Raw genomic sequence first — 113051 nt, 5'->3', positions numbered from 1 at the left:
GGCCAGTCCGGATCGAGGTGGTCGATCACCACGTCGGCGCCGAATTTCCTCGCCTGCTCGGCTTTTTCCGGCCCGCCCGCGGTGGCGATGACCCGTGCCGCGCCGTATTCCTTGGCCAGCTGCGTGAGATAGCCGCCGATTCCCGTTGCGGCCGCCTCGATCAGCACTGTCTCGGTGCCGGTCAGCTTGGCGGTCTCCAGCAGCGGAATTGTCACCGATCCGCTCATAGAGAGCGCGGCAGCGTCGACGGACGATACGGCGTCCGGAATCGGGACCGCGGATTCCGCAGGTGCGCAGACGAATTCGGCGTAAGTGCCGAAGGCGTTGCTGGCCACCATGACCCGCTGCCCGACCAATCCCGCATCCGCCCCCGCGCCCACCTCGACGACCACGCCGACCGCCTGCGTACCGAAAACGAACGGCTTCTCCAGCGGGATCGGAAAGGCCCCCGACCGCAGCATGATCTCCGGGTACAGCACCGGAATCGCCTCGCTGCGAATGAGCACCTCGCCCGCCTGCGGATGCGGTGCGGGCACCTCCTCCGGCACCAGGACATCGGGCCCGCCGGTCGCGGTCAATAGGATTGCTTGCATTGAAATACCTCATAACTTGACTTACGGTCCACTTATGCCTCACGACAATATGGACCGCCGGTCAACTTGTCAACGAAAGTCGAGGAAATGCCTGCTGAGCAGCCGCGAGAACGTGCCGACGCCGCCCGCAATCGCCTTGCGATCCTGGCCGCCACCCGCACGCTGCTGGCCGATCACGGCGCCGATGCCATCACCATGGACAAGGTTGCCGCCGCGGCCGGCGTGGGCAAGGGCACCATCTTCCACCGCTTCGGCAGCCGCTCCGGCCTCCTCTACGCCCTGGTGGCCGAACCCGCCGAAACCCTCATGGCCGCCATATCCGAAGGCCCGCCCCCGCTGGGCCCCGGAGCCCCCGCGCCGGCCCGGCTCCTGGCCTTCTTCGACGCCATGACCGTCATGATGGCCGACAATGTAGAACTCATGTCCGCGTACACCAGCGCATCCATCCCCCCGCACCCCCGCACCGCCGAATTCCATGGCACCTGGGACCGTCACATCACCGAACTGCTCCACGAAGTCCGCCCCGACCTGGACGCCGAAGCGGCCGGCCGCCTGCTCTTCAGTTCGGTAGGTTCCGAAGCGGCCCGTGCTATGGCCCGCGCGGGCGAAACCGGCCGCCTCCGCAGCGCAATCCGCACCCTCGTCGAATCGGTACTCCGCCAACCCCTCGAATAGCCGCCGACCAGGAGGCTTCGCCGAATGACGCAACCAACTCTCGGTCGGCGCTTATTCGGTTGCGGGAGAGGGAATCCGGGCACCGATCGGGCTGGACGGTCACGGGTCTCGCTGCTGTTTCGGGAGAGGTGGGTTGACCTTGACGCTACGTCAGGGTTGGAGGGTTGTCGTATGACGAACAACAGCGCTTCTTCTGCGCGGCTTGCGCCGCCGATCGGGGGATTTCACGACGTCGATGGTCGGCGGGTTTTGTGCATCGGCTGGGTAGTGGGGGACCGGCGGTGGTGTTCCTGCCGGGGGCCAGTGCGGTCGGGTTGGATTATTTCGTTGTCCAGCAGCAGGTTTCGCGGTTCACGACTGCTGTGGTGTACGACCGTGGCGGCTCGGGTTACAGCGATCCGCTCCCGCTGCCGTGTACCGCTGCTGCGGTCGCTACGGAGCTGCACGAGTTGCTGCGCGTTCAGAACATCGCTGCGCCATACGTTCTCGCTGCCCATTCGCTCGGAGGGTTCTTCGCGCATCGGTTCGCGCGGCTGTCCCGCGGGATGTGGCTGGGTTGGTCTGGTTGGACGCCCTGCATCTCACGGCGTATCGAGCCGAGCGCTCCTCCGACACAATTTCAGAAACTTAACTATTGAGCAATGGAGAGACTTTGGAACGCTAGGCTGCGACGGTGACCGAGAGTGACCCGACAGCAGCCGCGCCCACCGGCTCGACGGCGCCGCGCGGTGCGCTGGAAGCCGAGATCGGCGCCGACATTCGCGCACTGAGCGCCATTTCGGACCAACTCGGCCATGTGTTCGCTCGGGAGAACAACCTGCGCCCCAATGATTTCCGTGCCCTGATGCACATCTCCACAGCGGAGAACGCCGACCGTCCGCTGACGCCGGGGCAGCTGGGCAAGCTGATGGGAATGTCGTCCGCCGCGGTCACCTACCTGGTGGAACGTCTCATAGAATCCGGCCACCTCCGGCGCGGTTCCGATGCCACCGACCGGCGCCGGGTCATCCTGTACCGCGACGCGTCCGGCCGCGAAGCGGCCGAAGACTTCTTCACCCCGGTAGGCGAGCAGGCGCGCGCGGCCATGAGCGATTTTCCCGAACAGGACCTGCTGGCCACACACCGCGTCCTGACAGCGGTCATCCGCGCTTTGCGCGATCACCACAGCACGCTGACCGATCCGACCTGAGGGCGGGCGCTATCACGGGACGGGAGTACCGCGGTCCGGCAATCGCAGGTCAGGTGTGTCCGGGAGTGCTTGCTACCGCGCGGCGAATGCCCAGACGGCTGCCGGTCTGCCGGTTGCCTTCACTCGAACGCGCTCGCCGGTGCGGGTCAAACCCGGGAGGGCCGCGAGGGTGCGGTTGAGGTTGCCGGGGTCGGGGCGGGTGCCCTCGAGCGCGGCGGTGAGTTCGACCGCGCGGGTGGCGGGGAACTGCTCGCCGACGAGTGGGCGGGTGAATTCGAGGTGCTTCCACAGCATTTCGGCGAAGATCCCGCGCGCGGTGTCGACGATCCGATTGTGATCGAAGGCCAGTGCCGGAATGCGTTCGAACGGAAGCCATTCGGAAGTGTCGGAGTCGTGGTCGGCGATGACCGACCACATGGCGATCGACAGCGTCGGCCCGCGCGGATCGCGATTGGGCTCGTCGAAGGTGGCGAGCTGGCCCACCGCCAGGATGGCCTGTTCGGGGACGCCGAGTTTGGTGTGCACGGCGCGGCGAGCGGCGGCCTCGAGCCGTTCGCCGCGGTGGAGCAGGACGCCGGGCAGGGCGAGGGCGCCGGCGAACGGCTCCCACTCCCGGGGTGCGATACCCACGGTGACGGTCGCGTCGTCGCGGCCGTAGCGCAGGGCGATCACATCGATGGATACTGCGGATTGTTGCTCCACAAGTGGTCAATCATGCCGTAGCCGGGGGAGCGATCGGGTGATCGGCCCGGCGCGGGCTGCGTGCCCGGCCCGGCGCGGGCTGCGTGACCTGCCCGGATCGGGCGCGGCGGTCGGCGCGATCGGGCCCGTGGGCGGTCAGCACCACGGGCACGCCCAGTTCGGCTTCGAGGTAGCCGGGCACGTCGGCGGGCAGGTCCGCGAGCACCGGTGTCGCACCGTTCAGCAGGTCCGTCAGCCGTTGCTGGTGGTCGAGGTCCTGCCACGTGCCGCAGTCGAGCCGGTCGACATGGCCGTCGGCGGTGAGATATCCGGTGGCGGTGCGGATATCGCCGACCGCGTCCACATGGTTCACGACGAGTCCGTCGATGCCACCGCAGGCATCGACCGCGTAGCGCAGCAGGATCGGATCCAGGTGCCCGGTGCGAAATTCGCCCTGATAGGTGCCGGTCCCATTGTGCCGCTCGGGAATTCGCAGCTCCGCAGCCTCGGTCGGGAACGGTCCCGCCCCGTGCCGGGTGAAGTAGCCGCGGGTGATGCCCAGGACGTACCCGGGCGCATCGATCCGAGCCAGCATGGCCCGCGCATGCCGAGGTTCCACCGTGGACCAGGTGGTGTACGGGTGCAGCCCCCGCCATTCGTCGAGCAGCGCCCCCTGCGCGCCCTCGAACACCAGCCGCCCGCTCTCGGCGAAGACGGCCAGCTGATCGCCGGGCAGAATCGCCACGGCCCGAGCGAATTCGGTGTACACGTCGACGAGATCATCGATCGAGTCGTAGCGGTGCCCACTGCCCGCCAAGAGCGGCCGATAGTGCTCCTCCAGTGCGATCAGCTTGCGCCGCAGCACATCCGGCCGCCGGCAATCACCCACCCGCGGCGCGTCGTGCGCGAGCGCGTAGCTCGCCGTTTCCCCGATGCCGATACCGCACGAACCGTGCCGGGACGCACCCCGCGCATCCTCCCGGCAACGGTTGGCGGCCCCGTGGATCGGAGTGGTGAGCAGCGCCCGCTCGTCCACGGACATCAGCGAGAGCGGATCGGGGATGCCGAGCAGCGCCAGCGCGCGGGCCTCGGCGGCCAGCGCGATGGGTTCCACCAGCATGTGCCGCGACAGCAGGGTCGGTACCCGGGAGAAGGTGCCGGACCCGAACTGCCGGAAGGTGTGGTGACGTCCGCCGGCGACCACATTGTGGGCCGCCTGCGCACCGCCGTTGAACCGCACCACGGCGGACACATCCAGGCCCGACTCCGGTGCGCAGAGCCAGTCCACGGTGGCCCCCTTGCCGGCGTCGCCGAACCCGAGGTCCACCACGATCAGGTGGCGATCGCCGAACATTGCGGTCCCCCTTCTAGTTTCCGAAATCGATGTCGTCGTCGCCGGTGGCGGCGGGCAGTGCGCCGACACTGCGGGTGCGCCGCGCCGCGCCGAGGGGAGCGAGCGCTTTGCCGACCGCATCCGCCTCGTCGAGCGAGCCGATGTCCCGCAGATCCGCCAGTCCCGCACCGACATCGATGCGGTCCTCACCGATGCCGATGGTCAGCGCGATGAGTTCGCACACCGCCGCCGGATCGTCCAGGCGCAGGAAGCGTTCGCCGAGCAGTCCACGCCAGTGCTCGGCGATCTCCGGATCCCCGTAGTAGCTGGACTGATTGGGCAGGATGTAGTGCACGTGCCAGCGATCGGCGAGCTCGCGATAGATCGATTCGACCGCGACATCCGCGGACACCTTGTCCCCGATGACATGTCGAATGTGCCGTGATGCCAGCCGCGCCTTGTTCAGCTCATCGCCGACGATGAACAGGTAGCCCTTCTGCCCGCGCTTGTCCCAGGCATCGGTGGCGGTGTGCCGCGCCATGAAATAGGCGGCCAATTCATAACTTTCGGACTTCTGCCCGCCACCGCCGCCCTCCAGCAGGATGAGCCGCAGCTGCTCGTCCATCCGATTGTCGGACTCGAACTGCCCGACCTGCAGCGGAACTCGATCGGTGTCGGCATCGCCGATGCCGCCGAACATGATCTGCGGATCGTCGGCATATCCCTTGCGCTGCAACAGCCCGTGCAGCTTGCCGAGCTTCTCCTGCATGATCCGTGGCACCGCGCCCATCGACCCGGTCACGTCGAACAGTACCGCGATGGGCAGCGAGTTCCCGTGATCGGCCGAATCGCGAGACTCCCGCATTCCCACATTTTTGGGGTCGAGCGACTTGTGCGCCTTCCACTTGTCCCAGGGCACCGACCGCATATCGGCGGTATAGCCGAAATCGTCGAGGCCGCGGGCGGCGCGGAAGGTGCGGGCGGCGTCGTAGGCGCTGTCGTCCCAGTTTCCGTAACCCATTGCTATCACTGTCCTTTCGTGAGCTCGAAGGGCCGGAAGCGGCGCTGTCCGTAAAGCCGGTCGAGCAGGTCGTCGAATTCGCCGAGCAGATCGGCGGCGTCGGGGCGCAGCCGCGCATCGGGCTGCATACAGCCGGCGGCGAAGGCGCGCATTGCGGCGGGCGCGCGATCGCCCAGCATGGTGCGCATCAGCTGATGCGCGAGATACACATCGGTGGCGGGGGAGACCGCCTCGTTGATCTCCGGCGGGTAGTCGAGTGAGCCGAGGGTCGCGGCCGCGGGTGCGCCCGGCCGGGTCGCGAACGACCAGCCCACCAGCACCACACCGTGCAGCCGTGGATGAATGAGCACATTCGCCGGGGAGAGGGCCGTATGCACCCACCCGGCGAGAGCCGCCCCGGACAGACAGCGCAGCAGCCGCCGGTGCATCCAGGCGTAGTCGCGCGCATCCAGCCCGTCCGGGTAGGCGGTGCGCACCTGTTCCAGCGTCACGAATCCCTCGGTGAGCGCATTGAGTACGTTCACGGTCCGGGTTTCGCCCGCGTCCAGATGATCGACGGTATCCACCAGTTCGGGAAAGTACGGTCGCAGCCAGTCGTGCTCCTCGGCCGTCATCGCGAGGTCGCGCAGCGCGTTTCGCTCACCGGCGAGCAGTCTGTTGGCGGCGGAGCGCCGGGGGATTTTCACGACCCGATCGCTGCCGCTGCGATACAGGTCGGTGACCGATCCGCACGCCAGCAGCCTGCCGACCGGATATGTCCCGTGCGCCCCGGTCACGTGCAGGCTCGCGTCATCGAGGTCCAGCCATTGCTTGTACAGCTCGGCCAGTCGCACGAATGCCGCCTTGGCCATATCGGATTCATCGGCTGCCACCCGATCGGGATGAACGGTCGCGGCCAGCCGGTGATACCGGCGCTGTGCGTCCTTGCGGGCGGCGGAATCGGTTGTGGCGCTGCCGAAGAGGTCCTCGGGTCGCTTCGCCGCCCGAATGGCCTGCACCGTGTCCCGCACCGTCGTCATGCGTTTTAGGCTAGTTGACTAAAACATAGAACGCCAGCGATTCGGAAACTTATTGTCGAGAAGACTAGAACTGGCTGGTGATGCATCCACGGCCGGTCGAAGGTCGCTGCCGTCTGGGCTTCGGTGAAGATGCCCATGTGCGCGAACCGATTTGCCGTGTTGAGATAATGTGGCACGGAATCTTTCATCCACTCGACGAGGAGGTCTGGGATGGTCGTCGGTGAATCGGTACCGGACGCCGGGGCGCGATTGGCCGCGCTGCGGAACGGTGGTTGCACCCCCGAGCAGGCGTGGGCGCTGTTCGACGCACTGCCGGCGGTGCGGGTGGAGGAGATCACCACCGGTCGCTGGGGCGGGGACGAACTCGACACCGGGCATCCGTGGCAGGGCGTACTGGTCGAATCCGGCTGGTGTGGAAAGCAGTTCGACGACGCCGACTCCGTGCAACCGCTGCTGTTCGCCGGGCCCGATGGCGAGGTGTTCCCCGTCGACCCGCGCCGGGTGCCGCTCTTCCTGGCCGGAAAGGTGCCGGTCGCAGCGCTGCGCCCGGTGCGCCGCTCGCTCGGCGTACTGCGCCCGCTACTGAGCACCCGCATCCCGCGCGCCCGGCTGCGCAATCTGGAATTCCGCGGAAGGTCCAGTGCCGCAATGATCTACGACCACCTGCCGATCATCGACGTCTTCCGCAAGGTCGATGAGAACACGCTGCTGGGCGTCATGGATATGCGCGGTATGCGAGATCCGTACTTCTTCATCCTCTTCCGCAACCGGTAGCCGTTCGCGGTAAGCGGGCGGCCGGTGTGCGCCTGCGGCCTACCATCGAGAGTGTTGATGGTTGTCGCTCGGGAGGGGTACCCGATGGAACGCACGACCTGTCTTGTCGCCGGGGGTGGACCGGCGGGCATGATCCTGGGATTGCTGCTGGCCCGCGCCGGGGTCGAGGTGACGGTGCTGGAGAAGCACGGTGACTTCCTGCGCGATTTCCGCGGTGACACCGTGCATCCCACCACCCTCGACCTGCTCGATGAGCTCGGGCTGGGCGAGGAATTCGCGAAATTGCCGCAGCGGCGGATGAATTCGGTGCAATTGCCGATCGGCGGCGCGATGGTGACCGCGGCGAGCTTCGGGAACATTCCGGGGCGGCACAAGTACATCGCCATGGTTCCGCAGTGGGATCTGCTGGATCTGCTGGCGCGGGCCGCCGATATCGAACCCACCTTCCGGCTGCGGATGAATACCGAGGTGACGGAATTGGTGCGGGAGGCGGGCCGGGTAGTCGGCGTGCGCTATCGCACCAAAGACGGTGCCACCGGCACGATTCGCGCCGATCTCACGGTGGCGTGCGACGGGCGCGGCTCGATCCTGCGCGCCGCGGCGGGTCTGGGTTCGCATCGGTGGGCCACCCCGTTCGATGTGTGGTGGTTCCGCATCCCGCGCCATGACACCGATCCGGCCGGTGCGGTTCCGGTGCTGACGCAGAATCGTTTCGCCATCATGCTCGATCGGGGTGATTACTGGCAGTGCGCGACTCTCCTCGCGAAGGGCGGTGACCCGGCGCTGCGGCAGCGGCAATCGGTCGAGGTGATCATGCGGAGCCTGGCGGACGCTGTCCCGTGGCTCGCGGACCGGACTGACGTTCTGCGCGACTGGGATCAGGTGCAGCTGCTCGATGTGCAGCTCGACCGCCTCGACCGCTGGTACGCCGACGGACTGCTGTGCCTGGGTGATGCGGCGCACGCCATGTCCCCGGTCGGCGGCGTCGGCATCAATCTGGCGGTACAGGACGCGGTGGCGGCCGCGAGAATCCTTGCGCCGAAACTACTCTCGCGTACCGTCACCGCCGCGGAACTGGCACGTGTGCAGCGCCGTCGCACCCTGCCCACGGTCCTCACGCAGACCGTGCAGCGCATCATCCATGCGCTGCTCGTCGGCCCGGCGGTCGAGGGCCGGCGGAATCTGTCGAATGCCCAGCGCGCACCGCTCGCACTGCGCCTGTTCCGCCGCATCCCACTCGTGCGGGACCTGCCACCGCTCTTCGTCAGCCGCGGCGTCTTGCCCGAGCACGCACCAGATTTCGCCCGCCGCCCACCCGTTCGGTAGCTTCGACGGCTCGCGCGCCCGGTCGGTAGCTTCGGCGGTTCGCGCGCCTGGTCGGTAGCTTCGGCGGTTCGCGCGCCTGGTCGGTAGCTTCGACGGCTCGTCCGCCAGCGGTTCTTCCGCGGCTCGTCCGCGAGCCGATTCGGCGAGTTCAACCTTCGCCCGCCGGTCCTGCTGCTCAGGCTGCCAACGAGCCTGCCGCTGCGGGTCGGTTGCTAGCGCACGCCGCGGGTGCGGAATTGAATGCTGATGCGGGGGCCGACCGGTCGCCGCGTCTTCGGAATCGCGTGTTCCCAGGTGCGCTGGCAGGAGCCACCCATGACGATGAGGTCGCCGTGGCCGAGCGGATATCGGAGGCTCTCGCCACCACCGCGCGGTCGCAGCATGAGCGCTCGCGCGGCGCCGACCGACACGATGGCCACCATGGTGTCGTGCGTGGCTCCCCGGCCGGACGTATCCCCGTGCCACGCAACGCTGTCCATACCGTCGCGGTAGTAGCACAGGCCCGCCGAGGTGAACGGCTCGCCCAGCTCCTGCCGGTAGTGCCGGCTCAGGGCATCGCGCGCGTCGGTCAGCACCGGATCCGGTAGTAGCTGCCCCTCGTCGTAGAAGCATTGCAGGCGGGGCACATCCACCACCCGGTCGTACATCGGCCGGCGATCCGCCCGCCACGGCACATCCGCCGCGAGCCGCTCGAACAGCAGGTCCGCCCCGCTCAACCAGCCGGGCAGCACATCCACCCACGCGCCGTTGCTCAAGACCGTGCGCTGAATTCCGTCCAGCGCACCAACCTCGAGCTCCCCGAATCCATCGAGCAGCGATCCCTGCAATGGCGACGACATGAGATCGAACATACGTTCTATCCAGCAGATGATCAAGCCGACACGGTGTCCCGGGCGGGTCGGCCCGTTAGGCACAGTGAGCGGTCCGCCAGTGTGAGGGTCAGGAACAATCCGGAGGCGACGAGCATGAAGAGCGCGAGATGGTGCAGTCCCGCCGCACCACTGCGGGCGGAGAGGAAGGCGCCGCCCGCGGCGGCGGCGCCCATCGCGCCGGCGTAGGTGAACGTTCGCAGTAGTCCGGCCGAGGTTCATACGTCCACTGCTAATTGGTGGTGAACCGGCTCTCGATCAGCTCATTCGGTGCGCACGTGTGCGCGCACAAAGTCGACGACCGCATCGGTGAACTCGTCATTGGCATCACTGGCGGCGGTATGCGCGGCCGCGCCGATCTCGGCGTAATCCGCGTGCGGGACCAGCTCCCGGAAGGCGCGCACGCCCTCCTCGCTCACCACATCGGAGAGCGCACCGCGCACCAGCAGCACCGGCATGGTCAGCTGCCGTGCCGCGTCCTCCAGCGGATCGGTATGGAAATCGATCTCCTCACCGCGCCCCGACAGCATGGCCGGATCCCAGTGCCAGTACCAGCGGCCGTCGGCGCGCTGCCGCAGATTGCGCTGCAGCCCTTCGGGATTGCGCGGCTTGCGGCGGTGCGGGAGATAGGCGGACACCACATCGGCGGCTTCCTCGAGACTCGCGAAACCCTCCCGATTGCTGTCCAGGAAATTGATGACGCGCTCCACGCCGGCGCGTTCGGGCCGCGGCACCACATCCACCAGGACCAGCCCGGTCATGCGATCGCGCTGCGGGTGCGCGCTGGCAATGAGGCCGGTGAGACCGCCCATGCTGGCGCCCACCACGAACGCGGGCTTGCCGAGCTGCTCGAGGACACCGATGAGGTCCTCGACCATGGCATTGCGCGAATAGTTGCCGTCCGGCGCCCAATCGCTGTCACCGTGCCCGCGCGCATCGAGCAGGACCGCGTGCATGCCCGCCTTGGCCAGCGCCAGTCCGGAATCCTTCCAGGAGTGCCGGGTCTGGCCGCCCCCGTGCAGGAACACCACGAGCGGTCCGTCCTGGGGTCCCCAGCTGTCCGCGGCGAGTGCGATACCGCCCTGGCCGCGGAAGGTGACGCGGGCAGGTTCGGTGAAGTCGGCTTCATTGCTCACACACCGAGCATCGCACACAGCGGTTTACGGTGTATGAAGACCTGCCGCGCAGGTGCGGATTCGCGCCGTTCACGCGGTCGGGGAATTCGGGTTCCGGAGTCGAGGTGCGCGGATATCCACCGGCAAGGCCGCAGTGCCGCTATGGTTTTCGGGTATGGCTCGAATGGCCGGATCACGATCGCGTGCGGTGTTCGCGATATTGTCGATCGTCTTGATCCTGTGTACCACCGCCTGCTCGACCGGCGGCAATTCCGCGGGGCCCCGCGATCTGTGTTCCCCGCCCGGAGTGAACTTCGCGTCGGCCGCACCGCCGAACCTGGCGGCAGGCCCGACCGCGGGTGTGGATCTGTACACGACCCCGGCCACGGTTCCGCTCTCGCAGATCGATGTCGGCAAACTCGGGTTGATCAACCCCGGCACACTGAGCGTCGGCACGATCTCCGATGCGCCGCCGAGCGTCTGCGTGAATTCCCAGGGCGTCTTCACCGGCATCGACAATGAACTGCTGAAGGCGATCGCGGCGAAACTCGGCCTGCGAGTGCAATTTTCGGGAACCGAGTTCGCGGGCCTGCTGGCGCAGGTGGCCAATCGGCGCTTCGACGTCGGCGCCGCGAGCATCACCGCCACCGATGCGCGCAGACAACTCGTCGACTTCACCAATGGGTACGACTTCGGCTATTTCTCGCTCGTCGTCCCCACCGGCAGTGCCCTCAAAGGCTTTCCGGATCTCCGGAAGGGGCTGCGAATCGGGGTTGTGCAGGGCACCGTGCAGAACGAGTATGTGGTCAACACGCTGCACCTGGACCCGGTGACCTTCCCCGACTTCACCACCGCCTACGCGAATCTGAAGTCCGGACAGCTCGATGCCTGGGTGGCGCCGTCCGGGCAGGCGGCCGGTGCGATCAAGCCCGGCGATCCGGCGTCGGTCGTGCAGAACACCTTCAGTCTGCAGAACTATGTCGGCTTCGCAGTGCGCAAGGGCGATCAGCCATTGACCGAGGCGCTCAATGCCGGACTGGATGCGATCATCGCCGACGGCACCTACGCCCGCATCTACTCCCAATGGGAGCCGCGGCAGTTCCCGCCGGGCTGGAAGCCGGGTTCGAAGGCCGCACCCATGCCGACGCTGCCGGATTTCGCCGAGATCGCCGCCGAACATCAGAGCGCTGAAACCGCGCAGGCCGCACCGAAATCGACACTGGCGCAATTGAAGGACACGTTCCTCGACTGGTCGCTCTACCGCAAGGCGTTTCCGGCGCTGTTCAAGACCGGTCTGCCGAACACCCTCATTCTGGCAGTGGTCTCGGGTGTTCTCGGCACCATCCTCGGGATGCTGCTAGCAGTGGCGGGCATCTCCCGCACGCGCTGGTTACGCTGGCCCGCAAGGGTTTACACCGATATCTTCCGAGGCTTGCCCGCCGTGGTGACGATCCTGATCATCGGTCTCGGCTTCGGCCCCGTGTTCAAGGGCATCACCGGGAACAATCCCTACTGGCTGGGCGCGGTCGCGCTGGCGCTGCTCGCCTCGGCGTATATCGGTGAGATCTTCCGGTCGGGCATCCAGTCGGTCGAATCCGGGCAGCTGGAAGCCGCGCGGGCGATCGGCTTCGGCTATCGGCAGTCGATGACGCTGGTGGTGATTCCGCAGGGTGTGCGCCGGGTGCTGCCCGCCCTGATGAACCAGTTCATCGCGCTCATCAAGGACTCCTCCCTGATCTACTTCCTCGGCCTGCTCTCGACGCAACGTGAATTGTTCGCGGTCGGCCGAGATCTCAACGCGGAGACCGGGAATCTCTCGCCACTGGTCGCCGCCGGTCTGGTCTATCTCCTATTGACCGTTCCGCTCACACACCTGGTGAACTATATCGACCAGCGCCTTCGGACCGGGCGGGCCGAAGCTCCCGCCGCACCGGTCGAGGAGGCCGCCATCACGGAAGGTCGCGGCGCATGAGCGAGCCGACCGAAGACGCGGCGCAGACCCCGGACCGGCCACGCAGTGCATCCCTCACCGGGACCGGCCTGAATCTGACGCTGGCTCACAATCATGTACTGCGTGGCATCGACATTCACGTCGACGCCGGCAAGACCACCACCGTCATCGGCCCTTCCGGTTCGGGTAAGTCGACCCTGCTGCGCGTACTGAATCGGCTGTACGAGCCGGATTCCGGCGATGTGCTGATCGACGGGCAGTCGGTGCTGCGCGAGGATCCGGATCGCTTGCGGCAGCGCATCGGGATGGTGTTCCAGCAGTTCAACCTGTTTCCGCATATGACCATCGCCGACAATGTGGCGCTGGGACCGCGGAAGCTGCGGGGACTGTCGAAAGACGAAGCCCGCGCGGTCGCCGCGGAGCAGCTGGAGATCGTGGGCCTGGCGGGCCGGGCCGATGCGCGTCCGGCGAATCTGTCCGGTGGTCAGCAGCAACGCGTCGCGATCGCGCGGGCGCTGGCAATGAAACCGGCGCTGATGCTGTTCGACGAGGTCACCTCTGCATTGGATCCGGAACTGGTCAAAGGTGTGCTTTCGCTGATGGCCGACCTGGCCTCCGGAGGAATGACGATGATCGTGGTGACCCACGAGATGGGCTTCGCCCGTTCGGTTTCCGATCGCCTGGTCTTCATGGATCGCGGGCAGGTCGTGGAGTCGGGTGTGCCGGATCAGCTTTTCGACAATGCCGAAACTCCGCGACTACGGCAGTTCCTGTCCCAGGTCTTGTGACCGTCGCGCGGGACATGTGAGATTCCTCCCAGCATCACGTGCCGGGGATGGATTCATCGCAGACCAATCGGTCTGAATCTTAACTACGGGATTGCTATTGCCCTGCCCCGCCTGCGAGGATTCGCCCGTGGAAACCTGCTGGTGCGCGCCGTATAGCGGGGTGATCACGGCAAATCGCCCACTCCGCGAAAGGTGTATCCCGGACAGCGCGCGAACCGGCCGCGAACACTCGGTTGCCACAGGGGTGCGGTGACGGCCTGACCCGGTACCGCTGCTAGGCTGCGTACCCGAAAAGACATCCTTTAACGGACCGTCCGGTGAGGCGGGGAAGGAGGTCGGCATGGCTGTGCCCGAAGATCGGGCGGCCAAGTCGAGCGCTGGCGAATACTCGCAGCGGCACGATCCCGCACAGGTGGAAGCCGGACGCGAATTGCTCTCCGATTCGGACGTCGGCCGGACCATCGCACGTATGGCGCACCAGATCATCGAGAAGACCGCTCTCGATTCCGGCGACCCGACCACGCCCCGCGTGGTGCTCATCGGGATTCCCACGCGCGGAACGACTCTCGCCACTCGACTGGCAAGCCGCATCGAAGAGTTCTCCGGTGTGCGCCCCGCCGTCGGCTCCCTCGACATCACCCTCTATCGCGACGACCTGCGCAGCAAGCCGCATCGTCCGCTCGAGCGCACCTCGGTGCCCGAGGGCGGTATCGAAGACGTGCTGGTGGTCCTCGTCGACGATGTGCTCTTCTCCGGTCGCACCGTGCGCTCGGCGCTGGACGGACTGCGCGATCTGGGCCGCCCCCGCGCGGTGCAGCTGGCCGTGCTCATCGACCGCGGCCACCGCGAACTGCCCATTCGCGCCGATTACGTCGGCAAGAACGTGCCCACCTCCCGCACCGAGGACATCTCGGTGCTGCTGCGTGAGCATGACGGTCGCGACGGTGTGCACCTGCGTCAGGAGAGGGAGAAGTGAAGCACCTGCTTTCGGTCACCGATCTGGATCGCGCCAATGCCACCGCACTGCTCGATGATGCCGAGCGGTTCGAACAGGCACTGCTCGGCCGTGAGGTGAAGAAGCTGCCGACCCTGCGCGGCCGCACCGTCATGACGGTGTTCTTCGAGAACTCCACGCGCACCCGGGTGTCCTTCGAGGTCGCGGGCAAGTGGATGAGCGCCGACGTCATCAATGTCAGCTCCTCGAGCTCCTCGGCCTCCAAGGGCGAATCGCTGCGCGATACCGCGCTGACCCTGCACGCGGCGGGCGCGGACGCGCTCATCGTGCGGCATCCGGCCTCGGGTGCGGCGCATCAGATCGCGCGCTGGTTCTCCCAGATGCAGGAATCCAGCGGCGGGTTCGTCGGTCCCGGCCCGGCCATCATCAATGCCGGCGACGGCACGCACGAGCACCCCACCCAGGCGCTGCTGGACGCACTGACCCTGCGTCAGCGTCTCGGCGATCTGGAAGGTAAGCGGGTGGTGCTGGTCGGCGACATCCTGCACAGCCGGGTCGCTCGCTCGAATGCCTTCCTGCTCAGCATTCTCGGCGCGGAGGTGGTGCTGGTCGCTCCGCAGACGCTGCTGCCGGTCGGCGTCGAGGCCTGGCCGGTCCGGGTCGCGAGCTCGCTCGATGCGGAGCTGCCCGGCGCGGACGCGGTCATGATGCTGCGCGTGCAGGCCGAGCGCATGAACGGCGGCTTCTTCCCGTCGGCGCGCGAGTACTCGATCAACTACGGCTTGAACGAGCGCCGCCTGGGCATGCTCGCCGAGCATGCGGTGGTCCTGCACCCCGGGCCCATGCTGCGCGGTATGGAAATCGCGTCGGCTGTGGCCGATTCCCCCAAAGCGGCTGTGCTGCAACAGGTCAACAACGGAGTCCATATGCGCATGGCGGTGCTCTTCCGCCTGCTGGTCGGAACCGACGAGGTGCTGGCATGAGCGAGCGCAGCGAGCGAATCGAAGACACAGCGCGCATCGCGCATGGCCGAGCCGAGCGCCGGCGAGGTTCGGGCATGAGCGTCAGGCACGGAGGAGGCAGCCTGCGTAACCACGCAGTGCCAGCGAATGCCAAGGAGGGCGCAGCATGAGCATCCTGATCAAGAACGTCCTTCTGTACGGCGAAGGCGACCCCGTCGACGTCCTTCTGTCAGACGGTGAGATCCGCGAGATCGGTGCCGGTCTGGACGGCGGCGAGGCCGAAATCATCGATGGCGCCGGGCAATTCCTGCTGCCGGGCTTCATCGACCTGCACACGCATCTGCGGGAACCGGGCCGCGAGGACACCGAGACCATCGAAACCGGTTCCGCCGCAGCGGCGCTCGGCGGCTACACGGCCGTGTTCGCCATGGCGAACACCAGCCCGGTCGCCGACACCTCGGTCATCACCGACCATGTGTGGCGGCGCGGCCAGGAGGTCGGCCTGGTGGATGTGCACCCGGTGGGTGCGGTGACCGTCGGTCTCGAAGGTAAGCAGCTCGCCGAAATGGGCACCATGGCAGCCGGTCTCGCCTCGGTGCGCATGTTCTCCGACGACGGCCACTGCGTCTACGACCCGCTGATCATGCGCCGTGCGCTGGAATACTCGAACTCCCTGGGCGTGCTCATCGCCCAGCATGCGGAGGAGCCGCGCCTGACCAAGGGCGCGGTCGCCCACGAGGGCCCGAATGCCGCCCGCCTGGGTCTGGCCGGGTGGCCGCGCGCCGCCGAGGAGTCCATCGTGGCCCGCGACGCGCTGCTGGCCCGTGATGCCGGTGCGCGCGTGCACATCTGCCACGCCTCCACCGCCGGCACCGTCGAACTGGTGAAATGGGCGAAGAGCCAAGGCATTTCGATCACCGCCGAGGTCACTCCGCATCACCTGCTGCTCGACGATTCGCGGCTGGAGACCTACGACGCGGTGAACCGGGTGAACCCGCCGCTGCGCGAATCCTCCGATGTGGCCGCGCTGCGGCAGGCCCTCGCCGACGGTGTCATCGACTGTGTCGCCACTGATCACGCCCCGCACGCCGAACAGGACAAGTGCTGCGAATTCGCCGCTGCCCGTCCCGGCATGCTGGGCCTGGAAACCGCGCTGTCGATCGTCGTGCAGACCATGGTCCGCCCGGGTCTGCTCGATTGGCGCGGCGTCGCGCGGGTGATGAGCGAAAACCCCGCGCGCATAGTCGGTCTGGATGATCAGGGCCGCCCGCTCGCCGTCGGCGAACCGGCCAATCTGGCGCTGATCGATCCGAATACCGAATGGACGGTGCGGGCGAAGGAACTCGCCAGCATCGCCCGGAACACTCCGTTCGAGGAGATGACCCTGCCCGCGAAGGTGACCGCCACCTTCCTGCGTGGCCGGATCACCTCCCGGGACGGGGTCGCCAGCGCCGCGCGCGGTGGCGATGAGGTCTTCGCCGGCGGAGACCGGCGGGTGGGGAACCGAGGAGGACCGTAATGGAGCGAACGCTGACGATTGTCGTGCTGCTCGCACTTTTCGCGCTGTGCCTGTGGGGCATGTACCGGGCCTGGACCGGCCGCGCGAAGAAGCAAGCGGCATCGATCGGTGAGCTGCCGGTGGTGCCCGCCGACTGCGGTGCGCAACTGCTGGAGCCGACCACGGGCATGTATCTCGGCAGCACCCTGGCGCCCAGCTGGATTCAGCGAATCACGGTGGGCGACCTGGGCTTCCGGGCCACAGCGGAGCTGACTCGGTTCGAACGCGGCATCCTGCTCGAACGCGACGGCGCGGGCACGGTCTGGATTCCGGAGGAGTCCATCACCGCCGTGCGCACCGAGCGCGGGCATGCGGGCAAGGTCATGACGGAAGGCGGTGTGCTGGTGATTCGCTGGAAGCTGCCGACCGGAACCGAGGTGGATACCGGATTCCGGGGAGACGACAAAACGGTGTACCCGGCGTGGACCGGGACGGCACCTACGAAACAGACGACGAAGACGGGAGACGAGGCATGAGCAGCGGCGATACCGCAGTGATGGTGCTCGAGGACGGCCGCGTATTCCGCGGGACGACCTTCGGCGCCGTCGGACAGACTTTGGGTGAGGCGGTGTTCTGCACCGCGATGACCGGGTACCAGGAGACCCTCACCGACCCCAGCTACGACCGGCAGATCGTGGTGGCCACGGCCCCGCAGATCGGCAATACCGGCTGGAACGACGAGGACGACGAGTCCGGCAAGATCTGGGTCGCCGGTTACGCCGTGCGCGATCCCTCGCGGCGCGCCTCCAACTGGCGCTCCAAGCGCACGCTGCAGCAGGAGCTGGAGAACCAGAACGTCGTCGGCATCGCGGGCATCGATACCCGAGCCCTGGTGCGGCACTTGCGTACTCGCGGTTCCATGAAGGCCGGCGTCTTCTCCGGCGAGGCGCTCGCCGACTACGAGGAGCTCGTCGCGCGGGTCAACAACCAGCCCTCCATGCTGGGCGCGGACCTGGCCGGTGAGGTCTCGACCGATGAGATGTACACCATCGAGCCCGACGGCGAGCACCGCTTCACCGTGGTGGCGGTCGATCTCGGCATCAAGTCCAACACCCCGCGCATGTTCGCCCAGCGCGGTATCCGGGTGCATGTGGTGCCCTCCAATGTCACGCTGGACCAGATCAAGGAACTGAGCCCCAACGGCGTGTTCCTGTCGAACGGTCCCGGCGACCCGGCCACCGCCGACGGCGCCGTGGCGCTGACTCAGGCTGTGCTGCAGGAGAATCTGCCGCTCTTCGGCATCTGCTTCGGCAACCAGATCCTGGGCCGCGCCCTGGGCCGCAATACCTACAAGATGAAGTTCGGCCACCGCGGCATCAATATCCCGGTCATCGAACACCACACCGGCCGCATCTCGATCACCGCGCAGAACCACGGCTTCGCCCTCGAGGGCGAGCGCGGCGAGGTCTTCGACACCCCGTTCGGCAAGGCCGAAGTCAGCCACATCTGCGCCAATGACGGTGTTGTCGAAGGTGTTCAGCTGGTCAGCGGGCGCGCCTTCTCGGTGCAGTACCACCCCGAGGCCGCCGCCGGACCGCACGACGCCGCCTACCTGTTCGATCGCTTTGCCACGCTGCTGGAAGGAGCCTGATGCCTCGCCGCACCGACCTCAATCACATCCTGGTGATCGGCTCGGGCCCGATCGTCATCGGCCAGGCTTGCGAGTTCGACTACTCCGGCACCCAGGCCTGCCGCGTGCTCAAGGCCGAGGGCCTGCGGGTGTCGCTGGTGAACTCGAATCCGGCGACCATCATGACCGACCCGGAGTACGCGGACGCCACCTACGTGGAGCCGATCACCTGGGAGTACGTCGAGAAGGTCATCGCCAAGGAGCGCCCCGACGCCATCCTCGCGACCCTGGGCGGCCAGACCGCGCTCAATTGCGCTGTCGACCTGCACGAGAACGGCATTCTGGAGAAGTACAACGTCGAGCTGATCGGCGCGGACTTCGAAGCCATCCAGCGCGGTGAGGACCGGCAGAAGTTCAAGGACATCGTCGCCAAGGTCGGCGGCGAGAGCGCCCGCTCCAAGGTCTGCTACACCATGGACGAAGTCCGCGAAACCGTTGCGGAACTTGGTTTCCCGGTGGTCGTGCGCCCGTCCTTCACCATGGGCGGCCTGGGCTCCGGTATGGCCTACAACCACGAGGATCTCGATCGCATCGCCGGCGGCGGCCTCGCCGCCTCGCCGACCGCGAACGTGCTCATCGAGGAATCCATCCTGGGCTGGAAGGAATTCGAGCTCGAGCTCATGCGCGACCGCCGCGACAATGTGGTGATCGTCTGCTCGATCGAGAATGTGGACCCCATGGGCGTGCACACCGGTGATTCGATGACCGTCGCCCCGGCCATGACCCTCACCGATCGCGAGTACCAGAAGATGCGCGATCTGGGCATCGACATTCTGCGCGAGGTCGGCGTGGACACCGGTGGTTGCAATATCCAGTTCGCGGTGGATCCGGCCGACGGGCGTCTCATCGTCATCGAGATGAACCCGCGGGTGTCGCGCTCGTCCGCATTGGCTTCCAAGGCAACGGGTTTCCCCATTGCCAAGATCGCCGCCAAGCTGGCCATCGGCTACACGCTGGACGAGATCGTCAACGACATCACCAAGGAAACCCCGGCCTGCTTCGAGCCCACGCTCGACTACGTCGTGGTGAAGGCGCCGCGCTTCGCGTTCGAGAAGTTCCCGGGCGCCGACCCGACGCTGACCACCACCATGAAGTCGGTCGGCGAGGCAATGTCGCTGGGCCGCAACTTCTCCGAGGCCCTGGGCAAGGTGCTGCGGTCGCTCGAGACCAAGGCCACCGGCTTCTGGACGCTGCCGGACGGCGAGTGGACCGACACCGAGGCGATTCTCGAGGATCTGCGGACCCCCACCGAGGGCCGCATCTACCAGGTCGAGCGGGCACTGCGCCTGGGCGCGAGCATCGAGGACACCGCCAAGGCCTCGGGCATCGACCCGTGGTTCGTGGCCGAGGTCGCCGCACTGGTGCAGCTGCGCCAGGAGATCATCGACGCACCCGTGCTGGACGAGGCGCTGCTGCGCCGCGCCAAGCACTACGGTCTGTCCGATCGCCAGATCTCCGCTCTGCGACCGGAACTCGCGGGTGAGGACGGCGTGCGCACGCTGCGCCACCGGCTGCACATTCGCCCGGTGTTCAAGACCGTCGACACCTGCGCCGCCGAGTTCGAGGCCAAGACGCCGTACCACTACTCGGCCTACGAGCTCGATCCCGCCGCCGAGTCCGAGGTCGCGCCGCAGCGTGAACGCGGCAAGGTGCTCATCCTCGGTTCGGGTCCGAACCGCATCGGCCAGGGCATCGAATTCGACTACAGCTGTGTGCATGCCGCGCAGACGCTGTCGGCCGCCGGGTACGAGACCGTCATGGTCAACTGCAATCCGGAGACCGTCTCCACCGACTACGACACCGCCGATCGCCTGTATTTCGAGCCCCTGACGTTCGAGGACGTGTTCGAGGTGTACCACGCGGAAAGCGAATCCGGCACCGTCGTGGGCGTCATCTGCCAGCTCGGCGGCCAGACCCCGCTGGGCCTGGCGCAGAAGCTGACCGATGCGGGTGTGCCCGTGGTCGGAACCTCCGCGGCCGCCATCGACCTGGCCGAGGACCGCGCCGAATTCGGCGATGTCCTTGTCGCAGCGGGACTTCCGGCGCCCAAGTACGGTACCGCCACCACCTTCCCGGCCGCCAAGAAGATCGCCGCCGAGATCGGCTACCCGGTGCTGGTGCGCCCGTCCTACGTGCTGGGCGGACGCGGTATGGAGATCGTCTACGACGAGCAGACCCTCGAGGGTTACATCTCCCGCGCCACCGATATCAGCCCGGATCGCCCGGTGCTCATCGACCGGTTCCTGGAAGACGCCATCGAAATCGACGTCGACGCGCTGTGTGATGGCGACGAGGTCTACCTGGGCGGCGTCATGGAGCACATCGAGGAGGCCGGCATCCACTCCGGTGACTCGGCGTGCGCCCTGCCCCCGATCACCCTGGGCCGCAGCGATATCGAGGCGGTGCGCCGCTCCACCACCGCGCTCGCGCACGGTATCGGCGTCAAGGGCCTGCTGAATGTGCAGTACGCGCTCAAGGACGATGTGCTCTACGTCCTCGAGGCCAACCCGCGCGCCAGCCGCACCGTGCCGTTCGTCTCCAAGGCCACCGCGGTACCGCTGGCGAAGGCCGCGGCGCGCATCGCACTGGGCGCCACCATCGCCGAACTCCGCAAGGAGGGCCTGCTCCCGGCCGAAGGCGACGGCGGCACCGTGCCGATGGACGCCCCGGTCGCGGTCAAGGAAGCCGTGCTCCCCTTCCACCGCTTCAAGCGGCCCGACGGCAGCGGCATCGATTCGCTGCTCTCGCCGGAGATGAAGTCCACCGGTGAAGTCATGGGCATCGACGCCGACTTCGGCACGGCATTCGCCAAGTCGCAGACCGCTTCCTACGGTTCGCTGCCGACCGAGGGCGCTGCCTTCGTCTCGATCGCCAACCGCGACAAGCGGGCCATGGTGTTCCCGGTCAAGCGGCTGCACGATCTCGGCTTCCGGATTCTGGCCACCGAGGGCACCGCGGAAATGCTGCGGCGCAACGGTATTCCGTGCGAGCAGGTGCGCAAGCACTCGGACGAGAAGACCGATCAGCCCAGCATCGTGGACATGATCAAGGACGGCGACGTCGATATCGTCTTCAACACCCCGTACGGCAATAACGGTCCGCGCGTGGACGGTTACGAGATCCGCACCGCCGCGGTGAGCGCGAATATCCCGTGCATCACCACGGTGCAGGGTGCGGCCGCGGCAGTGCAGGGCATCGAGGCCACCATCAACGGCGGCATCGGCGTGCGGTCCCTGCAGGAGCTCCACGCCACCCTCCGGGGCTGATCCGATGACGAGTTTCGGTGTGCGGCTGCGGGATGCGATGCACAAGCACGGACCGGTGTGCGTGGGCATCGACCCGCACCCGCCGCTGCTGCGAGCCTGGGGCCTGACCGAGGACACCGACGGCCTGGCGAAGTTCACCGACGCGTGCGTCGAGGCCTTCGCCGGCCGGGTGGCCCTGGTCAAACCACAGGTGGCGTTCTTCGAAACCTACGGTTCCGGTGGAATCGCGGTGCTGGAGAACGCGATTGCCGCACTGCGCGCGGCGGGCACCCTGGTGCTCGCCGATGCCAAGCGCGGCGATATCGGCTCGACGATGGACGCCTACGCGCACGCCTGGCTCGGTGACGGCCCGCTCGGCACCGATGCCGTCACGGTGTCGCCGTACCTCGGATTCGGTTCCCTCGCACCGGCGCTGGAGCTGGCGAAGGCGAACGATCGCGGTGTGTTCGTACTCGCCGCCACCTCCAATCCGGAAGGTGCGGAGTTGCAGCGCATCACCGGTCCCGACGGTCGCACCATTGCCCAGCGCATGGTCGACGATGCGGCCGCCGCCAATGCGGGCGCGGAATTCGGTTCCGTCGGTGTGGTCATCGGTGCGACGCTCACCGAGGCGCCGGACCTGTCCGCCCTCAACGGCCCCATCCTCATGCCGGGTGTGGGCGCGCAGGGCGGGGGAGCGGACTCCATCCGCAACCTGGTCCCCGCGGGCGATCTCGGCGCGGTACTGCCGAACGTCTCCCGCGAGGTTCTCAAGTCCGGACCGTCCGTCACCGCGCTGCAGGCGCGCGTGGCCGAACTGGCCGACGAATTCGCCTTCCTGCAGCACTGATCAACCGGTAGGCCCGCGACGACGCCGATTCTCTCGGTGCCGTGGCGGGCCGTTTCGGTACAGTGGGGACCATGTCTGACGCAGTGTCGCCCAACGGTATTCGCTATGCTCTCGTACTGGGCGGTGGCGGAGCCGTCGGCATCTGCTGGATGGCAGGCCTGGCCCAGGGGCTGCAGGAGGCGGGCATCGACCTGTCCCTCGCCGACCGGGTGGTCGGCACCTCCGCGGGCTCGGTGGTCGGCGCCGTCCTCACCGGCCACGGCGATGTGCAGCGCCTGCTCATCAGGCCGGAACCGAATTCGGCACGGCCGCCGATAGATCCGTCGGGCTTCGGCGAGATCATGAATCTGCTGCTCAACTCCGGCCTGCCCGCGAACGAGGCACGCAAACTGGCGGGCGCTCGTGCGCTGGAAATGAATGTGGGCGATCCGGCCGATCACGTCGCCCGGATCGGCGGTCTGGCCGCGGTCTCCGACTGGCCCGAGACCGATTTCATCGTCACCGCCGTCGATATCACCACCGGTGAGCGCCACGCCTGGACCCGCGCGGGCGCCGCGACCCTGCCCGAGGCACTGGCCTCCAGCACCTCGGTTCCCGGCATCTTCCCGCCCATCCCCGTCGACGGCCGCTACTACATCGACGGCGGTCTCGGCTCGCCCATCAATGCCGATCTCGCGGCCGGCGCTGAGCTCATCGTGATCATCGAGCCACTGGCCCACATGTTCCCGCACGCGCCCAAGGACAGCGAATTGGGCGGTGCCGCAACCCTGTCCATCGTTCCCGATGCCGAAGCCATCGCCGCCATCGGCCCGGATGTCTTCAGCCCCGCCGCCCTCGAACCGGCCTACGAGGCCGGCTACCGCCAGTCCGCCGAGGCAGCCCCGCGCCTGAAGGCGGTCTGGCCGACCCGCTGAATTCGCCGCCTTTCACTACAGTTTTCGAGGATTACTTTGTAGTGAAAGGCGGATTTCTCATGTCCGGTCTCGACCTGGGCCTGCTCTCGTACGGTCAAACCCGTGTGCTGGTAGACGATTTCGCGGACAGCTATCGCTTCTACCGCGACATCCTCGGGCTGCCGCTCAAGCATCACGAGCCGGGCGAGCAGGAGCCCGGCGCCGGTCCTTACGCCTGCTTCGTCGCGGGTGATGCCGATCTGGCCCTGTTCACCCGCGCCTACATGGACGCGGCGGTCGGTGCCGAACATCGGCCGAAGGACGGCATCGACACCGTTGTGGTGGTGCTGCGGGTCGGTGATGTCGATGCCGCCGCGAAGACCGTCGAGGCGCGTGGCGCGGAACTCACCACCGTGCCTGCCGACCAGCCCGCCTGGGGCACGCGCGTGGCGCATCTGCGCGCCCCGGAGGGCACGTTGATCGAGCTCTGCCAGTACGAGGATTGACCAAGCGCTTGCCTGATCGCCCGCCTGGCCCGCCGCGTTGGGTGAAACGCCCGGGAAGTCGCATCGGCGAGGTTTAACCCGTCTGTGGCCGCGCCAGGGGGCAGGACATGTCATCGGGGCGGCACGCGGGGGCTGGACCTGCGGCGGAATCGAGTCTTCGAACGGTGTTCGAATGTGTCGGGTGATGCGCGACACGCGGTGTGAAATCGTGCGACACGCCGAGGAAATCCAGAAAGTTCCAGGTCGGATGATTACAGCTCGGTCACGGTCTGAATCGGACATTCGGTACCGGGTTCGCGGGCCTTTCCGGAGGCCGAAAAACCGCTGATGACAAGGGGATTCGCCGTCCCGGCGGCAGGGGCGGGGCAGCCGGTGCGCGAGGGCCGACGCGGATGTGCATTCCACCCGGTCGCGCCCGGAATCACGCGCTGACCTGGGGGGTGGGTTCGCAATCGCCAAGCGTCGTGGGTACGGTCGCTGAGACCGCCGGTTCGAACGGCGGGAGTACAAGCAATGAACGACGAGACGGAGGAACCGTGGCCCTTCCCCAGCTGACTGACGAGCAGCGCGCCGCTGCTTTGGAGAAGGCGGCTGCCGCCCGGCGCATTCGGGCGGAGCTCAAGGAGCGCCTGAAGCGTGGCGGTACCGATCTGAAGACGGTCCTTGCTGATGCCGAGAAGGACGAAGTTCTCGGCAAGATGAAGGTTTCAGCGCTGCTCGAGGCCCTGCCGAAGGTTGGCAAGGTCAAGGCTGCCGAGATCATGAGCGAACTGGAAATTGCACCGACCCGCCGACTGCGCGGACTGGGCGATCGGCAGCGTAAGGCGCTGCTGGCCCGGTTCGACTTCACCGCGGAATAATCCGAGGGTGGTCGAACACACTCGGAAGGGCCGGCTGGTAGTCCTGGTCGGCCCCTCGGCCGTCGGTAAGTCCACTGTCGTGCGCTGCGTGCGCGAACGACTGCCCGAATTGGTATTCAGTGTGTCGGCCACCACCCGGGCCCCCCGGCCCGGTGAGGTCGACGGTCGCGACTACCGATTCGTCTCCCGCGAAGATTTCGACGTCATGATCGCGACGGACGAACTCCTCGAATGGGCCGATATCCACGGTGGACTGCAGCGGTCGGGAACCCCGGCCGCACCTGTGCGCGAAGCGCTCGCGACCGGACACTCGGTCTTGATCGAGGTGGACCTCGAGGGGGCACGCTCGATCCGCAAGACCATGCCGGAGGCCACTTTGGTCTTCCTGGCCCCGCCCAGCTGGGACGAACTGGTATCCCGGCTCACCACGCGAGGCACTGAATCGCCCGAGGTCATAGAGCGAAGGCTGCAAACCGCCAGGACCGAATTGGCGGCCTGTGACGAGTTCGACACCGTCATAGTGAACGACGAGGTGACCAGTGCCTGTGAGCAGTTGGTATCCTTGTTCGTTAGCACAATTTCGAGGTAGTCCTCGTATATCGACCGGCCCATCTTCGAAGTGGGCCGGCTCCACCTCTCGAACAACCCCGCAGGAGCCTTCCTAGTGAGTACTGAAATGAAGACCGCGGCCATCTACGACACTCCGATCGGCCTGACCAACCCGCCGATCGATGAACTGCTGGAGCGGACCTCGTCGAAGTACGCGCTGGTCATCTACGCAGCCAAGCGGGCCCGGCAGATCAACGACTACTACAACCAGCTCGGTGACGGCATTCTCGAATATGTCGGCCCGCTGGTCGAGCCGGGTCTGCAGGAAAAGCCGTTGTCGGTGGCCATGCGCGAGATCCACGCCGACCTGCTGGAGCACACCGAGGGCGAATAAGCCCCCGGCGTTGCGGCAACAAGCAGGCATCTCTACTACGGCGCTGGAGGCGTAGTGACGACAGAATTCACCCGGGGCATGCGGTGACCCGGGTCATCGTCGGTGTCGGCGGCGGTATCGCCGCATACAAGAGTTGCGCCCTCGTGCGCCGGTTCACCGAAACCGGGCACGAGGTTCGCGTAATTCCCACCGAGTCGGCATTGAACTTCATCGGCAAGGCCACGTTCGAGGCGCTGTCCGGTCATCCCGTGCACACCGGCGTATTCGCCGATGTGCCCGAGGTGCCGCATGTGCGACTCGGCCAGGAGGCCGAGCTGATGGTCATCGCTCCCGCGACAGCGGATCTCATGGCGCGTGCCGCTGCCGGCCGCGCGGACGATCTACTGACAGCCACACTTCTCACCGCCCGATGTCCCATCCTGTTCGCGCCCGCGATGCACACAGAAATGTGGGAGCACCCCGCGACGATCGCGAATGTGGCGACACTGCGCGCGCGCGGCGCCATGGTCATGGAGCCGGCGCACGGTCGACTCACCGGATCCGATACCGGCGCAGGCCGTTTGCCGGAGCCGGAGGAGATCTTCAGCTTCGCCTCACTGCTGCTCGAGCGCACCGACGCGGTGCCGCGGGATCTCGAAGGCCGGCGCATCATCGTTTCGGCGGGCGGCACGCGTGAGCCGCTCGATCCGGTGCGGTTCCTGGGCAATCGCAGTTCCGGCAAGCAGGGCTATGCCATTGCCCGGGTTGCCGCGCAGCGCGGGGCGCATGTGACGCTCATCGCGGGCAACACCATCGGCCTGGAGCCTCCGGCTTCGGTCGAGGTCGTGCACGTGACCACCGCTGAGCAGTTGAAGGTGGCCGTCGACAAGCACGCCATCGGCTCGGACGCTGTCATCATGGCTGCCGCGGTGGCCGATTTCCGGCCCGTGAACGTCGCCGCCGCGAAGATCAAAAAGGGTGCGGACGAACCGAATTCAATCGAATTGACCAAGACCCCCGACATTCTCGCGGGTCTGGTGCAGTCCCGTCGCGACGGGCTGCTGGCGGGCACCGCCATCGTCGGCTTCGCCGCCGAGACCGGTGACGAGCACGCCGATGTGCTCACCCACGCCCGGGCCAAACTGGTGCGCAAGGGCTGTGACCTATTGGTGGTCAATGCGGTCGGCGAGGGCAAGGCCTTCGAGGTCGACCACAACGACGGCTGGCTACTCGGCGCCGACGGCACCGAGATCGCGCTGGACCACGGATCCAAGGCATTGCTGGCGAGCCGGGTGCTGGATTCGCTCGGTCCGCTGCTGCGCTGACCGCCGTTCCATGCCCGGCCGAGGGCGACACACCGACAGGGCGGGCCGCTGGCTCGGATAGGCAACTGTCTGAGCCACAATATTGGCCATCTGGGGACGTCGTTCCCCCGCAGTCGGTGGTTTGGAATAACCTGAGACAAAGGGTTGTGCGGTAGCGGGGACGCGCTACTGTCGCAGGCCGATACGAGAAACCCGTTGAGGGAGAGGGAACAACTGTGCGCACGACTGGCAGCCGCCTATTCACCAGTGAGTCCGTGACGGAAGGTCACCCGGACAAAATCTGTGATGCCATCAGCGATTCCATCCTCGACGCGTTGCTCGCGGCCGATCGGCGCAGCCGCGTGGCGGTGGAGACTTTGGTGACCACCGGTCAGGTGCACGTGGCCGGTGAGGTCAGCACCACCGCCTATGTGGACATCCCGACCATCGTTCGCGAAAAGATCCTGGAGATCGGATACGACTCCTCCGCAAAGGGTTTCGACGGCTCCTCCTGTGGCGTGAACGTGGCCATCGGTGCGCAGTCGCCGGATATCGCGCAGGGCGTGGACACCTCGCACGAGGCCCGTACCGGCGGCGAGGACGACGCCATCGCACGCCAGGGTGCGGGCGATCAGGGTCTGATGTTCGGCTACGCCACCGTCGAGACCCCGGAGCTCATGCCGCTGCCGATCTCGCTGGCGCACAAGCTTTCGCGTCGCCTGACCGAGGTCCGCAAGTCCGGCGTGCTGCCGTACCTGCGCCCGGACGGCAAGACCCAGGTCACCATCGAGTACGAGGGTGATATCCCCAAGCGCCTGGACACGGTCGTCATCTCGACCCAGCACGCCGCCGATATCGATCTCGACAATCTGCTCACCCCGGACATCCGCGAGAAGGTCGTCGACTCGGTGCTCGCCGAGCTGAAGCTGCCGAATCCGTTGGACACCTCCAATATTCGCCTGCTGGTCAACCCGACCGGCAAGTTCGTGCTCGGTGGCCCCATGGGTGATGCCGGCCTGACCGGTCGCAAGATCATCGTCGACACCTACGGCGGCATGGCCCGCCACGGCGGCGGCGCTTTCTCCGGTAAGGATCCGTCGAAGGTCGACCGCTCGGCCGCCTACGCCATGCGCTGGGTCGCCAAGAATGTCGTGGCCGCCGGTCTGTCCGAGCGGGTCGAGGTGCAGGTCGCCTACGCTATCGGCAAGGCTGCCCCCGTGGGCCTGTTCGTCGAGACCTTCGGCACCGAGCAGATCGACCCGGAGAAGATCTCCGCCGCCATCGCCGAGGTCTTCGACCTGCGTCCGGGCGCCATCATTCGCGATCTGGACCTGCTGCGCCCGATCTACGCACCCACCGCCGCGTACGGCCACTTCGGCCGCACCGACGTGGACCTGCCCTGGGAGCGCACCGACCGCGCGGAGAAGTTGCGCGCCGCCGCCGGGCTGTAATTGACACACACCGGACCAGCGGCGGGGCGCCCCATCGCGCGGGTGCTCCCGCTGCTGGAACCGGCCCATCTCGACAGGGATTTCGACTACCTCGTTCCCCCCGAGCTGGATGAGATCGCCCAGCCGGGCGTTCGCGTTCGAGTGCGATTCTCCGGCCGTCTCATCGACGGCTATATCCTCGAACGCCTCGAAAAGTCCGACCACACAGGCAGACTCGTGCGCCTGGACCGCGTCGTATCCAGCGAACGCGTGCTCACCCCGGAAATCCTGCGGCTGGTCACCGCTGTCGCCGCCCGCTACGCGGGCACCCGGGCAGATGTCCTGCGCCTGGCGATTCCGCCGCGCCACGCGAAGATCGAAGCCGAGGGCGAGAACGGCTCCAAGAAGGCCACCAAAGCCGCCAAAGCGCGCAAGACTGCCGGAGAGCGCGCATCGGACGCGCCGCCGGAAGCGGCGAACAATGAACCCGTCATGCTCGATGAGCCTGACGCAGCGGACGTTTCGCCGACGTTGGCTTCGTCACATGCTCCGATTGCGGACGTTTCTGTCTCGGACGGACCGGTCATCGGTGCGCCGCACCATTCGTACGGGCCGCGTGGTCGAACTGAGCCGATCGACGCTCCATCGACGGGCGAGGACTTCGGTGCAGCTCCCGCACAGGTTGCGGACTCCGATGACATCGCGGCGGTGAACGCGACGCCCGCAGCTGCCGATGGCCACCCACTCGCCGAGACCGAAACCCAGACCGGCACACGAGAACTCGGCGCGGCCACCCATGGCGTCGGCACGAACGACTTCGGCACCGGCGACGCCGATGCGGCTGCGGATGAATTCGATGCGGGCCAGATCGGCTCGGACGATCTCGATGCTGCCGAGGGTGCGGTCGGCGCAGATGGTATCGGTGCGAGCGCGGGTAATTTCAGTGCGGCCGGGCGCGAGATCGGCGCCGGCGACAACGGTTCAGCTGCGGGCGAGTCCGGCTCAGGTGACGGTGCCGGGGGCGAAAGCACCGGATCGGCGGGCGGGGCTGCCGAGAGCGACCGGTCAGTGGATGAGGGTGCTGCGAAGTCGATTACGGCGCAGGTGATCCCGGTGGACTACCCGGCGTGGTCCAGGTACGAACACGGTCGATCATTTCTGGGCGCGCTGGCTGCGGGGCAGGGGCCGCGTGCGGCGTGGCAGGCATTGCCGGGGGAGGACTGGCCGCGTCGGCTCGCTGAGCTCGCGGCAGTGGTCGTGCAGAGTGGTCGCAGTGCTGTGCTGATGGTTCCCGATCAGCGGGATTTGGATCGGGTGTTGACCGAATGCGCTGCGCTGGTGGGCGATTCGGCTGTTGGTCTGGCTGCTGGACTGGGTCCTTCGGCGCGGTACCGGCGCTGGCTGGCGGCGCTGCGGGGGACTGCCCGCATTGTGGTCGGCACTCGCGCCTCGGTCTTCACTCCTGTGCAGGATCTCGGTCTCATCGCCATCTGGGATGACGGTGACGGCACCTACGCCGAACCGCGCTCGCCGTATCCGCATGCGCGGGAGGTGGCGATGCTGCGCGCGCACGAGACCGGCGCGGCCTTCGTCGCCGGTGGGTTCGCACGTACCGCCGAGGTTCAGGCCATTGTCGAATCCGGTTGGGCCCATGATCTTCTCGCTGATCGCGGTGTCCTCCGCCAGGTGATGCCCCACATCAGTGCCCCGGGTGACAGCGATGCCGCGCTGGAGCGCGATCCCATCGCGCGGGCCATTCGTATTCCGGGTGTCGCCTTCCTGGCCGCACGCAAGGCGCTCGCGGCAGGGGAGCCTGTGCTGGTCCAGGTGCCAAGGCGTGGCTACATTCCCGCGCTGGCCTGCGCGAAATGCCGTACCCCCGCCCGCTGTCGGCACTGCAACGGCCCATTGGCCTTGCCGGACACAACATCCGACTCCTCGCGCGCCAACACCACCGGGGGAAGCGCCCCGGGCCGAGCGGCGCGTGGCGGATCGCCGGCGGGAAATGCACCCGGGCGAGCGCCCCACGAGGGCGCGGCAGCTGAGAACACCTCAGCGCGAGTGCAATACGATGGCGCGGCACCAGGGGGCGCTGGGGGGCGAGCGGCGTACGACGGCGCGGGGGATGCTCGGGGCCGAGCGGCGTACGACGGTGCGGAAGCGTGGGGTGCTCGGGGGCGAGCGGCGCACGACGGTCCGGAAGCAGGGAGCCCTCGGAGGCGAGCGGCGTACGACGGTCCGGAAGCGGGGCAAGCAGGGTACGGCGGTTCTACGCGGCAGAGCGCCGGGGTTGACGGGGCGCGCGGTCGGCCTACGGCCGCAGGGGCGGCTCGGCCGCCTTTCGTGGATCGCGGTGTGGCGATGGGGGTGAGTGTGCCGCGTGGCGGTGCGGAGATGGCGCACAGTCCGGCGTGCCGGTGGTGCGGCATTACCGAGGCGGCATTCCGCTGTGGCGCTTGTGGTTCGCGCGCGCTGCGGGCGGTGGTGATCGGGGCAGTCCGGACGGCCGAGGAATTGGGGCGTGCGTTTCCGGGGGTGCCGGTGCGCGGTTCCGGTGGCACGGCGGTACTGGATTCGGTGCCCGAGGGTCCGCAGGTGGTGGTGTCCACGATCGGCGCCGAGCCGGTGGTGCCCGGCGGATACGCGGTGGCGCTGCTGCTGGACGGCTGGGCGCTGCTGGGCCGAGCTGATCTGCGTGCGGCGGAGGATGCGTTGCGGCGGTGGATGTCCGCGGCGGCGCTGGTGCGGACGGGTGGTCAGGTGCTCGTCATGGCCGATCCCGCGATTTCGACCGTGCAGGCGCTACTGCGGTGGGATCCGGTGGGGCATGCGCAATTCGAATTGGACGAGCGCACGCAGGTGCGGTTCCCGCCGTCGGTGCGGCTGGCCGCGGTGGACGGCACCACCGATTCGATCGCCGAATTGCTCACGGAGGCAAAGCTTCCCGATATGGTCGAAGTGCTCGGCCCGGTGCCGCTGCCGCCCGGCGCGCGCAAACCCTTCTCCTCGGGCGACAATCCCCCCGAGGTGGAGCGCATGATCCTGCGGGTCGATCGTTCGGCGGGCGCGGCGCTCGCACGGGCGCTGAGCGCGGCGCTGGCGGTGCGCAGTACCCACAAGTCGGATGCGCCGCTGCGCGTCCAGATCGACCCCGTCGATATCGGCTGATCGAACTCGCCGACATCGGCCGACTGCGGCGAGGGTATTGTGATTCTTCACGACAATGTGAATTCCACTGTGCCGCAGCAGTAGTCCTGCCGGTCGTCGTATCAGTCGCCCGTAATCTCCTGGCGCGGCAGGGCGGCCAACGTGGCCAGGGCATTGAGAAATCCCTGCCGATCGGCGGCGGGCAGTCTGTCCAGCAGCCGGTTCTCCCGAGCCTGGATATCGGCCTGCGTGGCGTCCCGCAGCCGCCGCCCCGCCGGAGTCAGGGTGAGCACCCGGGCGCGGCGGTCGGCGGGATCCGGATCGCGTTCGATCAGTCCGCGCTCCTGCAGATCGTCCAGCACCGCGATGATGCGGGTCTTGTCCGCGCCGATCTCCTGTGCGAGCACACCCTGCCCGCGCGCGGGCCCCTCGTGCAGGTGCAGCAGCACGATATACGCCCACATGCTCAGACCGTGCGCGTCGAGGACCGGCTGCTCGGCCGCCATCAGTGCACGGGCGAGCGGCGCGAGCATCGCTGCCAGATCCGGGCGGGGTGTCGTCATGCGGACAAGATTATGCGGCCCTCCGGTGTGGTTGCTCGATGGTGTCGCCCGCGCGGGTGAGAACTTCGTCCGGATCGAAGCGCTCTGCCCGCCACGAGTCGACGCCGATGCCGACCCGCCCGCGCCAGGCCCGCACGATCTCGGTGTGTACGGGCCAGCGCACGAAGCGCCGCATATCCTGCTCCGACTCCCACACCGAGATGGATCCGCCGCGGCGCTCGGCGGGCCTGCCCCAGAGCCAGAGCCCCACCGCGCCCTGCATGACCGGCCAGGTGCGGCCCAGTTCGAAGCCGGTTTCGTAGATAGTGCGGGCCTCGTCATCCGATTCCGCCAGGAAGTCCGTCACGCTGACGAAGACCTCCCCGGAAATATCGTGGTGCGGGCCGGGACTCCACGGCATCAGTACGGTGCCTTCGGAGAAGGGTGCCGATTTAATACGCATGAACAGACGATAAGCGCACGCGTATTAAAGTTGCAATGGCCGATTTCCCGCTTCAGCGGAAAGCGCCGATGACGTACTTCGCCCAGTCGGCGTAGCTGGTCGCCGGCCGGCCGAGTACGCGTTCGACATCAGGGCTCACCGTCTGCTCTTCCGGAGTCGGTTCGCCGAGGATCAGAAGTGTGTGATCCACAACGGATTCCGGCATGAACCGGAGCATGTTGGACCGGGCCTGGTCCGATGTCAGTTCGACAAATCGCAGCGGCTCGCCGAATGCCGCGGCCACCGCCGCGGCCTGTTCGCGCGGCGTGATGACCGCCGGGCCGGTCAGTGTGTATACCTGCCCGTTGTGCCCGTCCTCCCTGAGCGCGGCCGCCACCACCGCGGCGATATCGAACGGCGCCACCACCGGCAATCCGATATCGCCGAACGGCGCCGGGATCATCCGGCCGGTGCGTACCGGTTCGATCCAGGCGAAGGTATTGCTGGCGAACCCGGCGGGGCGCACCGCTGTCCACTCCAGATCCGAAGCCGCCAGGGCCTTTTCGAACGCGATCGTCCTGGCGTACGCCGGACTCTCGGGCCGCGTCACGGCGCCCTGCGACGAGAGGAACACCACCCGCCGAATGCCCTGTGCGGCAACGGTGTCGAGCAGCTCTTTCGGATCCGGCCCGGTCACCAGCTGCTCTCCGGTAATGAGCAGGAACAGCGTATCCGCCCCGGTCACCGCCGTCGCGAGGCTGCCGAGATCGCCCACATCGCCGCGACGGTGCTCGACACCCTCCGGCAGATCCACCGGCTTCTCGCCTCGCGATACGGCGACGACCTTTTCGCCCGCTTCGGTGAGCAGTCGCACCACAACACTGCCGACATTGCCCGTTGCGCCGGTTACCACGATCATGTGTCTCACTCCTGAGTTAGTTGGCTGACTAAGAAGAATCGTAGACCATCCTTCGACCGGTTGTCTATAGTTAGTTGTGTGACTAACTCAGTGGCTCGCGGAGCGGGGAAACGGGAGCGCCTGGCCGATGCGGCCGCCAAGGTCTTCCATGAGCAGGGCGTGGAGAAGACGACTATCGCCGATATCGCCCGGGTGGCGGAGGTTCCCGTGGGGAACGTCTACTACTACTTCAAGACCAAGGATCAGCTGGTCCAGGCGGCGATCGGTGCGCATGCGCGCAGCCTGCACGAGATTCTCCCGGCTCTCGAGCAGGTGGAAGCGCCGGCCGAGCGTCTCAAGGCGCTGGTCGAGGGCTGGGTCGGGCAGCGCGATCTCGCCGCCCGATTCGGTTGTCCCTCGGGCACTCTCGCGACCGAGTTGGACAAGCGCACCGACGGGCTCGACCGGGAAATGGCGGCGGTGATGGGGGAGCTGCTGACCTGGATCGAGCAGCAGTTCGCGGCCATGGGGCGCGCGGACGCCCGGGAGCTGGCGGTCGCCCTGCTGGCCTCGTATCAGGGAATCTCGCTGCTCACCAATACTTTCCGTGATCCGGACATGATGGCGACGGAGGGCCTGCGACTACAGCGCTGGATCGACTCGCTGGTCTGAGCGCCGGTCAGTGGTGTGCCGGCTGGGCCGCGCGCACACTCCAGCGGCCGTCCTCGCGCACGATGCGCACCGGGTGATCGAAAGCGGCGCCGATGTGTTCGCTGGTCACCACGTCATCGACGGTTCCGCTCACCAGCGCCTGCCCGTCGCGCAGCAGCATGGCGTGCGTGGTGCCCGGGGGCAGCTCCTCGAGGTGGTGTGTCACCAGCACCGAGGCCAGCTCCGGATGTGCGCGCTGCAGTATGTCGAGCCGTTCCAGAAGTTGTTCGCGCCCAGCGAGATCCAGGCCGGTCGCCGGTTCGTCGAGCAGCAGCAGGCGCGGATTGGGCATGAGCGCCCGGGCGATGAGCGCGCGCCCGCGCTGGCCCTGCGACAGGATCGGCCAGGGCGCATCGTGGCGGTGCGACAACCCGAGCAGTTCGATCAAGCGCTCGGCCTCGGCGAGCTGCTCGGCGGACGGTTGCCAGCGCGGCACCAGCTCGGCGGTATTGGTGATGCCGGTGAGTACGACCTCGTGCACCGTGAGCGGGCTGCGTGGCGTATGGCGCGGGTCGACATGCCCGATGGCCGTGCGCAATTCGCGCATATCGACGCGGCCGAGTCGTTTGCCGAGCACCTCGACCGTGCCGCGGGTGGGATGTTCGAAGGCCCCGAGCATGCGCAGCAGAGTGGTCTTGCCCGCACCGTTGGGCCCCAGCAGCGCCCAGTGCTCGCCCGATCGCACCGTGAGCGAAACCGCTTGCAGGAGAAGGTTTCCATCCCGCACGACATCGACCGCATCGACCTGGAGCACCGGGAAGTCGTTCATACGCCCACGATAGCAACTCCTCAGACAAGTTGAGGAGTGGTTTCCGGCACAAAAATAGCGGTAAATCTGCTGTGTAGTCTGGCGATATGGCGATCGAGGCGGTTCTCTTCGACTTCTCCGGCACGGTTTTCCGATTGGAGGACTCGGAACTCTGGGCGATAGATCTGACCGATGCGGACGGCAGGCCACTGGACGCGCACGAGGTCGCCGCCGTCATGCGCGCCATGACCGCACCCGTGGAGCAGTTCGTCGATTTCGACGAGGCGGGTCAATATGCCTGGGACCGAAGGGATCTCGACCCCGCCCTGCACCGTATCGCCTATCTGCAGGTGCTCGAGCGCTCCGGCGTGCCCGAGGTGCCGGCGAAACAGCTCTACGAGCGCATGCTCGACTGGCAGGCGTGGTCGCCCTATCCCGATGCCGGCGAGGTTTTCCGAGCGCTGCACGAACGCGGTGTGCCGGTGGGCGTGGTCAGCAATATCGCCTGGGACATCCGCCCGGCGTTCACCAGTCGCGGCTGGGATCGATATATCGGCGATTTCGCCCTATCCTTCGAAATCGGCGCCATGAAGCCTGATCCGCGCATCTTCGAATCCGCGCTCGCGGCGCTCGGTGTGGCGGCCGAGAACGCCCTGATGATCGGCGACAGTGTTGAGGCGGACGGCGGCGCGACGGCTCTCGGTTGTGAATTCGCCCTGGTCGAGCCGATTTCGACGGCGGATCGCCGGACCGCCCTGCGCGATATTCTCGTCGACCGCGGGTTGATCTCTGTACCCTTCTAAAGATCCAGACTGGCAGGTTTGTGTCACGCGACACACTTGCTATCGATAGTTTGTCGATATATCGTCGATAACGTCAAGTACAACGACGAACCTTTAGGAGCACACCATGGAAAACATGGAGAACTTTGACAACAGGGGCCGCGGGCCCTGGCGGCGACTGCGAGCGGAAGACCAGCAGGGCCCCGAACATCCGCGGATGCGACGTGGTGGCGGCCCGTTCGGTGAACGTGGTCCCCGCGGCGAGCGCGGCCCGCACCGGCACGGCCACGGTCGTGGCTTCGGCCCGGACTTCGGTCCCGGTGGTTTCGGCCCGGGCGGTTTCAGCGCCGGACCCCTCGGCCGCGGTCGCGGTCGCGGTGGACGCGGGCGTCGTGGCGATGTGCGCGCGGCCATCCTCCTGCTACTGGAGGACCGCCCCATGCACGGCTACGAGCTGATCCAGCAGATCCGCGAGCGCAGCCAGGACGTCTGGCGTCCCAGCCCGGGCTCCATCTACCCCGCGCTGGCACAGCTCGAGGACGAGGGTCTGGTCATTATCGAGAAGGTGGCGGGTCGTAAGACCGCCAAGCTCACCGAGGCCGGCACCGCCTACCTCGAGGAGAACCGCGCCGATCTGGGCGATCCCTGGCAGGACGTCAAGGACGGCGTCGGCGATCAGGCGCTCGATCTGCGCGGGCTGATCGGTCAGCTGATGGGTGCGGTCGCACAGGTCGCTTCGGTCGGCACGCCCGAGCAGGCGGCCAAGGCCGCGGAGATTCTCACCGAGGCGCGCCGGTCTTTGTACCGGATCCTCGCCGAAGACGACACACCCGAGAAATAGTGTGTGCGCAACACCTCGAACTGGTGTGCATTGTGACTGTTCACAAGAGATCATTCCTGTATGGGAATTCGGTCGAGTCGGATGCGAAAGCCGCTGTTGCGCAGCGTCGCACCGGTCGGGGTCATGATGTTGGGGATTATCGCGGGTGTCGGTGCGACACCGTGGGAAACCGGGGTGGCCGCGGCCGCGCCCGCGCTACGACCGATCGAGGTGCCCAGCGAAGCCGGGCCGCCGCAGACCGAACATCTGGCAGCGGCCCGGTATCTCAAAGAACATCCGGACGCGGCACCGTCCGGGTCGAATGACTTCGGCTGCAAGCCGAATGCCGACCACCCGCGTCCGATCGTGCTCGCGCACGGCACCGACTCCTCGGCCTATTCCGACTGGTCGGCCCTGAGTCCCGTACTCGCGCAGGCCGGTTTCTGCGTCTTCGCGCTGAACTACGGCGGCAAGGTCGGCGGGGACAGCTTCGGCACCGAGGATGTCTGGGCGAGTTCCGCGCAGATCGGCGATTTCGTCGATCAGGTGCTCGCCGCGACCGGCGCCGCGCAGGTCGATATGGTCGGATTCTCGCAGGGCGCCAGCGTCACTCGCTACTACATCAACAAACTGGGCGGTGCGCCCAAGGTCGGCCAGTGGGTCGGCATGGCCTCGCCCAGTTACGGCGGCGTCATGTACGGGCTGGTGCCGGTGGCCGATAGAGTCCCGGTGCTCTACGAGGTCGTGCAGCAGGCCACCTCGCTCGCCGCGATCCAGCAGGCGGCCGGCTCGCCGTTCATCAACGACCTCAATGCCGGCGGTGACACCGTCCCCGGTGTGCGATATACGACAATCGGCAGCCGCGTGGACGAGATGATCCAGCCGTTCGCCAATATCGCGCTACACGGTGAGGGCGCCACCAATCTGGTGCTGCAGGATATGTGCTCGACCGATCTGACCGGGCACTTCCACATGGTCTACGACCCGTATGTGCAGCAGATGGTGCTCAATGTCCTCGATCCCGCGCATGCCGTGCAGCCCACCTGCACCGCCGTCGCGCTGGGTACCGGCATCAGCGATGTGGTGCTGGCCGCACATTCGTGAGCCACCTCAGCCCGGTGCGTGGCGTGGCGGCTTCGTCTTATCCGTAAAATGAGACGACCGCATTCATTCGCACCGGGAGTTGCCCGTGACCATCCAGCCTGTCCGCCTGTTCGGCGATCCGATCCTGCGCGCTCGCGCGGCGGAGGTCGAGACGTTCGATCCCCAGGTGCGCCAGCTGGTGACCGACCTCGTCGACACCATGTACGAAAGCGGGGGCGTCGGTATGGCGGCCCCGCAGATCGGGGTCGGGTTACGTGTCTTCGTCTACGACACCGGTGATGCCCAGGGACATTTGATCAACCCGGTTTTCGAGGTGGTCGGTGAGCAGACGCAGATCGGGCCCGAAGGCTGCCTGTCCATCCCCGGCGTGCGTGAGGACGTCGTGCGCGCGCATACGCTGATCGCGCGCGGTGTCGATATGGACGGAACCCCGGTCGAATTCCGCGCCGAGGGCCTGCTGGCCCGGTGCGTGCAGCATGAGACCGACCACTTGGACGGTGTGCTGTTCCTGCAGCGGCTGGCGCCCGAGGTTCGCAAGGAAGCGATGCGCACGCTGCGTGAATCGTCCTGGTTCTCCCAGGGGATCACCGTGCTGCCCGCGTCGGAAATCGGTGGGGGCCGTCGCGCCCGGGAACGGAGCAATTGATGCGCCTGGTTTTTGCCGGCACCCCCGAACCGGCGGTGCCGTCGCTGCGCCGGCTCATCGAATCCGCGAACCACGAGGTGGTGGCGGTGGTGACGCGGCCCGATGCGGTCGCCGGGCGTGGGCGCAAGGTCACCCGTTCGCCCATCGGGCTGCTCGCGGACGAGCACGGCATTCCGGTGTTCACGCCGAAGCGGCCGTCGGAGCCCGAATTCATCGATCAGCTGACCGAATTGGCGCCGGACTGCTGTCCGGTGGTCGCCTACGGCGCGCTGCTGCCCGAGCGGGTGCTCGAGATTCCGCGGTACGGCTGGATCAATCTGCACTTCTCGCTGCTGCCCGCCTGGCGCGGCGCAGCCCCGGTGCAGGCGGCCGTTCTCGCGGGTGACCAGATCACCGGCGCCTCCACCTTCCTTATCGAGAAGGGTCTCGACACCGGTCCGGTCTTCGGCACCGTCACCGAGGCTGTGCGCGCCACCGATACCTCCGGCATCCTGCTCGAGCGCCTCGCCGAAAGCGGTGCGCACCTGCTGGAATCCACCCTCGACGGGGTGGAAGCCGGTGCCCTGCAAGCGGTTCCGCAGCCACTGGAGGGCGTGTCGTACGCCTCCAAGGTGGAGGCGGAAGCGGGCCACATCCGCTGGGATGAGCCCGCCCTGGCCATTTCTCGCCGAATCCGCGCGGTCACCCCGAATCCGGGCGCGTGGACGGAGGTCGACGGTAAACGTGTCAAGCTCGGCCCGATCGAGATGGTGGAGGAGACCCTCCCCGAACGCGAGATCGAGGTCCGCAAGTCGGGCGTCTTCATCGGCACCGCCACCACAGCCGTCCGCCTCATCGAGGTGCAACCCCAAGGAAAACGCATGATGCCAGCCCTAGACTGGGCCCGCGGCGCCCGCCTCCAGCCCGGCGCGGTGGTCGAATGACCCGCCCCGATCGGGGAGAGGCCACCGGCGACGATCGCCGCGACAAGCCCGCCACCGGGCAGTCCCGCGGCCCGCGAAAAGACACCGCGCGCACCGCGAACGACCGCTCCCGCACCAATACCGGAGCCCGTCCCGTCACCGGCGACCGCCGCGTCACCGGGGCTCGCCCCGCCGGCAACGACCGTCCCGTCACCGGCGACCGCCGCCGCGGCGATGCCGATTCCGGCCGCCCGCGCAAGGCCGCGGACAGCGGCGATTCGCGCACCGGCGGCAGTGCCGGGCGTCCGGCGTCCGGCGACCGCCGCGACGCCAAACCCCCCGCCAAGCTGCCGCGCCGCGATTGGCGTCCGAAGCCGGACACCGCTCGCGCACCGAACGCGGACTCCCGCAAGACCTCCGGTGAGCGCGCTCGCAGCGACTCTGGCAGCCCGCGCCGCAGCGCCGACGGCCGCGAGTCGCGCCCGACTCGGACTGTCGGCAATGACGTGCCGACCTCCGGTGGCCGCAGTGCCGACGCACGCGAACCTCGGACCAGCGCCATTCGTGGCGCCGCCAACGACAGCCGTGGGAGTGACCGCGAACGCTCTGCGCCACAGGGTGATCAGCCTCGCCGGTCGGCGTCGGCGAGTTCCTCTGCGTCGCGCGCCGATCGGAGCACCTCCACTGTCGGTCAGCGATCCGCTGATCGGGAGCGTTCCGAGCCTGCTCACAAGGACTCCGCTCGCAGTGGTGACGCCCCCTCCACGGGCAAGGGCGCTTCCCGGTCCGTACCGGTCGGCCAGCGCAACGCGGCTGCGGGGCAAGGGAACTCGCAGCGATCCGATGCTGCCCGCGGCACCAGAACTCGGGGTGCCGGCGCGCGGTCGGATGGGAGCGATCGCGGCGAGCGGGAATCGGCTGGGGCGCAGGCGGATCGGGGTCAGGGATCCGGTGTGGTGAGTCGTGGCAAGGTCGCCCGAGGACGGATTGCGGCCAAGGGCGACTCGAAGCGGACTACCGCTGCCGGTAAGCAGGGGGATCGCGGGGATCGAGGCGCCGAGGCCGCGCAGGGGTTGGATCCGGTGCGGGTTGTCGCGCGGGACGTGTTGCGGGCGGTGCGGGAGCGGGATGCGTATGCGAATCTTGTGCTGCCGGGGCTGCTTCGGGAGCGGAAGATCAGTGGGCGGGATGCGGCGCTGGCCACCGAGTTGACCTATGGGTCGGCGCGGTCGCTGGGGTTGCTCGATGCGGTGATCGCGGCGGGGGCCGGGCGTCCGGTCGACGAGATCGACGGGCCGCTGCTGGATGCGCTGCGGTTGGGCGCTTATCAGCTGCTGCGGACTCGAATCGGTGCACATGCCGCGGTGGATACCTCGGTGGCGCTGGTGCGGGCCGAATTCGGCATCGGGCGGGCCGGTTTCGTGAATGCGGTGCTGCGACGGGTGGCGGAGAAATCGGCCGAGCAGTGGGTCGAGGCGCTGGCGCCCAAGGATCCGCTGGGGCATATGGCGTTCGAGTTCGCGCATCCGGTGTGGATCGCACAGGCGTTCGCGGATGCGCTGGGGGAGCGGGCCGGTGAGCTGCGCGAGGTGCTCGCGGCCGACGATGCCCGTCCGATCGTGCATCTGGTGGCGCGTCCGGGCGAAATGAGCGCGGAGGAGCTGGCTTTGGTGACCGGCGGCGAGGAAGGCCGCTGGTCGCCGTATGCCGTCTACCTCGACAGCGGTGATCCGGGCAAGCTGGAACCGGTCCGCGACGGCCTTGCCGGTGTGCAGGACGAGGGCAGTCAGCTTGTTGCCCTGGCCCTTACGCGCGCTCCCCTGGAAGGCCCGGACGGTGGCCGCTGGCTGGACCTGTGCGCCGGTCCGGGCGGCAAGGCCGCCCTGCTGGGTGCGATCGCCGATATCGACGGCTTCCGCATCGATGCGGTGGAACCCGCCGAGCATCGCGCCGAACTGGTCCGCCAGTCGACCCGCGGCATGCCGGTCGATATTCACGTCGCCGACGGTCGCGACAGCGGCCTGACTCCGGGGTACGACCGCGTTCTGGTCGATGCCCCCTGCACGGGCCTGGGCGCGCTGCGCCGTCGCCCGGAGGCACGCTGGCGCCGGCAGCCGTCCGATGTGGGCGATCTGGTGAAATTGCAGCGCGAATTGCTCTCCGCCGCATGGGATTTGGTGCGTCCGGGTGGCGTGGTCGTGTACTCGACCTGCTCCCCGCATCTGGCGGAGACGGTATCGGTGGTATCCGATATGGTCCGCCGCACCGGTGCGGAGCAGCTCGATTCTCGTGAGTTGCTGCCCGGCGTCCCGGATCTCGGTGACGGTCCGGCTGCGCAGCTGTGGCCGCACCGCCACGGCACCGACGCCATGTTCGTCGCCGCGCTGCGCAAGCCCCTCGCGTAACGCGGTGTAGCCCCTCGCGTAACGCGGCATAGGACTGAATGAGGTCCGCACCTATCGGTGCGGACCTCATCTGTCAGGGTGTCGGCCGCCAGGACACCCACACGCCCGCGCGCGGCACCTGTCGGCAGTGGATGGCCATCCACTGCGGTCGCGCACCGGCGTCCGGTCCCCGATCGGTGCGCCCGAGCATGCAGGTGCCGTCGACATCGGGCACCAATTCGACTGTCTCACCATTGATCTGGAGAAACCGCTGCGGTGATCCACCGCCGCGCACCACCACGGAGCTGATCGACAGATCGGCAATGTGGAAACAGCACCACCACTGCGCCTCCGCCCGAATCCGCTGCACCGTGCGCGATACCGAGACCGACTGCCGCAGCTGCGCCAGCGCCCGGAATTTGTCGGCGGGCGTGAAATCGCCGGCGTCCTCGGAACCCGGGCACAGCACCGCCGAAGTGTCGTCCGGGTACCGGTAACCCGGATCCACCTCACCGCGCCAGCGCATTTCGGCCATCCGCGTGGTGATCGGCAGTCCGTGCCACTCCTCATCGCACCAGGGATGCGGGCAGCGCGGAAAATCCGGATCGCCGTAGTCGTAACCGGTGTGCGGTTCCCCGTCGGCCAGCTGCTCGCTCACGAGCTGGTCGATCTGATTCACAATGTGCTGATCGCGGTGCTGCGTCATGTGTCCCGCCCGATTGCGGTACGTGCCGAGAGACGTTGATCGTCGCACCGGTGCGAGTACCTGGCAAGCCCATAACGGGCGGGGCCGCGGAACTATTCGCGTGTCGTCTGCTCCCGCAGGCGGGCAAGGGTTTTCGCCAGAATCCGGGAGACGTGCATCTGCGAGATCCCCATCTGCTGAGCGATCTGCGTCTGCGTCATGGATTCGAAGAACCGCATGGTGAGAATGCGCCGCTCCCGCTCGGGTAGTCCCGCCAGTAGCGGCCGGATCGCCACGTACTCCTCGACCCGATCGAACTGCGACTCCTCCTCACCGAGGGTGTCCAGTAGCGAGGCCTCGGTATCGCGGCCCACGGACACCGCGTCGATCGAGGCGGGCTGGTAGGCGTTCCCGGCAATGACGGCCTGGGTCACCTCGTCCGCGTCGATGCCCAGCTGTGCGGCGATCTCCTTGGCGGTGGGGGAGCGGCCCAGCTGCTGCGAGAGCGCGTCGATGGCCGCGCCGATGCGTAGATGAGTTTCCTTGACCCGTCGCGGAACTCGCATGGCCCAGGTGTTGTCACGGAAGTACCGGCGGACCTCACCCATAATGGTCGGCACCGCGAACGACAGGAAGTTGGAGCCGCGGCTGACATCGAACCGATCCACCGCGTGCACCAGCCCGACGCGCGCCACCTGGGTGAGATCGTCGAACGGCTCGCCGCGTCCGGAGAATTTGCGAGCGATGTGGTCCGCCAGCGGGATACAGCGGTTGATCAGCTCACCGCGCAGCGCGGTGCGCCGCGGAGATTTCGGATCGGTGGCCGCCAGCTGTTCGAACAGTGCCGACACATCGTCGTATCCGGAGCCGCTGCGCGCGACCTCCTCGGCGAGCTCTTCGGCTTCCTCGGCATCGACCGTTTCGTCGGCGGCGTCCTCGGTTTCGGCAGCCGCCTCGTTCTCGACGACTGTGCCGTTCTCGGTTGTCTCGGCGGCAGTGCTGTTTTCGGGTGAGCCGGGCTGCTTTTCTTCGGGAGATACGAACACGATGTCCTCGTCGGCCACTACGCCTTCCCCCGGACCCGCCGGAACTCAACCGTCGTCGGGTATCCGGAGATTGCGGGGTCGAACTCGCCCTGAGCGGCGGTCACCTCATCGGAGAGGGTGCGCAGCACATGCCAGCCGAAGCTGCGCTGATCCGGCATCCCCTCGGTCTTGGCCACACCACTGACCCGTACCACCAAATCCGTATCGCCCACGATGAACACACACTGCAGCGTCGTACCGGGTGCGGCCAGCGCGATGACGGTGGAGGCCGCCTCGTCGACGGCGAGGCGGATATCGGCGACTTCGTCGAGGGTGAATTCGCTGAGCAACACCAGGGTTTCGGCGAGTCCGCGCACGATGGGCAACTGGGAGACGGAGGCGGCAACACCGATCTCGACCGGTGTGGCCCGCAGCCCTTGCTCCGCCGAAATGTTGATCACCTGCACTAGGCTACCCATTCCACCGCGCGGCAATCAGCGCATTCGCCGCGATCGCCGGCTCGTGGGTAGCTCGCGACCGTACCGAGACCGGGCATCACCGGTCTCGTCGATCCGCGGCGGCGGTCCCGTTAGACTGCCGCGTGTGTGCACTCCTTCCTCCCCCTTCGCGCGGCCCGCGCCCATGATCGCGCCGTCCATCCTGTCCGCCGATTTCGCGCGACTCGGTGACGAGGTGAAGGCCATCGAGGGCGCCGACTGGGTGCACGTGGATGTCATGGACAACCACTTCGTCCCGAACCTGACCCTGGGGCTGCCGGTGGTGGAAAGTCTGTTGCGGGCCACCGACATTCCGCTGGACTGCCACCTCATGATCGACAATCCGGAGCGCTGGGCGCCGGGTTATGCGGAGGCGGGCGCGTACAACGTCACCTTCCACGCCGAGGCCACCGACAATCCGATAGCCGTGGCGCGCGATATCCGCGCGGCGGGTGCGAAGGCCGGGCTGTCGGTCAAGCCCGGCACTCCGATCGAGCCGTATCTGGAGATCCTGCGCGAGTTCGACACCCTGCTGGTCATGAGCGTCGAGCCCGGCTTCGGCGGGCAGTCCTTCATCGCCGAAGTGCTGGACAAGGCGCGCACGGTGCGCCGCCTGGTTGACGCCGGCGAGCTGCGCCTGGTGGTGGAGATCGACGGCGGCATCAATATGAACACCATCGAGCAGGCCGCCGAGGCCGGAATCGATTGCTTTGTCGCCGGTTCCGCCGTGTACGGCACCGCCGACCCCGCCGCCACCGTGGAAGCACTGCGGCAGCGGGTCATCGCGGTGGAAGCCTCAGCGGCGAAGTAGCGCCTCGACCACCGTTTCCAGCGGCGGCACCGAACTGACCGTCTCCGGCGGCTGAATCCAGGTGCGGTATCCCGTCCGTTCGTCATCGGCGGACGGGAGTACGACCTGAGCGCCCGCACAGGCGACGGTGGCATAGGCCCGGAACAGTGCGGCGGCGACCGAGGCGCCGAGGGTCTCCGGCCGGACCGGACCGGTGATGAAGGTCCAGCGCCGTGCGCGCGGGTGATGAACAACCGGCCCGGCCAGATCGGCCTGCGCGAGTCGCTTTTGCACTCTTTCGCCTAGTTCGGCGGGCATTGTGATGGCTCCGTAACGGCTGCCTATCTCGAGTAATATGTGTCGTGACGTCGGATCGATCGATGCCGGCAGATGAAATTCGCGCCGGTACTGCACGCAGCGAACTTCGAGCGTGGTATCGAGAAGCGTGGTCACGCTGCACTCCCAATTGTGTTGTAGTCCACCTGGATCCGACCCGCGAGGGGGCGGGACTGCTCGCGGAGAAGTTGAACGGTAGGAATCAGCTGCATAACAATATTGCGTCCATTTCCGCCGATGCGCAAGATTCTGGTGTGAGCGAGTCGTGAATTGGGTAGGGCGGATTGATTGCGCCCGGGTGGACAATTCGCAAAACTGGGAAATTCCGAATTTTCAATTGGGTATCCCGCGTAATTCGGCGAATTCGCCCACTCCCGGTCGGCTTCTACCCTCTCGTGGCGTCCCGCGGTACCGAACCCACCAGTGAAGTAGGCCGCATGTCGTCTACGACCCGGCGTCGTTAGGCTGGTGGCGGACTCGCGTCCATCGGGAATACCGCCGGTGGTCCGGGCTGTTGGCGCAAGCAGGGGCCCGGTACGTGGCCCCGGGTGACAGGGAGAGGCAGGGCATGTTCACAGGCATCGTCGAGGAGCTGGGCGAGATCGTCGCCACCGAGCAACTGGCCGATGCGGCCCGCCTCACCATTCGCGGCCCGCTGGTGACCTCCGATGCCGGACACGGTGATTCGATCGCGGTGAACGGCGTCTGCCTGACCGTGGTGGACCAGCAGGTCGCCGGTGATGTCTTCACCGTGGATGTCATGGCCGAGACGCTCGACCGCTCCAGCATCGGCGGCCTCGCGGTCGGTTCCCGGGTGAATCTGGAACGCGCCGCCGCCGTGAACAGCCGCCTCGGCGGTCATATCGTGCAGGGCCATGTGGACGGCACCGGCACCGTGCTCTCGCGCACCCCCTCGGAGAACTGGGAGGTGGTGCGAATCTCGCTGCCCGACAGCGTCGCCCGCTACGTCGTCGAGAAGGGCTCCATCACCGTCGACGGTATTTCGCTGACCGTCTCCGGCCTCGGCATCGCCGCGGAGGCGGCCGCCGACGGCAGCAAGGACTGGTTCGAGGTCTCGCTGATCCCCACCACGCGTGCGCTCACCACGCTTGGGTCCGCGCCCGCCGGTACCACCGTGAACCTGGAGGTGGATGTGATCGCCAAGTACGTCGAGCGACTCGTCCAGCGCCGATGACTACAGCGCGGGTGCGCCGATGACCACAGCGCGGAGGAGCACAGCGACGCCGGAGGCGGCGCAAATTGGACGCTGGCTTACTGTAGGTAGGCACCTAATTCGAGATGGAGCACAACAGACGTGACCAGGTTCGACACCATCGAGCGCGCAGTCGCCGACATCGCAGCCGGTAAGGCCGTTGTCGTCGTCGACGACGAGAGCCGGGAGAACGAGGGCGACCTCATCTTCGCAGCGGAGAAGGCGACACCCGAGCTGGTGGCCTTCATGATCCGCTACACCTCCGGCTACATCTGTGTGCCGCTCACCGGCGAGGACTGCGACCGCCTGGGCCTGCCGCCGATGTACGCGGTCAATCAGGACAAGCACGGCACCGCCTACACCGTCTCCGTGGATGCCCGCGAGAACATTTCCACCGGTATCTCCGCCGCCGATCGCGCCACCACCATGCGGGTGCTCGCCGATCGCGCCTCCAAGTCCGATGATCTGACCCGTCCGGGTCACGTGGTCCCGTTGCGCGCCAAGGACGGTGGCGTGCTGCGCCGCGCCGGGCACACCGAGGCCGCCGTGGATCTGGCCCGCATGGCCGGGCTCAGCCCCGCCGGCGTCATCTGCGAGATCGTCAGCCAGAAGAACGAAGGCGATATGGCGCGCACCGAGGAGCTGCGCGTCTTCGCCGACGAGCACGATCTGGCGCTCATCTGCATCGCCGACATGATCTCCTGGCGGCGCAAGCACGAAAAGCATGTCCGCCGTGTCGCCGAGGCCCGCATCCCGACCGCGTTCGGTGACTTCAAGGCCATCGGCTACGAGAGCGAATACGACGATTCCGAACATGTCGCGCTGGTCCTGGGCGATATCGCCGGCGCCGACGGCAAGGGTGAGGACGTGCTGGTGCGCGTGCACTCCGAATGCCTGACCGGTGATGTGTTCGGTTCGCTGCGCTGCGATTGCGGTCCGCAGCTCAACGCCGCGCTGAAGCTGGTCTCCGATGAGGGCCGCGGCGTGGTGCTGTACATGCGCGGCCACGAGGGCCGCGGCATCGGCCTCATGCACAAGCTGCAGGCCTACCAGGTGCAGGACGAGCAGCAGCTCGACACCTACGACGCCAATATCGCCATCGGCCAGCCCGCCGATGCCCGCGACTACGGCACCGGCGCACAGATTCTGGTGGATCTGGGCATCACCTCCATGCGGCTGCTGACCAACAATCCGGATAAGCGCGCGGGCATCGAGGGCTACGGTCTGAGCATTACCGAGCGCGTGCAGATGCCGGTTCGCGCCAATTCGCACAACCTGCACTACCTGCGCACCAAGCGCGATCGTATGGGTCACGACCTGGTCGGCCTGGACGATCTGGATCTCGGCGACACCGCGATCTGAATCGCACCGACGGATAACGAGAAGGGCGGAAACCGATGAGCGGCACGGGCGTACCCACGTTCGAGCTCGCCGATGCCAAGGACCTCAAACTTGGCATTGTCGCGTCGCGCTGGCACACCACCATCTGCGACGCGCTGGTGGCGAACGCCGAGAAGACGGCGCGCGAGGCCGGGGTCGGCGATATCACCGTGGTCCGCGTGGCGGGCGCCATGGAGCTGCCGGTGGTGGCGCAGGCGCTGGCCCGCACGCATGATGCGGTGGTCGCGCTGGGCGTCGTGATCCGTGGTGGCACACCGCATTTCGAGTACGTGTGTGATTCGGTCACCGCCGGTCTGACCCGGGTGTCGCTGGACGAGGGCACCCCGGTCACCAATGGCGTGCTCACCGTCAATACCGAGCAGGAGGCCCTGGACCGCGCGGGTCTGCCCGGTTCGGTGGAGAACAAGGGGGAGCAGGCGTCCGCCGCTGCCCTGGATGCCGCGCTGACCCTGCGCGACCTGCGTCAGACCGTCTAGTCATGCCTGTCGTCCGGATCTGGAAACGGGATGGCGGGGCGGAGGAACCGCGCCGCACGCCCGATACGTCCGCGGCGTCCGCCCAATCGAAGGCCGGTGAATCCGAAGTGTCTGGCACCGAAGTGTCCGGGGTACAGTCGAAGTCGACTCCCGAAGGCGACGAGACCGGCGGCCCCGCGCCATCCGGTGCGCAGTGGGATCTCGAGGTGCGGCCGCAGCACGCGATCATGACCTCCCGGATTATCGCGGCGGTGCTGTTCCTGGCGTTCGCCGTAGGCGGGATCTTCATGAGGACGGGTTCGACCGGTGTGAATTTCCGGCTGGCCGATCAGCTCGCGCTCATCCTGTTCGGCCTGCTGCTCGCGGGTTCGGTGCTGATGCTCACGCGGCCCCGAGTGCGGGTCGGCAAGCAAGGTGTCGTTGTACGGAACATCCTCGGCGACAATGAATTCGGCTGGCAGGATATTCGCGGCATTTCGTTCGCGGACAAGAAGTCCTGGGCGCGACTGGAATTGGTGCACGACGAATACGTGCCCATGATGGCCATCCGCACCAATGACAAGCTGCGTGCGGCCGCCGCCATGGATCGCTTCCGCGAGCTGGGCGCCAAATACACCGCAAGCAATCCGGCCTGAACTTCCGGCATCACGCCGCTGCTGACAAAACATGCTGCCCATCACCTGAGAGGTGATGGGCAGCAGTGTTTTCCGGCTCCGGTGCGGATCCCTGTTCTAGTGCGTATCCCCGAGGACAACGCCCTCGCGGCGCGGATCCGCACCGCCGGTCCAGCCGTTTCCGTCCCGGACCAGTGCGGACAGCCCGCTCGACTGCGGGTCCACCGAAACCTGGTGACCGAGCCTGCGTAACTGCTGCACGAGCGGGTCGTGATCGCCGTGATCGCTGGTATCGATCGCCGGATGCTCACCGCCCAGGCCCGTGACCGGGGAGTTGGCCGCCCCGAAGTCCACCATCGACACCGCCTGCTGCGGATCCAGACCCCAATCCAGCAGGGCCACCAGGGTTTTCACCACGAACTGAATGATGACCCCGCCGCCGGGCGAGCCGGTGACATAGGTGAGCGGCCCGCGCGAACCGTCGGCGGCGCGATCGAAGACCAGCGTCGGGGCCATCGAGCTGCGCGGCCGCTTACCCGGACCGATGCGATTGGCCACGGGCACACCGGCTTTGTCGAGCGGTTCCGCCGAGAAGTCGGTCAGCTGATTGTTCAGCACGATGCCGTCGACCATGTGGAAGGCGCCGAACGCGGACTCCACCGTGGTCGTCATGGACGCGGCATTGCCGTACTTGTCGACGATCGAGATATGGCTGGTGCCGTGCTCGGGTTGCTGCGGGCCGGTGCCGAGCGGCACCGGCCCGAAGTCGCCGGGCTGTGCGGTGCCCATGCTGTGATTCGGGTCGATCAGCTTCGCGCGCTGCTTCAGATAGTCCGGGTTCAGCAGTGCCTGCGGCGAATTGCCCGGCAGCGGAATGAAATCCGAGTCGGCGATGTACTTGTCGCGATCGGCGTAGGCGAGCCGCTCGGCCTCGGAGATGAGGTGCACGGCCGCGGCGGTCGGCTTACCGCCATTACGGGCGGCATCGCTGTCGCCGGTGCTGTCGGCCGGCTTCATTGCGGACAGGTCGAAGTTGGACAGTATGCCCATGGTGGCCTCGACCGTCAGGCCCCCCGAGGACGGGTTCGGCATACCGCAGATCTCGTGCGTGCGATAAGGCGAGCACACCACCGTGCGCTTCTTCGCCTGGTACGCAGCAAGATCCGCGAGGGAGGTGAATCCCGGCGTGCGCCCGCCGGAGCCGGTGGCGATGGTATCGACGATATCCGCGGCCACCGCGCCCTTGTAGAAGGCGTCGGGGCCATCGGTGGCTATCGCCGAGAGGACCTTGCCGATGGCCGGGTTGGTCAGCGTGGTTCCGGCGGGCTTGGCGGTCCCATCGGCCCGCAGGAAGTAATTGCGCGAGTTCTCGTCCCGCGCGAGATCGGCAGCGGAGTCGGCGATCTGACTCGCCAGGCGCGGCCCGATCTCGAACCCCTGATCGGCCATGGAAATGGCCGGGGCGAACAGGTCGCGCCAGGGTTGCCTGCCGTGGTCATTGTGCTCGAGTTCGAGCAGCCGCAGCACGCCCGGTGTGCCGATGGACCGCCCGCTGGCCCGCGCGGTGGGTTGCGGTGTGGTGCGGTCGGTATCGCTGATCCAGCGCAGGTAATCCTGCGTAGCGGCCTGCGGCGCGGTTTCGCGGCCGTCATAGGCGTCGATCTGCTTGGTCGTCGCGTCGTAGTAGAGCAGGAATGCGCCGCCGCCGATTCCGGTGGCCTGCGGCTCCACCAAACCGAGCACGGTCTGCGCCACGATGAGCGCGTCCGCGGCCGTGCCGCCGTCGCGCAATACCGTGCAGGCCGCCTCGGTCGCCACCGGATTGGCGGTGGAGACCGCGAAGGTATTGGTGTGCACGGGCTTCATCCCGGTGCGATAGCCCGTCGCGATCTCGGGGTTCAGGCTCAGATTCGTGCTGGTGGGGCCACTGCCCGTGTCCGCGCTGAGGGGAGTGCCGTTGGGGGCGGTGGCACAGGTCGCCTGCGCTGTGCCCGAATCGGACCCGCAGGCGGTGGTCAGCCCGAGCAGGAGCAGGGCGGCGCCGGCGCCGCTCCAGATATGCCTTCGCATGCGCCTCATGGACGGACCTTAACGCCGGGGCGCGGCCCGGGCCGGGGTTTGAACCCCCCGCAATGGGAATGCTCCGTCGGGTGAACAGGAACTTTCCCAGCTCGGAGCGGCGATGTGGCTCGCAGCTGATCGCAAGGTACTCTCGGACGGCCCAATACACGATTGCGGAGGGTTAACCGGCGTATGACCGAGATCCGGACACAGGCCACAAACCTCACTGCCGAGGACAGCGGCTATCACAAGGCCCTCAAGCCACGGCAGTTGCAGATGATCGCCATCGGTGGCGCCATCGGAACCGGACTTTTCCTCGGTGCGGGCGGACGCCTGCACACCGCGGGACCGACGCTGTTCCTGGTCTATCTGATCTGTGGCGTCTTCGTCTTCTTCATTCTGCGGGCACTGGGGGAGCTGGTCCTGCACCGCCCGTCCTCGGGCTCGTTCGTCTCCTACGCGCGCGAGTTCTTCGGGGAGAAAGCAGCTTTCGTCGCGGGGTGGATGTATTTCCTGAACTGGTCCATGACCGGCATTGTCGATACCACCGCTGTCGCAACGTATCTGCACTACTGGGGACCGTTCCAGCCTGTCGCGCAATGGATTCTGGCCCTGGGCGCGCTGATCATCGTGCTGAGCATCAACCTGGCGTCGGTGAAGTGGTTCGGCGAGATGGAATTCTGGGCCGCCATGATCAAGGTGCTCGCGCTGGTCACCTTCCTGGTGGTGGGCACCGTCTTCCTGGCAGGTCGCTTCCAGGTCGAGGGCCAGAGCACCGGATTGCGCATGGTGAGCGATGCCGGCGGTTGGTTCCCCACCGGCATCCTGCCGCTGATCACGGTCACCTCGGGTGTGGTGTTCGCCTATGCCGCAGTCGAAATGGTCGGCATCGCCGCGGGTGAGACCGAGAACCCCGAGAAGATCATGCCGCGCGCCATCAATTCGGTGATCGTGCGTATCGCGCTGTTCTACTGCGGTTCGGTGATCCTGCTGGCGCTGCTGCTGCCCTACACCGCGTACAAGTCGGGGGAAAGCCCGTTCGTCACCTTCTTCGGCAAACTCGGTGTCGCGCACATGGGTTCGATCATGAACTTCGTGGTGCTCACCGCCGCGCTCTCCAGTCTGAATGCCGGTCTCTACTCGACCGGCCGCATTCTGCGGTCGATGGCGATGAACGGCAGTGCGCCGAAGTTCACCGCACGCATGTCCGGCGCGGGTGTGCCCTACGGCGGCATCCTGCTCACCAGTGCCATCGCGCTGTGCGGTGTGGGACTCAATTACGTTGTCCCCGACGAGGCCTTCGAGATCGTGCTCAATGTGGCCTCGCTGGGCATCCTGGCCTCGTGGGCCACCATTGTGGCCTGCCAGCTGAAGCTGTGGTGGTGGTGGAAGCAGGGCACCGCGGAGCGTCCGGCGTTCCGGATGTTCGGAGCCCCCTATACGGGCATTGCGACCCTGGTGTTCCTGTTCGCCGTACTGGTGCTCATGGCCTTCGATCATCCGGTCGGTACCTGGACCGTGGGCAGCCTCGTACTCCTCGTGCCCGCCTTGATGATCGGGTGGAAGTTCGCCAAGCCGCGGGTACTGGCCATCGCCGAGGAGCGGGCAGGCTACACCGGCGAGTTCCCGGTGCTGCCGCCGATTCCGATGGACGACAAGTAGTTTCCGGCTGTCGGCGGTAAACTGAGATTTACTGACTCACCTGCACTGATAACGGCCGCACACGGAAATCGTGTGCGGCCGTTATGTGTTCGATATCACTGTTTGCGCTGCGTGCTATGCGCTGTGGCCATAGTCATAACTTCGTGAACTCGATTGTCCAGCACTGAAACATTTGGTTAGCGTCTGGTTCTGCGCGTTCGCAGGGGGCGCGCAACCAGGGGTTACTCGATGAGGAGTGCTGTGAGTTCGCATTCGGCTGTGGTCGATGAGGTGGAAATCTCGCCGGCCCATGCGGGGAACGGTGTTCCTATCACGTTTTTCGACCGATTTATCGGTGTGATCCGGAATTTTCGTCGTAATAGTTCCGAGATCGCCCTGCCCGTGAAGGTGCGGGAAACGCAGTACGCCGCGCTGGCCACAACGGGATTCGCGTTCATGCAGGGCCTGCTGGCGATTCCGGACGGCCTGGACGGTGTGCTGGGGAGCACCGGCCATTTCCTCGCCGCCTGGCTGACCGGCGGCGTGGCACTGCTTTTCGGGCTGCGCGCATCGTGGGTATGGGTGGCAGCGCTGGGATTGGCCAGTCTGCAGGCATTTTTCGGCGTGTTCACGCTGGTATCTGCCGAAATGCCCAGTGGGGTGGGCCCGTTCGGTGTGCTGATCGGCGTCATGGCCTCGGGCATCGTGCTCGCGCTGCTGCTGCGCCGCGACTGCTACAACTGGTTTGTAGCCGCCTGAGCGTCGGTTGCCGCCCGCGCACAGCTTGGGCGGCAACCGATCTCGCTACTTCAGGGTGCGACCCAGCGCCCGGCCTGCGGCCCGGCCGGAGAAGATGCAGCCGCCCAGGAACGTGCCCTCCAGGGCGTTGTAGCCGTGTACGCCGCCGCCACCGAAGCCGGCGACCTCACCGGCCGCGTACAGACCCGCGAAGGCGGTGCCGTCCGGGCGCATCACCTGCGAGTCGAGATTGGTCTGCAAGCCGCCCAGGGTCTTTCGGGTCAGGATATTGAGCCGGACCGCGATGAGCGGGCCGTGCGCCGGATCCAGGATCTTGTGCGGGGTCGCGACGCGGCCCAGCTTGTCACCGAGGTAGCGCCGCGCATTGCCGATGGCCATGAGCTGGCCGTCCTTGCTGAACTTGTGCTCGGTATCGCGATCACGGGCGACCACCTGGCGCTCGATATCGGCGAAGTCCAGATGCGGTCCGCGGGAGATCTTGTTCATGCCCGCGACAAGATCCGCGAGCGTGTCCGCGACCACGAAGTCGACGCCGTGCTTCTTGAACGCCTCCACCGGGCCCGGTGCGCCCTTGGCGACCCGGCTCCTGAGGGTGAGTTTCAGGTCCTTGCCGGTGATATCGGGGTTCTGCTCCGACCCGGAGAGCGCAAACTCCTTCTCGATGATCGACTGATCCAGAATGAACCACGAGTAGTCGTAGCCGGTGGACAGGATCTGCTTCATGGTCGCGTTGGTGTCGAAACCCGGGAAACACGGTGCGGGCATGCGCTTTCCATTGGCGTCGAACCACAGTGAGGACGGCCCCGGAATGATGCGGATGGCGTGATCGGGCCAGACCGGATTCCAGTTGTGGATGCCTTCGGTGTAGTGCCACATGCGATCTCGGTTCACGATGCGCCCGCCGGCGGCCTCGGTGATGCCGAGCATGCGACCGTCCACATGGGCGGGCACACCCGAAATCATGTGCTCGGGGCAGGGTCCCAGCCGATCCGTCGGCCAGTTGGCGCGAATCAGATCGTGATTGTGGCCGATGCCGCCGGAGGTGACGATGACCGCCTGGGCGGCAATCTCGAACTCGCTCACGATATTCCGGGACGAGGCCACGCCGCGTTCGGCCTCGGAGGGCTCGAGCACGCTGCCGCGCACGCCGGTCACGACCTCATCGGTGACCACGAGTTCATCGACGCGGTGCCGGAAGGCGAATCCGACCTGCCCGCGCTTCTCGGCTGCGAGCACCGGCTCCAGGAAGACCCGCACCACCTCCGGCCCGGTGCCCCAGGTGAGATGGAAGCGCGGTACCGAATTGCCGTGGCCGTCGGCGAACTCGCCGCCGCGTTCGGCCCAGCCGACCAGCGGCGTCACCCGCAGCCCGAGGTCGTAGAGGTACTGCCGCTTCTCCCCGGCGGCGAATTCGACATAGGCCTTGGCCCACTGCCGCCCCCAATGGTCCTCGTCCTCGCGGTCGAAGCCGGCTGAGCCGAGCCAGTCCTGCATGGCCAGCTCCAGGGAGTCCTTCACCCCCAGCCGCCGCTGCTCGGGACTGTCCACGAAGAACAGGCCGCCCAGCGACCAGAACGCCTGCCCGCCCAGGTTGGCCCGGTTCTCCTGATCCACCACCAGTACCCGGCGACCCGCCTTGACCAGTTCGTGCGTGGCGACGAGACCGGCCAGACCGGCGCCGACGACGATGACATCCGGATTCTCGATCATGCCCATTCCCTAGGGTTGTAGAAACTCGATACACGACTGTATCGAACTTGTCTGTCGGTCGGACATGGCATGGTCTGAGTGTGCCGATTTCTCCGAGCGGGATCCCGACCCTGACCGTCGCTGCGGCGCGTCGCACCGCCCTGGCCGCCCAGGGGTTCGCCGCGGCCCGGCCCAGCGCTCCGGCGACGCGGCGGACGGTGTGGAAGGCGCTGGAGAGCACGAAGCTATTGCAGCTCGATTCCGTGTCGGCGGTGGTACGTGCGCACTATGCGCCGGTCTTCAGCCGGATCGGCGCGTACGACACCGCGCTGCTGGACGAGGCGGCCTGGAGCGATACCGCGCGCCGTCCGCGCAAGCTGGTCGAGTACTGGGCGCACGAGGCGGCGCTGATTCCGGTGCAGGATTGGGCGCTCATGCGCTGGCGCATGGTGGAGTACCGGCACGGTCGCTGGAACGGTATGCGTCAAGTGGCGCAACGCAATCCGGGGCTGGCCGATGATGTCAAGGGTGTGCTGAAGGAGTTCGGCGCGAGCACCGCGGGGGAGATCGAGCGCCATTTGGAGCTGGATCGTCCACGGTCCAAGGATCATTGGGGCTGGAACTACAGCGATACCAAGGTGGTGTGCGAGGCGCTGTTCGCGGCGGGGGAGGTCTCCGCACCCAAACGGGTTGGCTTCCAACGGCATTACGACCTGTCCGAGCGTGTCATTCCGCCCGAGGTATACGCCCGCGAGGTCGATGAGGCCGACGCCGTCCGGGAACTGGTCCGCCGGGCCGCGGCAGCGCACGGCATCGGCACCGAGACCGATTTGCGCGACTACTACCGGCTGAACCGCCGTCAGACCGAACCCGCCATCGCGGATCTGCTCGACGCGGGTGAGCTCACGCAGGTCGCCGTGGCGGGCTGGGACAAACCGGCCTACCTGCATACCGAGGCGCGCACCCCGCGCAGCATCAGCGGTGCCGCTCTGCTCTGCCCCTTCGATCCGCTGATCTTCTTCCGCGCCCGTACCGAGCGCCTGTTCGATTTCCACTACCGCATCGAGATCTACACGCCGGAACACAAACGCGTGCACGGCTATTACGTCTTCCCGTTCCTGCTCGACGGTGAGCTGGTGGGCCGGGTCGACCTACGCGCGGATCGCAATTCCGGGGTGCTGCGGGTGCCCGGCGCCTTCGCCGAACCCGGCCACAACAATGCCCGGGTGGTGGCGGAACTTGCTGGGGCACTGCGGGAAATGGCCGATTGGCTCGCGCTGGACACCTTCGAGGTGGGGGAGCGCGGCGATCTCGCCCCCGCGCTGAGGCGCGAGCTGAGCTCGCGCCTGCGCGTCTAACCGGGATGCTTCGTCAGAACGGGCCGTCGGTGTAGGCGTTGAGCACAATGCCCTTGCGGCCGTCGCCGGTGCACTCGATGGTCATGGGCATGAGCGGTCGCGGCGAGTCGCCCACGATGTAGGTCGGGGCCTGCTGGCCGTTGCCGACCTGCCGCGTGCCCAGGCACTGCACCACGGCGGCATACCAGTGGCCGTCGGCGGGACAGGTGTAGGTCGCGGTATCCAGCGTGCGGTCGATGCGGCAGGCCTCCTCGGCCTGCGAGGCCGGGGCGGCAATGGTGACCAGGGCCGCGGCTCCGAGACCCAGAGCCGAGCCGACCGCGAGCGATCGGCGGTAAGGACGGTTCATCTTCAACTCTCTCCTTGTGCGTGGATAGATCGTCCGATGACAGTGCGGCACCCATAGTGGCCTCATACGCCGCTCCGACGTGGGAGTACACGCGCACGGACGCGTGGTGTCTACGCGATGAGCAGCTGCCGCGGCGCGGCGGCGGTCCCGGCGCACACCAGCGGGGTCGATGAGTGCACGAGGTAGTCCCCGGAGACGAAGGTCGACGCATCCTCCGATTCCGCGGCGGCCGGCATGGACACGGCCACCAGCGCGGCGGCCGCCATGGTCACTGCGGCTCCGATCGCAAGCCACCGGCGGCGAAGGCGAAGGCGGGTCATGTCACTGCTCCCATCTGTCAGCTGATCTTGTCGATACCTTCGTCACCGCAGACCTCCCGGATGCACTCCCCGGCGCGCCGCCGATCCCGGCCGTGTCGCAAGCAGATTCCCGTCGCGCGGTCCCGGAGTGAGCCGGTGCTGCCGGGCTGTCGGAGGCGCTGGTTAACCTGTGGGCGTGGCAGATCCCGCGACGTACCGGCCCGCGCCGGGGACGATTCCCGTTGAACCCGGTGTGTACAAGTTCCGCGATGTGCACAGCCGGGTCATCTACGTCGGTAAGGCGAAAAGTCTGCGCAGCAGGCTGAACTCGTATTTCGCGGATGTGTACTCGCTGCATCCGCGTACACGCCAGATGGTGACCACGGCGGCCAGCGTGGAGTGGACCGTGGTATCCACCGAGGTGGAGGCGCTGCAGCTCGAGTACAACTGGATCAAGGAGTTCGATCCGCGCTTCAATGTGCGGTACCGCGACGACAAGTCGTATCCGGTGCTGGCGGTCAGCCTCAATGAGGAGTACCCGCGGGTGTTCGTCTACCGGGGCGCCCGCAAGAAGGGTGTCCGATACTTCGGGCCGTACGCGCATGCCTGGGCCATTCGCGAGACGCTGGATCTGCTGCTGCGGGTGTTCCCGGTGCGTACCTGCTCCGCGGGAGTTTTCAAGCGGCACAACCAGATCGGCCGCCCCTGCCTGCTCGGGTACATCGACAAGTGTTCCGCCCCGTGCGTCGGCCGGGTGAATGCCGACGAGCATCGGCAGATTGTCGAGGATTTCTGCGACTTCCTCTCCGGTAAGACCGACCGGTTGGTCAAAGAGCTGGAGCGGAAGATGCATTCCGCCTCCGAGGAACTCGAATTCGAGACCGCCGCCCGGCTGCGCGATGACGTCCAGGCACTGCGCCGGGCGCTGGAGAAGCAGGCGGTGGTGCTGGGCACCGGTACCGATGCCGATGTGGTCGAGTTCGCGATCGACGAATTGGAGGTCGCGGTGCAGATCTTCCACGTCCGCGACGGCCGGGTGCGCGGTCAGCGCGGCTGGGTGGTCGACAAATCCGGTGACGCCATCGACGAGATCGACTCCGGCGGCGAGCTGCCGGTCCTGGTCGAGCAGTTCCTCACCCAGTTCTACGGTGAGCAGTCCACCCTCGCGGCGCAGGCCGGCGACGAACAGCCCGGCGCGGTGGTGCCGCGCGAGGTGCTGGTGCCGGCGCTGCCCCGCGATGCCGAGCAGGTGCAGCAGTGGCTGACCGGTATCCGCGGCTCCGCCGTGCAGCTGCGGGTGCCCCAGCGTGGTGACAAGAAGGCCCTCGCCGAGACCGTGCAGCGCAATGCGCAGGAGTCGCTGCAACAGCACAAGCTAAGGCGCGCAGGCGATCTCACCGCCCGCTCGGCGGCGCTGCAGGGTATTCAGGACGCGCTCGATCTGGACAGCGCGCCGCTGCGCATCGAATGTGTGGATATCAGCCATGTGCAGGGCACCGATGTGGTGGCCTCGCTGGTGGTGTTCGAGGACGGTCTGGCGCGCAAGTCCGAGTACCGGCACTACGCCATCAAGGAGGCCGCCGGTGACGGCCGCTCCGATGATGTGGCCAGCATTGCCGAGGTGACCCGGCGGCGCTTCGGCAAGCTGCGCCGCGATCTGGACGCGGCCGAGGCCGCTGATCTGGCTGCGCTCGAATCCGGTTCGGACCCAATGGAATCGGGCCTTCCGGGCATAGACCCGAAGACGGGCAAACCGCGCCGCTTCGCCTATCCGCCCAACCTCTACGTGGTCGACGGCGGCGCACCGCAGGTGAATGCCGCCGCCGAGGTCCTCGATGAACTCGGCATCACCGATGTCGCGGTCATCGGCCTGGCCAAGCGCCTGGAGGAGGTCTGGGTGCCCAACGAGCCGGATCCGGTGATCATGCCCCGCACCAGCGAATCGCTCTACCTGCTGCAACGCGTGCGTGACGAGGCGCACCGCTTCGCCATCACCTTCCATCGCAGCAAGCGCTCCCGCCGTATGACCGCCTCGGCACTGGACGCCGTCCCCGGGCTGGGCACGGCCCGCAAGACCGCTCTGGTCACGCACTTCGGGTCCGTCGCGAAGCTGAAGGAGGCTACGGTGGAGCAGATCACCGAGGTCCCGGGCATCGGGGTGGCCACGGCGAAGGCGGTGCTGGCCGCCTTGCGCACGGAGTAGGTCATACTTCGGCGCCCGCGCGACACGCCGATGGCATGTTGCGCGACACGCCGTCTGTGCAGGTGGAGCGACAGAATTACAGCTGTGTCTCTCCTCGTGCGTGCGCCTGCGATGTTTTGGGTTATCGGTGCAGGATGATCGAGGGAACCCCAGACACGAACCCGGTAGGACATGACGCGCGTCGAAGCCAGTAGTAAGAACCTCGGACAGCCACAACAGGTCGAGGTGGTCATCGTCACCGGTTTGTCCGGGGCGGGTCGTGGTACCGCTGCCAAGGTGCTCGAAGATCTCGGTTACTACGTTGCCGATAATCTGCCGCCCGAGTTGATCGGCCGCATGGTCGAACTCGGGGACAGTGCCGACCCGCCGATTCGCAAGCTCGCCCTGGTGATGGATGTGCGCAGCCGCTTCTTCACCGGAAATCTTTCGGCGGTCACCGAACAACTGCGCTCCGCGGGCGTGCGCACCCGCATTCTTTTCCTGGAGGCCTCCGACGATGTCCTGATTCGTCGATACGGGTTCGCGCGGCGGCGGCATCCGCTGCAGAGCGAGAGTGCCGACGGCACGCTGACCGCGGGTATCACCGCGGAACGCCGCCGTCTGGACTCGGTGAAGACCGCGGCCGATCTCGTGATCGACACCACCGCACTATCGATTCACCAACTGCACCGAAAGCTGGAAGAGGCGTATGGCGGAGATGCCAAGACCGCCTTGCAATTAACAATCCAATCGTTCGGTTTTAAGTACGGAGTACCACTGGACGCCGATATGGTGTTGGATTTGCGTTTCCTGCCCAATCCGCATTGGGTCCCGGAACTCCGCGAACAGACCGGACAGGATGCCGCGGTCAGTGAGTATGTGCTGTCGCGTCCGGGAGCCCAGGACTATCTGGGTACCGGCCGCCACCTCATCGACCTCACCACCGAGGGCTACCGCCAAGAGGGGAAGCGATACATGACCGTGGCAGTGGGCTGCACGGGCGGTAAACACCGCAGTGTGGCAATAGCGGAGGCGCTGGGTGAGCTACTCGGTGCCGGCGCGAACCCCGGATCGGGGGACGTGATCCGCGTGGTCCATCGGGATTTGGGGCGAGAATGACTGCGCGCGAAACGAATCGGCATGCCAACCCCGCGATCGTGGCGCTGGGCGGCGGACACGGTCTGTACGCGACGCTCACCGCGGTGCGCCGGCTGACCCGCAAGATCACGGCGGTGGTGACGGTCGCCGATGACGGCGGTTCCTCCGGGCGACTGCGTTCCGAACTCGGCATGCTGCCGCCCGGCGACCTGCGCATGGCGCTGGCGGCCCTGGCCGAGGAGTCCGACGGCATCTGGGCGCGCACCCTGCAGCATCGCTTCGGCGGGACCGGAGCACTGGCCGGGCATTCGGTCGGCAATCTGATTCTGGCGGGCTTGACAGAGGAATTGGGCGATCCGGTGGCCGCGCTCGACGAGGCCGGCAAGATCCTCCGCATCACCGGCCGGGTGTTGCCGATGTCGCCCATCGCTCTGACCATCGAAGCGGATGTGGCGGGGCTCGAAGGTGACCCGCGCGTGAGCCGTTGTATCCGCGGTCAGGTCGCGGTCGCGACCACCCCGGGCAAGGTCCGCCGGGTGCGCCTGATTCCGTCCGATCCGCCCGCCTGCACGGAGGCTACCTCGGCAATCGAGCATGCGGACGTGGTGGTGCTGGGCCCCGGCAGCTGGTTCACGAGCGTCATACCGCATGTGCTCGTGCCCGATTTGCACGAAGCGCTATTGCACACTCGTGCCCGGAAAGTCCTGGTGCTCAACCTCGCCGCGGAACCGGGCGAAACGGCCGGATTCTCCGCGGAACGGCACCTGCATGTATTGTCCCAGCACGCACCGGATTTCACGGTGGACCATGTTTTGGTCGATTCAGGATCCGTACCCGAGGGTAGGGAACGCGAACATGTAGCAAGAGCTGCCGAACAGCTGCGAGCACGAGTAACCTTCGCTGATGTTGCCGAGGCCGGGACAGACCGGCACCACCCCGGAAAGCTTGCCGCCGCACTGGATCAGGTGATCCGGCAACCTCGGCCGGAATCAGCAGGTCTTCGAGTCGAAGGACGGCATATGGGCCAACATGTGCGCACCGGGTTGGGTGGAAAGGAGCGCGTCTCGTGGCGATGACAGCGGAAGTGAAGGACGAGCTGAGCCGGCTCACCATTTCACAGGTGAGCTCGCGCAAGGCGGAACTGTCCGCGCTACTGCGGTTCGCCGGTGGATTGCACATCGTCGGTGGTCGAGTGATCGTGGAAGCCGAAGTGGACATGGGTTCCATTGCGCGGCGCCTGCGTCGGGAGATCTTCGAGCTGTACGGCTACGGCTCCGATGTGCATGTCCTAGGCGCTGGCGGGCTCCGGAAAACCTCCCGGTACGTCGTACGGGTATCCAAGGAAGGCGAGGCGCTGGCGCGCCAGACCGGTTTGCTCGATGTGCGCGGTCGTCCCGTGCGGGGTCTGCCCGCACAGGTGGTCGGCGGCAGCATCGGTGATGCCGAAGCCGCTTGGCGCGGAGCGTTTCTCGCGCACGGCTCGCTCACCGAACCGGGCCGGTCTTCCGCGCTGGAGGTGAGTTGCCCCGGTCCGGAAGCCGCGCTCGCGCTTGTCGGCGCGGCCCGGCGCATGGGCATCTCGGCAAAAGCACGCGAAGTACGCGGAACAGACCGCGTGGTCGTGCGCGATGGTGAGGCCATCGGCGCCCTGCTCACCCGTATGGGTGCGCAGGACACCAGGCTCACGTGGGAGGAGCGGCGCATGCGCCGCGAGGTCCGCGCCACCGCGAACCGTCTCGCGAATTTCGATGACGCCAATCTGCGTCGCTCGGCCCGGGCCGCGGTAGCCGCCGCAGCCCGTGTGGAGCGCGCACTGGAGATACTGGCCGACGATGTGCCCGATCATTTGGCCGCCGCCGGCAAGTTGCGCGTCCTGCACCGGCAGGCGTCATTGGAGGAGCTCGGCCAGCTGGCCGATCCGCCGATGACGAAAGACGCTGTGGCAGGCCGCATTCGACGGCTGCTCTCGATGGCGGACCGGCGCGCAAAGGAATTGGGCGTACCGGACACCGAATCCGCCGTCACCGCGGAGCTGCTCGAAGAGGCGTGACCCGAACCGAAGGCGCCACATCCCTGTTGGATGTGGCGCCTTCGGTTTTGGGCCGATACTCTGCGTGCCACGCCCGGGCGTAGATGCCAAATCGGGACGATCTTCACCGTTTCACCCCAAAGCTGCAACAGCGTCTTACCGCAGGTAGTGCCCGCATCCTGTCAGCCGCAGTCCGGCACTGGCGGGGACGCTGGTTCGTTGCGTTTCAGGTCGAAACTCAGCGAGAGGTCCGCGCGCCGCTTCGCCCGGACACCAGCGTCGGAATTGATGTGGGTATCACACATTTGGCGGTACTCGCCGATAGCGATGGCAGGGTTCGTTATGGTGCAGTGAAAACCGAACTGCTTCTGCGAGTTCGAGTGTTCAAGTGCGACGTTTGCGGTCTGATCCTGGATCGGGACGTGAACGCCGCAGTCAATCTCGTCGCTCTTGTGATGGGTTTTTCGACTGGTACCGGAGTGGCCGGAGACCAGGACGCATGCGCGTCGAACCCTCGTGGAGCCGACCGGAAGACCCGCGCTACCTACCCGACCCTTCAGGGTCGAGGTAGGGCGGGCTGATGGCGCAACCCCGCCTTTGTGCGGGACAGAAACGAGAGACCGTCCTCAAATCGTCCCCGCCCGATAGGCTGTGGCGACACTGAAACGGACCGTCCGAGTGGAAACGCCCGGACTGTCGGACCGACTGCGAAATCATCAACGGCGCAAGTAAACGCCTCGTGGCTCAGATGCCGCGGGGGTGTGTCCGTGATGTTTCCGTGACGGGTTTAGGCTGATCCGACAACGGAAACGATCCGCTTGATAGGTGAGGAGCGATAACGTGACTGTCCGGGTAGGTATCAACGGCTTCGGTCGTATCGGACGCAACTTCTTCCGGGCCGTCGAAGCGCAGAAGGCGCTCGGCACCACTGACATCGAAATCGTCGCGGTCAACGACCTCACCGATACGAAGACGTTGGCGACCCTGCTGAAGTACGACTCCATCCTCGGCCGGCTGCCGCAGGACGTCTCGGTCGACGGCGACTTCATCGTGGTGGGCGAGCAGCGCATCAAGGCGCTGGCGCTGCGCGAGGGTCCGGCGGCGCTGCCGTGGGGCGAGCTGGGCGTCGACGTGGTTGTCGAGTCGACCGGCATCTTCACCGATGCGACCAAGGCGAAGGGCCACATCGCGGCCGGCGCCAAGAAGGTCATCATCTCCGCGCCCGCCAAGGGCGAGGACATCACCATCGTGATGGGTGTCAACGATGACAAGTACGACGGCTCGCAGAACATCATCTCGAACGCCTCGTGCACCACGAACTGCCTGGGTCCGATTGCCAAGGTGCTCAACGACTCCTTCGGCATCGAGCGTGGTCTGATGACCACCATCCACGCGTACACCCAGGACCAGAACCTGCAGGACGCGCCGCACGCCGACCTGCGCCGTGCCCGCGCCGCCGCGCTGAACATCGTGCCCACCGGTACCGGCGCCGCCAAGGCCATCGGCCTGGTGCTCCCGGAGCTGCTCGGCAAGCTGAACGGTTATGCGCTGCGTGTGCCGGTCCCGACGGGTTCGCTCACCGACCTCACCGTGGATCTGGCCAAGACCGCGTCGGTCGACGAGATCAATGCCGCCATGAAGGCTGCCGCGGACGGCCCGATGAAGGGCATCCTGAAGTACAACACCGATCCGATCGTCTCTTCCGACATCGTGACCGACCCGCACTCCTCGATCTACGACGCCCCGCTGACCGTTGTCATCGACAACCAGGTCAAGGTCGCCTCGTGGTACGACAACGAGTGGGGCTACTCCAACCGCCTGGCCGACCTCATCGGTCTCGTCGGTAAGTCCCTGTAAGCGCGATGACAATCAAGACACTCCAGGATCTCCTGAGCGAGGGTGTCGAGGGCCGGGGCGTACTTGTACGCTCCGACCTGAACGTTCCCCTCGACTTTCCTGTTTCGAGCGACCCGCAAGCGGTCGCAAGCGGCGGCGTTATCACCGATCCGGGCCGCATCATCGCGTCGGCGCCGACCATCAAGGCGCTGGCCGAGGCCGGCGCGAAGGTGGTTGTCACCGCGCACCTGGGTCGCCCCAAAGGCGAACCGGACCCGAAGCTTTCGCTCGCTCCCGTAGCCGCGCGTCTCGCCGAGGAACTGGGCCGCAATGTCCAGCTCGCCGGTGATGTGGTCGGACAGGACGCGCTCGCGCGTTCCGAGGGCCTCACCGACGGTGATGTGCTGCTGCTGGAGAACATTCGCTTCGATCCGCGCGAGACCAGCAAGGACGATGCGCAGCGGGCCAAGCTGGCCGCCGCGCTGGTCGAGCTGGTCGGCGATGACGGCGCGTTCGTCTCCGACGGTTTCGGTGTGGTGCACCGCAAACAGGCGTCGGTCTTCGACGTGGCGAAGTTGCTGCCGCACTACGCGGGTGGGCTCGTCGCGGCCGAGACCGAGGTGCTGAAGAAGCTCACCGAGCAGTCCGAGCGGCCGTACGCGGTGGTGCTGGGCGGTTCCAAGGTCTCCGACAAGCTGGCGGTCATCGAGGCGCTCGCGCCGAAGGTCGACACGCTGGTCATCGGCGGCGGCATGTGCTTCACCTTCCTTGCGGCGCAGGGTCTTTCGGTCGGCGGCTCGCTGCTGCAGGCCGAGATGATCGACACCTGCAAGGATCTGCTCGACAAGTACGCCGATGTGATCCATCTGCCGCGCGACATCGTGGTGGCGGACAAGTTCGCGGCGGATGCCGAGTCGAAGGTGGTGCCCGCCAACGAGATTCCGGACGGCTGGATGGGTCTGGACATCGGCCCCGAGTCGACGGCTCGCTTCGGCGCGCTGTTGACCGAGGCCAAGACGGTGTTCTGGAACGGGCCCATGGGCGTGTTCGAGTTCGAGCAGTTCGCCGCCGGTACCCGCGGTGTTGCCGAGGCGATCGTGGTCGCGACCGGTAAGGGCGCGTTCACGGTGGTCGGTGGCGGCGATTCGGCCGCGGCCGTGCGCTCGCTGGGTCTGCCGGACGACGGGTTCTCGCATATCTCCACCGGTGGCGGTGCGTCGCTGGAATACCTGGAGGGCAAAGAACTCCCGGGCATCGCTGTGCTTGAAGAAGACACAGTGGAGGACTGAACCATGGCACGTAAGCCTTTGATCGCCGGCAACTGGAAGATGAACCTCAATCACCTCGAGGCCATCTCCCTGGTGCAGAAGATCGCGTTCGCCCTGCCCGAGAAGTACTTCGCGAAGGTCGATGTCACGGTGATCCCGCCGTTCACCGATCTGCGCAGCGTGCAGACCCTCATCGAGGGCGATCGTCTCCTGCTCACCTATGGCGCGCAGGATGTTTCGACCCACGACGAGGGCGCCTACACCGGCGAGATCAGCGGTTCCATGCTGGCCAAGCTGGGGTGCAGCTACGTGGTGGTCGGCCACTCGGAGCGTCGCCAGTACCATCTGGAGGACGACGCCACCGTGCTGGCGAAAGCCAAGCAGGCGTTGAAGTTCGGCATTACGCCGATCGTCTGCATCGGTGAGGGTCTCGGCGTCCGTGAGTCCAAGACCCACGTCGCCTACAACCTCGAACAGCTCCGCGGCTCCCTCAAGGGCCTGACCGCCGAGGAAATCTCCAAGGTCGTCATCGCCTACGAGCCCGTCTGGGCCATCGGCACCGGCAAGGTCGCCACCCCCGACAACGCTCAGGAAGTCTGCGGCGCCATCCGCAAGGAACTCGCCGACCTGGCGAATCCCGAAGTGGCAGCAGGCGTCCGCGTCCTCTACGGCGGCTCCGTCAACGCCAAGAACGTCGGCGAACTCGTCGGCCAAACCGACATCGACGGCGCCCTCGTCGGCGGCGCCTCCCTGAAGGGCGACGAATTCGCCACCCTCTCAGCCATCGCCGCCGGCGGCCCCCTGCCGTAACAGTTTCCACCCTCGAAAGGGCCGGACATCCACTCGGATGTCCGGCCCTTTTGCATCGCCCCGCGCGACACCGCCGGGCGGGGTACCTTCGAATCTGTGTCCAGTGACCGGAATCCGTTTGTCTCGTTGCCATTTGCGATCGTGCGCGAGGGATATGACCGGGATCAGGTTCTGAATTACTTCGATCGGTGCAATGCGGAATTGCGGTTTGTGGCGGCAGATCGTGATGCTGCGGCTGCGGAGGTGACGAGCTTGGCGGAGCGGCTGCGGGATGTGCAGGCTGCGCTGGAGTCTGTGGCGGCGGAGCGGGACAGGGCGGTTGCTCAGGTACGGGAGTTGACCGCGCGGCTCGGGGGGAACGAAGCGGGTCCCGGTACCGAGCAGTGAAGTTCGGCCGGATGACAATTACGTATAACTGGGTGCTTGTCGATATCGGCTGGGGGAGTAGCTCTTCTGCAGTGACGGTTGATCAGGCTGCGAGTCGGTGGTCGTCGGGGTAGGTGCGTTGGTGTTCGTGGGCGAGGTGATACGCCCAGTAGGTGTCGACCGCTTCCAGGACTGCTTGGCGGCGCAGACCGTGGCTGTGACGCCCGCGCGGCAGCGACAACACCGAGTCGGCGGGATAGATATTGCGTTCACCGGGCGCGCGCAGGGCGGTCCGGCGCACCGTTACCGGCCCGACGAGGGTCGCCAGCCGACGAGTGTGGCTGTGCTCGAGCCGATTTCGCCCGAGAACCGACCCATGGGCCTGTCACCGGAGTGATCCCCGCGGTTGAGAAGCTCGCCCGATGTCCACATTGACGCGTGTCTGTAGGGTCGAAACCGTGACTGGGTCAGAAGGATCGGAGATCAGACTGCCGGTGCGGTTCGGGCGACGCTTCCGGATGTATGCCTACTCACCGTCGTTCGCCCGCCTGTTTCTGCACTCCGACCCCTCGGATCGAGCAGCTGATACTGATGAGTACTGCCGTTTCATCGAACTGGTATTCCACAGTGTCCTGGACCTGAAGCTGCCCGTATACATGGGAGCGTTGACCATCCGTCGGCCCGTTGTCGATGAGGTTGTCCGCATCCGCGAAGACATCGCCAGGGATGTAGATCCCGGTGAGATCTTCGTGTTGCAACATGATGGCCACCTGTCTACCCACGAAAACGCTGCCGATGGGTATGTCGTGGCGCGGATGGCGTATTTCACGCGATCGCAAACCTTCGTGGACATCGACAGGTTGATGGATCCCATGGACGATTCTCTCGAATTCGTGACGATTGTCGATTGAATCGCCACATAGCTCACTGATGCTCACAGATATACCAGTCCCTGCAGAAGAGCTACACCCATCGGCTGGAAGGCCATTGCGGCTGTGCGGACCCAGCTCGCTTGGCTGCCGCGATCAGGGCTGGGGGTCGGCGGGCTGAGCCAGTTGGGCGTTCATGGCTGCGCGCAGGTCGGTGACGAAGTTTTCGAATTGGCGCAGTTGGTCGGGGGAGTACTTGTCGATGGCGGCTTCCACGCGTTTGCCGAGGGGGCTGAAGAATTCGTCGGCGAGGGTTTGGACGTGGGAGCTGCTGCGCAGGGTGATCACTCGGCGGTCGTCGTGCTCGCGGGTGCGGACGATGTGACCGGCCTGTTCGAGGCGGTTCAGCAGGGCGGTGGTTGCGCTGTTGGACAGGGCGATTCGTTCGCTGAGCCGGGCGGGGGACAGGGTGGTGCCGCGTTCCTCGGCGGTGAGGATTTCGATGAGGGCCTCGGCGTCGGTGGCGTGCAGGCCCAGCCAGGCGGCGAAGCGGCGGCTGAATTCGCGGTAGTTCGCACCGTAGGCGCGCAGGCCGTCCAGTAGGCGCTGCTGCTGCGCGCGGGGATCTGATACTGGCTGGTCCATCCGCCTCTGTCCGCCTTCCTTGGATCGGCCCGGCGCCGACTGCTCTGTTTGACAACCTAGCGTCCTCCAATCTACTTTGCTCATGGAATAGTTCCACCATGGAAGTATTGGAGAGAATTAGTGAGCGAGGCGTCATCCGTCCGCCGTTGGCTCGGCTTGATCGCCATCGCCCTCGGCGTGGCATCGATCGTGGTCGACACCACGATCGTGAATGTGATCATCCCGTCGATCATCGAGGACCTGCACACGGGTTCGACTGAGGCGCAATGGATTCAGGAGTCCTACGCCATCGTTTTCGCGGCACTGCTGCTGGTGGTCGGCCGCATTGCCGATATCGTCGGGGCGCGCCGAATCTTCGTCGCCGGTGTGGTCGTCTTCGGTGTGACCAGCATCCTGGCCGGCCTGGCGCCCGGCGGCGGCCTGCTCGTGCTGGCCCGATTCCTGCAGGGCGCCGGCGCCGCCATGATCCTGCCGACCTCGCTGGCCCTGCTGAATGCCAATTTCACCGGCAAAGCCCGTGGTCAAGCCTTCGCGGTCTGGGGTTCCACCATCGGCGCGGCGGCCGCACTCGGCCCGCTGCTCGGCGGCTGGCTCGCCGAGCATGTCTCCTGGCGCTGGGCCTTCGGCATCAATGTGCCGCTGGCCGTGCTGATCGTGGTCGGCGTGCTGGCCTGCATCACGCCCTCGCCGCGCGTGCCCAGTCGCATCGATGTGCCCGGATCGCTCCTGTCGGTACTCGGCCTGGGACTACTCGCCTTCGGATTGGTGGAGGGCCGCACCTACGGCTGGATCGCCACCAACCATCCGCTGGGCATCGGCGGATTCACCTGGGCGAGTGGACCTTCCCCGGTTCTGGTCGCACTCATCCTGAGCGCGGTCTTCCTGGCCGGATTCCTCTGGCGGCAGGTACTGCTGCGCCGCGGCGACCACCCGGATAGCGCTCTGATGGATCTGAGCCTGTTCGCGCTGCCTTCGTTCCGCAATGGCAATATCGCCACCCTGATCATCGGCCTCGGCGAATTCGGCATTGTCGCCGTACTGCCGCTGTGGCTGCAATTCACCCTTGGCTACAGCGCCGTGCAATCCGGCCTGGCCCTGGTCCCCGTCGCCATCGGCAGCTTCATCGCCAGCGGCGCCAGCTTCGGCATGGCCGGTAAGGCCGCACCGCTGAATATGGTCCGGCTCGGACTGGGTCTCGAGGTCGTCGGTCTGGCCGCGCTGGGATTCTTCGCCACCACCGGCAGTTCCTGGTGGTCACTCTCGCTCATCCTGTGCGTGTACGGCATCGGCGTGGGATTCGCGACCGCCCAGGTCACCAATGTGGTGCTCGCCGATATCCCGGAAAGCGACAGCGGTCAGGCCTCGGGCATTCAAAGCGCCTTCCGCCAACTGGGTTCCGCTCTCGGTATCGCCGTGCTGACCACGGTCTTCTTCACCACTCTGAGCTCCCAGGTCACCGATCACCTCACCGATAGCGGCGTATCCCGGTTCCAGGCGAGCGAATACGCGCACACCATCACCGATACCGCAGGTGCGGCGATCGAAGGCTTTGCCGCGCAACCGCATACCGAATCCATTGCCGAGGCCGGTCGCGCCGCCATGACGAACGGCATCACTCTGGGTGGTTACCTGGCCGCGACATTCGTCCTGCTGGGACTATTGGCCACCGCACTGATTCCCCGGCAGCTCAGTTCACCCGAAGCAACGGTTGAGTCGAGCAGCGAAACGCACCACCAAAACTCCGTGACACCGTGAAATAGAGGTATTCGACGGTGATTCCACGCGCCTGCAACGCTTTGCCGACCCGCTCGAACTCGGGATCGGTAATGTAGGTGGAGGAGTCGATGGGCAGGCCGTTCGTCGCCATGGCGGCGGCCTCGTCCTCGGTGACCTCGATTTGTTCCCAATCCCGCAGTGGCGCAGGCGGACCCGCGGGCAGCCGGTCCGGGCAGGTGATGAGCAATCCTTCGCGGACCAGGCCGAACGCGCAGTCCAGATGCAGGACGTGCGGCGGCATCGGCAATACTGTCACCGTGAAACCGTGGGGCCGAAGGTATTTGGCGAGCCATTCGCGCCCTGCGGGATTGGTGGCCATCCCCGATTCGCCCACGAACACGTGCTTGTCCAGCACCAGCACATCCCCGCCCTCCAAAAAGGGTCCGGCGCCGTTCTTTTCGCCGGCCTGGGGCACCGCGGGGGACGGCAGCGCCACATATGCGGCCGCACTGGGCATTACCCGCTCCACCAGTAGCTCGCGGCTGGTCAACACCTCGTGCCGTCGATGCGGAAACTGCAACCCGCCCTCGATGACATGCGCGCCAACGGTGAACCACGGATCGCGCACAAAGAAGTTCGCGTACCCGGAGCTGCCTCCGGCCGCCTTCTCCACCTCCGTCAGCAGTCGCGGCCGCAATACTTCAACCCCGTACCTGCCCAGCACCGCAGCGAGATTCTCCCGCTCCGCCTCCCACGCCGCCTGCTCTCGGGGGAACACCTCCCCGAATCCTTCCCGGCTATGGACCGGATCTCGCCCCGCGCGCTCGCGGGCACCGGCGGCGCATGCCCCAGAGCCGCCACATCGTCCGGAGCGCGCACCTGTGACTGCGCCACGACCACAGTCCGCAGGGTCGCGAACTCGCTATCCACCCGGACCGATCCACCGCTGGACGCCATTCGGGCAACGTTGGCCAACCCCAGGGAAGGGCCCGGACCGGACACGCCGTCCCGGCTGCTGATAGCGCGCACTCCCACACGGTCAAAGCGGGGGCTACTCTTCCTGGCGTCATCTACCCGTTCACCATTGTCGGCGCGAGTCCTGACCAAGTGTTGCGCGCAGCGCATTCTCAGGGTCGTTTGCCAGACTCGGGATCAGTGACGCGGTGCTCGGGAAGGATGTTGATGGGACGACGGATGAATCGGCGGTCGGTGCTGGCGGTGGGAGCGCTGGCCGGGCTGGTACCGGTGCTCGACGCGTGCGGAGGAAAGGGCAAGCACCCCAAGGCGGTCGCGCCGACGACGCCCGCACCCTCGACCGGCCCCGGCGCGGATATCGTCATGATCATCCGGCACGGCGAGAAGCCGGAGGGTTCCGGGAGTCCGTACGGAATCACGGCCGACGGCGATCGCGATGCGGAGTCGCTGACCGTCCGCGGCTGGACCCGGGCGGGTGCGTTGATCGGCCTGTTCGATCCCCGTACCGCCGATGGCAAGCCGTCTGCGCTCCGACCGGGATTGTCGAGGCCCGCAACAATATTCGGCGCCGACCCGGGATCCGGCGGTAGCAAGCGGCCCGTCGAGACGGTGACCCCGCTGGCGGAGGCGCTCGGCCTGACGGTGGATCAGCGTTTCAAGAAGGGTCAGGAGGCACAGCTGGCCGCCGGACTCGCGCACGCGACCGGCCCGGTCCTCATCTCCTGGGAGCATGAGAATATCGGCGAGATCATCGCGCACCTGGGCCCGATCAGCCCGAATCCGCCTGCCTCCTGGCCCGGTTCGCGTTTCGACATGGTGTACGTCTTCACCCGCGCGGGCAATGAGTGGGCCTTCACCCAGGTGCCGCAGCTGCTCCTGTCCGGCGACGCGCCGACGCTGTTCGGCTGACATCACCCCGCAGCCCATTCCATGGGCCGACCGCCCGCAAAAGGCTTACCGTCTTTATATGTTCGGCATTATTCGGCCCTGCCGTCACCGGCTGGGTGAGGACCTCGGACGGGCTTGGCTGGCGCAGCTGTGCGGACTGTGTCTCGCGCTGCGCGACGATCACGGGCAGAGTGCCCGAATTGCAACAAATTACGACGGCTTGATCGTCTCTGCCCTGGTGGAGGCGCAATCGCCGATTCCTCCCACGCGCCGGGAGGCCGGCCCCTGTCCACTGCGCGGTATGCGGCGCGCTGACGTGGCGACCGGAGACTGCGTGCGCCTGGCCGCGACGGTCTCCCTGGTGCTCGCCGCCGCCAAGGTGCGCGACCACGCGGACGACCACGACGGGGTCGCCGGCACGGCCGGTATGCGGCCCGCCGCCCGCCGCATCGCGCAGCGGTGGGCCCGGCAGGGTGAATCCTCCGGTGCGGGCCTGGGTTTCGACACCGCTGTGCTGCTGACCGCCGTGGACCGGCAGACCGCGATCGAGGCGGCAGCCGGTCCGGGTACCTCGCTACTCGAGGTGACCGAACCGACCGAGACCGCGACCGCCGCGGCCTTCGGCCATACCGCGGTGCTGGCGGGCCGCCCGTCCAATGCGGAGCCGCTCGCCGAGGTCGGCCGGATGTTCGGCCGCATAGCGCATCTCGTGGACGCCGTCGAGGATCTGGGCGACGATCTCGAACACGGCAAGTGGAATCCGCTGGCCGCCACCGGAACCGACGTCGCCGAGGCGTACCGGCTGTGCTCGGATGCCGTGCTCGGCATCGAATTGGCACTGGCGGAAGCGGAATTCGCCGACAGCCGGCTGATCCATCGCCTGCTGACCCATGAGCTACGCCGCTCGGTCCACCGCACCTTCGGCGCGGAGTCGGGCTGCACCGGCCACAGTGCGGCGTCCACAGTCAACAGTGCGCCGTCCACGGTCGAAAGTCGCTGGCGCCGCCGCAATCCGGGCGGCTACCCACCACCGCAGGGTTATTACCCGCCTCCCGGCTATCCGCCGCAGGGCTACTATCCGCCCCAGCGCCGCCGCGGCTTCTGCGTCCCCTTCTGCGAGGGCGTGGCCTGCTGCGAATGCTGCAACTGCACCGACGACTGCTGTTGCTGCTGCTGTGACGACAGCTGCTGCGACTGCTGAGCCGTCACGCCCGAATCAGCGTGCGGGGGAGCGGAATCAGCGCGCCCACCTGCTTCTGATACTCGCGGTACTGATCACCGAAGGTGGCGACGAGCATCTGATCCTCGACATGCACCCGCCACCCCAGCCACGCGGCGACGAAAACCAGCACCACCGTCTCGGACCCGAAACCGGCGACCAGGGTGAGACCGGCGATCGCACCGAGAATCCCGGTGTAGATCGGATGGCGCACCAGCCGATACGGCCCGCCGGTGCGCAGCTCGTGATCCTGCTGGATCATCGGCCGCCCCGCCCACATGGTGCCGAGCGCCAGTCGCGCCCACACCATCAGGGCCGCACCGGCGATCACCAGTATCGAGCCCACATCGATCAGCGCCGCCGACTTCCAGGTGACCGAGTCCCACATGGTGTGCGGGAGCAGATCCAGCACCACGACCAGCACCGCGAGACCGAGGATCATCCACGGTTCGGGCAGCAGCGTGCGCAGGAAATGCCAGATCTTCCCCCGCAGATTGGTCTGCCGTACCGCCGCGAACCACACCGCGGTGCCGATCCAGACCAGTCCGACGATCGAAAAACTCCAGCCCGCGGCTGCCTGCAGGAAATCACTAACGGCCATGAACCCAGCATGCCGCCGCATTACCGCCCGAACCACCACCCCGGGCGCAACCCGCCTCCACCCGTGGGTGGGATTCCCGGCCGGCCCGCAGAACACAACGGCGACCAGGAACTGATGGCGGCGACCACTCGCACAACGCCGCCACCATGTCCTGGTGATCTCGCGGAGTTACGAGGAGAGGGTGCTGGACCCGGAGCCGCCGGAGCCGCTGCCCAGGGAGCCTGTGCCGCCGGAGCCGGTACCGATCGTGGTGGTGGTTGTCAGCGTCCAGGTGCCGCAGCCGGCGGTGTAGAAGGCGATATCGCCGGGTTTGATCTCGACCTTGACATACCCGTTGATCGCGCCGCCACTCTGCAGGACCGCACTGAGGTCATCGGTGATCGCCGATAACCGCGCCCAGGCGCAGATGCTCGCCGCGGTCGTCGTGGTGTAGACGCCGGGCTGAATATCGATGCCGACCTTGAAGGTCGAATCCGAGCCCATACTGTCGGCAGCGGTGGCGGAGGCGGGTCCCGCCGCGCTCAGCAGGGCAACAGCGGTGAGCGCTACGCCATTGAGCCACAGGGTCTTACGCATGAATGCAGGTCCCGTCGAATATGTGAAATGAAAGTGTTTCGCAGGGTAGCGGGTAGCAGACGCCGCCGGAGCGATTCGGTACGAAAATCCGGACATCGCCGGGCGGATAGCGGTCCGGAGGGCCATGATTGCCGGTGTGACAGGGGATTTCGTAGCCATACCGGATTGGTTTTCGCAACAGAATCAGGATTGTGGGATCGCCGTCGCCGATCTGAGCGGTGACGACACCTCGGATGTCGTCGTGTTGATGGTGGACGACCCGGCGGGCCAGAACACGGGCAACTATCGGGTCGGCACCGCGCTGCAGGACGATGGCACGGTCTCCGCCTGGGGCCCTTGGCTTTCGGTGCCCGACTGGTGGGGCTGGGAGAATCAGGGCGCGGGCATAGCCCTCGCCGACCTGACCGGCGACGGCCGCCTCGATCTGGTGGTGTTCCTGGTCGACAATCCCGTCGGCCAGAATCAGGGCTACTACCGCGTCGGCCGAGCTCTCGCGGCCGATGGCACGGTCACCGGCGGTTGGACGCCGTGGCAACAGGTTCCGGACTGGTACGGCTGGGAGAACCAGGGCGCCGATATCTGCCTCACCCGGATCGACGGGCAGTACGTCATGGTCATGATGACGGTCGACAACCCGCCCGGGCAGAACTCCGGCCGATTCCGCTTGGCCAAGGGCCTCACCGCCGATGCCGCGGTCGCGGAATGGACTCCGTGGCTGGAGATTCCGGAGTGGTGGGGCTGGGAGAACCAGGGCGCGGGCATGACCGTCGCCGATCTCGACGGTGACGGCCGCCCGGAGCTGATCGTCTTCGCGGTCGACCATCCCGACAATGGCAATGGCGGCGTCTACACCGTCGGCTGGGGCCTGGACGGCACCGGTCACTGCGTGGACGGCTGGAGCAGCTGGTCACACGTTCCGGACTGGCGCTTCTCCCAGAACCAGGGCGCGGCAATAGCTTTGCTGCCCACCACCGGGTCGGACCCGCAGCTGGTCGTGTGTACCATCGACCATCCGGACGGCGGCAATGCCGGATATCTGCGCGTGCTGGACTTGCACACCGATCTGGCACAGGCCCCGACCGCCGGTGTCTGGCGAATCCTCGATTTCGGCACCGAGATCAATCCGGTGCATTCTGCCCTGCTGCACACCGGTGATGTGCTGTTCTTCGCGGGCTCGGGCAACGACCCGGATCGCGAGAACGCGCACGACTTCCGCACTCGCGTATGGCATTACCCGAATCCGGGTCTCGACGCACCGGTCACGCCCATCGATATGTTCTGCTCGGGTCAGGCCTTCCTGCCCGACGGCCGCCTGCTCGCCGCCGGTGGTACCGGACAGTACGACCCCTTCTACGGCCTGCGTGATTCGCTGCTCTTCGATCCGGCCACGCTCACCTGGAACACGATGCCGGACATGACTTTCGGCCGCTGGTACCCGACCCTGGCGGCCTTGCCGACCGGTGCCGTGGTGGCGGTGTCCGGTCTGGGCACGGACGGATATCTCTCGGAGACACCGGAACTGTTCGATCCCGGCACCGAAACCTGGTCGCAGCTGCCGATTCCGGGGCCGATCCCCACCTACGGCCACCTGATCCTGCTCGCGGACGGGCGGCTCTTCTATACCGGCGGTCAGTTCGGCGTCAACAACGGCATGCACCCCTCGATCTGGAACCCCGAGACGGGCGCCCTGACGCAGGTCGACGGCATGGTCGATCCGGAGTCGCGCAGTCAGTCCACCAGTGTGCTGCTGCCGCCCGCACAGGCGCAGCGGGTCATGCTCCTCGGCGGCGGGAATGTCGATCCGCACGGTCCCGGTACCGCTTCGGCGGATACCCAGATCGTGGATCTGAGCGCCGCGACGCCGGTCTACAAGCCCGGACCCGCTATGGAATTCGCCCGCATGCATCTGAGCGCGGTGCTGCTGCCCGACCGCACCGTGCTCGTGGCAGGCGGTTCGGCCATGGAGGAGATGGCCGATATGGTCCCGCCGCACGCCGAACTCCTCGACGCCGGTGCGACCGCCTGGACGCCCACCGCGCCGGAACGTGTTGCCCGGCTGTACCACTCGGTGGCACTGCTCATGCCCGACGGCAAGGTCCTCACCGCCGGCTCGAACCCGCTGCGCAAGACCGAGGAGCTGCGCATCGAAATGTTCTGGCCGCCCTACCTTTTCCGCGGCCCGCGCCCCGAACTGGAGCTGGCCGCCGGAACCGCCGGCTACGGCGGCACCCTCGCCGCCACCACGAACGGGACGCCGCGCGAGGCGAGCCTCATGCATCCCAGTTCGTGCACGCACTCCTGCGATAACAATCAGCGGCTGATCGATCTGCCGTTCACGGTCACCGCACCCGGCACGCTGAGCCTGACCATGCCGTCCGGTCCCGCCCTCGCACCGCCCGGCTGGTATCTCGTGGTTGTCGTGGATATGAACGGCATACCGTCGGTAGGCCGATGGGTACGCCTGAGCGCCTGAATACTGTCTCCACTGCGGTCGCTTGCCGCGTCGCTACCGGGTATGACGGGTGGCGACGCGATAGGTTCGGGGCCGCAGACGGAGGAGTGTGCCATGAACACCACCGAACCCCGGGTCGTGCCCTCGACCCATCTGATGGTCGGCCGGATGCCGGTCCGGACCGCGGTTGTCGTCGGCGCGCTCGGCGTCGTCTTCGGCGATATCGGCACCAGCCCGATCTACACCATTCAGACCGTCTTCAATCCCGGCGATCCGCATCCGATCCCGCTCGATTCCGCCAATGTCTACGGCGTGGTGTCGCTGATCTTCTGGTCGGTCATGGCGATCGTGACGCTGACCTACGTCACGCTGGTGATGCACGCCGACAATGACGGCGAGGGCGGCATCATGGCGCTGATCACGCTGCTGCGGCGCACGGGCGGCGGCAGCGGACGGACCGCCGCGCTACTGGCCGGGCTCGGAATCTTCGGCGCCGCACTGTTCTTTGGCGACAGCATGATCACCCCCGCCATCTCGGTGCTGTCCGCGGTGGAGGGCATGAAGGTGGTGCGGCCCGGGCTGGCGGATTTCGTGGTGCCGGTGACCGTGGTGATCATTCTGGTGCTGTTCATGGCGCAGCGCCTCGGCACCGCGGCGGTGGGCAAGCTGTTCGGGCCGGTGGTGATCGCCTGGTTCACGGCGATCGGCGCCTGCGGTGTGAGCGGAATCGCCGACCATCCGCAGATCCTGAAGGCGCTGTCGCCGACCTATGCGCTCGGATTCATGTTCGGGCACTTCGGCATTGCCTTCTTCGCCCTGGCGGCGGTGGTCCTGTCGGTCACCGGCGCGGAGGCGCTGTATGCCGATATGGGCCATTTCGGCCGCCGGGCGATCACCCGCGGCTGGCTGGGGCTGGTGCTGCCGGCGTGCACCCTGAGCTATCTCGGACAGGGCGCCCTGCTGCTCGGTGATCAGTCCGCGGTGAGCAGCCCGTTCTTCCTGCTCGCCCCCGGCTGGGCGCGCCTGCCGATGGTGCTGCTCGCGACGGCCGCCACCGTGATCGCCTCACAGGCCGTGATCACCGGCGCGTATTCGGTTGCGGCACAGGCGGCCCACCTCGGTTATCTGCCGCGACTGCGGGTGGAGCACACCTCGGAGTCGACCATCGGGCAGATCTACGTACCGTGGATCAATTGGGTGCTGATGGTCTCGGTGATCACCCTGGTCTTCGCCTTCCGCAGTTCGGCGGCGCTCGCCTTCGCGTTCGGTATGGCGGTGACCGCCACGATCACCATCACCACGCTGCTGTTCTTCTATATCGCCCGGACCCGGTGGGGTACCCCGCTGTGGCTGGTCATAGCGGGCGCGGTTCCGCTGCTGGTGATCGACCTGCTGTTCCTCGCGGCTAATCTGACCAAGCTGGTGCACGGCGCCTGGCTGCCGCTGCTGATCGGCATCTCCACCTTCACCGCCATGACCACCTGGCGGCGCGGGCGCGAAATCGTCACTCGCGCAAGGGAGGAGAAGGAAGGCCCGCTGCCCGATTTCATCGACGCACTGCACGAGAATCGATTGCCGGTCATCCGGATCCCCGGCACCGCGGTATTCCTCAGCCGCAGCAATGAGACCGCGCCCCTGGCGATGCGGGCCATTGTCGAGCACAATCGCGTGCTGGCCGAACACGTGGTGATCGTGTCCATCGTGACGCTGCCGGTCCCGCGCATTCCCGATTCCGAGCGCACCCAGATCGACGAGCTGGTCTACGCCGATGACGGAATCATCCATGTGACAGCGTCTTTCGGATATATGGAGAAGCCGAATATCCCCGGCACGCTGCGCACGCTCGATCCGGCGAAGACCGAGGGCCCGATCTCCGTCGACGACGCCTCCTACTTCCTGTCCAAGATCGAACTGAAGAAGGGCGCCGCGCCGACCATGGCGGCCTGGCGCAAGAGCCTGTTCATCGCGACCTCGCACATCACCGCGGCCGCCGACGAATACTTCGGCCTCCCCGGCGAACGCACGGTGCTCATCGGTTCCCGAATCGAGGTGTAGGGCAACCGGAGATCCACCCGGATTCCACCCGCGGGTGGTGGGGCCGAACGGCCGCAGCGCCGAATGTAAGAGGCATGAACTTGCAGAACGCGGTATTCGAAGGCGTCATCGTGGTGCTGGTGGTCGGCTGGATCGTGTACCGGCAGACGCAGTGGCAGGTGCTCGATCCGATGCGGATCTGGCGGGGCCCGATCGTTCTCGGCGTGGTGGGCGTCCTGCAGATGAAGACGGTGCTCGCCGGCGATACCCTCGACGGCGCGGCGGTCGGGCTGCTGACCTTGTCCGCGGTGCTGAGTCTGGGCGTCGGCCTGGCCATGGGTTCGGTATCCCAGGTGCGCTGGATCGACGGTCAGTGGCAGGCGCGCACCGGATGGCTCGGTTCGGCGCTGTGGCTGGTCCTGCTGGCGGTGCGCATCGGGGTCGAGGTGTGCGCGCGTTCGGTCGGCGCGGGCGTGGTCGCCTCGGTCGGCGCGATCCTGCTCATGCTGGCCCTCAATCGTGCCGGTCGCGGCGTGGTCCTGGCCCGTCGTGCCGGACTCTCGCGGTTGGTTGCGGCAGACTGAGACCGATGGTCGTCGCCACGGATACGGGATCCACCACGGGCCTGACCAGGTTGTTCCGCCTGGTCGGGCTCATTGCCGTGGTCTCTGGGTCGGTCGGTGCGGTGTCCTGGCACCCGCTGTGGGTGGCGGTCCTCATCGTGCTGTCGTGGATCGGCTGGGCGGGCTGGGTGGTGGCCCCCTCCGGTGCGCTCGATATGGAGCGAATCTGCCTGTGTGTCATGGCGATCGGCGGCGGCGCCACCGCCGCGCAGTCGACCGGATCGATGATCACGGCGCTGGCGACGGTACTGGCCGCGACCGCCCTGCTGAGCGAGCCGATCTGGTTCGGCCTCGGCCTGGCCGCGCTGACGGTGGTCCTGATGGCCTGCTCGAGCATCCTGGTGGCCGGTGAAAGAAGCCCGCGTTCGATGCTGGGCTTGCTGACCGGCGTGGTGATCCTGGGGCTGATGGGCTGGGCCCGCCGGCAGACGCGAATAGCCGCCGAGCAGAACCGACTACTGGTCGAGCAGAACCGGGTGATTCGCGCCGAACGCGATCGTGCCGCCGCCATGGCCGAACGCGGTCGCATCGCCCGCGATATTCACGACGTGCTCGCGCACACGCTCGGCGGGCTGGTCATGCAGCTCGACGCCGCCGATGCCCTGCTCGAAGCCGGCGCGGTGGAGCAGGCGGCCGAACGGGTGAAGGCCTCGCACACGCTGGCGGTCTCCGGATTGGCCGACGCCCGCCGGGTGGTCGGCGCGCTGCGGGCGCAGGGATTCGATCTCACCGGCGAATTGCGAGGCCTGGCCGCGGAACATCGCGCGACCGGTGGCGAAGTGGCGGTCGAGATCGATGCGGCGACCGGCAGGGCGAGCGAACAGGTGGAGATGGCGATCACGCGGGTGGTGCAGGAGGCGCTGACCAATGCCCGCAAACACGCTCCCGGACAGCCGGTTACGCTCACCCTGCGCGGCAGCGCCACGGAGATGGAACTCGTGGTCTCGAATGCGCTTTCCGCACACGGGGGTTCGCTGCGGCACTCCGGATCGGGAGCCGGACTGCTGGGTATGCGGGAACGGATCGCCGCGGTCGGCGGCACGGTGCTGGCGGGTAGGGAGGAGGGTCGATGGACAGTGCGAATCCGGGCGCCACGCCGGTGATCACGGTGGTGGTCGCCGATGACCAGACCACGGTGCGGGACGGGCTGACTACGGTGTTGTCCCTGCTGCCCGATATCGAGGTGGTGGGGGAGGCCCGCGACGGTGCGGAGGCGGTCGAGCTGGTGCGCCGCCTGGAACCTGGTGTGGTGCTGATGGATCTGCGCATGCCCAACGTGGACGGCGCCTCCGCCACGGCGGCCATCACGGCCTCGCATCCGGGCACCGCGGTCCTGGTGCTGACCACCTACGCCGACGACGCCTCGATCGCCGGTGCGCTCCGAGCCGGCGCCCGCGGCTATCTCACCAAGGATGCGGGCCGCGCCGAGATCGCCGCCGCCATACGCTCGGTCGCCAGCGGCCACACCACCCTGGCCGCCGATGTCGGCCGCCGCCTGGTCGCCGTGCTGGAGACCCCGGCCACCCCAGCCGTGGACCTCACCGATCGGGAGCTCGAGGTGCTGCGCCTGATGTCCCAGGGCCGCAACAACACCGAGATCGCCAAGGAGCTGTTCATCGGTGTCAGCACGGTGAAGAGTCATATCAATTCGCTGTTCGCCAAGCTCGGTGTCCGCGATCGCGGACAGGCCATCGCGTACGCGCATCGCGCGGGTCTGGCCCGCTGATGCTGTGGCCGCACCGGCATACGATGTCCGGATGACTCGCAGTCAACGTTTGCGCATCGTCCCGTCGCAGTTCGCGGTCGAGCATCTGGCCAATTCCACTTTTCCGGAGGACGACGAGTGGATCGCGCTGGTCCGGGCGCCCGAGGGGCTCACCGTCCTTCGTGATGCCCCGGCCTGGGTGGACGGTGAGCGGTGGAAGGGTTTCTACAGCGACGGCGACAGCCACGGCCTGGACCAGCCGGGCATGCTCGCCGCAGTGGTCGGGCCGCTGGCGGAGTCGTCGATTCCGGTATTTGTCGCCTCGACCTATCACGCGGATCTGGTGCTGGTGCCCGATCATCGGCTGCAGGAGGCGACGGAGGTACTGCGCGAGGCCGGGCATCGGATTGCCGAGTAGACCCGGTCCCGGTTGCGCGGACCGGACGGCGGGTGCACCATACTACTGTCTACGTACGTAGAACGTATGCGAACGGCCCTGCCGTACGTTGAGGAGGCGTCAGTAATGGCTTCGCGAGGATTCGGCGACCTGGAAGCGGTCGTGATCGAACGGATTTGGGATCACGGCGACAAGACGACGGTCCGCGAGGTGTTCGACGGTCTTGCCACCGAACGCGAAATCGCCTACACCACCGTCATGTCCACCATGGACAACCTGCACCGCAAGGGCTGGCTCGAACGCGAGCGGGTCGGCAAGGCCTACCACTACTGGCCGACCCTGAGCCGCGAGGAGTACAGCGCGCGGCTCATGAGTGAGGCGCTGGGCAGCGGTGGCCGCTCCGATCTGGTGCTGGCGCATTTTGTGCAGCAGATGAGCCCGGAGGATTCCGAGGGACTGCGCGCCGCACTGCGCAAGCTGGCCCGGGGTAAGACTCGCTAGTCGATTCACCGACCGGTGCCGCCCCTTCCGAATTGCTCTGCCTTCACCTGAAACCTGTACTCGTTCTTCAGCGTACCAACTAAGTACGTACGGAGATAGTGGATTGTTTCCAGGGGGTGTCGATCAGGTAGCCGCAAGGTGAGCACTGTATGTCGAAAACATAGGCTGCCGAACGGATTCGGCGCGGCGATCCAGAGCTCAGTTTTCCAGCGGTGAGCAGATGGCGAGGGCGATGACGGCCGTCACGACAGAGGCGAGCGGAACCAGAATCGCCGCCGCCGCACCGGCTGTCAGTGCCAGCCGTGCACGCGTCCGCACGATCGAGGCGCTCGGTTCGGACAGGCGCTGTAGACGTGTCGCGAGTCCTTCCTCCGCCCCCCTGGGGGCCCCGGCCGGACCGGTCGACAGGCCGGAGAGAGCCAGCAGTGCCTGAAAGACCGTGGCACGGCCGTGGATTCGCGCGGCCGCGTCATCGGCGATCATTTCGAGCAGTCGCGCGATCTCGACGGCTCCGACGGCGAACAGATCGATGCGCGGCATCACCGCGGTGAGACCGCGGGTCACCGCCAGCAGGAGGTGGTGGCGTCCGGTCAGATGGGCGCGTTCGTGGCTGAGCACCGCGGCGACATGTTCGTCGCCGAGTGCGTCGAGCACGCCGCGACTGACCACCACCGTATGTGGTTTTCCCGCAACGCAATACGCCGCCGGCTCGTCGACCTCGAGGATGACGGCATCGAGTCCGCTGTGGTGCCGCCCCGCCAGGCGGGCCATGCGGCCGTGTTCGAGGGTGATGCGCCGGGAACGCAGCAGGGAGCTGCCGAGCCGGACCGCCACCGTTGTCGCGGCCAGCGCCGAGAAACCGGCGAGTAGCAGGAGCCCGACCTGGATCGGTGCGCCGTAATCGCCCACGACGGCGTCGTGCAGGTGTACGAGGCAGGTGTCCATGAATCGGTGTGGCACCGTCCGAACCTGGTGCGTCACCAGGTCGAGAATGAGAATCACCAGCGCCACCGCCCATGCCAGCACGGTCGAGGCAATCGAGGTCAGCCAGGCTGCCAGTGCGACATGCGGCGCCGCGCTGCCGTGGCTGACTCGCAGCAGCAGTCGTGGCGCCAGCACGGCGACCGCGAATCCGTAGAGCAACAGACATGCGGCGACGGTCATTGCCCTACCTGCCGTCCACCCGGCCGCATGTGACTCCTCCCGTTTGATCCGGCTCAGTGTACGAAGCGAACCTGAAGGGAGCCTTACTTTGTCGGTGCGGGCGCCCGGTCATATTGAGTATTGCGCTGACCGGCTATCTTCCGGTATTACTATCTACGTACGGAGATAGTAGATCAAGCTTGTGCCGCCCCCTCATCGGCACAGGGGCGCCGACCGGACCGGCGCCGGTGACGAGCGGAACGGGGGACCACCCCTCATCGGGCCTGTTCCGCTCGTTGCCATCCGTCCTCAGGGTGCGGCGAGCAGTTTGTCCGCCGCCGCCTCGATGCGCGCCTCGTCCAGCAGCACCGTGCCTGCCGCCGGTCCGAGCGGAATGAAGCTGTCCTCGCTCGTGACCCGGGCGATGCGGCCGTCGAATCCGGCATCGAGCAGTGCCGCGAAGACTCCCTCGGAAACCCCTCCGCTGCGCCGGGTTTCGTCCACGATGAGCACCCGTCCGGTGGCGCGCGCATTGTCCAGCAGATCCTCGACGGGCAGCGGGGCCAGCCAGCGCAGATCCAGGACCCGGGCGTGGATACCGCGTTCGCTCAGCCGCCGCGCCACCCGCAGACTCATCGGTACGCCGTTCGCGAAGCTCACAATGGTGAGGTGGGTGCCGATGCCGTGCACCCGGGCCAGCCCGATGTCGGCATGTCGCACGGCGGACACCGGGGCGAGCCAGCCGCCGTCGCCGGAACGGTACAGATCGCGGGTGTGATAGAGCGCGATGGGTTCGAGGAACACGCACACCCGGCCGTCCACCCGCGCCGCCGAGACGCAGGTGCGCAGCATGGCGGCCGCATCATCGGCGCGGGACGGGGACGCGATCACCACCCCGGGGATATCCCGCAGTGCCGCAATGGAATTGTCATTGTGGAAATGCCCGCCGAAACCCTTCTGATAGGCATAACCGGCGATCCGCACCACCATCGGATTGCGGTAGCTGCCATTGGAGAAGAACGAGAGCGTGGCCGCCTCACCGCGCAGTTGATCCTCGGCATTGTGCACGTAGGCGAGGTACTGGATCTCCGGAATCGGCACGAACCCGGCCAGCGCCGCACCGAGCGCGGTGCCGAGCACGCTCTGCTCGTCCAGCAGGGTGTCGAAAACGCGGCGCACACCGAAGGCCTGCTGCAATCCCTTGGTCACGCCGTAGACGCCGCCCTTGCGCCCGACATCCTCGCCGAAGACGAGCACATCGGTATCGCGGGCCAGCAGTTGCCCGAGCGTGTGATTGACGGCCTGCGCCAAGGTCATCGGATCACCGGTGTCCACCGGCGGCGGGGCGACGGCATCGGTCCACGCGGACCACGGTTGCTCCGTATCCGGCGGCGGGGGCGCGGTGCGCATCGCATCGGTGCGCACCACGGTCGGGCGTGCGGGGGCGAGCGCGGCCATGACCGCCTCGGCCGAGGTGAGTTTCGCTTCGCCCAGAACGGATTCGGCGGTCGCGGCGACCTGCGCGCCGATATCGCTGTAGCGCCTGAGGATTTCACCGGGCGTGGCGACGCCCGCCGCGACGAGGATGCGCGCGGTCCTGGTCACCGGATCGCTGCGCAGATCGGTGGCCAGCTCGGCCGGCCGGCGATAGGCCGCCTCCACATCGGATCCCGCGTGCCCGAGCAGGCGTACCGTCCGCAGTCGCAGGAAGGCCGGTTTGCGATGGGTGCGTACCCAATCCACCGCCGCCTGTGCGGTTTCCAGGGTCTCGAGCAGTTCCGCGCCGTCGGCGTCGAAGTAGCGCAGCCCGGGCCGGGAGCCGTAGGCCTGCTCGATCCAGGTGCGCGGGGTCGGCACGCTGATGCCGAGCCGGTTGTCCTCGCAGACGAAGAGAATCGGCATGCCGACACCGAGATGCGTGGTGTGCACGGCGGTATTGATCGCACCGGCGGCGGTGGAGTGATTGGCGGACGCGTCGCCGAAGCTGCACACCACCACCGCATCCGCGGGCCATTCGCAGGCCACCCGCAGCTGGCCGGCACGTTCGATCGCGAAGGCCAGCCCCGTCGCGCGCGGCAGATGGGAGGCGATGGTCGAGGTCTGGGGGATCACATGGGCGGGCTTACTGCCGAAAACCTTGTGCCGCCCACCGGAAATCGGATCCGAGGCGGCCGCGACGACGCCGAGCAGGACATCGCGGATCGGATCGAGTCCCGGCACCTGCCGGGCGCGATGGACGAAGAAGGCGGCCGATCGATAGTGCAGCAGCGCCGGATCGGTGGTGCGCAGCGCCGCGGCCACCGCCACATTGCCTTCGTGGCCGGAGGATCCGATGCTGTAGTAGCCCTGCCCTTCTCGGGTCAATCGCCGGGCCGTCAGATCGAGATGCCGCGCCGTCGCCTGATCCTCGAAGAGTTCGAGGCAGCGGGCGCCGGTGAGGGGACCGCCGGGGGTGAGCGGGTCCTGTGGTGAGCGAGACGCACCGGGTCTCGTGGCGGCGACTTCCGCCCGAAACCACTGGTCTAGTTCGGCCTCCCGCTCGTTGATACGACCCACCTCTCCCCATTTGTCCCAAATGTCGTGTACGCCGGGCTATCAGCGTAGATGTGAAATAGGCGTCTCCTCCGGACCTTCGAATTCCTCGGCTGGTCGCGCCGCAGGCCAACCGCTCCGCTTCATCATGTCGATGATGAGCGCCGCGATATTCCACGCGTCATCCCCGCCGCGATGGTGGGTGCCCTCGAGGGGAAGTTCCGCCGCCTTCAGTGCTCCGGCCATGCCGAAGCGGTGCTGGGTCTCGCGCGAGGCCGAGAAGGCGACCTTGGCATTGGTGTGCCTGCTGCCGAACGGGTATCGGACTTCGGCTGCGGCGCACTGCCGTTCGAACTGCTGGCGGTCGTAGTTGCCCCAGCTGGCCCACGGGCGGGAATCGGAGTGGAACTCCTCGCGCAGCAGCGCGCAGGCCTCGGCGAACGATATGCCGGTGGCCACCAGTTCAGGCGTCAGGGTGGTCAGCTGGGTGCAGAACTCGCTGACGGTGGAGCGATCGGGGCGCACCAGAATACTGTGCTTGCTCACCCGCTCCAATGTTTCGGTATCGAGCACACACAGCCCGATCTCGATGATTTCCATGGGTTGCCCGGGTGGATTGGGTCCCTGCCAGCAGGTGGCCTCCACATCCACCACATTCAGATATCGTGTATGCATAGCGCCGGACGGTACCCCTCGGATACCGGCCGGCGACAACGATTTTCGTGCGATGACGCTATTCGGCGTGCAGCGTCAAACCCGTACCGCTGCCCGCATTGCGCAGCGTCAGAGTGTCGGAATCGATAGCGGCCGTGGCTTTTCCGTTGAGGACGGCCAGCACGTCCCGCTCCACATCCATGACCTGCGGGTCGCAGAGCATTCTGGTGGTGGCGACATGGAAACTGATATCGCTGCCGTCGATCTCGGCGCGGCCGTTCATCTGATTGCATCCGGCGCTGCCGGTCAGGGTGCCGTCGGGGGCGATGGTGAGCGCCGGGCGGACCTCGTCGAGGGTTTGTGAGCGCACCACCGCATCGGTGTGCAGCAGCTCGGTGACGATCCAGGTGGTTTCGGTGAGCGGTTTGCCGGGCTGGGCGACCTTGCGGTCCTGCAGTGTCACGGTGATGCCATTGCCGGTGATCGTCAGATCGGGTCCGGCGAGCTTCCAGCTCGGGGCCGAGCGCAGCAGCCCGTCCACCCAGCCGTCCGCCCCGGCGGTATCGCCGGGGCAGGCCATCAGCGTGGTCGCCATCTGGCCGACCTCGAGCGTATTGCCGTCGAGGGTGACCGGTCCGGTGGCGGTATTGCAGCCCGCGCCTGCGCTGACCCGGCCGTCCGCGAATTTCAGCGTGAGCGGACCGCCGCCCGGGATGGCCGTGCCCTTGACCTGTGTGGAGACGAACGACCGGCCCATGGGCGTGACCTGGGGCTGCGGCGCGGGGGCCGTCTGCTGCGTGGAGCACCCGGCGACGGCCGTGACCGTCACGGCGAGCAGCACACCACACCATCTGCGAGTTGCTGACATGTAGCCGATCGTACGGTGATCACACCGGCATGCCGAGCGCCGACGCGAGCGTCCCGCCGATCGCGCCGACGAAGGCGGACAGTGCGCCCGGGTCCAGGATTTCGGTCGGCACATCGCGCTGATGGCAGCCGTTCGCGGCGGGAACGCCATTGAGCCGGTCGTCGAGCCACAGCACGGCGCTCGCGGTTCCGGCGACGGCGGCGACGCCGTGCTCGCTGAGCAGATCCCGGGTGTAGGAGACGCGGGCGTTCGGATCGGTGCAGTAGGTGTCGTAGAGGTTGTTCACCGCATTGATCGGCATCACCTCATCGAGTGGGGCCTCGTAGATGTAGAGGGGAGTGCTCGGCGTGCCGCGATGGCCGAGGCTGAGTTCGTCCAGTACCGGCGTCATTTCGGGGGAGCGGATGGGATCGCCCGGATAATCGAACAGCCCCTTGATGTTGATGAACGGGAAGCCTGCGAATTGCAGTGCTACGCATTGATTTTCGTGTACCAGGCGGACGGCTTTGCCCAGTGGATTCATGTACTTGTCGATGAACTGCTCGACCTGGGGGTATTCCCGTGCCACGCCGAACAATCCGCCCAGCACCGCGCCGCCGAAGGTGGAGGTGCCGTTGTTGTAGTCGACCGCCATGCGGATATCGGCCATCAGGCCACCCGTTGCCGAGCCGACCAGGTTCAGCTCCGGCGCGTACTGCTGTTGCAGCTCAGCGGCATGCGCGGTGGGGATGGCACCGCCGGAGTAGCCCCACAGCGCGACCCGGGTATCCGTGCCGGGCAGCCCGGCGGGCTCGAAGTTCTCCGCGGCGCGAATGCCGTCGAGGGTGATGCGCCCGCCCAGTGGGCCGACCGCATAGGCCGCGTTGGGGCCCTCATGGTCCGGGATCACCACCGCGTGACCGCGTTGCAGCATTGCCTGCACTTCCACGAATTCCGCGGAGATGACCGGGTTCAGGGGATTGGGCAGCGAACCCATCTGCAGCGTGTAGGAGGGCGCGCAGTTCTGCGACAGCGAATCTTCGGCGAACTGGAAGGAGAGCAGACCGCGCTGTCCGCTGGGCGGCGCGGCATGCGGGACGATGACGGTGGCCACGGCCGCGATCGCCTCGCCGTGGGTATTGGTGCTGCGGTACGACAGCTGCCAGGCATTCACATTCAGCGGAATCAGCCACAGATTGGCGAGATTCACCTGCCGGGCCGCCAGGATCTCGCCGGGTTGCGCGGCCGCTACCCGGGCCGGATCCGGTTGGTAGAAGTTGGCGTCCAAGTACGGCGGTGCGGGCGGAATCGGGAACGGCAGCGCCGGTTCCACGGAAACGGGTTGTGCCGCAGCCGTATTCGTTACCGCCGGGCAGATGCCCACCGTCAATCCCGCCGCCACCGCCAGGCATGCCTGAGCAATCGTCCGGGTCCCCGCTGTCATATCGAACTCCTCCGTGCCGCCCGAGGCGGCGGAGCGCTCATTCCCCTGCAAAGTTAGAGAGCGCTTGGTTTCTAAGTTGTGTGCCGACCCTATGATGCAGGCATGGAATGTGTCAACGGTCACGTCCGCCAGTTGGTTCGTCAGGGCCGCCGGACACGGCAGGATGGTGCGACGTGAGTGAAGTTTCGCGCCCGCGCCGCACCCAACAGGAGCGCCGGGCCGCCACGGTGAGCAAACTGGTCGACGCCACCATCGACGCCATCGGCGAGGTCGGGTATCAGCGCGCCACCGTGCAGGAGATCTGCGGTCGCGCAGGACTTTCCGCGGGCGCCATGTTCCGCCAGTTCGACACCCGCCTGGACGTCATCGTCCGCACTGCCGAGGAGGCCTTCACCCGCCAACTCGACGGCTACCGCGCCACCATGGAACACCTTGGCGCACAAGACAATGCCCTCGACACCGCGCTGCGCTTCCTGCGCGCCGCCCAATCCTCCAACCTCACCCACGCCCTCCGCGAGATCTACCTGGCCGCCCGCTCCGATGCCGAACTCCGCGAACGCATCGCCCCGATCGCCGACCGCTACTACCGCGAAATGATCGCCACCCTCAACCAGACCGGCCTCTTCGACGCCTTCCCCAGCGACATCCGCGAACCCCTGTTCTTCATGATGCTGCACCTCTTCTCCGGCGAAGCCGTAGTCCGCGGCGTCTACCCCCGCCCCGACCTGGACACCGCCATCCTCTCCCTGGTCGAAGACCTCCTGGCCACCTACGCGGCGCGCCCACCCTCCGCATCCGACGGCGCCTGAGGCCCGAACAACCTCGGCAATCAGCGAATCCAACTGCGATCCCCGGTCCAGCACGACCTCTACAGCCAGACCGCACAGCCCGTATCGAGTTGTCGACCGCAGCACTCATCGAGGCCGCACAGCTCGCATCGAGGCCGCGCGGTTGTTGTCGAGACTGCACAGCTCGAATCGAGCAAGGCATAGGGCGTATCCAAGCCGCGCAGCTCGTACCCGTGTTGTACAGCGGGGAGATGCGCTGTTCGGTCTCGCGCGGGCGTGTGGTTGCGGCGGAGTGGGGAGTATCCGCGTGGCCTGGCGGCGGAAAGGGCGGGCGCGCATAGGGTGCGAATGTGAGTGATGTCCGGATCGAGGCTGGGCCTGTGCCGGCGTGGGCGCCGTTTGCGTCGAAGGTGTATCGGGCACTGTGGGTGGCGCAGTTGGTGTCGAATTTGGGCACCTGGATGCAGACGGTGGGGGCGCAGTGGCTGCTTGTTGATCAGCCCCATGCGGCGCTGCTGGTGTCGCTGGTGCAGACCGCGACCACTTTGCCGGTGGTTTTGCTGGTGATTCCGGCCGGGGTGCTGGCGGATCTCATCGATCGGCGGCGGTTGCTGATCGGTGCGCAGTCGGCGATGGCATTGATCGCGCTGCTGCTCGCGGTGACGACGGCGGTGGGGCACACCACGCCGGCGGTGCTGCTGGCGCTGCTGTTCGCGATGGGGTGCGGGCAGGCGCTGACCATGCCGACCTGGCAGGCGATTCAGCCGGAACTGGTTCCGCGTGAACAGATTCCGGCGGCGTCGGCGCTGAATGGGTTGAGCGTCAACGGTGCTCGCGCGATCGGGCCCGCGATGGCCGGTGTGCTCGTCTCGCTGGCGGGGCCGACCTTCGTGTTCGGGTTCAATGCCGTGTCGTTCATCGGCATTGTCGTGGTGCTGATTTGGTGGCGGCGGCCGATTCGGGAGTCGGCGCTGCCGCTCGAGCGTCCGCTGGCGGCACTGCAGGCCGGGATGCGGTACGTCCGGTCGGGGCCCGCGATTCGCCGGGTGCTCCTGCGGGCCGTGCTGTTCATCATTCCGGCCAGCGCGCTGTGGGCGCTGCTGCCGATCGTGGCGCGGGAGCGGTTGGGGCTGGGGTCCTCCGGATACGGCCTGATGCTCGGTGCGCTCGGCGTGGGAGCCGTGATCGGCGGGCTCTCCTTCGCCGCGCTGCGCCGCCGGCTCACCGCCACCCGCATGCTCACACTCTCCGCGGTGCTGTTCGGTGTCGCGACCATGGTTTCGACACTGGTCCAGCAATTGCCCCTGGTCCTGATCGCCCTGCTGATCGCCGGCATCGGCTGGCCACTGGCCATGTCGACGCTGAATTCGACCATGCTGCTGATGTTTCCGGCCTGGGTGCGGGCGCGCGGTATGTCGGTCTACACGCTGGTGTTCATGGGCGGGCAGGCGATCGGTTCACTGGTGTGGGGTTCGATCGCCGGCGGGATGGGTGTGGTGTTCGCGCTGCTGCTGTCGGCCGTCCTGCTCGCGGTGTGCGCGGTGAGCACGCTGTGGTGGCCGGTCAATCAGGATGCGACCGGATTCGATCTGACTCCGACCGCCTTCTGGCCGGAGCCCTACGTCCTCTGCGAACCCGATCCGGCCGACGGTCCGGTGCTGATCCTCCAGAGCTATACCGTCCCGGACGAATTGGTCGACCGCTTCCTCACCGCCATGGCCCGGGTGGGACGCTCCCGCCAGCGCACCGGCGCCATGGAGTGGCGGGTCTACCGCGATGTGGGTGTGGCCGACCGTTTTGTGGAGGCGTTCGTCGTGCGGTCCTGGACCGAGCACATGCACCAGCATCAGGTCCGGCTCACCGCGCAGGATCAGCGCAATGAGCAGGACATGGCCCAGTACACCGTCGGTGAACCGGAGATCAGCCATCTGATCGCGGTGGACGAGCCGAGGTAGCAGGCGATTACGACTGCAACCAGGTCAGCACGGCCAGGACGCGGCGGTGATCATCGTCGGACGGCGGCAGGTTCAGTTTGGCGAAGATCGAGGAGATGTGCTTCTCCACCGCTCCCTCGGTAATGACCAACTGCTTGCTGATCGCCCGATTGGTGCGCCCCTGCGCCATCAGCCCGAGCACCTCCCGTTCGCGCGGGGTCAGTTCATCGAGGGGTCCGCTGCGCCTGCGCGCGAACAGCCCGGCGACCACCTCGGGATCGAGCACGGTGCCGCCGTCGGTCACCCGGCGCAAGGCGTCGGACAGCTCCTCCAGCTTGGAGATTCGGTCCTTGAGCAGATAGCCGACACCGCCGAGTCCGGCCTCGGCGAGCAGATCGGAGGCATAGCTCTGCTCGACGTACTGGGACAGCACCAGCACCGCCGTGCCCGGCACCAGACGCCGCGCCTCGAGTGCCGCGCGCAGCCCCTCGGTGCCGAACGACGGTGGCATGCGCACATCGGTGACCGCGATATCGGGCCGGTGCTCGACCACCGCCCGCACCAGGGCCTCACCATCGCCGACCGCCGCCAGGACGGTCGCGCCCGCTTCCTCGAGCAGCCGCACCAAACCCTCTCGCAGCAGTACCGAATCCTCTGCCAGAACTACTCGCATGAGCGGTGAGCCTAACGGGGGAGCAGTATCTCGGCGGTCAGCACGGTCGGACCACCCGGCGGACTGTGCACGCCGAGCCGCCCGTCCACACCGGCGAGCCGGTCGGCCAGACCGGCCAGCCCATGCCCCTTCCCGATATGCGCGCCGCCCACTCCGTCATCGGTCACCCGCAGCCACAGGCTGATCGCATCGGTGGTCACCGTCACCACACAACTACCGGCCCGAGAGTGCTTGGCGACATTAGTCAGGGCTTCGCTGACGACGAAATAGGCTGCGTTCTCCACGGATTCGGCCAGCCGCTGGTCCGCGCGCAGTTCGCATTCGAGCGAGGTCTCAACCGGGCAGCGGCTCACGGCGGCGGCGAGTGCGGCGGGGAGACCGCGATCGATCAGGATCGGCGGTGCGATACCGCGCGAGACCGCCCGCAATTCGTTCAAGGCCTCACGGCTCTGCTCGAGCGCTTCATCGACCAATGTCCTTGCGGCATCGGGATTGTCGTTCATGCGCCGCCGCGCCGCCTCGAGATCCATGGTCAGCCGGACCAGTCGCTGCTGCGGTCCGTCGTGAATATCGCGTTCCACCCGGCGCAGCGTCTGCGCCTCCGCCTGCACCGCGGCGCTGCGGCTCACGGTGAGCTGTTCGGTTCTGGCGCGCAGCGCGGCTTTCTCATTGGTCAGCAGTGCGCGGGCCACGCCCGTCTGGACAATCGCGAGACCACGCAGAACTGGCGGAGTCGTGGCCGCAAACGCAAGTCCCAGAAGCGTATTCACGATGATATTGGGAGCCAGACCGTGCAGGCCCAGCAGGTCGGCCAGGCCCTGGGAGTCCGGATAGTCCGGAGTCAGCCAGCCGAAGAGCGGATACAGCGTCCCCACCGCTGCCGCACATACCCAGATTACGGTGATGCCCCAGGTGAACAGCCACACCGGCATGGCGAGGATCCCGTATGTGAGATCACGCCAGTACTGCCGGTCCTTCAGCACCGTCCAGATCCGCTGCGATCGGCTCCCGGTGCCGACGGCGTAATAGGCCGCAGGCAGTTCGTGCCCGAGCACCGCCGCCACTCGCCGCCGCTCGAGTGCGGCGAACATGCGGGCCGCTCCCAGCGTTGCGATCAGCACCGGCACGCCCACCCACACCACCAGTGTCGCGGTGCCGAACAGGAAACCGCAGATCAGCGTGATGAAACTGGCGAGTCCGACGAGGATGCCGGGAAGCAGGTAGGCCAGATCCCGCCGTGCCTGTGCGATATCGAACATGACACCACCCTCCCGGTTCAGCTACCCATTGCTCCAACCGGGGACCAGGTAGGCCCGCAGTGGTGCTACCCCCACCCCTCGACTCGCGTCATGCAATCACATGGTGATCGTCCTCGCGATCATCGCGCGTACTCCATCGATGCCAGCGCTGAAGTGCGAGGATCGACACCGACAGCCGTCAACCGGGGAAGGGCCGACGCATGATCGGTTTCGAAGAAGAACCGTTCCTCCAGATCCTGGACTCCGCGGCGGACCGTCTGAGATACCTGATGCACATGGTCATGCTCGGCCGCGATCAGAACGACCCGACCTATCGAACAGCATTGTGGGCCGCTGCCCGGACCCTAAATGCTGCGAGCACCGCCATCGGTGCGGAACTGAGCGAACCGGTCAGTCCGGACCCTCGAGAATCGACACCATAGGCGAGCTGATCCCAGAGTTGTTGCGGATCAAAGCATCTGCCCTCGTGCGTTCGTGAAGTGGCGCCGACGAGGATCTCCGAGGTCAGGCGTCGCCGAGTGGGCTCTGGGGGTGGGCATTCTCGGTATGTCGCCACCATCGGAGCCCACCCGCCGCCTATTTGCCGGCCGGCACGTAGACCAGCTCGAGAATTCCGGATGGGAAGGCGGTGGTTTTCACCAGGCGGAGGTTCAAGGCCTGGTCCAGCTCCGGGAACAGGGGTGCGCCCTTGCCGGTGACGGCGGGCAGCACCCACAGGCGGTACTCGTCGACCACACCGAGTTTGATCAGCGAGTGCATGAACGCGGTGCCGCCGGCGGCGACGAGATCCTTGCCCGGCTCGGCCTTGAGCTTGGCGATCTCTTCCGCCGTGTCACCACTGGCGATTCGAGTCTCGGGCCAGCTGTCGGCCGACTTCAGCGTGCGAGAGAACACGACCTTGGGGATCTCGTTCATCGCCTTCGCCGACGGGTGGTCGGAGCCGGGCCAGAATCCGGCCATGATCTCGTAGGAGTTCCGGCCCATGAGGAAGGCCCCGGCCTCCCACAGCCGGCTGACGAAGTACTCCTCCTGCTCCGCGTCGTCGATGCTCATCATCACGTCGCGGATTCCGTTGTCCCCATCGGCGCTCTTGCCGTCGAGCGAGACATAGAACCCCAAGATCAACTTGCGCATTCGTTTTCCTCCATCAGTTCCCGATAGCGGTTCAGAGGTATCGACGGCCGATCCACCCGAAATTCATCGGTGCGCCCCACACCTCCCCGTCGACCTCTCGAATCTCTTCGTCCGTCAGGGGCCAGCCGTCCTCGCCGATGGGGTGAAGACCGGTGGCGTCATGTCGATATCCGATACGCCCGTTGGTGGGTAGATCGCCGCGCACGTCTCCGATTGCGTCCGGTCGGCTCATCCCGCAGCCCTCGTGATGTAGTCGCCGTATTCGGATTTGGTGAGCGCCAGTCGCCCGCGATCGGTCCGCCGCCAACGCGACGGACTCTGTTTCGTGCCGGCAGCCAGCCCGGAGCGACTGAGTCGCAGCAGTGCCCGCCGAATGCATTGCTCACCGAGGCCGGTCGCCTCGGCCAGCCGATGCACTGTCATTGTTCGTAGAACGTCAGGATTCGCCAGTGCGCCAAGAACTTTCGCCTCTGGTTCCGTCAAGGCCATGATCGCCCCTCGCTGTGCTCGCCGTCGTGACCGGCAGATCGGGCCAGGGCGGCGTGTACTGGTCCGAGCGCCTGCTTCGAAGGTACGAGACAGCAAACACGCAGCGCCAGGAGTGTGCCCATGCTTGCTCATTCCAGTGAAAAGGCCCATCAAATGCGCTGTATCTGAGGAACAATGGACATCGATGGGCAAGCACGTGCACATTCACCGAAGGGAGGAATGGCCATGGAAATCCGCTTTCTCGGTCGCAACGGGTCGAAGGTAGGTGACTGTCCTACGCTGTACGCCACCGATCGTGGGACCAACCTTGTTCAGGGGTGGCAGACGGGAACCCCTGAGACTGTCGAGATCCCGCACATACTCCTCGGCTACCTCGAACCGGATACCTTCCTCGGTGCAACGCTGACCGACACCGGTCGGGGAACATTCCGTCTGACCGGGGTACCGATCACTGACGCTGAAACGCTCGAGAAGCTCACGATGGCGGACGATGAGACCGCAATCGAGGTACCACAGCATCGGAGGACTTACTACGGTGGAACTGAAGCAAAGTAGCGTCTGGCCGGACCTGTTCCGCCGAGCGAAGCGGTCGGCGTTCCACATGGAAGTCCGTGACGCATACGCAGTCCCGGGGGAGTCGGAACCCTTGCGCCGATTCCTGAATGGTCAACCGCGGCTGGAGGACGACGAGTCATGGTCGGCCTGGGGCGAACTGATTCGAGAGGTCACAGGTCGCGGTGTTGCTGTCACCCGCGTTCGCGTCGTCACGGTTCCCCACAGCGACTACCAGCGTTGGCTGCTGACAGAAACCTATGACAACGTCGCAGCAGGTGAGGACATCCGTTATCTGCCACGGCATCTCGTTGCGGTAGGCGAGGTGCCGGCCGATGACTGGTGGCTGTTCGACGATGAGATGGTGGCTTTCAATCTCATCGATGCCGAAGGGCGGCCTGCGGGCGTCGGTGTGACGACCGATCGGCATTTGGCCGCTGTGTGTAAGCAGTCGCGGGAACGGCTGTGGCTGTCGGCGATACCCTTCGCTGACTATGTCAAGTCGGCGGTGTAGTGGCTGATTCTGTTCGGGCACAACGAGAAGCTCTCGGTCAACGACTGCGTGAAATGCGGCGTGCTGCTGGAGTCACAGGACGAGAGCTTGCTCGTCGTGCGGGCTGGCACGAGTCGAAGGTCTCGAAGATCGAGTACGGCAGAGTCAACCCGTCCGATGCTGATCTGAGGGAGTATTGCGTCCACTCGAATGCGCTCGATCAGCTGCTGGATCTGATCGCTTCACGCCGGAATCTGGATGCCGCATATATGGAGTGGCGGCGGCTCCTGGCGACGGGCACGAGGGCCAGGCAGCACGAGTCGGTCAAGACGGAGGCCGCTGCCCGCCGCATCCGCAACTGGCAACCGCAGGTCATTCCAGGGCTGCTCCAGACCGCAGACTACGCAGCGGCGATCCTGCGGTACGGCGTCGAATTCTATGAGCTGCCAGACGATGTGGATGCCGGCGTAGCCAAACGAATGGAGCGGCAGCGCATTCTGTACCGCGCGGGTCGTCGCTTTCATTTCCTGATCGCCGAACAGGCGCTGTACACGACCGTTGGTAGCGACAGTGTGATGCGAGGGCAACTGGATCGTTTGTTCTCGATCATTGGAATGCCGCGTGTGACGATCGGCCTGGTTCCGGCAATAGCAGTGGGGCGCGCCGCTGTCGAGAACTTCGCCATGTTCGACGACCGTGTCGTCAAAGTCGAAGGTACAACGGCGGAATTGACGATCACCCAACCTCGCGAGATCAAACTTTATGGTCGCGCGTTCGACATCTTGGCTGACCAATCGGTTACAGGAGATGACGCGCGGGCGCTCATCCGCCGTGCGGCCACCGAGCGCATGGCGGATCAGTAGCAGTCGTCTCGTGGGAGAATGCTGGTCCGTGCAAGTCGATCGTCAGAGGTGCTGCCCGGCCGGCCGGTTCGACCAGCGCGCCAGGCGTATCGCCGATTCGATCTCCACACGAGTTGCGGTGTTTCACAATGGCAAGCGTGTCGGCACAGCTCGAGGTCAGTGACCAGTCCAGGAATCGGGCGCTCCTGGTTCTCGCGCCGAGCTTGCTGGTCCTGATCGCCTACTCGGTCTACGGGTTCGCGGACTCGGACGCGGAAGAGCTGATCGCCCCCCGAGGCTGGTGAGCATCCATCCGTTCCCGATGACCGAGATACCCCCAGCCCGTTGATCTTCCGCCGCGCCGGGCTTCCCAGAAGATGGCACGGACAGTCAGCGGAACAGGCGGAAGAACCCGCGCACCTGCTCGACCAGCGAGTTCGGCTGCTCGAGCGCGGCGAAGTGGCCACCATGCGGCAACTCCTCGAACCAGCGCAGGTCGGTGAACCGCAGCTCGGCCTCCCGCCTCGACGGGCGGGTGATGTCGCGCGGGTAGATCGACAGCCCGGATGGCGCGGTCACCTTGTCCCGGAAGTTGGCGAAGCTCTCCCAGTACAGGCGCGCCGACGACGTGGCCGACGCGGTGAACCAGTAGACCGAGATCTCGTCGAGGATCTGCTGCCGCGACACCGCGTCCTCGGGATGGCCGTCATTGTCCGTCCACGCCCAGAACTTCTCGGCGATCCAGGCGGCCTGCCCCGCCGGGGAGTCGGTGAGGCCGTAGCCGAGCGTCTGCGGCCGAGTCGCCTGAATTGCCGAGTACCCCCGGCCGGTGCGCTGGAACTCCTTCTCGGCCTGGAGATTCGCCAGCTCCGCGGGCGTCGGGTCGTCGAACGTGCCCGCCGCCACGGACCCCAGGTTCAAATGCACGCCGGCGACCCGCTCGGGCGCCACCTCACCCAGCGCGCCGGACACCGCCGAACCCCAGTCACCGCCCTGTGCGCCGTATCGTTCGTAACCGAGCGACACCATCAGCGTGTCCCAGGCGCGCGCGGTGCGAGTGACCCCCCACCCGGTCGTCGGTGGCTTGTCACTCCAGCCGTATCCGGGCAACGACGGCGCGACCACGTGGAATGCGTCCGCTGGGTCGCCGCCGTGCGCGCGCGGGTCGGTCAGCGGGCCCAGGACCTCCAGGAACTCGAGCACCGAACCCGGCCACCCGTGCGTGAGCACGAGCGGGAACGCGTCCGGCTCCGGCGAGCGAATGTGCAGGAAATGGATGCCCAGCCCGTCGATCGTGTCGCGATACTGCGGGAACACGTTCAGCCGCTCGGCGAACCCGAAGTCGTAGTCCTCGGCCCAGCTGTGGCACAGCTCCTGCGCATACGCCAGCGGCACACCCTGTGACCAGTCGTCCACCGGCTCGGGCTCGGGCCACCGCGTCCGTCGCAATCGTTCACGCAGGTCCGCGATCTCGGCTTCGGTGATGCTGACCTCGAATGGCTCGGCGGACATGGCAAAGCTCCTTACTGGTCAAGGCGTTACCGGATCAGATGCTTGAACCCGCGCAACAGTAGCCATGGTCGCTTCGGGAATATTCCGAGCAGACGTACCCGCGGCCCAGTTCGACATGCGAAACCTGCGCCGGGGCAACGACAAAGGCGGCAACGACCACGGCGAGAAATCCCCGTGATCGGCAATATGGTGCGTTCGTCCAGCCCGGATCGACGCTGACGTCGGCAGGTCGGGGCAGCGCAGCGGAATCCTCTGTGCGCAATGCTCGCCGGCCATTCAGCCGAACTCGGCCCCGGGGTGGCGAGGCGAGGCGGCGTGGAGGGTCTAGCGTTGTTTCCCATGGGGAGCAAAGAGATTGTGGTGACGGTTGGTGAGGAAGACTGGCGCACATTGATCGATGCCGCCGACGCTGCGGGCATGTCGGTGGAGGCCTACGCCTCGTGGTGTATTCGGATCTTCGCAGTGCAGGCCCGTCCGGGTGGCGGCAAGCGGGCCGGCGAACTCGGTCGGACGAAAACAGCGAAGCGCGCGGCGGAGATCGACGAGGACTCCGAGTCGGCTGCGTGGGCGGAAACATTCACCGAGCGCCTGTCGCATCGTATCGATCGCAACCCCGAGATCTGATCCGCGACGGCTGTTATTCCGTGCGTGGGCCGGTTTGCGCAGCGCGGAGGTAGCCGGAAGGGGATGTTCTGCGCGGCAGTGCATTTGGTACGAGGGTCACGTCGAAATGGTCCGCAGAACCCACCGGTGATCGAGTGTCAATCGTCGAGGGATTGGACCAGGGAGGTGCGGTCGTTCGAATCGGTTTTGCTCCAGCGCAATTCATTCAGACGATCCCAGCGGTCCTCCGCCCAATCCCAGATGAGGTCGGCGACCAGGGCGGGGTCATCGAGCTTGGGGTCCGCGTTGTAGCGGCGGGCGCCGGAGTCCCGGACGACCTCGAGGGTGTAGGTGATCGGGTCGTCGGGGTTGTGGAACACCGCGCCTCGGTAGGCCTGGATCAGAGAGGTGTCGTCGTTCGGTCGTGTGACGATCACGAAAGGGGTTCGTGCGTATTTGTGCAAATTCGGTACCCAGTAGTGCAATTCGCGCAGACTCACGGAGGAGAATGAATGTTCCCCGCCGATGTCCACATCGACTGTCCGGCGCGAACTCGAGCGGACGAAGACTTCGAACGTCACGTCGTAGAGTTCGGCACCCGGCGAGATGACTTCCTCCATGATCGGCAGGAACCCCGCGACGGCCTCATCTGGCACTCGAACCTGCACGATGTCGCCGTGAAAGAAAGCGTGAGCGGTCAACTCGGGACGATTCGCCCGGTTCACGCCATTGCGCCAGCCCTCGACCATGCCCGTCATGCACAGCACATGGTTGTCCTCGGTCGGTGGGCAGGAGTATTGCGAGCGAACGTAGACCACCACCTCGGCGTGCCGCCGAGCCACACCCTTGGGCAACACCACGAAATCCCGAACCACCCGGCGAGCGTAACTTGCCGGAATCACCCGTGCTGCACGGCGACCGCGGCAGCACGATCGGGCCATGGGCGCGCACTGGACCGGCCCGAGTTCACCTCGGGCAGTTGATCTTCTGCATGGTGGTGCCGGCCGCGTCGAACCGCGCGGGTCGCGGCAGAACAGGATGTTCCGCGAGGTAGTGCGTTTAGCGTCGAAGTGACGTCGAAAGGCTGGTGATGCACTAACTTTGGACAATCGTGCACAATCATGAACCCAATAGCTACGACTGTCCGTTCTGCTTCCTCCTCATCGGCGGTGAGACTCCGCTCGACAGTCCGCGCGACATCGTGCTGCGCACCGACCACGCCACCGCGTTCACCGCATCGCGATGGTGGCCGAACAATCACGGACATGTGCTGGTCATTCCGAACGCTCATCACGAGAATCTCTACGACCTGCCGCAGGAGTACGGGCACGCTGTACACGACGTGGTCCGTGAGATCGCCATCGCGATGCGGGCCGTCTACGGTTGCGACGGGGTGTCCACATGTCAGCACAATGAACCTGCTGGTGGCCAGGATGTTTGGCACTACCACGTACATGTCTTCCCGCGGTATCACGGTGACAACCTGTATGGTTCCCACCCGTTGTCGGAATACGCGGCCGGCGAACAACGGTGGGTCTACACCGATAAGCTGCGCGACTACTTCGAATCGCCGCGCAGGGCCTGAAATCGCCAACGCAGCGTGATAGCCACGCTTACTTGCACATCGTGAACTCAGCAGAGCAGAGCGCTCGGTCGGCCCCAGATGGATGCTGCCAGTTGATCTTCCGAGGTGTCGCGCCGGCCGTTCCGAACAGCGCGGTATGCGGCTTATGTGGATGTGCTGTGGTGGTCGCTGCTCTGAAAACTGCAGACGCTGCCACCGATCCGGCGCTTGCGCGGTGAACGGGTAGTCGGTCTCGCGGCGCTCCGGGTAGCGGTCGAGGCGGCTGAGTTCGGCTCAGCTTGCTGCCGCCAGTGCCCTCCATACCTTTCTGGAACGTGAGCGGGGCTGTGGAGCCGCGTATTCGATTCGCCGGCGTGCTTCGTGGGCACTGATCCGCAGCAGATCGCTCAATAGCTCGGTGGTGTCCCGGTAGCCGGTGTCTGCGGCGAGGCCGCGACGCTCGGCTTCGGCGACGGCTGCGCGCATGGCAGCGTCAAGTCGTCTCCTGCGGCGTTCGGTTTCTACGAGGGTGCGCAGCAAGTCGACATCGGCCAGTTCCGGCCATTCTGCTGCTGGAGCGCCCGGCGCCAGCGCGGTCGAATGTATGGTCACGCGAACCAGCATACCGCAGTGGTCGAACATATGTTCGATTATCGAGGTTGTGAAATATTGCGGTTCTGCCGTGTCGAACCTGGTGCCACTCTTCGCGGGAGATCGCAGGATACGAAGGTGTGCCGAGGACGTTGCCGATAAGGCACGGCCGGCACCAGGGTGTATGCGATCATGCCTCTGACGACCGCATACAATGGCCCGCATGCGCATGTTCCTCGATATCCTCCTGATCATCACCAGCGTGCTGCTGGTGCTGCTGGTGCTGCTGCACCGCGCCAAGGGCGGGGGTCTGTCGAGCCTGTTCGGTGGCGGTGTGCAGTCCAGCCTGTCGGGATCCACCGTCGTCGAGAAGAACCTGGATCGGATCACCATCTTCCTCGGGGTGATCTGGCTGATCTCGATCCTCGGTATCGGACTCGAAATCAAGTTCTCCTCCTAGTCGATACCTGACAAGTCGCCGGGCGCCGCTGCATGCGGCGCCCGGCGACTTGTGCTGGGTGTGCGCACCCGGAGCCCGGTTTCCGCATACCGGGCAACCGGGCGGTGCGAATATCGCCGATTGTTTGCAACGGGTTGTCCAATCGGGACCCCGTCACCACCGTCCTGTGGGCATCATGGACAGATGGACTTGGTGAATACGGTGGCGCCGAGCCTCGCGGGGGTGCTTCACCGGGACTTCTTCTGGATGGTGTGGAACAGCGTTCTCGCTTGGATTCCGGTTGCGCTCGCGCTCTTGGTTTTCCGTTCCGACCCGCAGTTCGGGCGGCGGCTACCGGTGTCCCCGGTGTGGTGGGCGGGGGTTGCGCTGCTGATGCTGTTCCTGCCGAACGCACCCTATGTGGTAACCGATTTGGTGCATTTGCGCGATGATGTGCGCGCCATCGGCGACGGTCCGGTGGTCTCCACGGTATTGCCGGTGTACGGCGTCTTCATCGTCTCGGGATTTCTGGCCTACTACCTGGTGCTGGCGGAGCTGCGCGGTTTCCTGGAGCGCATCGGCCTGAAGGCCTGGCGGGCCCCGGTCATCCTCACGGTCCATCTGCTGTGTGCCGTAGGCGTTTTCCTGGGCCGCTGGGTACGCCTCAACAGTTGGGAGCCGGTGGTCGAGCCACGCGGCACCTTCGAGCGCATGGTGCTGGCCCTCACCTGGGAATGGGCGCCGATCCTGATTGCCGCGGTCTTCGTGGCAACGGCCCTGGGCCACTTCGTGACTCGTGCGGTGGCCGAGGCCGGAGTGGCGAGCGCGCGCCGTGGCGCCCGGCTGGTGCGAAGTCTGCGCCTCGCACCGCCGAGCCCCGATCAGGTGTGATCAGGCGAGGCCGAGGCGCTCCGCCGCGAGAATGCGGATCGCCTTCTTGTCCGGCTTGCCGAGGCCGGTGAGGGGGAGCTTGTCGATCAGCAGCACATGCTTGGGCACCTGCACGGAACCCTTGCGCTGCTTGACCGCCGCCTGAATCTCCGCGGTCACGATCTCGACCGCGGCGGCATCGGCGGCCGTCTCCGGATCGAGGACCAGCAGCGCGGTCACAGCCTCGCCCCAGTGCGCGTCCGGCACGCCGACCACCGCGACCTCGAGCACCCGCGGATGCTCGGACACAACGTCTTCCACCTCCCGCGGGAACACATTGAACCCACCGGTGACCACCATGTCCTTGCTGCGGCCGACGATGAAGAGGAAACCGTCCTCGTCCTCACGGGCCAGATCGCCGGTGCGCAGCCAGCCGTTGTGGAAGGTTTCCGCGGTGACCTCGGGCAGATTCAGGTACCCGGCCGCGAGCAGCGGTCCGGAGACACAGATTTCGCCGACCTCACCGGGCGCGACCGGATTGTCCTCACCGTCGAGCAGCGCCACCCGCACCGCGGTGGAGGGCCGCCCGCACGAGGTGAGCCGCTCCTTGTCGTGCTCCTCCTTGCCCAGATAGCTGATGGCCATGGGCGCTTCGGACTGCCCGAAGTACTGCGCGAAGATCGGCCCGAAGCGATCGATGGCCTCCTGCAGGCGATTCGGGTCGATGGCGGAGGCGCCGTAGTAGACGGTCTCCAGCGACGACAGATCGCGGGTCGCCGAATCCGGGTGATCCAGCAGCGCGTAGAGCATCGACGGCACCAGCATGGTGGCGCTGATCTTGTGCTCTTCGATGGCCTTCAGGACTTCACCGGCGTCGAAGCGCGGCACCACCACGCACTGCCCGCCGAGCAGGACGACCGGCAGGAAGAATGCCGCACCCGCATGCGAAAGCGGTGTGCAGATCAGGAATTTCGGCCGCTTGGGCCATTCCCACTCCGACAGCTGGATCTGCGTCATGCTCGTCATCGTGCGCGCGGTGCCGACCACACCCTTGGGCTTGCCGGTGGTCCCGCCGGTGTAGCTGATCGAGATGACGTCCTCGGGCAGCAGATCCACCGCCAGCACCGGCTGCGGCTCGTACTTGTCGGCGGTGGTGAGCAGATCGACGCCCACATCGGCCAGCGCCTCGGGCACGGGCCCGAGCACCAGCACGCGGGTCAGGCTCTCCACCCGATCCACCAGCTCCCGCGCCCGCTGCACGAACGCCGGAACCGGATCCAGGATGAGCGTCGTAATGCCCGCGTCCGCAAGCACATACGCGTGATCGTCGACGCCGCCGATCGGATGCAGCGCGGTGCGCCGCTGCCCGGAGATCTGGCCCGCACCGATGGTGAAGAGCACCTCCGGCCGGTTCAGCGCGAGGATGCCGACGGGACTGCCCTGCACCAGGCCGTACTCGGCGAAGGCCGCGATATAGCGGCTCATCGCATCGAGCACCTCACCGCCGGTGAGCACATTGCCACCGAGGGTCAGCACCGGCCGGTTCTTGTGCCGGCGCAGTCCGGATACCAGCAGATGGCCATTGTGCAGTGGCAGCCGCAGATGGGTGTCGGGATCGATTGTGGTCATAGCCTTCTCCACTTCGAGCGGTTCTTGTCAGCGGTTATAGCGTGTGTGCGCCGTACAGGGTGACGACGACCGCGCCGCCCAGGCCCAGATTGTGGGCGAGCGCGGTGCGCGCGTCGGGCACCTGGCGTTCGCCCGCGAGTCCGCGCAGCTGCCAGGACAATTCGGTGGCCTGCGCCAGGCCGGTGGCGCCGAGCGGGTGGCCCTTGGAGATGAGCCCGCCGGACGGGTTCACCACCCAGGTGCCGCCGTAGGTGGTGGCGCCGGATTCGACCAGCGCACCGGATTCGCCCTCACCACACAGGCCCAGGGCCTCGTAGGTGATGAGCTCGTTGATGGTGAAGCAGTCGTGCAGCTCGATCACATCGACGTCCGCGACCCCGATTCCGGCGGTGGCGAACACCTTCGAGGCGGCCGCGCGGGTCATGGGCGCGCCCACGACATCGATCATGGAGCCGGTCGAGAAGGCATTGCCGTCATCGGTGGCCAGTTCCTGCGCCAGAATCTCGATGGCCTGATCCTCGAGCCCGTGCGCCCGCACGTACTCCTCGCTGACCACGACCGCGGCGGCCGCGCCGTCGGACATGGGCGAGCACTGCGAGCGGGTCAGCGGTCCGTGCACCGGCTTGTCACCGAGCACCTGCTCCAGCGTGTACGCATCCTGGAACTGCGCCAGCGGATTCCGCGTGGAGTGCTCATGGTTCTTCACCGCGACCGCCGCCAGCTGCTCGGGCGTGGTGCCGTAGCGCTTCATATGCTCGATGGCCGCATTGCCGAAGAACTGCGTGGTGATGGGCGCCTGGCTGAAGTCGTACTGCTCGCGCATGACGGCCAGGTGATGATCGACGGTGGTGGCTTTGGGCCGGGTGGCCGGGCCCGCCATGGATTCCTTGGTCATCTGCTCGAAGCCGACGGCCAGCGCGATGTCCACGATCCCGCTGCCGACCCATTCCCGGGCCAGCATGAGGGCGGTGGACCCGGTGGCGCAGTTGTTGTTCACATTCACGATCGGAATGCCGGTGAGACCCACGTCGTACAGGGCGCGCTGCCCGGCGGCGGACGGCTGGAAGACGTAGCCGGCGGCGGCGCGCTGCACCTGGTCGTAGGTGATTCCGGCATCGCCGAGTGCGCCGTTGACGGCCTCGGCGACCATCTGCGGGTAGGTCCACTCGCGGGAACCGATCTTGACGAACGGGGTCATATTGACACCGACGACGAAAACGCGACGCATTCTTCCTGTACTCCTGTTCTGCGGAAACAACTGTGGTGCTGGTCAGTCGGCGCGCGGGACGCGGCCGTCGATATCGGTGAACCCGTATTCCCCGGCGAGGTCGGCGACCTTCCAGGCGCTACCGCTGCGCGCCTTGCGCTTCGGATCGGCGGCCAGTGCCGCGACGGCCCGGCCCGGGAAGCGGGGGGATTCGGCGGTATCGAGATCGAAGGTGCCTTCGCCGGGCAGGGTGACCAGGCGGCGGCCCTGCGCATCGGCCGGAACCATCTGCAGCAGTTCGGTATTGACGATGCCGGGCCACAGCGAGACCGCGGTCGCCTCGGTGTCGGCGAGGTCGTGCGCCATATCGGCGGTCAGCCGATCGAGCGCGGTCTTGCCGACGCCGTAGACGGCATTGTGCATGTACCGGGTCGCGCCGGGGGAGGACACATTGACGATGAGCCCACCGGATTCGATGATCAGCGGCGCCGCGAAAACGCTTGCCACATAATGCGATCGAACGCCGATATCGAACGTCTCGTCCCACGCCTTGGGCGGCACCTCCCAGAACTTGCGGCCCAGCCAGCGGGCGGCGGCGGGGGAGTTGTAGACATTGTTCACCAGGACGTCCAGGCGGCCCCGTTCCTCGCGCACCTGCGCGAAGAGCTTTTCGACCGCACTGTCGTCCTTGTGGTCGCAGACCACCGCGACTCCGGTGCCGCCGAGCGCATCGATCTCGGCGGCGGTGCCCGCCACCGTGCCCGGCAGGTGTCCGGCGGTGGTGGTGCGTCCGGTGACATAGACGGTTGCGCCCGCCGCGCCCAGCTCCAGGGCAATGCCCTTGCCGATACCGCGGCTGGCTCCGGTCACCACGGCGACCGTTCCGGCGAGAATCTTGGGTATTTCGCTCACGACCTCTGGACACTACCTTTAAATAGGAACGTGTTCTAGAAATTGGAGGCAGCAGTGGAGCTGACGCATCGGATCGTGGATACCGGAGACATCCGTATGCACGTGGCGGAGCAGGGTGAGGGGTATCCGGTCATCTTCTGCCACGGGTTCCCGCACACCTGGTTCATGTGGCACAACCAGCTGGAAGCGGTCGCGGCCGCCGGATATCGCGCACTGGCCCCGGACCTGCGCGGCTACGGGCGCACCGATGCGCCCGCCGGGTTGGAGTCGTACACGAACGAGGCCGTGATCGGCGATCTGCTGGCGCTGCTGGACGATATCGGCGAGCAGCGGGCCGTCTTCGTCGGCCTGGACTTCGGTGCGCAACTGGTGTGGGAGCTGTCGCTGCGGCACCCGGAGCGGGTGGCGGCGGTGGCGGTCCTGAACAATCCGTTCAGCCCGCGTCCCCCGCGTCCGCCGTCAGCGTTCTGGACCAAGGCGGCCGATCGGCACTTCCTGCATCTGGCGTACTTCCAGGAGCCCGGTGTCGCCGATGCCGAACTGGCCGCCGACCCGCGCGGATTTCTGGCCCGGGTGTACTACTCGCTCAGCGGTGACTACCACTACCTCGACACCTGGAAGAACCCGCCGGGCCTGGGCTACCTCGACGTGCTTCCGGAAGCGCCGCCCATGCCGTGGTCGTGGCTGTCGGAGGCCGAATTCGACACGCTGGTAGCGGATTTCGAGCGCACCGGGTTCACCGGCGGGCTCAACTGGTACCGCAGCCTCGACCGCAACTGGGAACTCACCGAGGCGTACGCCGACGCCAAGGTCACCGTCCCGACCTTCTTCCTCTACGGCGAGAACGACCCGGATATGGAGGGTTTCAGCGGCCGCGACCCGCTGGCGACATTGCGCGCCAATGTGGTCGACCTGCGCGAGGTGGTCGAAATCCCCAAGGCGGGCCACCTGGTTCAGCTCGAACGCGCCGATGCCGTCAACGGGTTCCTCATCAACGCCCTGAAGAGTTTGGACCTGACCGTCTCGACTTCTGCCTGATCCGCATCATCTGAAGATCGTCTGAAGGACTGGCCCGACGTCTTTTCGACGGGCCACCCTTCGGGCTGTGATGGTGGCATGAAACTACAAGCGAGAGCACACCGTTCCGGGATTCGAGTGGCCTTGGCTTTGACGGTCGCGGCGGTTCCGATGGTCATGGCGGCAGGCGCCGCATCGGCGGAAGCGCCGGCGGACGGGACGGCCGTATCCGCGCCGAACCTCCAGTACGTCCACGACGGCTACTGGCACTGGGTGCATTGCGACCGTGACCACGAGTACTGGCGTCCGGCTTGCCATCCGGAATGGGGCGGGTGGACCGAACAACTGCCGGAGACCGGCAGCTTCTGATATCACCCGAGATCCGGCCTGCCAGGCCGGATCTCGGCTGTCGGTAGCGGATTACGCGGGCCGGGTCGCGCGGTAGAAGGTGACTCGTCCGACATGGCGGTAGACGCCGGAATCCACTTCCTCGCAGTCGAATCCGGCGGCGCGTAACAGGCGGGGTATGCCGTCGCGAAGATTGCCGCTCACATGCTGATTTCTGAGCATGCGGCGGGCAGCGTATCCGTCTGCGGCGGTGATGTTTCCGCCGATATCAGCCAGATGCAGCCGCCCGCCGGGGCGGAGCACACGCAGTGCCTCGCTTGCGAAGACAGGCTGCACCTCGGCGGGGAGGTGATGGAGCATGAACGAGGAGAAGACGTGGTCGAAGGCGGCATCGGGGAACGGCAGGTCCTGTGCGTACGCACGCTCGAATCGGATTCCGCTGCGCCCGCGGATCTTTCGCTCCGCGCGAGCCAGCGCGAGGGGATCGGGGTCGGTGCCCACCACATCGGCGCGGGGTTGCGCGTCCTTGGCGGCGACCGTGAGTGTGCCCGTGCCGCAACCGATCTCCAGCACGCGAGTATCCGGTGCGAGGGCGGCCTGCTGAATGAGGGAGCGATGCACCTTTCCGGCGCCGAGCAGGCGTGTGAGTATGTCGTAGAACGGCAGCATGGAGTCACGCCCGGCTGCGGGGAGATAGTCGTGACTGTGGCCGGTGTCCTGAGCAGCAGGAGTATTTTTCGTCATGCTTCCCATGATGTGCACCGAATAGTCCGAAGAATCGGCCGATCATCGGCGAAAATAGGATTATCTTTGGTTCATGTCCGAGCGTCCGCGTACCGTCCGATATGAAGCCGGCGTGCCGGTGTACCGGTATTCGTCCGACCCTGCTGTCCCGCCCATCTCGATCATTCGATTCACCGAGGCGGCGCAACCCGGGCACAGCACCCCGCATATCCACGATTTTCCGGTGCTGCTCTATGTCGACCGCGGCATGCCGGGCGACGAGTCTCCGGTCGGGGTGCGCACCGGAGAGGTCTATGTCGTCGCGCCGGGCGTGCGGGTCGACGGCCGGGACGTGACCGTGGAGAGCGCGATCGGCGTGCTCTTCGATCCGGCCGCGCTCGGCGACGACACCCGAGTGCCCTGGCCGGCCTGGCGTGCGCACCCGCTCCTGTCCCCGTTCCTGCACGGCATCCCCGGCGGACTACTGCGACTGTATGTGCCCGAGGAGCGGCAACCGCTGTGGGAGAACACAATCGCGGCCATCGAGGACGAGTTGTCCGCCAGTCGAACGGGATACCGCCAGGCCGCCGCGGCCCACCTCACCCTGCTCCTGGTGGACATCGCCCGGCTGGCCGTGGATGTGGTGGGAGACCTGCAGCGCAGCAATGAATCCGTGCTCGCCGGGGTCTTCACCGTCATCGAAGATCGCTTCGCCGAGCAAATCTCATTGCGCGACGTCGCGACCACGATCGGCATGACCCCCGCCTACCTCACCACCCTGGTCCGCCGCCGCACCGGGCGCACCGTCCAGGACTGGATCCTCGCCCGCCGCATGTCCGAGGCCCGCCGCCTGCTCACCGACACCGACCTCCCGATCAACGACATCGCCCGCCGCGTAGGCATTCTCGACCCCGGCTTCTTCACCCGCATGTTCCGCCGCGAACACGATATGACCCCGCGCGTCTGGCGCACGCGCAGTGACGTGGCATAGCGCGCCGGTCAACTACAGCCGGCAGGTGCGGGATTCCCGCCGAATCGCTGATCGAGATAGTCGATCGCCGCGGGGATTCCTGGGTACGCGGCGCCCAGGTGAGTCGGGATATTCGTTCGCACATACGTGATCGTGGCGCCCTGACCACACCAATTGCGGACGACCTGATCGGTATCGGCGATGGGAAGCACATCGTCGCCCGTCGAGTGCCAGACATAGGTGGGCCCCGCCGGGGAAGCAGCGTCGAGCCGATTCTGTTCCGCCAGAGCCACAATGCGGGGGTCGGCTCCGATATCGGGTGCGAGGGTGTAGTCGTCGAGATTTGTGAAGGCGTACTTCGTGATGAATTCTGTACCGCACGATTGGTTGTTCTCGGCGATCATGGTGCGGCCGCGGTCATTGAGCAGGCTCGGAATATCGGCCTCCGGCGCCACCCGGCTGAAGGCGGCGAGTGCGAGCATGCCGAGTCCGGCGGTATAGGTTCCGCTCGTGACCTGCAGGGCGTGTGCGAGATTCGCGGGCAGGCCGCCCACCGCGAGTCCGGTGAGCCGCAGCTCGGGCGCATAGTCCGGTTCCTGCTGGCCCGCCCAGATCGAGGCGAGCGATCCGCCGGAGTAACCCATCAGGCCGAGCGGGGAATCGGGTGCGAGCCCGGCCGGGCCGAAGGCCAGCGCCGCCCGAATCCCGTCGAGCACACTGTGCCCGGACTGCCGGGAGTCCAGGAACCGCGATTGCGGACCCTGGTAGTCGGACATCACCACCGCCCAATTCCGTTGCAGGAGTGCTGCTGCGACCGGCGCCTCGGTATTGGTGTTGTCCGGTCCCGGTCCACCCGGCGCAAAGCCCGCCCGCAAGGAATATGAAGTGGCACAACGCGTACTGAGACTGTCTTCGGCCAGCTGGTAACTGACCAGCGGGCGGGCTCCGGGACCGGTCCACGGTGCGGTGGGGACCACCAGGGTCGCCATTCCGGTGGTCGGAGCGCCCTGCGCATCGGTCGATTTGTACTGCACCTGCCAGGTGGTGATCGGCAGCGGGACCGGCAATCCGTACGGCGCGATCTCCCGTGAGTGAATGATCGTGCCATTACCGAGTTCGGCCAGATTGGACGGCGCATCGTAGAACGGGTCCGCCGCGGGCACCGGAATCGGTTCCGCCTCGGCCGGTGCGATGATCACGATCGACGCCGCGGCCACTGTGATAGTCGCTGCGGCACCGAGTATCCAGCCGCGGCGGCCGAGTGCCCGGCGCCGACCCGCGGGCGTGCTGAGGTGTTTCATGACTGTCCTTCGCTGGGCATTACCGAGAGGGTCCCTGCGGATCCGGGTAGTAGTTCGTAGTCGACCGGCACCCGGCGTGTGGCCGTGCCCTGCGGTTCGCCGCTGCCCGCATTGGGGGTGAAGTGCGGAAAAGATCCTCCGCAGACCTGGATTCGCAGCCGGTGCCCGGATGCGAACCGGTAGGCCGTCGGGAGCAGGCGGACGGTGACTGTGCGGATGTCGTTCTCGCCCGGCGGCGGGAGGTCATCCATCCGCTGGATTCCGTCGCAGACATTGGTCGAGACGCCCGCCGAATCGACATCACACAGCCGGACGAACAGATCGCCGAACGGTGCACTGGTCCGCACCACGATATGCGCGATGACCGCGCCGATGACCTCGACCGGCCGGTCGAGTAGCTCGCTCGAATAGACGATCACATCGGCCCGGTTCTCGCGCTCCGCCTGCGGCTTTCGGCCCGACAGCTTCGGATCCAGCATGGCCCCACCGAAACTCGGCGTCGGATCGCGCGGATCCCAGCGGAATCGGCGGGGCGTGCCCCGGCCCGGCTCATCGGCGGTGAGCCCGCCGTCCGGCCGGAGATACCAGGTCTGATCCGAAGACGCTGCGGGCGGGAAGGATTCGTAGTATCGCCATTCGTCACTGCCCTGCATGAACAGTTTCACCGGCTGATCGCGATAACTCGCAGGATCGCCGGAAGCCATTGCGGTGAACCAGGCGAACCCCTCCCGGAATCCACCCGCCATGGTTTCGGTATGGACGTGCGGATGATTGCCGATGGTCAGGTACGGTTCCCGGCCCGCCGCCCGCATGAGCTGATAGTCGTCGATCTGGCCGAGCAGCATGAAGTCCTGCCAGGCGGCGTAGAAATTGACCGGCGCGACGATATCGCGGACTCTGCTCCGGAATTCCCTGGCGCCCTTCCAATACGGGTCGTCGCGGCCGGTGCCCGCCGACATCCAGTCCTGGAAATACGGCACGGTGCGCCCGGTGGCGGCCTTGTCCGCGGCCGTGAGCGGGACGGTATTCATGGCCCGCTGCGCGGTGCGATCGCCGATGATCTCGACGAAGTCGGCCAGCAGTGCGCTCGTCTCCAGCAGCTTCAAACGCCGAATCCATTGCACGCCGAGGGCGGTGAAGAAGACGCCGCCCGGGAACAGGGCTTCGTTGATCGCCGTATTGGTGACCTGGGGCAGCGCGGCGGTGATGCGATTGCCCGCGCCGGGCAGCAGCGCCAGCTGAGTGATGCCGACGTAACTCGGCCCGTAGGTGAAGAGTTTGCCGTTGAACCACGGCTGCCGCTCGATCCAATCGAGGGTCGCCAGACCATCGGATTCCTCATTGACGACCGGATCCCAAGCTCCGCCCGAACCACCATGGGTGCCGCGGCACGATTGCAGGAGCACATTGAAACCGCGCTCGGCGAAGGGCATAGCCGTGGCGCGACTGGTCATTCCGACGCGTGCGTAGGGCGTGCGCGACATGACGGTGCCGACGACCGGAACACCGATCGGCTCGTAGAGATCCGCGACGAGCTCCACCCCGTCCGGCATCGGAACCCGAATGTTCCTGGTGATCCGCACGTTTCGCGTTGTGGCGGGCGGCAGGCCGAGCAATCGTTCGAACAGTCGTCCTTCGAGCGGAGCGACGACGGAGTCGCGGTAGGCGTCGAGCGCCCGAGTCGGCAGCGACACACCGACCACCATCCTTCAGTTGTGTCAGTGGTCCTGATGGACGCGGTCGGCATGATCGGCCAGCTCATCGGCGAGCCGCCGATGCAGAGTGGGCGGCAGATCGTGGCCCCAGCCCGCAATCTCGACCAGTCGCGCGCCGGGAATCGCATTGGCGGCGTACCGCCCTGCCCTCGGGCGCACCAGCTTGTCGTCGGTGCCGTGCAGTACCAGGGTTGGCGCGGTAATGCGGCGCAGCAGTGGCCGCCGGTCGGTGGAGGACAGGATCGCCACCAATTGGCGTGCGGTGCCCTCCGAATCGACGCCGCGTTCCCAGCTCTCCTCGAGCATGCCGCGGGTCCAGGCTTCGTCGAACGGTTCGCCCGGCGAACCCTGGGCTCGCCAGACCGCGACACCCTGTTCGACGTAGGACTTTCGGGTCTTGTCATCGACCGTCAGGAGTCGCAGCAGCAACGCGAGGTCCGGGATCTCCTTCCAGAACAGCCGGCCGGTGGGGGACATGACGGATACGAGTGAGAGCAGTCGGTCCGGGTGGTCGATGGCGATGGACTGCGCGATCGCTCCGCCCATCGATCCGCCGACGATGTGCGCTTTATCGACACCCAGATGGTCCAGCAGCCCGAGCGCGTCGCCCGCCATATCCTCGAGGGTGTAGCTGGCGGACTTGCGGCCACCGAACAATATTGTTGCCAGCGGATTCGGTGTGGGCCCGCCGGTGATGCGCGACGAGTGCCCGGTATCGCGATTGTCGTACCGCACGACCTGGTATCCGCGCGCGGCGATCAGCTCGCAGAATTCCACGGGCCAGGTGATCATCTGTGAGCCGAAGCCCATGATCAGCAAGACCGTCGGATGGGCGGGATCGCCGAAGGTTTCATACGCGATATCGATGCCATTGCATCGCGCGATTCGTTCAACCATGGTGAATGTCCTTGTGTCTCACGAGCCGATGGTGATGCGGCGCTGGCTGCTGTCATCGAGCCAGTAGGCCTTGCCTTCGTCGACGACGAGCAGTTCCTCGAATTTCGCGCCGAATCCGGCTGCGCGAATGTGAGGTTCGATGGCCCAGATGCCGGTCTTGGGGCCGCTGTGCTGGGGTCCGAGCACCTCGGGGAAGAGCAGTCGTCGTACGGTGGTGCCGAGGAAACCGAGGCTGTGCCAGCTCGGTACGTAGCCGACGATGCGCTCCGGCAGGAACCATGGGGCGAGATCGTTGAGCCGACCGTGGTGGTAGACCCGGTGTCCGAGAACATGATTGGGGTATCCGGCGGCGGCATTGCCATAGCCTGCTTCGCGGATCTTGTCATCGACCCACTCGAAGACGCCGCCGGC

General features: G+C 66.6%; 117 protein-coding genes (2 of these 117 cut by a window edge). 71 read left to right on the top strand and 46 right to left on the bottom strand.

Annotation, left to right across the window (positions count from 1 at the left end; translation table 11 throughout):
- Positions 1-593 carry the 5' portion of a zinc-binding alcohol dehydrogenase family protein gene (locus tag OG716_RS16835; RefSeq protein WP_405138525.1) on the bottom strand. 382 nt of this gene lie to the left of the window's left edge, so the window shows 593 of its 975 coding nt (coding positions 1-593); it begins with the start codon at positions 591-593; its stop codon lies beyond the left edge, outside the window.
- A gap of 87 nt (positions 594-680) precedes the next feature.
- On the opposite strand from OG716_RS16835, the gene OG716_RS16830 reads away from it, so the two are divergent.
- The 3 genes from OG716_RS16830 to OG716_RS16820 all read left to right on the top strand — a co-directional run bounded on the left by OG716_RS16830 (position 681) and on the right by OG716_RS16820 (position 2457).
- Positions 681-1268 (top strand): TetR/AcrR family transcriptional regulator, encoded by a 588-nt coding sequence (locus OG716_RS16830; protein WP_405138524.1) that lies wholly within the window; start codon positions 681-683, stop codon positions 1266-1268.
- Between the two features lie 164 nt (positions 1269-1432).
- Positions 1433-1906, top strand: coding sequence for an alpha/beta fold hydrolase (locus tag OG716_RS16825; protein ID WP_405138523.1), 474 nt, complete (start codon positions 1433-1435; stop codon positions 1904-1906).
- Between the two features lie 35 nt (positions 1907-1941).
- Positions 1942-2457 carry a MarR family winged helix-turn-helix transcriptional regulator gene (locus tag OG716_RS16820; protein WP_405138522.1) on the top strand — a complete coding sequence of 172 codons (516 nt, stop codon included), beginning with the start codon at positions 1942-1944 and terminating at the stop codon, positions 2455-2457.
- Between the two features lie 72 nt (positions 2458-2529).
- On the opposite strand, the gene OG716_RS16815 is transcribed toward OG716_RS16820, so the two are convergent.
- From OG716_RS16815 to OG716_RS16800, 4 genes are read right to left on the bottom strand one after another with little or no spacing between them, the layout of a single operon-like run.
- Complete coding sequence (locus OG716_RS16815) at positions 2530-3159, bottom strand: NUDIX domain-containing protein (protein WP_405138521.1); 630 nt, start codon at positions 3157-3159, stop codon at positions 2530-2532.
- A 10-nt stretch (positions 3160-3169) separates the two neighbouring features.
- Positions 3170-4492 carry an adenylosuccinate synthetase gene (locus OG716_RS16810; protein ID WP_405138520.1) on the bottom strand — a complete coding sequence of 441 codons (1323 nt, stop codon included), beginning with the start codon at positions 4490-4492 and terminating at the stop codon, positions 3170-3172.
- Between the two features lie 13 nt (positions 4493-4505).
- Entirely contained in the window at positions 4506-5492 is a 987-nt protein-coding gene (locus OG716_RS16805; RefSeq protein WP_405138519.1) for a hypothetical protein, read from the bottom strand.
- A gap of 5 nt (positions 5493-5497) precedes the next feature.
- A complete protein-coding gene (locus OG716_RS16800; RefSeq protein WP_405138518.1) occupies positions 5498-6511 on the bottom strand; it encodes a J domain-containing protein in 1014 nt (337 codons plus the stop codon).
- A gap of 210 nt (positions 6512-6721) precedes the next feature.
- On the opposite strand from OG716_RS16800, the gene OG716_RS16795 reads away from it, so the two are divergent.
- Together OG716_RS16795 and OG716_RS16790 are read left to right on the top strand one after the other, a co-directional pair.
- Positions 6722-7285 (top strand): DUF4334 domain-containing protein, encoded by a 564-nt coding sequence (locus tag OG716_RS16795; RefSeq protein ID WP_405138517.1) that lies wholly within the window; start codon positions 6722-6724, stop codon positions 7283-7285.
- A gap of 84 nt (positions 7286-7369) precedes the next feature.
- Entirely contained in the window at positions 7370-8611 is a 1242-nt protein-coding gene (locus OG716_RS16790; RefSeq protein ID WP_405138516.1) for an FAD-dependent oxidoreductase, read from the top strand.
- A gap of 212 nt (positions 8612-8823) precedes the next feature.
- On the opposite strand, the gene OG716_RS16785 is transcribed toward OG716_RS16790, so the two are convergent.
- The 3 genes from OG716_RS16785 to OG716_RS16775 all read right to left on the bottom strand — a co-directional run bounded on the left by OG716_RS16785 (position 8824) and on the right by OG716_RS16775 (position 10616).
- Positions 8824-9450 (bottom strand): alpha-ketoglutarate-dependent dioxygenase AlkB, encoded by a 627-nt coding sequence (locus tag OG716_RS16785; protein WP_405138515.1) that lies wholly within the window; start codon positions 9448-9450, stop codon positions 8824-8826.
- A gap of 32 nt (positions 9451-9482) precedes the next feature.
- The gene (locus tag OG716_RS16780) at positions 9483-9656 is read right to left on the bottom strand and encodes a hypothetical protein (RefSeq protein ID WP_405138514.1); all 174 of its coding nucleotides are present in this window, start codon (positions 9654-9656) and stop codon (positions 9483-9485) included.
- Positions 9657-9743: 87 nt separating this feature from the next.
- Positions 9744-10616 carry an alpha/beta fold hydrolase gene (locus OG716_RS16775; protein ID WP_405138513.1) on the bottom strand — a complete coding sequence of 291 codons (873 nt, stop codon included), beginning with the start codon at positions 10614-10616 and terminating at the stop codon, positions 9744-9746.
- Between the two features lie 154 nt (positions 10617-10770).
- On the opposite strand from OG716_RS16775, the gene OG716_RS16770 reads away from it, so the two are divergent.
- The 17 genes from OG716_RS16770 to OG716_RS16690 all read left to right on the top strand — a co-directional run bounded on the left by OG716_RS16770 (position 10771) and on the right by OG716_RS16690 (position 31617).
- Positions 10771-12567 (top strand): ABC transporter substrate-binding protein/permease, encoded by a 1797-nt coding sequence (locus OG716_RS16770; protein WP_405138512.1) that lies wholly within the window; start codon positions 10771-10773, stop codon positions 12565-12567.
- Positions 12564-13334, top strand: coding sequence for an amino acid ABC transporter ATP-binding protein (locus tag OG716_RS16765; RefSeq protein ID WP_405138511.1), 771 nt, complete (start codon positions 12564-12566; stop codon positions 13332-13334). Before OG716_RS16770 ends, OG716_RS16765 begins: the two co-directional genes overlap by 4 nt.
- Before the next feature lie 340 nt (positions 13335-13674).
- Complete coding sequence (pyrR, locus tag OG716_RS16760) at positions 13675-14310, top strand: bifunctional pyr operon transcriptional regulator/uracil phosphoribosyltransferase PyrR (protein WP_405138510.1); 636 nt, start codon at positions 13675-13677, stop codon at positions 14308-14310.
- Entirely contained in the window at positions 14307-15272 is a 966-nt protein-coding gene (locus OG716_RS16755) for an aspartate carbamoyltransferase catalytic subunit (protein ID WP_405138509.1), read from the top strand. The genes pyrR and OG716_RS16755 overlap by 4 nt, the downstream gene beginning before the upstream one ends.
- 145 nt (positions 15273-15417) lie before the next feature.
- Complete coding sequence (locus tag OG716_RS16750; RefSeq protein WP_405138508.1) at positions 15418-16770, top strand: dihydroorotase; 1353 nt, start codon at positions 15418-15420, stop codon at positions 16768-16770.
- Positions 16770-17285, top strand: coding sequence for a transporter (locus OG716_RS16745; RefSeq protein WP_405138507.1), 516 nt, complete (start codon positions 16770-16772; stop codon positions 17283-17285). The genes OG716_RS16750 and OG716_RS16745 overlap by 1 nt, the downstream gene beginning before the upstream one ends.
- Entirely contained in the window at positions 17282-18400 is a 1119-nt protein-coding gene (gene carA, locus OG716_RS16740; RefSeq protein ID WP_355120251.1) for a glutamine-hydrolyzing carbamoyl-phosphate synthase small subunit, read from the top strand. The genes OG716_RS16745 and carA overlap by 4 nt, the downstream gene beginning before the upstream one ends.
- Positions 18400-21705 (top strand): carbamoyl-phosphate synthase large subunit, encoded by a 3306-nt coding sequence (gene carB / locus OG716_RS16735; RefSeq protein ID WP_405138506.1) that lies wholly within the window; start codon positions 18400-18402, stop codon positions 21703-21705. Before carA ends, carB begins: the two co-directional genes overlap by 1 nt.
- Positions 21706-21709: 4 nt before the next feature.
- Positions 21710-22534, top strand: a complete 825-nt coding sequence (gene pyrF / locus OG716_RS16730) for an orotidine-5'-phosphate decarboxylase (RefSeq protein ID WP_355120247.1) — start codon at positions 21710-21712, stop codon at positions 22532-22534.
- A gap of 71 nt (positions 22535-22605) precedes the next feature.
- Positions 22606-23448 carry a patatin-like phospholipase family protein gene (locus tag OG716_RS16725; protein WP_405138505.1) on the top strand — a complete coding sequence of 281 codons (843 nt, stop codon included), beginning with the start codon at positions 22606-22608 and terminating at the stop codon, positions 23446-23448.
- A gap of 59 nt (positions 23449-23507) precedes the next feature.
- On the top strand, positions 23508-23933 hold the full coding sequence (locus OG716_RS16720; protein ID WP_405138504.1) for a VOC family protein: 426 nt from the start codon (positions 23508-23510) through the stop codon (positions 23931-23933).
- A gap of 536 nt (positions 23934-24469) precedes the next feature.
- Positions 24470-24793, top strand: a complete 324-nt coding sequence (mihF, locus tag OG716_RS16715; protein ID WP_297624062.1) for an integration host factor, actinobacterial type — start codon at positions 24470-24472, stop codon at positions 24791-24793.
- Between the two features lie 7 nt (positions 24794-24800).
- Positions 24801-25382: a guanylate kinase gene (gene gmk / locus OG716_RS16710; RefSeq protein ID WP_405138503.1), complete on the top strand. Its 582-nt coding sequence runs from the start codon at positions 24801-24803 to the stop codon at positions 25380-25382.
- A gap of 87 nt (positions 25383-25469) precedes the next feature.
- Positions 25470-25736 (top strand): DNA-directed RNA polymerase subunit omega, encoded by a 267-nt coding sequence (gene rpoZ, locus OG716_RS16705; RefSeq protein ID WP_297624082.1) that lies wholly within the window; start codon positions 25470-25472, stop codon positions 25734-25736.
- Positions 25737-25819: 83 nt separating this feature from the next.
- The gene (gene coaBC, locus OG716_RS16700; RefSeq protein ID WP_355120237.1) at positions 25820-27040 is read left to right on the top strand and encodes a bifunctional phosphopantothenoylcysteine decarboxylase/phosphopantothenate--cysteine ligase CoaBC; all 1221 of its coding nucleotides are present in this window, start codon (positions 25820-25822) and stop codon (positions 27038-27040) included.
- Positions 27041-27255: 215 nt separating this feature from the next.
- Complete coding sequence (metK, locus tag OG716_RS16695; RefSeq protein WP_405138502.1) at positions 27256-28470, top strand: methionine adenosyltransferase; 1215 nt, start codon at positions 27256-27258, stop codon at positions 28468-28470.
- A gap of 42 nt (positions 28471-28512) precedes the next feature.
- Positions 28513-31617, top strand: coding sequence for a hypothetical protein (locus OG716_RS16690; protein WP_405138501.1), 3105 nt, complete (start codon positions 28513-28515; stop codon positions 31615-31617).
- Positions 31618-31718: 101 nt separating this feature from the next.
- Here OG716_RS16690 and OG716_RS16685 read toward each other — a convergent pair whose 3' ends face one another.
- From OG716_RS16685 to OG716_RS16675, 3 genes are read right to left on the bottom strand one after another with little or no spacing between them, the layout of a single operon-like run.
- On the bottom strand, positions 31719-32159 hold the full coding sequence (locus tag OG716_RS16685; RefSeq protein WP_405138500.1) for a MarR family winged helix-turn-helix transcriptional regulator: 441 nt from the start codon (positions 32157-32159) through the stop codon (positions 31719-31721).
- A 10-nt stretch (positions 32160-32169) separates the two neighbouring features.
- Positions 32170-32601 (bottom strand): hypothetical protein, encoded by a 432-nt coding sequence (locus tag OG716_RS16680; RefSeq protein ID WP_405138499.1) that lies wholly within the window; start codon positions 32599-32601, stop codon positions 32170-32172.
- A gap of 52 nt (positions 32602-32653) precedes the next feature.
- On the bottom strand, positions 32654-33499 hold the full coding sequence (locus OG716_RS16675; protein WP_405138498.1) for an SDR family oxidoreductase: 846 nt from the start codon (positions 33497-33499) through the stop codon (positions 32654-32656).
- Positions 33500-33577: 78 nt separating this feature from the next.
- On the opposite strand from OG716_RS16675, the gene OG716_RS16670 reads away from it, so the two are divergent.
- Positions 33578-34150 (top strand): TetR/AcrR family transcriptional regulator, encoded by a 573-nt coding sequence (locus OG716_RS16670; RefSeq protein WP_405138497.1) that lies wholly within the window; start codon positions 33578-33580, stop codon positions 34148-34150.
- A 7-nt stretch (positions 34151-34157) separates the two neighbouring features.
- Here the strand turns inward: OG716_RS16670 and OG716_RS16665 are convergent, their stop codons facing one another.
- Positions 34158-34958, bottom strand: a complete 801-nt coding sequence (locus tag OG716_RS16665; RefSeq protein WP_405138496.1) for an ABC transporter ATP-binding protein — start codon at positions 34956-34958, stop codon at positions 34158-34160.
- An 86-nt stretch (positions 34959-35044) separates the two neighbouring features.
- On the opposite strand from OG716_RS16665, the gene OG716_RS16660 reads away from it, so the two are divergent.
- From OG716_RS16660 to OG716_RS16635, 6 genes are all read left to right on the top strand, one after another.
- Positions 35045-35740, top strand: coding sequence for an HAD family hydrolase (locus OG716_RS16660; protein ID WP_405138495.1), 696 nt, complete (start codon positions 35045-35047; stop codon positions 35738-35740).
- Positions 35741-35846: 106 nt separating this feature from the next.
- The gene (locus tag OG716_RS16655) at positions 35847-36560 is read left to right on the top strand and encodes a PadR family transcriptional regulator (protein ID WP_405138494.1); all 714 of its coding nucleotides are present in this window, start codon (positions 35847-35849) and stop codon (positions 36558-36560) included.
- Positions 36561-36683: 123 nt separating this feature from the next.
- Complete coding sequence (locus OG716_RS16650; protein WP_405139719.1) at positions 36684-37643, top strand: esterase/lipase family protein; 960 nt, start codon at positions 36684-36686, stop codon at positions 37641-37643.
- Between the two features lie 85 nt (positions 37644-37728).
- Positions 37729-38289, top strand: a complete 561-nt coding sequence (gene def / locus OG716_RS16645) for a peptide deformylase (protein WP_355120218.1) — start codon at positions 37729-37731, stop codon at positions 38287-38289.
- Complete coding sequence (fmt, locus tag OG716_RS16640) at positions 38289-39212, top strand: methionyl-tRNA formyltransferase (protein ID WP_405138493.1); 924 nt, start codon at positions 38289-38291, stop codon at positions 39210-39212. The genes def and fmt overlap by 1 nt, the downstream gene beginning before the upstream one ends.
- A 932-nt stretch (positions 39213-40144) precedes the next feature.
- A complete protein-coding gene (locus OG716_RS16635; protein ID WP_405139717.1) occupies positions 40145-41596 on the top strand; it encodes an RsmB/NOP family class I SAM-dependent RNA methyltransferase in 1452 nt (483 codons plus the stop codon).
- A gap of 73 nt (positions 41597-41669) precedes the next feature.
- On the opposite strand, the gene OG716_RS16630 is transcribed toward OG716_RS16635, so the two are convergent.
- The 3 genes from OG716_RS16630 to OG716_RS16620 all read right to left on the bottom strand — a co-directional run bounded on the left by OG716_RS16630 (position 41670) and on the right by OG716_RS16620 (position 43746).
- Positions 41670-42281: a hypothetical protein gene (locus OG716_RS16630; protein WP_405138492.1), complete on the bottom strand. Its 612-nt coding sequence runs from the start codon at positions 42279-42281 to the stop codon at positions 41670-41672.
- 92 nt (positions 42282-42373) lie between these two features.
- Entirely contained in the window at positions 42374-43324 is a 951-nt protein-coding gene (locus OG716_RS16625; protein ID WP_405138491.1) for a SigB/SigF/SigG family RNA polymerase sigma factor, read from the bottom strand.
- Complete coding sequence (locus OG716_RS16620) at positions 43324-43746, bottom strand: anti-sigma factor (RefSeq protein ID WP_405138490.1); 423 nt, start codon at positions 43744-43746, stop codon at positions 43324-43326. Before OG716_RS16620 ends, OG716_RS16625 begins: the two co-directional genes overlap by 1 nt.
- A gap of 181 nt (positions 43747-43927) precedes the next feature.
- Between OG716_RS16620 and rpe the strand changes: the two genes are divergently transcribed.
- Positions 43928-44593: a ribulose-phosphate 3-epimerase gene (rpe, locus tag OG716_RS16615; protein WP_355121266.1), complete on the top strand. Its 666-nt coding sequence runs from the start codon at positions 43928-43930 to the stop codon at positions 44591-44593.
- Here the strand turns inward: rpe and OG716_RS16610 are convergent.
- Positions 44579-44890, bottom strand: a complete 312-nt coding sequence (locus tag OG716_RS16610) for a hypothetical protein (protein ID WP_405138489.1) — start codon at positions 44888-44890, stop codon at positions 44579-44581. The genes rpe and OG716_RS16610 overlap by 15 nt on opposite strands.
- A gap of 586 nt (positions 44891-45476) precedes the next feature.
- Here OG716_RS16610 and OG716_RS16605 point away from each other — a divergent pair.
- The 4 genes from OG716_RS16605 to OG716_RS16590 all read left to right on the top strand — a co-directional run bounded on the left by OG716_RS16605 (position 45477) and on the right by OG716_RS16590 (position 48633).
- Positions 45477-46103, top strand: coding sequence for a riboflavin synthase (locus tag OG716_RS16605; protein ID WP_405138488.1), 627 nt, complete (start codon positions 45477-45479; stop codon positions 46101-46103).
- A gap of 120 nt (positions 46104-46223) precedes the next feature.
- The gene (locus OG716_RS16600) at positions 46224-47483 is read left to right on the top strand and encodes a bifunctional 3,4-dihydroxy-2-butanone-4-phosphate synthase/GTP cyclohydrolase II (protein WP_355120204.1); all 1260 of its coding nucleotides are present in this window, start codon (positions 46224-46226) and stop codon (positions 47481-47483) included.
- A gap of 35 nt (positions 47484-47518) precedes the next feature.
- Positions 47519-47998 (top strand): 6,7-dimethyl-8-ribityllumazine synthase, encoded by a 480-nt coding sequence (gene ribH / locus OG716_RS16595; RefSeq protein ID WP_327145697.1) that lies wholly within the window; start codon positions 47519-47521, stop codon positions 47996-47998.
- A gap of 2 nt (positions 47999-48000) precedes the next feature.
- Positions 48001-48633: a PH domain-containing protein gene (locus tag OG716_RS16590; protein ID WP_405138487.1), complete on the top strand. Its 633-nt coding sequence runs from the start codon at positions 48001-48003 to the stop codon at positions 48631-48633.
- A 96-nt stretch (positions 48634-48729) separates the two neighbouring features.
- Here the strand turns inward: OG716_RS16590 and OG716_RS16585 are convergent, their stop codons facing one another.
- Positions 48730-50691 (bottom strand): gamma-glutamyltransferase family protein, encoded by a 1962-nt coding sequence (locus OG716_RS16585; protein WP_405138486.1) that lies wholly within the window; start codon positions 50689-50691, stop codon positions 48730-48732.
- Between the two features lie 174 nt (positions 50692-50865).
- Here OG716_RS16585 and OG716_RS16580 point away from each other — a divergent pair, with 174 nt between their 5' ends.
- Together OG716_RS16580 and OG716_RS16575 are read left to right on the top strand one after the other, a co-directional pair.
- Positions 50866-52335 (top strand): amino acid permease, encoded by a 1470-nt coding sequence (locus tag OG716_RS16580; protein WP_405138485.1) that lies wholly within the window; start codon positions 50866-50868, stop codon positions 52333-52335.
- Positions 52336-52575: 240 nt separating this feature from the next.
- On the top strand, positions 52576-53073 hold the full coding sequence (locus tag OG716_RS16575; protein ID WP_405138484.1) for a hypothetical protein: 498 nt from the start codon (positions 52576-52578) through the stop codon (positions 53071-53073).
- A gap of 45 nt (positions 53074-53118) precedes the next feature.
- Here OG716_RS16575 and OG716_RS16570 read toward each other — a convergent pair whose 3' ends face one another.
- On the bottom strand, positions 53119-54783 hold the full coding sequence (locus tag OG716_RS16570; RefSeq protein ID WP_405138483.1) for an FAD-binding dehydrogenase: 1665 nt from the start codon (positions 54781-54783) through the stop codon (positions 53119-53121).
- A gap of 101 nt (positions 54784-54884) precedes the next feature.
- Between OG716_RS16570 and OG716_RS16565 the strand changes: the two genes are divergently transcribed.
- Positions 54885-56120 (top strand): winged helix-turn-helix domain-containing protein, encoded by a 1236-nt coding sequence (locus OG716_RS16565; protein ID WP_405139715.1) that lies wholly within the window; start codon positions 54885-54887, stop codon positions 56118-56120.
- Positions 56121-56133: 13 nt separating this feature from the next.
- Here the strand turns inward: OG716_RS16565 and OG716_RS16560 are convergent, their stop codons facing one another.
- Positions 56134-56469, bottom strand: coding sequence for a hypothetical protein (locus tag OG716_RS16560; RefSeq protein WP_405138482.1), 336 nt, complete (start codon positions 56467-56469; stop codon positions 56134-56136).
- Between the two features lie 110 nt (positions 56470-56579).
- On the bottom strand, positions 56580-56789 hold the full coding sequence (locus OG716_RS16555; RefSeq protein ID WP_405138481.1) for a hypothetical protein: 210 nt from the start codon (positions 56787-56789) through the stop codon (positions 56580-56582).
- A gap of 175 nt (positions 56790-56964) precedes the next feature.
- Between OG716_RS16555 and uvrC the strand changes: the two genes are divergently transcribed.
- The 9 genes from uvrC to OG716_RS16510 all read left to right on the top strand — a co-directional run bounded on the left by uvrC (position 56965) and on the right by OG716_RS16510 (position 66378).
- Positions 56965-58971, top strand: a complete 2007-nt coding sequence (gene uvrC, locus OG716_RS16550) for an excinuclease ABC subunit UvrC (RefSeq protein WP_355120189.1) — start codon at positions 56965-56967, stop codon at positions 58969-58971.
- A gap of 171 nt (positions 58972-59142) precedes the next feature.
- The gene (gene rapZ, locus OG716_RS16545; RefSeq protein WP_405138480.1) at positions 59143-60069 is read left to right on the top strand and encodes an RNase adapter RapZ; all 927 of its coding nucleotides are present in this window, start codon (positions 59143-59145) and stop codon (positions 60067-60069) included.
- Positions 60066-61124: a uridine diphosphate-N-acetylglucosamine-binding protein YvcK gene (gene yvcK / locus OG716_RS16540; protein ID WP_327145707.1), complete on the top strand. Its 1059-nt coding sequence runs from the start codon at positions 60066-60068 to the stop codon at positions 61122-61124. Before rapZ ends, yvcK begins: the two co-directional genes overlap by 4 nt.
- Positions 61115-62098, top strand: a complete 984-nt coding sequence (gene whiA / locus OG716_RS16535) for a DNA-binding protein WhiA (RefSeq protein WP_067564519.1) — start codon at positions 61115-61117, stop codon at positions 62096-62098. The genes yvcK and whiA overlap by 10 nt, the downstream gene beginning before the upstream one ends.
- Before the next feature lie 83 nt (positions 62099-62181).
- Positions 62182-62658, top strand: coding sequence for a zinc ribbon domain-containing protein (locus OG716_RS16530; RefSeq protein ID WP_405138479.1), 477 nt, complete (start codon positions 62182-62184; stop codon positions 62656-62658).
- A 259-nt stretch (positions 62659-62917) separates the two neighbouring features.
- Complete coding sequence (gap, locus tag OG716_RS16525) at positions 62918-63934, top strand: type I glyceraldehyde-3-phosphate dehydrogenase (protein ID WP_355120186.1); 1017 nt, start codon at positions 62918-62920, stop codon at positions 63932-63934.
- A gap of 5 nt (positions 63935-63939) precedes the next feature.
- The gene (locus tag OG716_RS16520; protein WP_405138478.1) at positions 63940-65202 is read left to right on the top strand and encodes a phosphoglycerate kinase; all 1263 of its coding nucleotides are present in this window, start codon (positions 63940-63942) and stop codon (positions 65200-65202) included.
- Positions 65203-65205: 3 nt separating this feature from the next.
- Positions 65206-65991, top strand: a complete 786-nt coding sequence (tpiA, locus tag OG716_RS16515) for a triose-phosphate isomerase (RefSeq protein ID WP_355120182.1) — start codon at positions 65206-65208, stop codon at positions 65989-65991.
- 96 nt (positions 65992-66087) lie between these two features.
- The gene (locus OG716_RS16510) at positions 66088-66378 is read left to right on the top strand and encodes a hypothetical protein (protein WP_405138477.1); all 291 of its coding nucleotides are present in this window, start codon (positions 66088-66090) and stop codon (positions 66376-66378) included.
- Positions 66379-66460: 82 nt separating this feature from the next.
- Here OG716_RS16510 and OG716_RS16505 read toward each other — a convergent pair whose 3' ends face one another.
- The gene (locus OG716_RS16505; RefSeq protein WP_405138476.1) at positions 66461-66658 is read right to left on the bottom strand and encodes a hypothetical protein; all 198 of its coding nucleotides are present in this window, start codon (positions 66656-66658) and stop codon (positions 66461-66463) included.
- Between the two features lie 157 nt (positions 66659-66815).
- Here OG716_RS16505 and OG716_RS16500 point away from each other — a divergent pair, with 157 nt between their 5' ends.
- Positions 66816-67268 (top strand): hypothetical protein, encoded by a 453-nt coding sequence (locus OG716_RS16500; RefSeq protein ID WP_405138475.1) that lies wholly within the window; start codon positions 66816-66818, stop codon positions 67266-67268.
- A 114-nt stretch (positions 67269-67382) separates the two neighbouring features.
- Here the strand turns inward: OG716_RS16500 and OG716_RS16495 are convergent, their stop codons facing one another.
- Positions 67383-67871, bottom strand: coding sequence for a MarR family winged helix-turn-helix transcriptional regulator (locus tag OG716_RS16495; RefSeq protein ID WP_405138474.1), 489 nt, complete (start codon positions 67869-67871; stop codon positions 67383-67385).
- Positions 67872-67991: 120 nt separating this feature from the next.
- Between OG716_RS16495 and OG716_RS16490 the strand changes: the two genes are divergently transcribed.
- Positions 67992-69626 carry an MFS transporter gene (locus OG716_RS16490; protein ID WP_405138473.1) on the top strand — a complete coding sequence of 545 codons (1635 nt, stop codon included), beginning with the start codon at positions 67992-67994 and terminating at the stop codon, positions 69624-69626.
- Here the strand turns inward: OG716_RS16490 and OG716_RS16485 are convergent.
- Positions 69559-70365, bottom strand: a complete 807-nt coding sequence (locus tag OG716_RS16485; RefSeq protein WP_405138472.1) for a dimethylarginine dimethylaminohydrolase family protein — start codon at positions 70363-70365, stop codon at positions 69559-69561. The genes OG716_RS16490 and OG716_RS16485 overlap by 68 nt on opposite strands.
- A gap of 404 nt (positions 70366-70769) precedes the next feature.
- Between OG716_RS16485 and OG716_RS16480 the strand changes: the two genes are divergently transcribed.
- Entirely contained in the window at positions 70770-71471 is a 702-nt protein-coding gene (locus OG716_RS16480; protein ID WP_405138471.1) for a hypothetical protein, read from the top strand.
- A gap of 58 nt (positions 71472-71529) precedes the next feature.
- Positions 71530-72651 (top strand): DUF5685 family protein, encoded by a 1122-nt coding sequence (locus OG716_RS16475; protein WP_405138470.1) that lies wholly within the window; start codon positions 71530-71532, stop codon positions 72649-72651.
- A 4-nt stretch (positions 72652-72655) separates the two neighbouring features.
- On the opposite strand, the gene OG716_RS16470 is transcribed toward OG716_RS16475, so the two are convergent.
- Positions 72656-73270 carry a methyltransferase family protein gene (locus OG716_RS16470; RefSeq protein ID WP_405138469.1) on the bottom strand — a complete coding sequence of 205 codons (615 nt, stop codon included), beginning with the start codon at positions 73268-73270 and terminating at the stop codon, positions 72656-72658.
- Between the two features lie 168 nt (positions 73271-73438).
- Positions 73439-73846, bottom strand: a complete 408-nt coding sequence (locus OG716_RS16465; RefSeq protein WP_355120166.1) for a hypothetical protein — start codon at positions 73844-73846, stop codon at positions 73439-73441.
- Between the two features lie 136 nt (positions 73847-73982).
- Here OG716_RS16465 and OG716_RS16460 point away from each other — a divergent pair, with 136 nt between their 5' ends.
- The 7 genes from OG716_RS16460 to OG716_RS16430 all read left to right on the top strand — a co-directional run bounded on the left by OG716_RS16460 (position 73983) and on the right by OG716_RS16430 (position 81558).
- Complete coding sequence (locus OG716_RS16460; protein WP_405138468.1) at positions 73983-76319, top strand: galactose oxidase-like domain-containing protein; 2337 nt, start codon at positions 73983-73985, stop codon at positions 76317-76319.
- Between the two features lie 135 nt (positions 76320-76454).
- Positions 76455-78353: a potassium transporter Kup gene (locus OG716_RS16455; RefSeq protein ID WP_405139713.1), complete on the top strand. Its 1899-nt coding sequence runs from the start codon at positions 76455-76457 to the stop codon at positions 78351-78353.
- Between the two features lie 74 nt (positions 78354-78427).
- Entirely contained in the window at positions 78428-78916 is a 489-nt protein-coding gene (locus OG716_RS16450; protein ID WP_405138467.1) for a hypothetical protein, read from the top strand.
- 5 nt (positions 78917-78921) lie between these two features.
- Positions 78922-80058 carry a sensor histidine kinase gene (locus OG716_RS16445; RefSeq protein WP_405138466.1) on the top strand — a complete coding sequence of 379 codons (1137 nt, stop codon included), beginning with the start codon at positions 78922-78924 and terminating at the stop codon, positions 80056-80058.
- Positions 80025-80681, top strand: coding sequence for a response regulator (locus OG716_RS16440; protein ID WP_405138465.1), 657 nt, complete (start codon positions 80025-80027; stop codon positions 80679-80681). The genes OG716_RS16445 and OG716_RS16440 overlap by 34 nt, the downstream gene beginning before the upstream one ends.
- Positions 80682-80712: 31 nt before the next feature.
- Entirely contained in the window at positions 80713-81078 is a 366-nt protein-coding gene (locus OG716_RS16435) for an ACT domain-containing protein (protein WP_405138464.1), read from the top strand.
- A 105-nt stretch (positions 81079-81183) separates the two neighbouring features.
- Positions 81184-81558, top strand: a complete 375-nt coding sequence (locus OG716_RS16430) for a BlaI/MecI/CopY family transcriptional regulator (protein WP_355120155.1) — start codon at positions 81184-81186, stop codon at positions 81556-81558.
- A 198-nt stretch (positions 81559-81756) separates the two neighbouring features.
- On the opposite strand, the gene OG716_RS16425 is transcribed toward OG716_RS16430, so the two are convergent.
- The 5 genes from OG716_RS16425 to OG716_RS16405 all read right to left on the bottom strand — a co-directional run bounded on the left by OG716_RS16425 (position 81757) and on the right by OG716_RS16405 (position 88178).
- Positions 81757-82722 carry a M56 family metallopeptidase gene (locus tag OG716_RS16425; RefSeq protein WP_405138463.1) on the bottom strand — a complete coding sequence of 322 codons (966 nt, stop codon included), beginning with the start codon at positions 82720-82722 and terminating at the stop codon, positions 81757-81759.
- 288 nt (positions 82723-83010) lie between these two features.
- Positions 83011-85257 (bottom strand): thiamine pyrophosphate-dependent enzyme, encoded by a 2247-nt coding sequence (locus OG716_RS16420; RefSeq protein WP_405138462.1) that lies wholly within the window; start codon positions 85255-85257, stop codon positions 83011-83013.
- Between the two features lie 39 nt (positions 85258-85296).
- A complete protein-coding gene (locus tag OG716_RS16415) occupies positions 85297-85908 on the bottom strand; it encodes an exonuclease domain-containing protein (protein ID WP_405138461.1) in 612 nt (203 codons plus the stop codon).
- Positions 85909-85966: 58 nt separating this feature from the next.
- On the bottom strand, positions 85967-86755 hold the full coding sequence (locus OG716_RS16410) for an META domain-containing protein (RefSeq protein ID WP_405138460.1): 789 nt from the start codon (positions 86753-86755) through the stop codon (positions 85967-85969).
- A 19-nt stretch (positions 86756-86774) separates the two neighbouring features.
- The gene (locus tag OG716_RS16405; RefSeq protein WP_405138459.1) at positions 86775-88178 is read right to left on the bottom strand and encodes a lipase family protein; all 1404 of its coding nucleotides are present in this window, start codon (positions 88176-88178) and stop codon (positions 86775-86777) included.
- Positions 88179-88351: 173 nt separating this feature from the next.
- Here OG716_RS16405 and OG716_RS16400 point away from each other — a divergent pair, with 173 nt between their 5' ends.
- Together OG716_RS16400 and OG716_RS16395 are read left to right on the top strand one after the other, a co-directional pair.
- Positions 88352-88987, top strand: coding sequence for a TetR/AcrR family transcriptional regulator (locus tag OG716_RS16400; RefSeq protein WP_405138458.1), 636 nt, complete (start codon positions 88352-88354; stop codon positions 88985-88987).
- Positions 88988-89316: 329 nt separating this feature from the next.
- Complete coding sequence (locus OG716_RS16395) at positions 89317-90921, top strand: MFS transporter (RefSeq protein WP_405138457.1); 1605 nt, start codon at positions 89317-89319, stop codon at positions 90919-90921.
- Positions 90922-90928: 7 nt separating this feature from the next.
- Here OG716_RS16395 and OG716_RS16390 read toward each other — a convergent pair whose 3' ends face one another.
- Both OG716_RS16390 and OG716_RS16385 read right to left on the bottom strand, forming a co-directional pair.
- Positions 90929-91573 carry a LuxR C-terminal-related transcriptional regulator gene (locus OG716_RS16390; RefSeq protein ID WP_405138456.1) on the bottom strand — a complete coding sequence of 215 codons (645 nt, stop codon included), beginning with the start codon at positions 91571-91573 and terminating at the stop codon, positions 90929-90931.
- Between the two features lie 11 nt (positions 91574-91584).
- On the bottom strand, positions 91585-92832 hold the full coding sequence (locus tag OG716_RS16385) for a sensor histidine kinase (protein ID WP_405138455.1): 1248 nt from the start codon (positions 92830-92832) through the stop codon (positions 91585-91587).
- A gap of 200 nt (positions 92833-93032) precedes the next feature.
- Here OG716_RS16385 and OG716_RS16380 point away from each other — a divergent pair, with 200 nt between their 5' ends.
- Positions 93033-93254: a hypothetical protein gene (locus OG716_RS16380; protein ID WP_405138454.1), complete on the top strand. Its 222-nt coding sequence runs from the start codon at positions 93033-93035 to the stop codon at positions 93252-93254.
- A 154-nt stretch (positions 93255-93408) separates the two neighbouring features.
- On the opposite strand, the gene OG716_RS16375 is transcribed toward OG716_RS16380, so the two are convergent.
- From OG716_RS16375 to OG716_RS16365, 3 genes are read right to left on the bottom strand one after another with little or no spacing between them, the layout of a single operon-like run.
- A complete protein-coding gene (locus tag OG716_RS16375) occupies positions 93409-93966 on the bottom strand; it encodes a dihydrofolate reductase family protein (RefSeq protein ID WP_405138453.1) in 558 nt (185 codons plus the stop codon).
- Positions 93967-93997: 31 nt separating this feature from the next.
- The gene (locus OG716_RS16370; RefSeq protein WP_405138452.1) at positions 93998-94198 is read right to left on the bottom strand and encodes a hypothetical protein; all 201 of its coding nucleotides are present in this window, start codon (positions 94196-94198) and stop codon (positions 93998-94000) included.
- Positions 94195-94389 carry a hypothetical protein gene (locus OG716_RS16365; protein ID WP_405138451.1) on the bottom strand — a complete coding sequence of 65 codons (195 nt, stop codon included), beginning with the start codon at positions 94387-94389 and terminating at the stop codon, positions 94195-94197. Before OG716_RS16365 ends, OG716_RS16370 begins: the two co-directional genes overlap by 4 nt.
- 240 nt (positions 94390-94629) lie before the next feature.
- Here OG716_RS16365 and OG716_RS16360 point away from each other — a divergent pair, with 240 nt between their 5' ends.
- The 4 genes from OG716_RS16360 to OG716_RS16345 all read left to right on the top strand — a co-directional run bounded on the left by OG716_RS16360 (position 94630) and on the right by OG716_RS16345 (position 96647).
- Positions 94630-95010: a hypothetical protein gene (locus OG716_RS16360; RefSeq protein WP_405138450.1), complete on the top strand. Its 381-nt coding sequence runs from the start codon at positions 94630-94632 to the stop codon at positions 95008-95010.
- The gene (locus tag OG716_RS16355; RefSeq protein ID WP_405138449.1) at positions 94991-95521 is read left to right on the top strand and encodes a DUF6879 family protein; all 531 of its coding nucleotides are present in this window, start codon (positions 94991-94993) and stop codon (positions 95519-95521) included. Before OG716_RS16360 ends, OG716_RS16355 begins: the two co-directional genes overlap by 20 nt.
- The gene (locus tag OG716_RS16350; protein WP_405138448.1) at positions 95521-96363 is read left to right on the top strand and encodes a helix-turn-helix domain-containing protein; all 843 of its coding nucleotides are present in this window, start codon (positions 95521-95523) and stop codon (positions 96361-96363) included. Before OG716_RS16355 ends, OG716_RS16350 begins: the two co-directional genes overlap by 1 nt.
- Before the next feature lie 137 nt (positions 96364-96500).
- Positions 96501-96647 (top strand): hypothetical protein, encoded by a 147-nt coding sequence (locus OG716_RS16345; protein ID WP_405138447.1) that lies wholly within the window; start codon positions 96501-96503, stop codon positions 96645-96647.
- 85 nt (positions 96648-96732) lie between these two features.
- Here the strand turns inward: OG716_RS16345 and OG716_RS16340 are convergent, their stop codons facing one another.
- Positions 96733-97854, bottom strand: coding sequence for an epoxide hydrolase family protein (locus OG716_RS16340; protein ID WP_405138446.1), 1122 nt, complete (start codon positions 97852-97854; stop codon positions 96733-96735).
- A gap of 339 nt (positions 97855-98193) precedes the next feature.
- Here OG716_RS16340 and OG716_RS16335 point away from each other — a divergent pair, with 339 nt between their 5' ends.
- Positions 98194-98478, top strand: coding sequence for a hypothetical protein (locus tag OG716_RS16335; protein ID WP_405138445.1), 285 nt, complete (start codon positions 98194-98196; stop codon positions 98476-98478).
- A 137-nt stretch (positions 98479-98615) separates the two neighbouring features.
- On the opposite strand, the gene OG716_RS16330 is transcribed toward OG716_RS16335, so the two are convergent.
- Positions 98616-99332: a hypothetical protein gene (locus OG716_RS16330; protein ID WP_405138444.1), complete on the bottom strand. Its 717-nt coding sequence runs from the start codon at positions 99330-99332 to the stop codon at positions 98616-98618.
- A 236-nt stretch (positions 99333-99568) separates the two neighbouring features.
- Here OG716_RS16330 and OG716_RS16325 point away from each other — a divergent pair, with 236 nt between their 5' ends.
- Entirely contained in the window at positions 99569-100042 is a 474-nt protein-coding gene (locus OG716_RS16325) for an HIT family protein (protein ID WP_405138443.1), read from the top strand.
- A gap of 273 nt (positions 100043-100315) precedes the next feature.
- Here the strand turns inward: OG716_RS16325 and OG716_RS16320 are convergent, their stop codons facing one another.
- Positions 100316-100663, bottom strand: coding sequence for a DUF222 domain-containing protein (locus OG716_RS16320; RefSeq protein ID WP_405138442.1), 348 nt, complete (start codon positions 100661-100663; stop codon positions 100316-100318).
- Positions 100664-100835: 172 nt separating this feature from the next.
- Between OG716_RS16320 and secG the strand changes: the two genes are divergently transcribed.
- Together secG and OG716_RS16310 are read left to right on the top strand one after the other, a co-directional pair.
- Positions 100836-101072, top strand: a complete 237-nt coding sequence (gene secG / locus OG716_RS16315) for a preprotein translocase subunit SecG (RefSeq protein WP_297626023.1) — start codon at positions 100836-100838, stop codon at positions 101070-101072.
- A gap of 183 nt (positions 101073-101255) precedes the next feature.
- On the top strand, positions 101256-101942 hold the full coding sequence (locus OG716_RS16310) for a DUF1361 domain-containing protein (protein ID WP_355120123.1): 687 nt from the start codon (positions 101256-101258) through the stop codon (positions 101940-101942).
- Here OG716_RS16310 and fadD8 read toward each other — a convergent pair whose 3' ends face one another.
- The 3 genes from fadD8 to OG716_RS16295 are packed head-to-tail and all read right to left on the bottom strand — an operon-like array spanning position 101943 to position 105669.
- Positions 101943-103550, bottom strand: a complete 1608-nt coding sequence (gene fadD8, locus OG716_RS16305; protein WP_405138441.1) for a fatty-acid--CoA ligase FadD8 — start codon at positions 103548-103550, stop codon at positions 101943-101945. It lies immediately after the preceding gene.
- A gap of 34 nt (positions 103551-103584) precedes the next feature.
- Complete coding sequence (locus tag OG716_RS16300) at positions 103585-104778, bottom strand: thiolase C-terminal domain-containing protein (RefSeq protein WP_405138440.1); 1194 nt, start codon at positions 104776-104778, stop codon at positions 103585-103587.
- 42 nt (positions 104779-104820) lie between these two features.
- Positions 104821-105669 carry an SDR family NAD(P)-dependent oxidoreductase gene (locus OG716_RS16295; protein WP_405138439.1) on the bottom strand — a complete coding sequence of 283 codons (849 nt, stop codon included), beginning with the start codon at positions 105667-105669 and terminating at the stop codon, positions 104821-104823.
- 54 nt (positions 105670-105723) lie between these two features.
- Between OG716_RS16295 and OG716_RS16290 the strand changes: the two genes are divergently transcribed.
- Together OG716_RS16290 and OG716_RS16285 are read left to right on the top strand one after the other, a co-directional pair.
- A complete protein-coding gene (locus OG716_RS16290) occupies positions 105724-106707 on the top strand; it encodes an alpha/beta fold hydrolase (protein ID WP_405138438.1) in 984 nt (327 codons plus the stop codon).
- Positions 106708-106785: 78 nt separating this feature from the next.
- On the top strand, positions 106786-107055 hold the full coding sequence (locus OG716_RS16285) for a hypothetical protein (protein WP_355120113.1): 270 nt from the start codon (positions 106786-106788) through the stop codon (positions 107053-107055).
- Between the two features lie 51 nt (positions 107056-107106).
- Here OG716_RS16285 and OG716_RS16280 read toward each other — a convergent pair whose 3' ends face one another.
- The gene (locus OG716_RS16280) at positions 107107-107778 is read right to left on the bottom strand and encodes a class I SAM-dependent methyltransferase (RefSeq protein WP_405138437.1); all 672 of its coding nucleotides are present in this window, start codon (positions 107776-107778) and stop codon (positions 107107-107109) included.
- 73 nt (positions 107779-107851) lie between these two features.
- On the opposite strand from OG716_RS16280, the gene OG716_RS16275 reads away from it, so the two are divergent.
- Positions 107852-108748 (top strand): helix-turn-helix transcriptional regulator, encoded by an 897-nt coding sequence (locus OG716_RS16275; protein WP_405138436.1) that lies wholly within the window; start codon positions 107852-107854, stop codon positions 108746-108748.
- A gap of 8 nt (positions 108749-108756) precedes the next feature.
- Here the strand turns inward: OG716_RS16275 and OG716_RS16270 are convergent, their stop codons facing one another.
- The 4 genes in view from OG716_RS16270 to OG716_RS16255 are tightly spaced (at most 24 nt apart) and all read right to left on the bottom strand, a layout consistent with a single transcriptional unit that may run on beyond the window.
- A complete protein-coding gene (locus OG716_RS16270) occupies positions 108757-110028 on the bottom strand; it encodes a lipase family protein (RefSeq protein WP_405138435.1) in 1272 nt (423 codons plus the stop codon).
- A complete protein-coding gene (locus OG716_RS16265; protein WP_405138434.1) occupies positions 110025-111722 on the bottom strand; it encodes a CocE/NonD family hydrolase in 1698 nt (565 codons plus the stop codon). Before OG716_RS16265 ends, OG716_RS16270 begins: the two co-directional genes overlap by 4 nt.
- Before the next feature lie 24 nt (positions 111723-111746).
- Entirely contained in the window at positions 111747-112640 is an 894-nt protein-coding gene (locus OG716_RS16260; protein WP_405138433.1) for an alpha/beta fold hydrolase, read from the bottom strand.
- A gap of 18 nt (positions 112641-112658) precedes the next feature.
- Positions 112659-113051, bottom strand: partial view of a M24 family metallopeptidase gene (locus OG716_RS16255; RefSeq protein ID WP_405138432.1) — the 3' end only. 501 nt of this gene lie beyond the right edge of the window; only the last 393 of its 894 coding nucleotides appear in the window; the start codon falls outside the window, past its right edge; it ends in the stop codon at positions 112659-112661.

The sequence above is a fragment of the Nocardia sp. NBC_01388 genome (genome assembly GCF_045040085.1).
Classification (GTDB): domain Bacteria; phylum Actinomycetota; class Actinomycetes; order Mycobacteriales; family Mycobacteriaceae; genus Nocardia.
Note: the sequence above shows the minus strand (reverse complement) of the source record. Positions and strands in the feature narration are given on the sequence as shown.

Coding starts and splice junctions, on each gene's coding strand:
- fmt (WP_405138493.1), top strand. CDS start 38,289: ATGCGCCTGGTTTTTGCCGGCACCCCCGAACCGGCGGTGCCGTCGCTG.
- OG716_RS16300 (WP_405138440.1), bottom strand. CDS start 104,778: ATGCGTCGCGTTTTCGTCGTCGGTGTCAATATGACCCCGTTCGTCAAG.
- rapZ (WP_405138480.1), top strand. CDS start 59,143: ATGACGCGCGTCGAAGCCAGTAGTAAGAACCTCGGACAGCCACAACAG.
- OG716_RS16455 (WP_405139713.1), top strand. CDS start 76,455: ATGGTCGGCCGGATGCCGGTCCGGACCGCGGTTGTCGTCGGCGCGCTC.
- tpiA (WP_355120182.1), top strand. CDS start 65,206: ATGGCACGTAAGCCTTTGATCGCCGGCAACTGGAAGATGAACCTCAAT.
- OG716_RS16560 (WP_405138482.1), bottom strand. CDS start 56,469: ATGAACCGTCCTTACCGCCGATCGCTCGCGGTCGGCTCGGCTCTGGGT.
- OG716_RS16665 (WP_405138496.1), bottom strand. CDS start 34,958: ATGAACGACTTCCCGGTGCTCCAGGTCGATGCGGTCGATGTCGTGCGG.
- rpoZ (WP_297624082.1), top strand. CDS start 25,470: ATGAAGACCGCGGCCATCTACGACACTCCGATCGGCCTGACCAACCCG.
- OG716_RS16720 (WP_405138504.1), top strand. CDS start 23,508: ATGTCCGGTCTCGACCTGGGCCTGCTCTCGTACGGTCAAACCCGTGTG.
- OG716_RS16260 (WP_405138433.1), bottom strand. CDS start 112,640: ATGGTTGAACGAATCGCGCGATGCAATGGCATCGATATCGCGTATGAA.
- OG716_RS16320 (WP_405138442.1), bottom strand. CDS start 100,663: ATGTTCGACCACTGCGGTATGCTGGTTCGCGTGACCATACATTCGACC.
- carB (WP_405138506.1), top strand. CDS start 18,400: ATGCCTCGCCGCACCGACCTCAATCACATCCTGGTGATCGGCTCGGGC.
- OG716_RS16360 (WP_405138450.1), top strand. CDS start 94,630: ATGGACATCGATGGGCAAGCACGTGCACATTCACCGAAGGGAGGAATG.
- OG716_RS16450 (WP_405138467.1), top strand. CDS start 78,428: ATGAACTTGCAGAACGCGGTATTCGAAGGCGTCATCGTGGTGCTGGTG.
- OG716_RS16585 (WP_405138486.1), bottom strand. CDS start 50,691: ATGAGGCGCATGCGAAGGCATATCTGGAGCGGCGCCGGCGCCGCCCTG.
- OG716_RS16795 (WP_405138517.1), top strand. CDS start 6,722: ATGGTCGTCGGTGAATCGGTACCGGACGCCGGGGCGCGATTGGCCGCG.
- OG716_RS16590 (WP_405138487.1), top strand. CDS start 48,001: ATGCCTGTCGTCCGGATCTGGAAACGGGATGGCGGGGCGGAGGAACCG.
- OG716_RS16385 (WP_405138455.1), bottom strand. CDS start 92,832: ATGTTCGATATCGCACAGGCACGGCGGGATCTGGCCTACCTGCTTCCC.
- OG716_RS16650 (WP_405139719.1), top strand. CDS start 36,684: ATGATGTTGGGGATTATCGCGGGTGTCGGTGCGACACCGTGGGAAACC.
- OG716_RS16610 (WP_405138489.1), bottom strand. CDS start 44,890: ATGCCCGCCGAACTAGGCGAAAGAGTGCAAAAGCGACTCGCGCAGGCC.
- OG716_RS16725 (WP_405138505.1), top strand. CDS start 22,606: ATGTCTGACGCAGTGTCGCCCAACGGTATTCGCTATGCTCTCGTACTG.
- OG716_RS16750 (WP_405138508.1), top strand. CDS start 15,418: ATGAGCATCCTGATCAAGAACGTCCTTCTGTACGGCGAAGGCGACCCC.
- OG716_RS16375 (WP_405138453.1), bottom strand. CDS start 93,966: ATGCGCAAGTTGATCTTGGGGTTCTATGTCTCGCTCGACGGCAAGAGC.
- OG716_RS16530 (WP_405138479.1), top strand. CDS start 62,182: ATGCCAAATCGGGACGATCTTCACCGTTTCACCCCAAAGCTGCAACAG.
- OG716_RS16770 (WP_405138512.1), top strand. CDS start 10,771: ATGGCTCGAATGGCCGGATCACGATCGCGTGCGGTGTTCGCGATATTG.
- OG716_RS16675 (WP_405138498.1), bottom strand. CDS start 33,499: ATGATCGTGGTAACCGGCGCAACGGGCAATGTCGGCAGTGTTGTGGTG.
- OG716_RS16380 (WP_405138454.1), top strand. CDS start 93,033: ATGATCGGTTTCGAAGAAGAACCGTTCCTCCAGATCCTGGACTCCGCG.
- OG716_RS16655 (WP_405138494.1), top strand. CDS start 35,847: ATGGAAAACATGGAGAACTTTGACAACAGGGGCCGCGGGCCCTGGCGG.
- OG716_RS16570 (WP_405138483.1), bottom strand. CDS start 54,783: ATGATCGAGAATCCGGATGTCATCGTCGTCGGCGCCGGTCTGGCCGGT.
- OG716_RS16440 (WP_405138465.1), top strand. CDS start 80,025: ATGGACAGTGCGAATCCGGGCGCCACGCCGGTGATCACGGTGGTGGTC.
- secG (WP_297626023.1), top strand. CDS start 100,836: ATGCGCATGTTCCTCGATATCCTCCTGATCATCACCAGCGTGCTGCTG.
- OG716_RS16285 (WP_355120113.1), top strand. CDS start 106,786: ATGAAACTACAAGCGAGAGCACACCGTTCCGGGATTCGAGTGGCCTTG.
- OG716_RS16475 (WP_405138470.1), top strand. CDS start 71,530: ATGTTCGGCATTATTCGGCCCTGCCGTCACCGGCTGGGTGAGGACCTC.
- OG716_RS16495 (WP_405138474.1), bottom strand. CDS start 67,871: ATGGACCAGCCAGTATCAGATCCCCGCGCGCAGCAGCAGCGCCTACTG.
- OG716_RS16445 (WP_405138466.1), top strand. CDS start 78,922: ATGGTCGTCGCCACGGATACGGGATCCACCACGGGCCTGACCAGGTTG.
- OG716_RS16370 (WP_405138452.1), bottom strand. CDS start 94,198: ATGAGCCGACCGGACGCAATCGGAGACGTGCGCGGCGATCTACCCACC.
- OG716_RS16405 (WP_405138459.1), bottom strand. CDS start 88,178: ATGACAGCGGGGACCCGGACGATTGCTCAGGCATGCCTGGCGGTGGCG.
- OG716_RS16790 (WP_405138516.1), top strand. CDS start 7,370: ATGGAACGCACGACCTGTCTTGTCGCCGGGGGTGGACCGGCGGGCATG.
- OG716_RS16805 (WP_405138519.1), bottom strand. CDS start 5,492: ATGGGTTACGGAAACTGGGACGACAGCGCCTACGACGCCGCCCGCACC.
- OG716_RS16340 (WP_405138446.1), bottom strand. CDS start 97,854: ATGTCCGCCGAGCCATTCGAGGTCAGCATCACCGAAGCCGAGATCGCG.
- OG716_RS16390 (WP_405138456.1), bottom strand. CDS start 91,573: ATGCGAGTAGTTCTGGCAGAGGATTCGGTACTGCTGCGAGAGGGTTTG.
- OG716_RS16280 (WP_405138437.1), bottom strand. CDS start 107,778: ATGACGAAAAATACTCCTGCTGCTCAGGACACCGGCCACAGTCACGAC.
- ribH (WP_327145697.1), top strand. CDS start 47,519: ATGAGCGGCACGGGCGTACCCACGTTCGAGCTCGCCGATGCCAAGGAC.
- OG716_RS16425 (WP_405138463.1), bottom strand. CDS start 82,722: ATGACCGTCGCCGCATGTCTGTTGCTCTACGGATTCGCGGTCGCCGTG.
- OG716_RS16335 (WP_405138445.1), top strand. CDS start 98,194: ATGGGGAGCAAAGAGATTGTGGTGACGGTTGGTGAGGAAGACTGGCGC.
- OG716_RS16415 (WP_405138461.1), bottom strand. CDS start 85,908: ATGCATACACGATATCTGAATGTGGTGGATGTGGAGGCCACCTGCTGG.
- OG716_RS16745 (WP_405138507.1), top strand. CDS start 16,770: ATGGAGCGAACGCTGACGATTGTCGTGCTGCTCGCACTTTTCGCGCTG.
- OG716_RS16785 (WP_405138515.1), bottom strand. CDS start 9,450: ATGTCGTCGCCATTGCAGGGATCGCTGCTCGATGGATTCGGGGAGCTC.
- OG716_RS16630 (WP_405138492.1), bottom strand. CDS start 42,281: ATGACGCAGCACCGCGATCAGCACATTGTGAATCAGATCGACCAGCTC.
- OG716_RS16810 (WP_405138520.1), bottom strand. CDS start 4,492: ATGTTCGGCGATCGCCACCTGATCGTGGTGGACCTCGGGTTCGGCGAC.
- OG716_RS16410 (WP_405138460.1), bottom strand. CDS start 86,755: ATGTCAGCAACTCGCAGATGGTGTGGTGTGCTGCTCGCCGTGACGGTC.
- OG716_RS16580 (WP_405138485.1), top strand. CDS start 50,866: ATGACCGAGATCCGGACACAGGCCACAAACCTCACTGCCGAGGACAGC.
- yvcK (WP_327145707.1), top strand. CDS start 60,066: ATGACTGCGCGCGAAACGAATCGGCATGCCAACCCCGCGATCGTGGCG.
- OG716_RS16310 (WP_355120123.1), top strand. CDS start 101,256: ATGGACTTGGTGAATACGGTGGCGCCGAGCCTCGCGGGGGTGCTTCAC.
- OG716_RS16800 (WP_405138518.1), bottom strand. CDS start 6,511: ATGACGACGGTGCGGGACACGGTGCAGGCCATTCGGGCGGCGAAGCGA.
- OG716_RS16270 (WP_405138435.1), bottom strand. CDS start 110,028: ATGAAACACCTCAGCACGCCCGCGGGTCGGCGCCGGGCACTCGGCCGC.
- pyrR (WP_405138510.1), top strand. CDS start 13,675: ATGGCTGTGCCCGAAGATCGGGCGGCCAAGTCGAGCGCTGGCGAATAC.
- OG716_RS16470 (WP_405138469.1), bottom strand. CDS start 73,270: ATGGCCGTTAGTGATTTCCTGCAGGCAGCCGCGGGCTGGAGTTTTTCG.
- OG716_RS16660 (WP_405138495.1), top strand. CDS start 35,045: ATGGCGATCGAGGCGGTTCTCTTCGACTTCTCCGGCACGGTTTTCCGA.
- OG716_RS16780 (WP_405138514.1), bottom strand. CDS start 9,656: ATGGGCGCCGCCGCCGCGGGCGGCGCCTTCCTCTCCGCCCGCAGTGGT.
- OG716_RS16465 (WP_355120166.1), bottom strand. CDS start 73,846: ATGCGTAAGACCCTGTGGCTCAATGGCGTAGCGCTCACCGCTGTTGCC.
- OG716_RS16830 (WP_405138524.1), top strand. CDS start 681: ATGCCTGCTGAGCAGCCGCGAGAACGTGCCGACGCCGCCCGCAATCGC.
- OG716_RS16605 (WP_405138488.1), top strand. CDS start 45,477: ATGTTCACAGGCATCGTCGAGGAGCTGGGCGAGATCGTCGCCACCGAG.
- OG716_RS16555 (WP_405138481.1), bottom strand. CDS start 56,789: ATGACCCGCCTTCGCCTTCGCCGCCGGTGGCTTGCGATCGGAGCCGCA.
- OG716_RS16275 (WP_405138436.1), top strand. CDS start 107,852: ATGTCCGAGCGTCCGCGTACCGTCCGATATGAAGCCGGCGTGCCGGTG.
- OG716_RS16520 (WP_405138478.1), top strand. CDS start 63,940: ATGACAATCAAGACACTCCAGGATCTCCTGAGCGAGGGTGTCGAGGGC.
- OG716_RS16680 (WP_405138499.1), bottom strand. CDS start 32,601: ATGCGTATTAAATCGGCACCCTTCTCCGAAGGCACCGTACTGATGCCG.
- OG716_RS16480 (WP_405138471.1), top strand. CDS start 70,770: ATGGGACGACGGATGAATCGGCGGTCGGTGCTGGCGGTGGGAGCGCTG.
- pyrF (WP_355120247.1), top strand. CDS start 21,710: ATGACGAGTTTCGGTGTGCGGCTGCGGGATGCGATGCACAAGCACGGA.
- OG716_RS16365 (WP_405138451.1), bottom strand. CDS start 94,389: ATGACAGTGCATCGGCTGGCCGAGGCGACCGGCCTCGGTGAGCAATGC.
- OG716_RS16685 (WP_405138500.1), bottom strand. CDS start 32,159: ATGACGACACCCCGCCCGGATCTGGCAGCGATGCTCGCGCCGCTCGCC.
- OG716_RS16765 (WP_405138511.1), top strand. CDS start 12,564: ATGAGCGAGCCGACCGAAGACGCGGCGCAGACCCCGGACCGGCCACGC.
- OG716_RS16430 (WP_355120155.1), top strand. CDS start 81,184: ATGGCTTCGCGAGGATTCGGCGACCTGGAAGCGGTCGTGATCGAACGG.
- OG716_RS16435 (WP_405138464.1), top strand. CDS start 80,713: ATGACTCGCAGTCAACGTTTGCGCATCGTCCCGTCGCAGTTCGCGGTC.
- carA (WP_355120251.1), top strand. CDS start 17,282: ATGAGCAGCGGCGATACCGCAGTGATGGTGCTCGAGGACGGCCGCGTA.
- rpe (WP_355121266.1), top strand. CDS start 43,928: ATGATCGCGCCGTCCATCCTGTCCGCCGATTTCGCGCGACTCGGTGAC.
- fadD8 (WP_405138441.1), bottom strand. CDS start 103,550: ATGACCACAATCGATCCCGACACCCATCTGCGGCTGCCACTGCACAAT.